Source organism: Dactylosporangium sp. NPDC051485 (assembly GCF_040682015.1).
In the GTDB taxonomy this organism is placed as follows: domain Bacteria; phylum Actinomycetota; class Actinomycetes; order Mycobacteriales; family Micromonosporaceae; genus Dactylosporangium.
Genome location: NZ_JBFAZW010000019.1, coordinates 1 through 115,343 on the forward strand (window position 1 = coordinate 1; position 115,343 = coordinate 115,343).

Sequence of the window (115,343 nt, forward strand, 5' to 3'; positions counted from 1 at the left end):
ACGGTTTACACCCCTGCGGGCGACGATCAACCCGGATCTCGAACACGGCAACCCCTGATCAAGTCAGGTGTTGCAACGACCCCTTGAAACCGGGGGCGGGGCATAAGTCAGATAAATCGTGGCGCGGAGCGCCCGACTTATCGATAGGGCCACAAGCGGCGGTTCGCCGTCCGGGCTCCAGGCGACGGGTTGACGGGCGCCGCAGGCCAAGTCGTCGGCCGCCCGCGCGAGCAGAAACAGGCGACGTTCCGGCCGCCGGGGCGAGGCCGAGCGACGAACCACCGCCGCAGGCCAAGTCGTTGGCCGCCCGTGCGAGCAGGGAACAGGCGACGCTCGGGCCGCCGGGGCGGGGCCGGGCCCGCAGGCCGGGCGACGGACCACCAACGGTCGGACGGGCGGGCGGAGAGCGCGCAAGCGGGTGGCGAGCAGGCGGCGGGCGACCGCTCAGGCTGCCGATTGCACCGCCGCCGAGGCCAGCGCGACCTGCACATCGGCCGCCGTGAGCGCGCCGAGCGGGGTGTCGCCGTCCTGCACCACCACCGCGCCCCGCCCCGCCGCCAGCATCGCGCCGAAGGCCTCCCGCAGGGTGGCGCCGGCGGCGACGACGGGCGCGCCCTCGCCGGCCTGCGCGACCGGCCGCAGCCCGTCGGTGGGGATCGGGGTGACCGACAGCCGCATGATCCCCCGGTCCTCGCCCACGAACCGCTCGACGAACTCGTTGCCAGGCCGGGCGAGGAGTTCGGCGGGTGTGGCGTACTGCTGCAGCTGCGCGTGATCGGAGAGCACCGCGATGCGGTCGCCGAGCTTGATCGCCTCCTGCAGGTCGTGCGTGACCAGGATCGTGGTCTTGCGCACCGACTCGCGCAGCCGCAGGAACTCGTCCTGCAGCCGGCCCCGGTTGATCGGGTCGACGGCCGAGAACGGCTCGTCCATGAGCAGCACCTTCGGGTCGGCGGCGAGGGCGCGGGCGAAGCCGACCCGCTGCCGCTGCCCGCCGGAGAGCTCGTGCGGGTAGCGCGCGGCGTAGCGGGATGGCTCGAGCCCGACCAGGTCGAGCAGTTCGTCGGTGCGCTCGGCGATGCGCGCGCGGTCCCAGCCGAGCATCCGCGGGACGGTGCCGACGTTGGCCCGCACGGTCTGGTGCGGGAAGAGCCCGACGTTCTGGATCACGTAGCCGATGGTCCGGCGCAGCTGGACCGGGTCGGCGGTGGTCACGTCGGCCCCGTCGATGAGGATCCGCCCGTCGGAGGGCTCGATCAGCCGGTTCACCATCCGCAACACGGTCGACTTGCCGCAGCCCGAGGGGCCGATGAGCACCGTCACCTCGCCGCTGCCGATCTCGAGGCTCAGCTCGCCGACCGCCACCGTGCCGTCCGGATACACCTTCCGCAACCGATCGAGCGCGATCGGCGCGGCGTCGGTCTTCGCGGTAACGTCCACGCATGTCCTTCCTGGCTCACGGGGAGGTGGGCAACCCCTGGTTCTCCTGGTCGTACGTCCGGGACAACTCCGACACGCTGCGGGATGCCCTCCTCGACCACGTGGTGATCACGGTGTGGTCGGTCGCCATCGCGGTGGTCATCGCGATACCGCTGGCGGTGCTGGCGTACTGGGTACGCCCGCTCGCCACGCCGATTCTGACATCAGCCGGCGTGCTTTACACGATCCCGTCGCTGGCCCTGCTGGCCTTCCTGGCCCCGTTCATGGGCACCGGGCGCTCTCCGGTGATCGTCGCCCTGACGTCGTACGCATTGATCGTGCTCATTCGTAATGCCCTCACCGGCCTGCTGCAAGTGCCCGAGGACGTGCGCGAGGCGGCCACCGCCATGGGGTACACCCGGCTGGCTCGTCTCTGGCGGGTCGAGCTGCCCTTGGCGTTGCCGGGCATCCTCACCGGGCTTCGGCTGGCCACCGTCTCCACCGTGGCGTTGGTCACGGTCGGCGCGATCGTCGGGTCGCAGGGCGGCCTGGGCGGGCTGATCCTGGCGGGCTTCCGCAACAACTACTACAAGGCCGAGATCTCCACCGCGGCTGTGCTCTGCGTCGGGCTGGCGCTGATCCTCGACGTGCTGCTGATCCTGGTCAGCCGGGTGCTCACGCCCTGGGCGAGGAGGCGCGCGGCATGAGCGGTTCGAAGCGAAGCGGAGAGCGCGGGGTCAGCTCAGGCCGGAGCCGGTGTGAAGCGGAGGATTCGGCATGAGCGGTTCGGAGCGAAGCGGAGAGGCCGCTCACAATAAGCGCGGGGTCAGCTCAGGCCGGAGCCGGAGCGAAGCGGAGGATTCGGCATGAGCGTGATCGGCGATGCCATCGTCTGGTTCAACGACCCGCTGAACTGGACCAATCCGGGCGGGATCATCGAGCGGCTCGAGGAACACGTCGAAATTTCGGTCGTCGCGGTGCTGCTGGGCTGCGTCGTGGCCTGGCCGCTGGGCATCGCGCTGGGCCGCCGCGGCGCTGCCTCCGGCGTGATCGTCCTGCTGTCCAATTTGACCCAGGCGATCCCGGTCGTCGCGCTGCTCACCATCCTGACTCTCACCCCGATCGGCCTGGGCAAGCCGGCCGTGATCATCGCGCTGGCCGTGTTCTCGCTGCCGGCGCTGCTGGCCAACGCCTACACCGGGATGCGCGAGATCGACTCGGAGGTCCGCGAGGCGGCCCGCGGCATGGGCATGACCTCGGCCCAGCGCCTCCTGCGGGTCGAGCTGCCGCTTGCCGTGCCGTTCCTGGCCACCGGCCTGCGGATCGCGACCACGACGGTGGTGGCCACGGCGACCCTCGCCACCGCGGTCAACGGCGGCGGCCTGGGCATGATCATTTCGGCCGGCTTCGGGCTCGGGCCGGGCCACGGCGGGCAGATCCTGGCCGGCGCGATTCTCGTGGCGGGCCTCGCCCTGCTGGCCGACGCAGTGATGGCCGTCATAGAGCGGAAAGTCACACCAAAGGTGCTACGGCGGGCCGCGGGCCGCTCCTGAGCGCTGCGGCGAGGACTCCATAACCGGTTGTTACGAAAACGTGCCTGGGTGCGGTTGCCGAATTTCCATCGCCGGAGTTGCCTATCTGGAGCGGGCGGGCTTGATAGCCGATAGCGCCGTCCGTCGGACACGCGGCCGGTCACAGTGATCGCGCCGGGACACGGAAGGCGGGCCATTTTGCGTACAGCCATGCGCGCCACCCTTGGAGTCGTTCTCAGCTTTGCCGCGCTGGGCCTCGCCGCCTGCGGCAAGGAGGGCTCCTCGGGCACTCAGGCGCCGGCCAGCGTCAACGGGGCGGGGTGTGCCCCGGTGGCGGGGGACAAGCTCGTGGTCCTGGACGACGACAAGAAGCTCCAACTGGCCGACAACGTCATCCCGGCGGTCAACACGAAGGTCGCCGACCCGGCCCTCGTCGCGGCGCTGGACAAGGTCTCCGACGCGCTCACCGTCGAGAAGCTGATCGCGCTCAACAAGGCGGTCGACGTCGACCGCAAGACCTCCAAGGTGGCGGCCGAGGACTTCGCGAAGGCGGAGAACCTCACCACCGGCATCGAGAAGGGCAAGGGCGGGGCGGTCAAGATCGGCGCCGCCGACTTCTCGGAGAGCGCCACCCTCGGCGCCCTCTACGAGATCGTCCTCAAGGCCGCGGGCTACGACGCGACCGTGCAGACGATCGGCAAGCGCGAGGTGTACTACGGGCAGCTGACCAAGGGCGACATCCAGGTCGTCCCGGAGTACGCCGCGACCCTGACCGAGTTCATCAACCAGACGGTCAACGGCAAGGACGCCAAGACGCTCGCCTCGGGTGACGTCGACAAGACGGTGACCGCGCTCAAGGACCTCGGCGGCAAGCAGGGCCTGTCCTTCGGCAAGGCGTCCAAGGCGACCGACGGCAACGCGTTCGCGGTGACGTCGGAGTTCGCCTCGAAGTACAGCGTGAAGACCCTCAGCGACTTCGCCGCGAAGTGCTCGGGCCAGGCGACCGTCCTGGGCGGCCCGGCGGAGTGCCCGCAGCGGCCGTTCTGCGAGGTGGGCCTCCAGAAGACATACGGCATCCAGTTCGGCAAGGTGCTGAGCCTGGACGCCGGCGGCCCGCAGAGCAAGGACGCCCTGAAGAAGGGCAACGCCTCGCTCGTGCTGGTCTTCTCCTCGGATGGTTCGCTCGGCTAGCAGCGCGGACAGCCGAACGCGCGCCCTCTCGTCCGCCCGGGACGAGAGGGCGTTTCGTTTGTGTTGAGGACGGGGTAAGTTCTCTGCTCATGCCGGCCGCGCAAGCCCCCGACGCACCCGGGGTGAAGCGGAGCACGAAGCTGCTCCCGCTGCTGTTCTGGGGCGGGGTCGGCCTCTCCCCGCTCGCCGCCCTGCTGCTGCTCGTCGGCAGCGGTTTCCTGCTGCAACTGGCCGCCGTCCTGGCCCTGCTCGTCGTGGTCCTCATCGGCCTGTCGATCGCGCTGCGCCAGAGCGGCGACACGGTCCGTGGTGAGGTCGAGGAGCTGGTGTACGAGGAGATCGACCACGTCCGCGCGGACATCCGCGGCGACATCACGCACGCCGCCAGGACCACCCACGGTCAGCTCATGGAGCGCATCGGCGGCCTGCACGAGACCGTCGACGCGCTGCGGCACCAGGTCGACACGATGCGGGCGCAGCTGGAGCGGGCCGCCTCCCAGCCGCTGCCGGCGCCGCACCCCACCGGCTCGGCCGCCGTGCCCCAGGGCGTGCTGCGGCACACGGAGACGGTGCAGGTCACCACCAAGACGATGGTTGTCGACCCGACCGAGGCGCGCTCCGGCACCGTGTACGGCGCCGGCCCCGGCCCGCGCCCCGAGATCCCGCAGCAGCGCCGCCCGGACCGCGCCGAGCGGATCCCGGCCCGCCCCGACGAGCGCGAGCGCCCGCCCCGCGCCCCGGAGCGCGGCCACGACCGGCCCGATCGCCCTGAGCGCCCCGAGCGCTCCGACCGCTCCGACCGCCCTGAGCGGGCCGAGCGGCCCGAGCGGGTCGGCCGCTCGGAGCGATCCGAGCGCGGCGAATGGATCGAGCGCCGCGACGACCGGGTGCGCGACGACCACCGCGAGCAGCAGTCCTGGAGCGAGCAGCTGCTGCACGAGCGCATGGAACGGGCGCACAGCGGCGACTGGCCGCAGACCCAGCCCCGCGGCGGCGCCGACGTGGAGCGCCGCGGCGGCCGGCGCCGCGCCCACGACCCCGACGACGACGGCGAGGTCACGGGCATGCGCACCACCGACCGCTGGGCCTCCGTGCACAGCGACGAGCGGGGCGGGCGGGAGCTGCGCATGGGCGAGCGGCGCTCCGCCGTCCACGCCGATGAGACCGGCACCCACGTGCGCATCGAGGACCGCTGGGCGACGGTGCGGCACGAGGAGTACTACCCGGAGGAGAGCCAGGCCGGGGGCCACCGGGCGGCGATCGAGGAGCGCGACGACGAACGCCGCGGCGGGCGCCACGGCTCCCGGCACGACGAGCGCGACGACCGCGACGACGACCGGTTCGAGGCCCCCCGCTACGGCTCGGGCACCGAGAGCCGGCTCACCGAGAGCCCGCGGCGCTCCGAGGCGCGCCGGGAGCGGGACCGCGACCGGGGGACCCACGACCCGGAGCCGACCACCGGCGGGCACCGGCGGGCCGATGCGCACTGGTCCCAGACCAGCTACGAGGAGGCCCGGCGGGACGAGACCGGCGCGACCCGCTGGTCCGAGGTGCGCCGGGACCGGCCCGCGCTCGGCGGCGGCCCGCAGGCGCTGCCCGCCTCGCCGGCCGAGTCCGCGTCGCGCTGGGGTGAGTATTCCGGCGAGAGCGCCCGGCGCGACGAGGAGCGCGTCTCGCGGCGGTCCCGGTCGGCCGAGGACGACGAGGAGTACGGCTGGAACGGCGGCCGCGACGGGGACCGCGGTGGCCGCCCGGCCCACCCGATCGTCGACTTCGAGGGCAACGACGACCGCTGGCGTTGAGGATCCTCCGTCAGTGCCAGTGGTCGCCCTGCGCCACCTTGCCAAGATCAAGTCCGATGCGGCATGATTTATACCCTGGCACCGTATAAATCCGACATGTCGTGGCGCGCCAGCGCCCGACATGTCGCGCATCGAGCGTAATGCCCTACTTGTCGATGTCGCCGACGACGAAGAACATCGAGCCCAGGATCGCGATCAGGTCCGGGACCAGGGTGCCCGGCAGCAGCGTGGAGAGGGCCTGCACGTTGGCGTAGGAGGCGGTGCGCAGCTTGAGCCGCCAGGGGGTCTTCTCGCCGCGGGACACCAGGTAGTACCCGTTCACGCCGAGCGGGTTCTCGGTCCAGGCGTAGGTGTGGCCCTCCGGCGCCTTGACCACCTTCGGCAGCCGCACGTTCACCGGCCCGGTCAGCTGATCCACCCGGTCCAGGCACTGCTGGGCGAGGTCGAGGGAGACGTACACCTGATCCAGCAGCACCTCGAAGCGCGCATGGCAGTCGCCCGTCGTGCGGGTCACCACCGGCACCGACAGCTCGCCGTAGGCCAGGTAGGGCTCGTCCCGGCGCAGGTCGAGGTCCAGCCCGGAGGCCCGGGCGACCGGCCCGGACGCGCCGTAGGCGGCGGCCTCGGCCGCGCTGAGCACCCCGACGCCGACCGTGCGGGCCAGGAAGATCTCGTTGCGCCGGATGAGCGAGTCCAGGTCGGGCATCCGCCGGCGCACCTGGTCGATCGCGGCCCGCGCCCGCCCGGTCCAGCCGGCCGGCACCTCCTCCTTGAGCCCGCCGACCCGGTTGTACATGTAGTGCATCCGCCCGCCCGAGGCCTCCTCGAGCACGGCCTGGATCGTCTCGCGCTCGCGGAAGGCGTAGAAGACCGGCGTGATGGCGCCGATCTCCAGCGGGTACGAGCCGAGGAACATCAGGTGGTTGAGCACCCGGTTGAGCTCGGCGAGGGCGGTGCGCAGCCACACGGCCCGCTCCGGCACCTCGATGCCCATCAGCCGCTCGACGGCCAGCACCACGCCGAGCTCGTTGCAGAATGCCGAGAGCCAGTCGTGCCGGTTGGCCAGCATGATGATCTGCCGGTAGTCGCGCACCTCGAAGAGCTTCTCGGCGCCGCGGTGCATGTAGCCGATGATCGGCTCGGCGGAGATCACCCGCTCGCCGTCCAGCACGAGCCGGAGGCGCAGCACGCCGTGGGTCGACGGGTGCTGGGGCCCGATGTTGAGCACCATGTCGGCGGTGTCGAGACCCGCCCCGGTGCCGACGGTGAGCTCGGACGTCATACCCGCCAGCCTAGAGCCCCCGGCTACAGGTCCTGAAGGATGCGCAGCGCGCGCGACACGTTGTGCATGGTGCTGGTGTCAGCGACCGCGACCCGCTCGACGAACCACCGCTTCAGCGGCGAGGAGAGCCGGTCGGGCATCACCACGAGCTCGTCGAGCTCCACCGCGAGCGGCGAGTCGCGCAGCTCCTCGGCGTCGGTCACCTCGGCCACGATGACCACGGGGACGTCCGTGCTGTTGAACACGTCTGAGCTGACGATCAGACCCAGGCGCTCCCGCGCCCCCTTGATGAGCCACACTTCACCGCGACGCACGCCGTCCACGGTATAGCTCGGCGTCCACGAGCGCGATCTCCTCTTCATCGGCGAGTGCCGTGGCGTCGAGGTCGACCTTGGCCCGCCGGACCGCCTCGGCGTGGGCGCTGAAGATCTCGCGCAGGGCCCGCTCCTGGGTCGCCCGGTCGATCCACGCGCTGAGCGACACCCCGTCGCGCTCGGCCCAGTGCCGGGCGTCGGCGATGGTCTGGTCGGAGAACGAGAGCGTCACTTTTGTTGTCATGGCCGATATGGTACCGCGAGTATGACCATCGGTCATACCCAATGCAGTATCCAGTGGTGCCCGCCCAGGCCCGACGGGTCGGTGAGCTCGGCCGCCGCCGAGGCGCGGGCCAGTGCGCGCACGTAGCCGGCCGGGTCGCTCGAGGCCAGGGCCAGGGGTGGGCGGGCGCCGTCGACACCGAGCAGGCGCAGGGCCTCGCGCTGGGTCATGGTGGGCGAGCCGAGGGAGTCCAGGGCCACGGAGACGGTGAGGTCGCAGGAGCCGTCGGCGACCGGCGGCACCTCGCGGCCGTCCCGGAAGCCGGTCAGCGTGCCGAAGAGGGGCCGGTCGGCGGCGACGTGGCCGTAGTCGACGGCCAGCGCCAGGCCGCGCGCCACGCAGCCGGCGGCCGCGGCCCAGGCCTCGTCGCGAGGGGCGCCGATCTCCGCCCGGGCGCCCGGCGGGGCGCCCTCGAGCGGCCACCAGCGGGCCAGCCAGGCGGCGTCGGAGGGGTCGAGTCCGCCCGGGGCGAGGGCCAGGGTGCCGTCGGGGGAGCTTTGGAGGTACCGCGGCCGCACATGCGCATCGAGCTCCACGATCTCCACCGGGATGTTGTCCAGCCACTCGGTCGCCACGAGCAGCCCGACGACGCCGGTGGGCGGGCTGGAGGTCCACCCGATCGTGGACGGCAGCTCACCCGGTCGGGGCGCCTTCTCCACGGCGGTGGCGCGCACCCGGGCCCGCACCTGCTCCGGCAGCGCGGCCAGCACCCCGGTCAGCAGCTCGCCGCGGCCGGCCCCGACGTCGACCAGGTCGAGGGGGTCCGGGTGGCCCAGCGCCTCGTCGAGGCGGCCGAGCAGGGTCGCGACCGCCCCGGCGAACAGCGGCGAGGCGGTCGCGCTGGTGCGGAAGTGCGCGGCGGGACGGGAACGGACGAAGAAGCCGTCCGGGCCGTACAGCGCCGCCTCCATCGCCTGCCGCCAGCGCGTCACAGGAACACTCTGCCCTCGCCCCGGTACGTCGGCACCACGTCCACGATGTTCTCCCCTTGCACGAGGTGTACCTCGTTGACGTGCTCACACAGCTCGCCGGCCTTGGAGTGGCGGAAGTACACCCGCTCGCCCACCCGCAGGGGCGCGGCGCCCGGGCCGACCAGCGGGGTCTGCACCTCGCCGGCGCCCTCGGTGCCGATCAGGCGCAGGCCCTCCGGCAGCCACGGCAGGGGCTGGCGGGTCGGGGAGGTCTCGCCGGAGGCGATCCAGCCGCCGCCGAGCACGGTCGCGGTGGCGGGGTTGGGGCGGCGCACGACGGACAGGGCGAACAGCGCCGCGGGGCGGGGGCGCCAGTTGCGGTACCCGTCGAAGAGCCACGGCCCGAACAGCCCGCTGCCGGCAGCCACCTCGGTCACGGCCGGGTCGGCGGCCGTCGCGGCCACGCTGCCGGTGCCGCCGCCGTTGACGAACTCGAGCTCGGCGTGGCGGCGCACCTCGGCCACCACCGCGGCCCGGCGGGCGACCAGCTCCGGCATGGAGCGGGCCTGGATGGCCCGGATGAGCGCGCCGCGCACCGGCCGCCCGGGCGGGGCGTCGCCCAGGCCGGCGATCTGGGCCTCGTACGACATGACCCCGACCAGCCGGAACCCGGGCCGGGCGGCGATCGCCGCGGCCAGCGCGCCGGCCTGCGCGGGGCTGTGCACGGGCGAGCGCCGCACGCCGATGTGCACGGCGGACACCGGCTTCCAGGAGGCGTCCAGGTCGATGCAGACGCGCACGGGCGCGGCCCGCTGGGCGGCCGGGATCAGCGCGTCGACCAGGTCGAGCTGCTCGGCGCCGTCGACCATGACGGTCACGGTGCCGGCCAGCTTCTCGTCGGTGGCCAGGCGGCGAAGGGCCGCGCGGTCGGCGGTGGGGTAGGCGACGAGGATGTCGTCGGCCACGCCCTGTTCGGCCAGCCAGATGGCCTCCGGAAGGGTGAACGCCATGATGCCGCGCCAGCCCGGCCGGTCCAGGGTCCGCTCGATGAGCGCGCGGACGCGCACCGACTTGCTGGGCACCCGCAGCGGTTTGCCCGCCGCACGGGCGGTCAGGGCCGCGGCGTTGGCGTCGAAGGCGTCGAGATCCACGATCACGAAGGGCGGGTCGAGATCGGCGGTGGCCCGGTCGTAACGGGCCCGCAAGGCGGAGCGGGAGCTGGACACGCCTCACCGTACCGAGACGACGAGGAATATGAAAGAACCTCGCGTAACGCCACGCGCTTCCGGAATTGTCGGGGGTGACCTGTAGCGTGAGACCGGAAGAAGAGGAGGTGGCCGCCATCGCCAGCAGCGATCTCTCCGGGTTCGGGGAACTCCAGGCCGTCCTGCGCATCCGGGCTTTTCGCCGGCTCTGGGCGGTGCTCGGCCTGTCGTCCCTCGGGGACTGGCTCGGCCTGCTCGCCGCCTCCACGTTCGCCGCCTCGCAGGTGAAGGACTCGACGGCCCAGGGCCTGGCGTTCGGCTCGGTCATCGCGGTGCGGCTGCTGCCCGCGCTCATCCTCGGGCCGGTGGCCGGCGTGTTCGCCGACCGGTTCGACCGGCGCTACACGATGGTCGTCTGCGACCTGCTGCGCTTCGTCTTCTTCGCCTCCATCCCGGCCGCCGCGCTGGTCACCCGCGACCCCGCTCTGGTCATCGGCTGGACCGCGATCGCCACGTTCGTGATCGAGACCGTCGCGATGATCTGGACGCCGGCCAAGGAGGCGTCGGTGCCCAACCTGCTGCCCCGGGCCCGGCTGGAGACCGCCAACCAGCTGACCCTGGCCACGACCTACGGCATCACCCCGGTCGCCGCCGCGCTGGTGCTCATCGGGCTGCAGTGGCTGGTGCTGGCCGTCTTCGGCAAGGACGAGCCGCACTGGGCCCAGCCGTCCAACGTGGCGCTGTGGTTCAACGCGTTCACCTTCCTGGCCACCGCGGCCACCGTCTTCTTCGGCATCCGGGAGATCAGCGGCCGGCGCACCGCCGCGGTCCAGCGCAAGCCCGGCATGATCCGCGAGTTCACCCAGGGCTGGGCCTTCGTCAGCAGGACCCCGCTGGTGCGCGGCCTGGTGCTGGGCATCTTCGGCGCCTTCGCCGGCGGCGGCGTGGTGGTCGGCACCGCGAAGTTCTACGCGGTCTCCCTCAGCGCCGGTGACGCCGCGTTCGCGCTGCTCTTCGCCGTGCTCTTCCTCGGTCTCGGGGTCGGCATCGCGACCGGCCCCAAGCTGGTCGGCGCGCTGTCGCGGCGCCGCTGGTTCGGCCTGTCGATCATCCTGGCCGCCGGCTCCGTGCTGATCCTCGCCTTCGCCACCCACCTGGCCATCGCGGTGGGCGGCGCGCTGCTGGTCGGCGCCGGGGCCGGCATGGCCTTCCTGTCCGGCACCACGCTGCTCGGCGGTGAGGTGGCCGACGACATGCGCGGCCGCGCCTTCGCCTTCGTCCAGATGGGCACGCGCGTGGTGCTCATGCTGACCATCTCGCTGTCCAGCGTCATCGTCGGCGCCGGCGGCACCCGCAAGATCGACCTGGGCTTCTACCACTTCGACGTCTCCAGCACCCGGCCGCTGCTGGCCATCGCCGGCATCTTCGGCGTGTTCGCGGGGCTGTTCGCACTGCGCCAGATGGACGACAAGCCGGGCGTGCCGATCCTGCCCGACCTGCTCGGCTCGATCCGCGGCCGTCCGCTCAGCCCCGACGACCCCAAGGCCGTGCAGGGCCTGTTCATCGTCTTCGAGGGCGGCGAGGGGGTCGGCAAGTCGACGCAGGTCGACCAGCTGGCCGAGGCGCTGCGCCGGATCGGGCGGGACGTCGTCGTGACCCACGAGCCCGGCGCCACCCCGGTCGGCCGGGGCATCCGCCGCCTCGTGCTGGACCACCCGGCCGACGGCGGCGAGGTGCTGACGCCGCGGGCCGAGGCGCTGCTGTATGCCGCCGACCGGGCCCACCACGTGGCCTCGGTCGTGCGCCCGGCCCTGGAGCGCGGCTCGGTGGTCATCAGCGACCGTTACGTCGACTCGTCCCTGGCCTACCAGGGCGCCGGCCGGACGCTGCCCGTCGAGGAAGTGTCCTGGCTGTCCAAGTGGGCCACCGGCGGCCTCAAGCCCGACCTGGTCGTCCTGCTCGACCTCGACCCGGCGGTGGGCCTGGCCCGCGCCGGCCGCCGCGGCGAGGCCGACCGGCTGGAGAGCGAGTCCCTGGCCTTCCACGAGCGCGTGCGCTACGCCTTCCTCGACCTGGCCTCGGCCGACCCGAGCCGCTACCTGGTGCTCGACGCGACCAAGTCGATCGACGCCCTGGCCGAGGGCGTGCTGCAGCGGCTCCGCCACCTGATCCCGGAGTACGAGTCCTCCATCGACACCGTCCTGCACGACGCCGCCCAGGTCGCCACCACGCTGACCGGCGACGAGGCCGGCGACGGGACCGCGTCCGACTTATCCGGCAAGGGCTCGCGAGTATGAGCCCGCCCCCGCCTCCCGGCCCCGTCGCCGCCCCGGCAGCTGCTGTCGGGAAGGGGCGCGCGGGCATGTCCCGTCGTCCCGCGTCTGCCGCACGTGGGGGCTCGGCGTGGAGCCTGCGCCGATCGGGTGTGCGGACATGACCCCTCGTCCCGCGCCTGCCGCCCTGGTTTCGGCGTGCTGGTCTTCCGGCCTTGTCGCGGTCCGGGCGTTGTGGTCGGGAAGGGGTGCGCGGGCATGACGCCGCCGATCTTCGACGAGCTGATCGGGCAGCCCGACGCCGTGGCGACGCTGTCGCGGGCGGTCGAGGCGGCCGACGCGGTCGTGCGCGGCGGGGTTGCGGACGCCGCCGGGCAGCAGGCGATGACCCATGCGTGGCTGTTCACCGGGCCGCCGGGCTCCGGCCGCTCGGTGGCCGCCCGGACGTTCGCCGCCGCGCTGCAGTGCCCGCACGGCGGCTGCGGCAACTGCCAGGCCTGCCACACGGCGCTCGGGGGCACGCACGCCGACGTGCGGTTCGTGGTGCCGGAGGGCCTGTCCATCGCGGTGGGCGAGATGCGCGCGCTGGTGCTGCGCGCGGCCAGCTCGCCGACCCAGGGCCGCTGGCAGGTGCTGCTGGTCGAGGACGCCGACCGGTTGACCGAGGCGGCCGGCAACGCGCTGCTCAAGGCGGTCGAGGAGCCACCGCCGCGGACGGTCTTCCTGCTGTGCACGCCGAGCACCCACCCCGACGACATCTCGGTCACCATCCGCTCGCGCTGCCGGGTCGTGCCGCTGCGCCAGCCCCCGGCCGACGCGATCGCCACCGTCCTGCACCGCCGCGACGGCATCGACGAGCCGACCGCCACCTGGGCGGCCGCCGCCGCGCAGGGCCACGTCGGCCGCGCCCGGCGGCTGGCCCGCGACCCGCAGGCCCGCAGCCGCCGGGACGCCGTGCTCGCCGTGCCGCGCCGCCTGACCGGCATCGGCGCCGCCTTCGACGCCGCGAGCGCGCTCATCGAGGCGGCCGAGGCCGAGGCCGCCGCGACCGTCGTCGAGGTCGACGCCAAGGAGCGCGCCGCCCTGGAGACCGCCCTGGGCGCCGGCGGCACCGGCAAGGGCGCCGCGGGCGCGGTCCGCGGCTCGGCGGGCCAGCTGAAGGACCTGGAGCGCCGCCAGAAGTCCCGCGCCACCCGAGCCCAGCGCGACGCCCTCGACCGCGCCCTGGTCGACCTGGCCGGCTTCTACCGCGACGTCCTGGCCCACTCCTTCGCCGCCGACGTGGCCCCCGTCCACGGCGACATCGACGAACTGGCCGACGCCGCCGCCGAGAAGTGGACGCCGGAGAGCACCCTGCGCCGCCTGGAGGCCGTCCTGGAGTGCCGCGTCGCCATCGAGGCCAACGTGAAGCCCCGGATCGCCGTGGAGGCCATGATGCTCTCGCTGTGGCGCGGCTGATCTCACCTCGTCCTGGAGTGCCGCGCCGCCATCGAGGCCCGCATCGCCCTCTCTCTGTGGCCGCGGCCGATCTCACCGCCGCCGGCCCCGCCGCCTGACGCCCGTCCCGTTGCCCTGATGCCCGGCAAAAGTTATCCACAGGCTTGGATTCGGTCTTCCGTGGTGACCGGGCGGTGTCGTACGGTCACGCGGGGGAGGTGGCATGGGGCGCGACATCGATGAGACGTGGATCGAGGAAGCGGTAGAGCGATACCGCCGAATCGAGGCCTTGCATGCCGAGTTCGAGAAGACGGCCAGGACGGTGGAGGTGACCGTGCGCTCCGCCGACGATCTGGTGGAGGTCCGCGTCACCGCCGACGGCACGATCCGCGATGTCCGCATCGACGGGCCGCTGCACAACCGCACGAGCGAGTCGGTCGCGAAGGCGGTCAAGGACGCCGTGACCGCGGCGGCGGACGCCGCGGCCTGGGCCCGCGAGAAGCTCCACAAGGAGTACTTCGCCGACTATCGCAAGCTGTCATGACGGTCCGGCCCACGCCCGCCGCGGGATCGGCGGCCCACCACACCGGCGCGCGCCGGCACCGCGCCCGGACGACGTCGCCGCGGAGGCAAGCCCGGGCAGCCGCGAGCGACCGGGTCCAGCGACGCCGGGTGGTGGCGTAATGCGGCTGGACGACCTGGCCCACCGGTTGCAGGAGGCCGGCGACGAGCTGGCCGCCGCGAGCTCCACGCTCAGCATCATCGACCCGGGCGCCCGCGCGCTCGGTGGCGATGCCGGCACCAGCCTCGGCCGGACCGCCCGCGACCTGCACCGGCTGCTGGCGACGGCGCTGGCCGACCGCGGCGCCGAGGCCTCCGCGCACGGCGCCCGGCTGACCGGCACCGCCCATGCGCTGCGTCAGGTGGCGGCCGGATACCGCTCCGTCGAGGACGACGCCAGGAGCGCCCCATGACCGTGACATCCGCTCGGCCGGTTGCCCACGGGAGCGCGTTGCCGGCGATCCATGACGCGCGGCCCGCGGCCCGCCTCATGGCCGTGCGGCGCGCCGAGCCGGCTGCGCGCCGAGCCGATGCGGCGCGGCGGGTGGCCGCGCTCGAGTCGCGGGGGACGGCATGACCGACGTGCTCGATCGGCTGGCCGGGGTCGGGGACGACCTGTTCCGGCGGGTCGGCGCGGTGCTGGCCGACGGCGGCCTGCCGCCAGAGGGTGACGCCGCGCAGCTCGTGCGGCGGGTCGGGGGCCTGCCCGCCGAGGTGCTCGGCTTCGCACTTCAGCTCGACGTGAACGGGCTGCGCCGGGCGGCGGGGGAGCTGCGCGGGGTGGCGGAGCGGTTCGGGGAGGTGCCGGGGCGGCTCGAGGCCGACGTCGGGCGCAGCGCCTGGGAGGGCAGCGGCGCGGAGGCCTTCGGCGTGGTGTGGAACGCGCTGGCCGAGCACGTCGGGGATGGGAGCGAGCCGGGCACGATCGCCGGGCGAATGGCCGCGACCGCCGGATACGTCGAGGCGCTGGCCGGGTGGGCGGCCGGGTTCCGGCACGAGCTGGCCGAGGCGATCGCGCGGGTCGCCACCTCCGTCGAGGCCGTCACCCTGGTTACCGGGGCGGGGGCGGGCGCGCCGCGGGCCGAGGTGACCGCGGCGGCCGGGCGGATCGTCGCGCGGGTGCTGCAGCCGGCCGCCGACGCCCTCGACGCGGCCGACGAGCTGCGGGCGCGGTGGGGCGGGGCGCTGGCGGAGCTGGGCTACCAACCGCCGCGGGTGCCGAGCGGGCCCGCCGTCATCGCCGGGGTCACGCGGGTCAACCTCTGAACGTGGCGGGCTACCGCAGGCGGATCGGGGTGTCCATCAGGTGCAGCTCCATCGGGTGGGCGGGGGCGAACCAGGAGGCGTCCGGGGCGGCGTCCGGGTGGGGGCGCCAGCGGCGGGCAGTCTGCCGTACGCCGATCGGGTAGATCGTCAGCCCCCCGTCCGCGGTGAAGTGCAGCCGCAGGAAGCCCTTGTAGCCCGTGATGCCCTGCCCCGCGAAGAGCTCGTTCACGTTCACGTCGAACTGGCCCGCGATGACCAGGTAGAGGGCGAAGAGCTCGCCGGCGGCCAGGGCGGACAGCGGGAAGTACAACACCATCGCCAACAGCAGCGGCAGCGGCCACGGCTGGTCGGTGAAGGGCAGGCTGAGCCACGCCCAGGCGCCCAGGGCGGCCAGGCCCACGAAGGCGGCGCCGTGCAGCCCGCCCAGCAGCCAGTGGCGGGGCCTTCGCTGGCCGGCGGAGTGGGGCATGGCCAGCAGGCAGGTGCCCAGGATGTCCAGCACGGCCATCAGCACGGCCGGGACGGTGACCAGGCGCTGCTCCACGCCGGAGACGACCCGGTCGGCGGCGTTGACGAAGGCGAGCATCGTCAGGGTCTGCAGCAGGCCCAGCAGGCCGAGGAACATCGGGTTGCGCCACGGCAGGCGCCAGAAGACGCCGAAGGACAGGGCGCGGGACTGGGGCCTGGTGGGGAAGGTGCGCTCCAGGTTGAAGATCCGCGGCGCGGAGGCGCTGCGCACGCGGGTGCGGACCGGGGGGACCGAGATCTGCTCGGGGAGCTCGTGGGTCGGGTAGAGGTACGCGCCGCCTCCGCCGCAGGTGATGAGCTCGCGCTCGGGGCGGGAGTAGCGGGCGTAGTGATGTAGGTCACCCGAAATCATCAGGCGGACGTCGGCGCCGGTGGGGGCGATGATCGTGCGGATGAAGTAGTCGATGCTGTCGTAGGCCTTGGGGTCGTCCGTGGACTCCACCCAGCCGGGGGAGGGCGGGCAGATGATGACCCGGTCGCCCGGGCCCATGCGGGCGGCGGCCGACGTGAAGTACCGCAGCTGCGGATCGTCGATGTAGGCCCCCGGCTGCACGTCCAGGCCGATCAGCCACCACCGGTGCGGCAGCTCCACGGCGAAGTAGGAGCGGTCCTGCCGGGTCTGCCAGCCCCCGACGCCGCCCTCGTCGCCACGGACGAAGAGGCGCAGGAAGGCGGTCAGGCCGTCGTACCAGTCGTGGTTGCCCGCCACCGCGTAGAGCCGCGGCCGCGGGCCCTCGGCCGGGCGCTCCGGCAAGGCCGCGCGGAACGGGCCCTTGAAGCGGTCCTCGTACTGCTGCCCGCTCGCCGTCGGATAGACCTGATCCCCGCCGAGCACGAGCACCTCGCCCCGCGGCAGGTCGTGACCGTCCACCCGGAGCGCGGGCTGGCCCAGCAGGTATGCCATCGAGTAGGTGGCGTTGAACCCGTCACCGGTGTCGGCCGCGTAGTCGACCCAGAGCTCCCCGCCGTCGGGCCAGTCCTCGTCGCCGACCACGCCGGCGTAGCCCGGGCCCTCGCGCAGGATGCGGGCCGGGAGGGCGTCCTGGAGCTCGCGCTTGTCGAGGTACGCCCCGAACAGGCCGGCCAGCAGCACCCGCACCGCCGTCCCGCTCAGCAGCACCGGGCTCAGCCAGGGCACGGCGCGGCGCGGGGTGAAGCCCATCTGGTCGGGGTCGAGCGCGGTGGGACGGCCCCCGACCGGCGCGTCGCCGCCCTCGTCCTGCTGCGGCAGCGGCATCAGCGGCTCGCCCGGCTCGGCGGTGAGCTCGCCGGGGGCGGGCGGCATATCGTCGGGCATCACGGGGCGGACGTTACCCGTGCGGCGCGAGTCGGGGAATCCCCTCGCGCATGCCCCCGGGTCGTGCCGTACACTGAATCACCGTTGCCGCCTTAGCTCAGTCGGCAGAGCGATTCACTCGTAATGAATAGGTCAACGGTTCGATTCCGTTAGGCGGCTCTGGCAACGCGACGCCCTCCACCGCAGGTGGGGGGCGTTTTGCCTGCCCGCCTACGCCGACCTCTGGAACGGAATGATCTTGGCCTCGCCCGGCCTGGTTGCAGGGATGGTTGCATAATCAACATTATCTATATTGACGTTCTTGTGTTTTCGCTGCTTGTCGGCCTTCCCCTTCTTCTTCTTCTTCGGCTTGGGTGCCGGAACCTCGTCCGGGCCGTACAGGAGTTCACTGAGGCGGCGGGACGCTTCGACGCGCAGTTCGTCGATCACGTGCTGGTAGCGCTGGACCATCCGGCGGTCCGACCAGCCCATGATCGCCATGACGGTCTGCTCGTCCACGCCTTGCAGGAGCAGCATCGTCGCGGCGGTGTGCCGCCCATCGTGGATTCGGGCGTCCCGGACGTCAGCGAGCTTGAGGATCGTCTTCCACTCCCGGCGGTCCGTGCCGGCGTCGATCGGGCTTCCGTCGAGCTGGCACCAGACGAGGTCGTGATCTTGCCAGTGCTCACCCGCCGCCCGGCGTTCCGCGTCCTGCTCGGCCTTGTGAGCCCGGAGCTTCGTGACCATCTGTGGGGCCAGCGCGGCGCGGCGACGTCCGGCCTCGGTCTTGGTGTCGACGAGTCGGATGCCGCCGCCGGTGCGCTTGGGACACCGGTCCGCGTGGCCCGTGCAGTCGGGTGGGCACACCTTGACACAGTTGCGCAGGTCGCGGTGCTGCCGGCACGATTCCGCCGGCCGCCGTTTCGGGCACCGGTCGGCCCGGTGCTTCGTGCACTCCTGTGGCAGCTTGCCGCAACCATGCCCCCAGCGCGTCGGGCACGGCGTCGTCCTGCAGCGCGGTCGCGCGCATTCGCGCGGGTCTTTGCACCCGTGCTGCCACTTGCGGCGCTCCGTTTGCTTGCGGGTGTGCAGCCACCCGCCGTCGAGGTCGAGACCGATCGGTTTCTCGCGGGTGCTGGTCGGCGCCTGGTACCACTGTGTGCCGAGCGCCTCGCCTTGGCGTAGCCCGAGCGGCATGGCGATGCTGAACCGCGTGCCGTTGCGGCGCGTCTCGCACACCGTCAGGATGCGCTTCACCTCGTCGACAAGAAGCGGAGTGACCTCTTCCTCGACGAGTTTGGGCTTCCACGCCATGAACTCGATCGGGCTGCGCGCGATCAACCGCCGCTGGACCGCAATGTTCAGCCCGGCACGAAGGATGCGGAAGATCGTGTGCACGCTGGACGGGGCCAGACCGAGCGGCCGGCGGCCCTCTCGCTTGGCTGCCTCTGCCTCGTCTTCGTCGCGGGCCATGCCCTTGAAGAAGTCCTCGATCACCTTGGGGTTCTCGGCCAACAGGTCGAGCCGCCACCTGCCGAGCTCCGGGATGATCCAGTTCTTGACCGCCCATGAGTAGGTGCCGGTCTGGGTGTTGTAGCGCCATTCGGCGTCTGGGTCGTCGACCCACGTGCCGAAGAAGTCGGCGAGCAGCGGGACGCGACCGGGCTTTGCGACGGCCGCCGCGGCGATCTCGGCTTGGAGCTTGCGGACCTTCGCTAGGACTGCGGCGTGGGTCTGGCCTGTGCGGTGGCGGCGGTCGACTGTGCCGTCCGGCCCGGTGCCGACCGGCACATACGCATGAAATCTGCCGTCCTTACCTTCGTAGATCTCGACCATCGATTCGGGTTCGGGCAGGGCCTTACGAGGACGTGGCATAGAGGGGTACCCCATGGTTGTTGGGCGCGCCACAGCACGCGAGGGGCGAAGAGGGGTTGCCGACAGAGGGGTCAGCAGCGCTGCCGGGCACGGTTCGTCCGGCAAGGGTGTGTTCGGCTCGGGTCGTTCGGCGCCAGCATGGCGACGGCGTCCCTACCGGGGATGCGGCGCATGACGCAGGATGCCTACCGGTTAGGCGGCTGGCGCTCGTGGGATCGATCTAGGCTTGCGTTGTTCTCGGAAGGACGCGCACGCGCTAATTGGGCTCGTGCGGTGCTCGCGAATGCATGGCCATCCGCCACGCTTCTAGGGCGCCGGCCAACGCGTGGCGCAGAGCAGCGAGTCCCGTCGCCGAGATTTTCGTGTTGGCCAACGTGCGTCGGATGTCGGCGACCAGGTCGTCGTCTGGTTCCACGTTGTAGTCGGCGGCCTCGCCGAAGCCCAGGGCCAGCGCCGCGTGGCTCGGGTTGATCCCGAGAAACCGGCAGACCGCGGTGACTTGCGCGGGCTCGGGCCTGCCGACATCACCAGCCTCCCAGCGCAGGTACGTCGCACGGCTGATGCCCGTTTGCGCGATGACCTGTTCCTGCGAGGCCCCACGGGCAGCGCGCGCAGCCCGCAGCAGATCGGCGAAGGCGCGGCTTCGCGGGGCGTCGGCGACTGGTGGCACCCGGTCACAATATCGGTCAACCAATGGGGCCCTACGTCGCACGTACGATACGTATCGCTATAGACACTCCATCTCCTCCCCGGTCGGGGCTGCTCAACTGAGCGCTCCGTATGTCTCATAAGTGAGACCATAGCACGGCTTCACGAAGGAAGAAAAGCTAATGACTGGTCTTCCTTGTATCGCTAGTGAGACCTACGGTCGGGTGTCATGAGTGATACGGGGGGTAGTGGACGCCGGTCGTCCCACGATCAGGTGATTCTCAACAACGCGCTGTTCTGCGCCCGAGCCGATGAGCTGGGTGCCCGCAACGACCACGAACGCTGCACGGTTGCCGGGGTGTCCCGCGCCAGCCTCTACCGCTGGCGGGCTGGCACGGTCATGCCATCACTACGGGTGCTGCGCAGAGTCGCCGCCCGTCTCGGCGTGCGTCCGGACGACCTCCTCTGTGAGGTGCCGCGATGAGCCATGCCGTACCCGACCTGCTGCTAACCGTTGACGAGGTCGCCACCGCACTGCGACTGAGCAAGAGCTACGTCAAGAAGCTGATCGCCGCCGGCGCAATCCCGAGCGTCAAGGTCGGACGCAGTCGACGGGTCCGGTTCGGTGATCTCAAGTCCTACGTCGATGCGCTGCCAGCAGAGACAGACCCGACGCCATCGACCGCCGACCGCGCAGCGCCCGCAGCCGAGCAGCGGCGGCACCGGTGACAGATGCAGCAACGTACCCGCCCCGGCCGGAGACCACCGTCAACCGTGACACCCTCAGCCGCGCCGCTTTGGCCTGGTACGACGCCGGCTGCGCCGTCATCCCGATCCGGCTCGACGGGTCGAAAGCGCCCATGATCGCCTGGAAGACGTACCAGCAGCACCGAGCGACGCGTGACCAGACCACCCGTTGGTTCACCGCCGGGCGGGTCGCCATCGCCGTCGTTTGCGGTGCCGTCTCTGGCCAGTTGGAGATGCTGGAGTTGGAAGGCCGCGCCGTGGCCGAGCGCACTGCGGCCCGCTTCGTCGCCGAGCTGCACACTGCCGGCCTCGGGGACCTGTGGCATCGGCTGAATTTCGACGGGTACGCGGAGCGCACACCGTCCGGCGGGCTGCACCTGCTCTACCGAGTCGACGGCGGTGACGTCGAGGGCAACACTCGTCTCGCCGCACGGCCAGCGACACCTGAGGAGCTCGAACGCGATCCAGCCGACAAGATCAAGGTGTGGATCGAGACACGCGGCGAGGGTGGGTATGTCATCGTCGCGCCGTCGCCTGCAGCGGCTCATCCTGCCGGCCGGCCGTGGGTCGCCTCTGCCGGCTCCCGTCCGGATCGGATACCGACGATCACCGCGGGGCAGCGCGCCGCCCTGATCGGCGTCGCACGCCGGCTGGATCGAACTCCCGCCTCGCCCGCGACGCCTATCCGCCGCCGCAGTCGACCGAGCGCCACTCGCGACGAGCCGCCCGGCGAGGCGTTCGACCGCCAAGTGGACTGGACGGAATTGCTGACGCCAGCCGGATGGACCCTCGTACGGCGGTCCGGACGGTCACGGCTGTGGCGCCGCCCCGGAAAGACGTCCGGCGTGTCGGCGTCCACCGGGTATGCGGCCGACCGGGACCGGCTTTACGTGTTCTCGACGAGTACACCGTTCGCGGCTCACCGACCGGTCTCGAAGTTCCACTTCTACGCCACGATGTTCCACGGTGGCGACCACGTCAGGGCTGCACGCGCGTTGCGGGACGCCGGGTTCGGCGACCAGCGCCGACCGGCGGCCTCGTGACGGCGCAGAACCGCGCCGACGCCTCGGCTACCCGGCCTTCCGCCGGCGCGTCGACGCCGCACGTGGGCTCTTTCGGCGCCACCGAAGACGGTCTCGCTCGGGCCCTCGTTGCCACGCACGGCGACGAGCTGCGGTTCTGCCCGGAACGCGGCCGATGGCTGGTGTGGACCGGTTGTCGGTGGCGATGGGACGACGCCGAGTACCACCGCGAGCTGATCCGGGCCCTGATCCGCAGCCTGCCGCAGCGCGGAGCCTGGCGGACGTTCCGCACGAAGTCGTTGACCGCGGGGAGCGTGTCGGGTGTGGCGCGGCTGGCACGCACCGACCCGGCTGTGACCGTGCGGCTCGCCGACCTCGACGCCCGGCCCTACGAGCTGAACACCCCGGGCGGGATTGTCGACCTGCGCACCGGCGAACTCATCCCGTCCGACCCGGCACGGCTGCACACCCGCTGCACCACCGTCACCCCGGACTTCGAGGGCACATCGCAGCCCTGGCAGCAATTCCTCGCCGAGACATTCGGCGAGGACACCGACCTCGCCGGCTACGTCCAGCGCCTACTCGGTGTATCCGCCGTCGGTGCGGTTCTCGAACAGCTGCTGCCATTCGCCCACGGCAGCGGCGCGAACGGAAAGTCGACCCTGCTCGAAGCGGCGATGCACGCCCTCGGTCGCGGCCCGGATGGCTACGCCATCGCCGGCTCCTCCGAGATGCTGATGGTCCGTAAACACCAGGACCACCCCGCCGAACTGGCGCAGCTGTCCGGTGCGCGGCTCGTCGTCTGCTCCGAACTCGACGACGGTCAACGGTTCGCCGAGGCACGGGTGAAGCTGCTCACCGGTCGCGACTCAGTTCCGGCCCGGTTCATGAGGAGGGACTGGTTCACGTTCCAGCCGACGCACACCCTGTGGCTGATGGGCAACCACACGCCCGACGCCCGCGCCGGTGGGCCGGCCTTCTGGCGCAGAGTCCGTCTGCTTCCATTCTCCCGCGCGGTGCCGCCGGAGCGGCAGGACCGCCAACTCGGCGAACGGCTGGCCGAAGACGCCCCCGTCGTCCTGGCATGGATCATCGCCGGCGCTGTCGCCTACCACGGCGGGGGCCTGGCCGAACCGGTGTCCGTCCGCACGGCAACCGCCGCGTACGAACGCGATCAGGACACCGTCGGCCGCTTCGTCGAAGAGTCCTGCCACGTCGCTCCCGACCAACCGCTGGTCAAGGTGGCGACCGCGGCCCTGCGCGACGCCTACGAACACTGGTGCGCCGAAGCCGGTGAGACACCGGTCTCGGCCAAGCGACTTACACAGCAACTCCGTGACCGCCACCGGGTTCGAGACGCCAAGGGGGCCAAGGGCCGGCGCTACTACCACGGCATCGCCTTGGCGGCCGACCCGACCGAACAGACTCCGGAGCTGCCCGCCGAGGACCCTCCCCAGTTATGGCAGTAGAACAGCAGGGTGCGACCTGAGACAGACGGCCACGACGCAGCCTCCCGACACCCGCTTCGGACAGGCCGCTCGTGCCGTCACACGGCGCGTCTCGCTGGCGCCGATGTCGGTGTCCAACGCCAGATGCCGCCCGCTTCGGTCAGGCCGCTCGTGCCGTCACGCGGCGGGTCCCGCCGGCGCCGATGTCGGTGTCCAACGTCCGATGCCGTCCGCCGCCCGTGCCGGGGCCGGACCGTCAGGCCCTATGGCCTATAGTGCGTGCATGTCGATCGATCGGTTCGCCTCGACTCCGCTTCACCGTCAGCTCGCCGAGATCCTGCGGACGCAGATCGCTTGCGGCGCCGTCGCTGCCGGTGGTGATCTGCCCGCCGAGGCCGACATCGCCTGGACCTACGGCGTCGGCGTCGATACCGTGCGGCGCTCCCTGGCCGAGCTCGCGCACCAGGGGCTCATAACCATTGAGCGTGGTCGACGCGCCCGGGTGCGGACCGCACCGCCGCGCGAAGTCATCCCGCTGCACGTCGGCGACGTAGCGATCTCCCGCATGCCTACACCGGCAGAATCCTCGTCACTCTCCTTGGCGACGGGCGTACCGGTGACCGAGATTCGTCGTGCCGGCATGCCGTCACCCGAACTGCATCCGGCTGACGCGATCCAACTCCTCGGCGAGGTGCTGGCCTCAGACGTCACCGACCTTGCCGACATTGACCACCGTGGGAGTGGACCGTGATGCGCGACCGTCGCGGCCGGATTGCGCTGAACCTCGACCTCCGGTCGAGAACAAACAATGCCCTCGCCGGGCGGGCAGGCTCCGGAATGGCGGGGACCGCGGTGAACTGCCAGCTCCGTGGGTGGGCGCTGGACTCCTGGACCATTCCGCCCGCCTGACCCAAGGGATGCCAGACCGTTGCCCGGGGGTCAAACGATGAAGCTGTTTGACCCCCGAACAACGGCCCGACATTGCAAGCATCAGGCAGACGGAATGGTCCATCCGCCCAGCTTGATGTTCAAACGTCGGTGCGCCACCTGCGTACGCGCCACTGGCGAAAATGCCGCCGAGAACAGAGATTCCCATTTGCCATCACGACGTTAGTAGGTTATGATTAGTATGTAAGCGAGAACGGGACGGGACGGCAAACCCGGAACGTTCGCCAGGAATCCCAACGAAAGGACACACCGTGACGACCACGGTCCCGTCGAGCACCGTCACCCGCGACCTGCACGTCTTCCACTACCAGACGCACAGCACCGTGGAGACGATCCTCGTCCGCGCCGACAACGAGTGCGCCGACCGCGTGCCCCGCCTCCACACCCCCGCTGGATACGACCTGTTCCGCGAGGTGAACACCTTCCCCACGGCCGACGCCGCCGAACGGTTCGTCGCCGCTCTCCAGCGCGACGACATCACGGACCCGGACGACCCGGCGGCGGCAATCGAGATCAGGCTGGCCCGGCGGTACGGGGAGATTCAGGTGATCCGTCACGTCACCACGCAGGCCAGTCTCCGCGCCGTCAAGATCGACGCGAACAACGACGCTGAGGGCAACCCCCGACGCGGCTGGATGATCTACACCGTCGCCGGTAGGTACCTCGGCTTTGTCAACGAGGGTTACAACGGACCGCAGGCCCTCAGGGATATCGGTGACGTCCAGGAGCTGTGCACGGTCCCGACGTCGCCGCGCTTCTACCGCACCTGCCGCGCCGAGCCGTACCCGATCAACGCCTGACCTGCAAGAACGGGGAGCGTCAACCCCCAAGAAGGTTGACGCTCCCCGGTTAGTAGGTTATGATTATAATGCAAGCAAGCGGGACGGCAAACCCGCAGCACGCCAGGAACCCATCACGACGGAAGGATCTTCCATGCGTCACGCAGCCCCTCACGCCGAACCGGTCTGGGCGCGCAGCTTCCGGATCTCCGGGGAGCCTCAGCCGAACGACGCCGGTCCGGTGGCCCTCGCCCGCCAGATCGCCGCACGGCTGCACACCGTCTTCGGGTTCGCACCCGAGGCGCTGGTTTTCCGCCAGTCCGAACTGAACCCCGTGCTGCGGGTGCCGGACTACGTCGAGTTCGAGTTCGTGTTGAGCGGCAACCGGATCGTGCTCGCGAGCGAGCCCAACCCGATTGAGCCGATGATCCGCGACTACGGCCTGATCGTGAACGGCCGTCCCGTCGCGTACACCACGACCCTCATGCGGCCCGCCGCCGACCTGATCGCCGAGGCCGCCCACCGGGCCATCATGCCCAGCGCGGCGCGGCACCGACCCTACGTCCAACCCAACGCCTGACCCTCAGCCCCTCGCCGACGGTCGCGGCCAGCCTCCGGCCGTCGGCGAGGCTCCACCGGAAGGAGCAGCACCGATGGACGAAGCCCCGAGCACCCACGTGGTTCTCCGCTGGCAGTTCTGCCGTGGTGGGTACGACATCACCACCGATTTCTACGCCGAGCACGACGCCGACGAGGTCCGTGCGTGGGACTACGACTTCTGTTTCGTCGCCGTGGTCCGCGACGCCGACAACCCACAGCGCTGGCGCATCGACAGCACCGACGGACGGCTCCCCGAGGACGCCGACACGCACCGATTCGGCACCCCGGCCGAGGCGGTCCACTACCTCGCCACGAGCCACGGCCTCACCTACGAGTTCACCACCGCCGAGCCCTGAACCGCCCGAGCGATGCGGACGAGCGGGCATCGAGCCCGCCCGCCCGCGCTACCGCCCGCCACGCACCGCCCGTCGAACCCACCAGCCGAAGGGATCGCAACCGATGACACTCACCGCCGCCGGCCACGTCGACGCCGTTGACCCCTACTTCCTGCGCATGGACACCAACGCCGTGCCGACCGTGCCCACCGGCCCCTCTGAGTGCGGATTCGTCGCCTACGCGCGCACTCTCGCCGAAGGACTGTGCGTCACGATGCACGGCAGCACCTGGCAGGCCGCCAGCCGCACCCGCGCCATGCCGCACCCACGGATCGACAACCGCAGCGACGTCACAGTGCTGATCGACGGTCGGCACCTGGTCACCGTGCAGCAGCACACGCCCGCCGGCACCGACCGAGACATGTGGACCATCCGCCTCAACTGCCGTCCGATCGTGCACCGACTGTTCCGTGGCGAGATTCCGCACCAGGTCCCGATGATCACCCGCAGCGTGTGGCGACACCTCAACCGGGTGCACCTCGACACCTGCGACACCATCGGCTGCCACGCACCCGCCACGGTCGCCACCTGGGGCGCCCACTCGATGTGCCAGCGCTGCGCCGCCCGTTACGCACAGACCGGGCGGTGACCGCCCGCCCCGCAACCATCGGGCGGTCCGTCCCCGGACACGCCGCCATCCATACCACCGAGTCCACGACGACTGTCGAAAGTGGACAGATAGGAGCGACACCGTCATGAGCTGGATCGACACCCTCACCGAGGACAAGCAGCAGCAGTTGTTCGCCCTCCTGGACAGCAGGGGCGCCGAACACCTGAAGTACGCCGACAACGACCGCAAGTTCGCCGCCTGGCTGTACATGGCCGACTACGGATGCCGCCGCCGTGCCGGCGTGTCGATTTTCGACCTCGCCGACTTCTGCTGGCGCGACCAGTACGACGACGAGGCGGACCCGCGCGAGGCCCTGCGCGCGGCACTGGCCGCCGAAGGCTTCTAGCCGTCGCGCTCGACATTGGGCACTAAGTAGGTTATGATTAGTATGCGGGTCGGAGGGGCGGCAACCCTCCGGCCCGCCAGGAATCCATCAACGGAAGGCCACTCATGGAAGCGCTCGAAACGATCGAACCGGTCCGCGTACTGCACGGACACACCAGCCCCGAAACCGCCTATCTCGTCGAGGACTACCCGTACGGTTTCCGACTCCGCTGCAGGATCCGGTACTGGGTCGAGACCGCGCCGAAAGGCGCGAAGCGGGGCCAGCAGCGGTGCATGTCCCAGACCACCAACCCGAAGCGGACGCCCGAGGTCTGGAACAAGGCCAAGGGCAGCATCTACGGCCTGATGACGGTGCTCTACCTCGACAGCGCCGACCACGTCCAGCACACCGGCGTGAGCGAGCTCGGCGTGACCCCCGAGGGAGACGCACTGTTCCGGCTGCGCGGCATCTACCGGCAGCTCACCGCCGAGCAGCGCGCGCTCTACAACCGGCTGGTCGACATGTCGCAGCGCTCCCCGAGGCAGTGGGAGGAGTTCGAGGCGAAGGTGACCGCGCTCGCCGAGCACATCGCCGACACCGGCACCGACCCCACGATCGACAACGGCGTGTGGATCGACCCGGCCGGCCGCACCCGCTACCTCGGCACCTACAACGTGCCGATCTACCTCGCCGAAGCCCGCGAGCGAATCGCCAACGCCTAGCACCGCCCCCGGTCCCCGCCCCGGCACTTCCCCGGTCGGGGCGGGGACCGACCGGCGCGGTCCGCATTGCCAGAAACCCCGAGAGACAACGGCGGTGCTACTCCCCGCCGGTACGCACGAGAACGATCCACAAAGGACGGACGACATGGACAGCTTCTGGAAAGCAATCGAGGCGCAGTGTGACGAGATGCGGAAGGCCACGACCGCTGACGAGGTGATCGCCATTCTCAATCGGTACGGCCCAGCCAGCTCGGGTGACGCGTTCTTCGCCGGCGGGGGCGGGGACCTCTCGGTCAGCGAGTGCCTCCGTGAGGCAGGTTGGGAAACCACCTGGAGCGAAGCGAGCTACTACTGGGTCATGCGCGCGCCGGGAGACGGCTCGCTGCTGACCTACATCGAAGGTGACCTTTACAAAGGCGACGTCGCCCGCAAGTCCTGAACGGCGACAGGGCTGGGAGTGGGCGCCCCGAGGGTTCAACCCGCTCCCAGCCCGCCAATTCCCCAGCCGGGGCGGCACCGGCCGGCGCGGTCCGCGGCTGGACGGAGCCGGCTGCGCATCGAGCGCGCCGACTCCGGCGAGGGGCGCTGCGCGCCGCCCCCTCGCCTCCCCCGGCGCACGCCGCACCGCCCGTACCCACCCCAACGCGAAGGAGCCCATCATGTCCACCACGTCCACGCCCATCCGCCTCGCCACGCTCACCGCCGCCCAGCGGGCCGCCCTGCGCCCCGACGACCGGATCGTCATCGCCGACGGCACCATCCACCGACTCGGTACCGTCATCACCGAGCAGAAACGCGGCAGCGGCATCTACATCAAGCTTGTCGCCCGCTCGCTCACCGCCGACTGCTGGCTCAACCTGCACACCGGCTACCCCGCCCACGACCCCCGCGCCGACGCCGACCTCGACCGGGTCGCGCACTACTACGACCTCCGCGAACTCGCCGCCGACCTACCCGCCGCCCGCGTTCTGGCCGAACACCTGCGCCGCACCGAGCCCGAGCGCTACGCCGCCACCCTGACCCGTCTCACCGCACAGGACACCGAACAGACCGCGCCCACCACGAAGAGCGACGCCCAGCGCCCGACGGAACCCGATTCCGGCTTGCCCCGGTACAGCTAGTAGGTTATGATTATAACAAGCGGGACGGCAAACCCGCAGGCACTCAGGAACCCCTCCAGCGGAAGGCACCACACGTGAGCAACCTCCAGCGGATCGACCCTCACACCCTGCGCAATCTGCGCCCGGAGGACTACCGCTTCGTCGGCGCGTTCGACAACGCGCCGGAACGCGACTGCGACGATTACCTCGACCAGGCCGACCGCCACAGCCTCGCCGCCGACATCGCCGCCCAGCTCGGCGACGCACCCGCGATCGCGGAACACTGGCGGGCACGCCTCGCGGCCAGGGCGATGCACGACGGGCACTGGAACCGCACCGACGGTGGAGGCCGCTGCGACCACTGCGGCGCGCGACTGCGCTACGTCGCGGTGCTGGAACACCGCCCCACCGCCCAGCTCGTGCCAGTCGGGGAGACCTGCCTGGACAACCGGTTCGGCGAGGACACCGCCGACTACCTTGACCGGCTCCGCGGGGAGTCGGTGGCGCGTCGCGAACGGCTCGCCTTGCAGGCCCAGCGCGCCGCGTGGACCGAGTCCGACCCGCGCCACGCCGCCGCAGTCGCCTACCTCCGCGAACGCGCCACGGACACCACGCTGCCCGTCTCGTCCTTTGTGGACAGCATCGCCGAGCGATGGTCACGGCGCGCAACCGTGCAGCTTTCACCGAAGCAGGTCGACGCGTTGCTCAGGATGCGCGACCAGGAAGCCGCCCACCGCAGCAAGGCCGACGCCCCCGAAGGACGGGTGCAGATCACCGGCGAGGTGCAGCGCGCCAAGGAGCGGCCCGGATTCCGCGGACGCACCGAGGTCAAGCTCACCGTCCGCGACGACCGCGGATTCACCGTCTGGGTGACGCGCACCGCGGCCATCGGTCAGGCCCTCGGCTGGGACCACGAGACGTACGCCGGCGCCCGGATCACGTTCACCGCCACCCTCGCCCGCTCCGACCGTGACAGCACGTTCGCGTTCGCCAGCCGCGCGACACAGGTCACCGTCCAGCACCGCGCACCGGCGCCTGTGCTCGCCGCCTGACCGCCCCCGACACCCGCCCCGGCACTTCCCCGGCCGGGGCGGGCACCACCTGCCCGTCACCGCCGTGGCAGATCCGGTCCCGGGCGCATCGAGCGCCGGAACCGGAGCGAGGGGCGCTCCGCGCCGCCCCCTCGCCTCCCCAGGCACGCCGCCGAGCGCGCCGTCACGTACCGCAACCACCCGACCAGGAGCCCACCATGACCAAAGCCACCTGGATCGTCAACGGCATCGGTCCCGTCGACTACCAGCTCTCCCACGACTTCACCACCGGCACCAGCCGCTACCAGCTCGCCGGCTACCGATTCCGAGGCGTCCTGATCGTCACTCCGTGGTTCGGACTCCACCCCTATGCCTGGAATGCCTCCAGCCCACTACGTCTGGACACGGACCACCTCGCCGTCATCCTCGGCGACGGACCCGCCGAGCGGCCCAACCTGCCCGTCGCCAGCGAGGTCTACCGCCACCGCCCCGACCGGCCCGTACTCAACGGCGTGCAGCTCACCGGCGCCACCATCGTCTCCATCAACGACGCCATGTCCTGCGGCACCGGCCCAGTCCCGCGCCATTTGCTGAAACTCGAACTCGGGCGCGAGCGCGAGCCACACGGAATCCACCGGGTGCCGCGAGCCACCGCCGACCGCATGGCCGCCATCATCGCCGCCACCGCGCGTTCCTGGCGCAACCTGCACGTCGACGTCGGCGACCGGCTCCGCGCCGCCGCCGCGCGCCACCTCACCGCTCAATGGCTCGAACTGGTCAGCGATGAACTCGCCGACCTGAGCACCGCACGCCGGGCACTCGCCGCACGCGAAGACCGCCTCGACCGGTCGTACAAGACCTTCGCGCCGCTGCTGCGTGAACTCCTGCAGAAACCCAGCGCAGCCTCCAACGCCACCTAACAATCCCATCCACGCAGGTGGGCGGCCGGACGGCAAACCGGACGCCCACCCCGCTCAGGAACCCCACACCGGAAGGAACCCGAACGTGCCCACGGTCCCCGCGGCCGCACGCCGCCATGCCGTCACACCCACCCGCCGCCGACGCCGCACACCGGTCACCGCACCACAGCACCTCACCACCATCGACTTGACCCGCTTCGACCTCATCCTGGTCGACTCCTCCGCCGGCAAGGATTCCCAAGCCACCCTCGACGTCGTCGCCAACGCAGCAGCCGCCGCCGGCGTCCTGGACCGCGTCACCGTCCTGCACTGCGACCTCGGCCACGTCGAGTGGCCCGGCGTCATCGAGCTCGCCACCGCCCAAGCCGCCCACTACGGCGTCCCCATCGCCGTCCGACGCCACCACGCCGGCCTGCTCAACCTCATCCACCAACGCGGTCGCTGGCCCTCACCCCAAGCCCGCTACTGCACCTCGGCGACCAAGCGCCAGCCCGCACGCCGGTACATGACCGAACGCGTCGCCGCCCTCAACCTCGGCCGCCCGGCATGGATTCTCAACTGCCTCGGCATGCGCGCCGAAGAATCCACCGCCCGCGCCAAGAAGCGCGCGTTCGCGTTCGACCCGTCCGCCTCCAACATCACCCGCCGCAAGGTCTGGACCTGGCTGCCCGTGCACGCCTGGACCGAACACCAGGTCTGGACCCGCATCCACGCCAGCCGCGCCCCGTACCACCCCGCATACGACCTCGGCATGCGCCGCCTGTCCTGCACCCTGTGCCCCCTCGCCGCCCGCGCCGACCTCGTCCGCGCCTGCCAACTCCGGCCCGACGCCGCCCACGAATACCTCGACCTCGAAGACGCGATCGGCCACGACTTCCGCCCCGGCCTCGCACTGCGCGACGTCTACGCCGAAGCCGTCGCCACCGCCGGCCCGCACGACCCCATCACCACCGGCATCGCCCTCGACTTCCGCCCCAGGCTGCCGCTGCGCAGCCTGAACGCGGAAGCCGTCACCACGAGCACCGCCCTCGACCTCGCAGGGTCGTGGTCACGGTGACCAACCAGCTCCCGTCCGGCCCGGCCGTGGACGGCTGGTGCCAGCGATGGCGCGACCGAACCCCAGCCTGGCGGCACCGTGACATCGGCGGGTTCGACCCCGGCCGGTACACCGTCGTCGAACTTGACAAGCAGCGAGCCGCCCGCCTGGTCCGCGCACACCACTACGCGCACTCGTTCCCGGCCGCGCGGTTCAGCTACGGCCTCATCGACCGCACCCCGCACCTCGACGACTACCCCGACCCCGACCCGAGCGCACTGCTGCCCACGGGACGACTCGTCGGCGTGGCCGCCTTCGCCGTCCCCATGCACCCCCGCGTCCTGCTCGCCCCGTTCCCGCACCTCACCGTCTACACCGAGTCGATCGAACTCGCCAGATTGATCTTGCTCGATCCTGTCCCGGGCAACGGCGAGACCTGGTTCCTCGGCCGGGTGTTCCGCCGGGTCGCCGCACGCGGCATCCGCGGCGTGGTGGCGTTCAGCGACCCCGTACCGCGCTACCGCGGCGGCAACCAGATCATGCCCGGCCACGTCGGCTGGATCTACCAGGGACACAACGCCGCCTACCTCGGCCGTGCCACCCGCCGGCCGCTGATCATGCTCCCGGACGGGACCAGCATCCTCGCACGCAACCTCGCCAAGGTCACCGGCCAGGAACGGGGCTGGCGCGGCGTCGTCACGCGCCTGCAGCAACTCGGCGCCCCACCCGTGCGCCCCGGTGAGCAGCCGGGCTCCTGGCTACGCCGCGCACTCGACGCCGTCGACGCCTACACCGTGCGTCACCCCGGCAACCACCGCTACGCCTGGCGCCTGCGCCGCAGCCGCCGCGCCAGCTACGGGCTGCCCGCCGCGGAGTACCCGAAAGCCGTCGACCCGCGCCAGCTGATCGGGAGCGAGCGATGACCAGCACCCACGGTGCCGGCCACCACGACGACACCGGGGATACCCCGGCACCGACCGAGGCGCCGCCAGCGCGTGGCGACCCCGACCGGACGCAGGCGATGCCGCGCCCCCGAACACAGAACCGGTACCGAGAGCTCCTGGCCGCCGGCCGGCTCGTCGACCTCGCCGGCCGGGCCCTCACCGAACGGCACTGCCCCTGGTGCAACGCCACCACCATCGGTGCGACCTGCCCGCTGTCGCTGCCCTGCCCGACCTGCCACGCCGCCGCCGGCCGGCACTGCCGCCGGCCCAGCGGCCACCAGGTCTACGGCGGCGGCGTGCACGCCTCCCGCGAAGCCGCAGCCGCCACCGCCGACCGCATCCGCCAGCGCGACGGCGACCCCGATCTGCCCGCGCCCTGGCCGCCCGACCTCGTGCCGGCCGCCCAACTCGCCCTGTTCTGACCCGAGCGAAAGACCACCATCATGCCGAAGCCCCGACCTGACCAGACCAGCACCACCAACAGCGCCCAGCGCGCCGCGTCCGCCGAATCCGTCCAGCGCGCGTGGCGCATCGCCGAGGCCGTCGCCGCCGCCTGGACCCGGCACCACGGCACCGGCACGGACCTGCACATCCCGGTCTCCGTCGTCGCCGCCCTCAGCCTCTGCACCCGGCACGACCCCGACGGCCCTGACCCCGCCCGCCTCATCACCCAGCTCGATCCCGCCGGTACGGCAGCCCTGCTGCGCGGCATCTGGCGCGACTTCGTCACTACCCGGCCCGACCTCGCCGTCCGCGTCACGCCGCTCATTGGATGGCTGCTCGACAACCCCACCGACTGGCAGCTCGACGGTGCCCACACCGTCGCCACCGTGGCCGTTCGCACCAGGATCATGCACCTCACCGACGACGCCGATCAACGGCGCAACACCGACCCGCTCGGCGCCGTCCTGCAAACCCTCCGCAGCCGCAGTAGCGCGGCAGCCCGCGGCGCGTTCTACACCCCGCAACCGGTCGCCGAGATCCTCGCGCACTGCCTCATCGGCGAAATGCTGATGGCGGAACTCGCCGGCGTGCCGCACCGCCGGCCCGGGGAGTCGATCCTCGACCCCGCCGCCGGGACCGGAGCGATGCTCTGCGGCGCCGCCCGCGTCCTGCGCGCACACGGCCACGACCCCACCGCCTACCGCTGGTACGCCAACGACATCGACCCGCTGGCCGCCGCCTGCCTCGCCGTCAACGCGCACCGATGGGACCTCGGCACCCACGTCGTCATCGGCTGCGCAGACGGCCTCGACGACGCCTGGATCGACCGCGCCGTCCGCGACCGCAACGACGGCATCAGCAGCCTGCGCGCGGCCCGGATGATCGCAGCCCTCGACCACCTCACCCGCCCAGCCGCAGACGCGGCCTGACCACCACCACTAGGCCGTCGTGCCCCCCACCGGGCGGGCACGACGGCCGCCGAAGGGACCGCCATGCCCACCACACCGCGCCGACACCGGCCCCCTAGAGCGCCCATGGACGGTCCCGGTAGCATCAGAGGTCCTTTCGTCCTCACGGAACTGCGTTCGGTGCAGGTTGAAGGGTTCCTGAAGGATGGCCAGGTCTTTGCCGGGCCGGGGCCGCAAGGTCCCGGTCGCCGCTCTGCGGCGCCTGGCCATCCCCCAAACCCGCCCCGACGCCGGGCGCGTCCCGCACCCGGAGGCCCGCCGATGGAGCGCCGCGAGATCGACGGCCGGCCGGCCACCGACCGCGCCGGCGCCTGCGAACTCGGCGGCGTCTCGATGGCCACCATCAACCTGCGCGCCGCACCTAGCAAACGCGCCGAGTCCGGCTTCCCCGCCCCGCTCGACCGCCAAGACGGCCGCGACTGGTACGCCATCGACGACCTGACGGCGCACTTCGCCGCCGAGAAGGAACGCAAAGCAGCCAGCACCGAGCCCAAGCCGGTGCCTGACTGGCTGCTCGACGGCGACCCCGACGACCTACTGCCGTCCAAGGACTTCCGCCGCGCCATCGGCGTCAGCCAAGGCGCATGGAAGTACTACGTCCAGATCTCCCAGGACGACTGGGCCAAGCAGCAGGACGGCTACCTGCCGCTCCCCGACGACGACGAGGACTACCGCGGCCGAGGCAAGATCTACTACTGGAAGCGGCACCGGATCATCCAGTGGCTGCGCGACCGGCCCGGTCTCGGCGCCGGCGCGGGCCGCACCGGCGGAGCGCAACCCACCATCGACGATGCCGTCGCCGCCGTCCGCGCCGCGAGCGGCAGCATCAGCGGCGCCCAGCTCGCCGACACGCTCGACATCGACCGACCACGCGCCTACTACCTGCTGCGTAAGGCCCGCGAGCGCCTCGCCGCCGAAGCGCAGTAGCGCGACAAAAGACAAGATCAAAAAGCTTTTGGACGACGGTCCGCCGTGCTCCAGACCGTTGCTCCCGCCGACACCGGGCGCCGGGGCCCAGCATCCGCTGGCCCTGGCGCCCTGCCACCTCCGCCGCCAGTGAAACCCGCGCCCGCAACGCCGTCACGTCCCGCACGGCCGCGCGCCGACTAGATGCAGGCGCGTCGGCCGTACGGCACCACCTGGCCCGCCACGCACGCCAGCTCCCGGGAACCCCTGGTTCCCGACCTCCTGGCCAGCATCCTGCTGGACCCGGGCGCTCCGGGGAGGGGAGAACCCCCAGTCCGCTGGTCTCCCCGGCCGCGCACCCAACGGGTGCCAGACCGGGGTGGTGAAGGCAAGGGAAAAAGCGCCCCTTGCCTTCACCACCCCGCCCCGGCAGGCAGAGCCCGCGCACCCGGGGAGACCAGCTCCGCCCCACCATCACGCGCGAAACGCGCACCGGCAAGACCAAGATCCAGTTGGACATCGGGACGTTAGTAGGTTATGATTAGTATGCAGGTCGAGGGGAACGGCAAATCCCCGGAACCCGCCAGGAACCCCAACCAAAGGAGCCCGAATGCTCGGCACCACGGTCACCGCCATCGGTGACCTCACCCAGGAACCACGGATGAGCTACGACCGCGACAAGGTCGCCGTCGTCGTCCTCTCCGTCCAGGTTCCGGCCGACCCCGACCGCGCCAACCACGAACCGGTTCGCCACTGGGTCAAGGCCACCGGCCCGCTCGCCCAGCACGCCGCCGACGCGCTCAAGCCCGGCGACCGCATCGTCGTCATCGGCCGACTGAGCAACGAGCGCTTCCGGCGCAACGACGGCGACCCCACCCAGACCGTCCTCTGGCTGGTCGCCACCGAGATCGCCAGAAGCCTCACCCCGCCGCCCGCCGCCCCCGTGCGGACCGCGCGGCAGCGGCTCACCCTCGTCCGACCGGCCCAGAGCGCACCGCAGCGGCAGCAGGCCAAACCCGTTCTCGCGCCCGCCGCCTGACACACCGCACCACGGCGCCACGGCGCCATCCCGAGGTCGTACGCGCCGCAGCAACCCGGCGCGTACGACCCCCCAATCAAGGACACCGAAAGGGAACACCCGTGAGCACGATCGAACAGCACAGCAACGACCCGGCCGAGGTCGACATCACCGAGGCAGAGACCGCCGAGGCCGACACCACGGCGACCGACGACAGCACCGACGACACCCAGCCCGGCGACGACACCCCCACTGCCCCGACCGGGGAGCCCATCCCCGGTGTCCGCTTGGAGAACGTCGACACCGCCCGACTGGTCAAGCACCACGCGAACGTGCGGACCAACGTGGTGCTCCGCCCGAGCTTCGTCAAGAGCATCAAAGAGCGCGGGGTCCGCGTCGCCCTGAAGGTCAAGGAACACCCCGACGGTCGCCTCGAAATCGTCATGGGCGAGCGCCGTCTCTTCGGCGCCATCGAGGCCGGACGCCCGCAGGTGCCCTGCATCATCGTCGAAGCCGGACCCCTCGCCGACGACTTCCTCGACATGTACACCGAGAACGTCGAGCGCGACGGTCTGACCGCCATCGAGGAAGCCCAGGCCCTCTTCAGGGCAGCCGAAGCGGGCGCCTCACGCACGAAGATCTCCAAGAGCCTCGGCCTCAAGCCCGACGTGGTCCGCAAGAGTATCGCCGCTGGCGGGCTGTCCGACCACGCCCGCCAGGTCGTCGCGGAGACCCCCCAGTACGAATGGGGCCTCGACGAACTCGCCGTCCTCGCGGAGTTCGACGGCGACCCCGACGCCGTCGCCCGCATCGCCGCCCACGCGCGGCGCCGCAACTTCGAGTACGGCGTGAACCTCGAACGCGCGGCCCGCGAGCGCCGCGCCGCACGCGAGGCCGTCATCACCAAACTCGCCGAAGCCGGGGTGCCGATCAGCGACCTGCCGCTGCCCGGCATGGTGGCCCTCGACGTGCTCGCGGGCCGCGACGGCGAGCCGATGCAGCCCGACGAGCACGCGACCTGCCCCGGCCACCGAGCCATCCGGCTCGGCGACACCAGCGAGCACCCGGTCCGGTTCGTGTGCAACGACCCGACCGCCAACGGTCACCGCCCCTACCGCCCCAGCGCCGACGCACCCAGCTCCGCCCCGCAGCCCACCGAGAACAACGCCGAGGACCGCGCCAAGAAGGCCCTCATCCGTACCGGCAACGCGGCCTGGCGCGCCGCCACGAAGACCCGGCAGGACCACCTTCGCCAGTACCTGACCCGCAAGACCCTCCCGCGCGACGCGGTCGAGTTCGTCACCCGGCAACTGGTCATGCGCACCCAGCCGGTCGCCAAGTGGATGAACAACCCCAGGGCCAAGATCCTCGCCGACCTGCTCAGCATGCCGATCGGCACCGAACTGAACCACATCACCGAACGGCTCGCCACCGCCAACGACAAGCGGCTCATGGTCATCCAACTCGGCGTCATCGCCGCCGCCCACGAGAAGGCCATGGACGAGCACACCTGGCGCTTCGACGAGACGTGGGGAGAGGTGACCCGCAAGGCCGCCGGTCAGTGGCTGGAGTTCCTGAGCACCATCGGCTACAACCCCGCACCGATCGAACGGGCCGTCATCGACCAGAAGCTCTACACCGGCGACGACGACACCGCTACCACGGCCGCCGACGAAGAGCCGCCCACCGACGCGGAAGCGGAGGCGAGCGCCACGCTCGAACCGGCCGACGACGACGCCGCCAACCTCGCCACCGTGCACACCATGCCGGTCGATGCGGCCAACCCGGTCGACCACATCGACCCGGAGCACGCACCGGACGCCGACATCGAGTACGCCGCCTGAACCCCGGCCGGGCGGCGCCACCAGCAGGCGCCGCCCGGCCGGGCGCCCACCCCCGCACCAGCCACCGAGAAGGAAGACGATGTACGACGAGGACGGCATGCCGAGCGAAGGCTTGATCATGCACTGGAACGAGCGCAACGACCACGCCGACGACCACGCTGCTGACGAGGACGCCTACCCCTACACTCCGCGAACCATTCACGCCATCGCACTGCGGGACGCCGAAGGCGACGGCAATGGAGTCCGGCTCTACCTCACCGTCCCCGAGGGCGCGACTGTCTCAGCGACCGTCGTCACCACCCACAGCTTTCCCAGCCGCTATCCGGGCCGCGTCGGGTTCCACCTCACCAGCCACGACCCGGCCGCCCTCTACGCCGCCGCCAGCTACCTCGACCCGCAAGCAGAACGCGTATCCCTGCACTGGCTAGGCAAACTACCTGTTGTCCGGCTCAGCGTGCCGTCACACACCCGGCTCACCCTCGCCCCCGAATCCGTGGGATGGCGCTTCACCGACCACGACAGAGCACTCGGAGGATGGTGCTCCTGGTCGTACAACGACGTGTACGACCTCGGCCGCCGCTTCGCTGCCGACGACTGGCGCTGCCCGGAACGGTGCCCGACCTCGGGCGTCACCCTGCACCCCCGAGCGGTCGACCCCGTCGACGCCGACGAATGCACTGACGGCGATCCCGAGGAAGACCCGGCCGCCGCAGGCTGGCACGATGAGCCCAACGACCTCGACGTTCAGGAGACGACCCCGATGCCCGACACCGCCCCACGCCGAGACCGCGCGGGCCGGACCGTCGCCCGGACCGGCATGATCCTCGCCGGTGTCGGAGTCGTGGCCGCCGTTCTCGCGCTCAGCGCGCTCCTGTTCGCCCTCATCATCGAACGCTGACTCAGGGTCAGCCCGTCACCGGCCCGCGCGGGACGTCGGCACCGACGTCCCTCGCGGCAGCCCCGCCAGGGCGACGCCCACGCCCCGACCGGCCGGGCGCCTGGCGCACCGCCGCCACGCCCGCCCGCACCGCGTCCACCTCGGCACGCCGCCGGGCGATCCGGACCTCAGCCACCGGCACCCCCGTCACCTCCGCCGCAGCATCGTCACCGACCAGGTCGGCCAGCACCACCAACGCCACATCCCGATCCGTGCCCGCCGCCGCGACCGTAGCGTCCAGCCGCGCCACGGCCGCCGCCCGCCGCTCCTGCGAGGCCAGCACCCGGCCCGCCGCCGCCTCGAAGGCGTCCACCGCCCGAAGCTGTGCCGCCTGGCGGTCCCGTAGCCGCTGCACCGCCGCATTCGTTCCTACGCCTGCCATACATTCACCGTAGCCACCACGCAGCCATTCCCGCCACCATCAGAATTCGTTCAACTTCACACGTATTCGTCTTTTTGGAAACGTTCAGCTTCACACCACCGCCACCTACCAGCGCCTATTCAGACTATGGCGTGGTTGCTCTCTCAGAAACAGCACACCACATTGCATTACCAATGTCGTCAGGTGAATCTGATCTTGTACTGTTGCGGCATGTTGACCGTCACCAAAATCGCTCCCGGTGCCGGCATCAAGTACCTCACCGGCCAAGTCGCAGCCGGCGGACACGACTTCCGTCCCGCGCCGAGCAGCGGCGCAGCAGCCTACTTCGCGGATGCCACCGCGCACGGTGAGGCGCCGGGATGGTGGGCTGCGCAGTCAACCGCGTTGTTCGGCGTCAGTGGTGAAGTCACCGAACAGCAGTTGTTGAACCTCATCGGGAAAGGCGCCCACCCCGACACTGGCGTGCCACTCGGAAAGCTGTGGCGGATCTATCAGCCGATGACCGATGAACGCCGTGCCGACGCCTATCAGAGGGCGCTTGCGAAGCTGCCAGCCGATGCGACCGTTGAGCAGAAGGCGAAGCTCTGGAACGACATCCACACGCAGCCGGAACGGCGCGCGGTCGCCGGATACGACGTCACCGTTTCCATGAAGAAGAGCGGCTCCCTGCTGTGGGCGTTCGGCGACGACAACGTCAAAGCCGCGGTCATGGCGGCTCAGCACGCCGGCGTCCGTGCCGTCCTGGAGCACCTGCGCGTCCATGGCGCGTACACCCGTGTCGGCACCAACGGGCTCGTCCAGCTCGACACCGACGGGCTCGCCGCCGCCGTCTACGACCACCGGCTCTCCCGCGCCAAGGACCCGCAGCTGCACTCCCACATCGTGATCAGCAGCAAGGTCCGCATTGTCGACAGCGAAGGCCGGGAGAAGTGGCTCGCCCTCGACGGACGCGCCCTGTACCAGGCCACCATCGGCGCCCGGATCGCCTACGAACGCGCCGTGGAAGTCGAACTCAACCGTCGCCTCGGCGTCCGGTTCGCCGCCCGCGACGACTCCCCAATCCGGGAGGTCGTCGGCATCAGCATCGCGTCGATCCGGCAATACTCGAAGCGGCGCGCAGCCATCGTCGCCGACCTGCGCGCCGGCCAGCCGACCGCTGGCGCCGTACCAACCAGCCGGTGGCGACGCATCGCCCAGGTCGCCACGTTGCGCACCCGGCCAGCCAAAGACGCCGCTGAATCCACCCGCGAGATGCACCAGCGGCTGCTCCGCGAGGACGCTGCCGCCGGGTTGACCACCGCCGCCGACGTGCGCCGGATCGTCACCGGACGCGTCCAGGACCACGTGCACCAGCTCGCCGCTCGCGCCCTCACCGACGCCCGCCGCCACGCCACCGACCCGGCCCGGCTCGACGAGACCGACCTGCACACCGCCCTCGACCGGCTCGGCATCGACAGCGACGACACCCGCAACGCCGCCGTCAACGCCGCCGTCCGGCTCGACGACCACCTCGCGGTCGAACGCGCCGTCGCCAACCTCGCCGGCGAACGCGCCGTGTTCAAAATCGACCACCTCGAACTGCACATCGGCCGCGTCCTCGGCGCCAACCCGAACGCGACCACCCGCGAGGACTGGGCTCGCGTACAGCGCCTCACCGCCCGCGCCGTCAGCGAACGCGCAGGCGGCCTGCGCGTGTTGACCCCACCGGCGCTCGTACAGTGGGGACCGGACCTGATCCGGGCCAGCGACCGTGAAGGCGTCTACACACGCCACCGCGACCTGCACCTGTCCACCCGCAGCGTCCTGGCCGCCGAACACACCGTCATCGCCGCCGCCACCGAACGCGGCGCCACCACCGCCACCGCCGAACTGCTCGACACCATCGCCACCGAACTCGACCTGTCCGACGACAAGCACACCGCCCTGCACCACATCCTCGGCGACGACCGGCGCGTCACCGGCGTCATCGGCCCCGCCGGATCCGGCAAGACCCGACTGCAACGCGCCGTCGCCGTCGCCGCCCACCGCGCCGGCATCCCGGTCCTCGGCCTCGCCGTCAGCCAGAACGCCGCCGACATCCTCGCCGACGCCACCACCCACCCCGACACCCCGCCGATGCGAACCGAGAACGTGGCGATGTGGCTCCACGGACAGCACACCCCGCCCGCCGGCACCACCACCGCGACCCACTGGTCATTCGCGCCAGGGCAGTGGGTCATCGTCGACGAAGCCTCCCAAGCGTCCTCGACCCAACTCGCCGAACTCGTCCGGCTCCTCGCCGCGGTCGGCGGGAAACTCATCCTCGTCGGCGACCCCGAACAGATCTCCGCCGTCGGCCCCGGCGGGCTCCTGCGCCACCTCGCCGGCCTCGGCGCCACCGCCGAACTCGTCGAGGCCCGCCGGTTCGCCGACCCGTGGGAAGGCCCCGCCAGCCTGCGCCTGCGCGACGGCGACACCACCGTATTGACCGAATACGACCGCCGCCACCGCATCACCGCCGGACACCGCGACGACCTCGTCACCGCCATGCTCACCGGCTGGACCGACGACATCCTCGCCGGCCGCGACAGCATCATGCTCGTCGAAACCCAAGCCGAAGCCGCCGACCTCGCCGCCCAGGCCCGCGCCCAGCTCATCCGCGCCGGCGTCGTGCAAGCCGGCCGCAGCGTCGGCCTCGCCGACGACAACCGGGCCAGCATCGGCGACCTCATCGTCACCCGCCAGAACGACCGCCGCCTCACCACCGACGACGGATTCGTCGCCAACCGCGACACCTGGCGCATCCTCGACATCGGCCCCGGCGGCGACCTGGACGTGCTCAACACCCGCACCGACACCACCGTCATCCTGCCCGCCGAGTACGCCGCCCAGCACGTCCAACTCGCCTACGCCAGCACCGTCGACGCCGCCCAGGGCCGTACCGTCGACGTCGCCCGCGGCCTCGTCGACGAGGCCACCACCCGCGCCCGCCTGTACGTGATGGCCACCCGCGGCGCCCTCAGCAACCTGCTGTACGTCATCACCAGCCACCGCGTCGAAGAGGCCCACCATCACCAGCAGCCCGGCGCCGGGATCGCGCTCATCGCCGACATCCTGCGCGCCGACACCACCGACCGCTCCGCCACCGAAACCGAACAACGCCTCGCCGCCGACAACGACGCCCTGCACCGCTGGGGACCGATCTTCGACGACCTCCTCGGCCGTGCCGGCGTCCACGCACACGCCCGCACCGTCGCCGCCGCCACCATCCGCCACCACCGCGCCGACACCGGAGCGGCGGACACCGCCATCGCGAGCAGCCGCATCGCCGCTCAACTCCTCAAGGACCCCGCGCTGCCCGCCCTCACCTACCAGCTCGGCCGGCTCGCCACCGCCGGTTACGACACCGGCCAAGTCCTCGACGCCGCCGTCTCCTGGCGCGAGCTCGACACCGCCCACGACGTCGCCGCCGTACTCACCTGGCGCATCGAACAGCTCTACGCCGGCGCCCTCGCCGACGGCGCCGTCGCCGTCCGTGCCGAGCACACCAGCACCTACACCGACCGCGTCCCGGCGGAGGCCATCGGGGCGCTCGCCGACACCATCGCCGAGGTCGCCGCCATCTGCGACCGGCGCATCACCGGCCTGGTCGAACTCGCCGCCGACCACCAACCCGACTGGAGCCGCGTGCTCGGACCCGTCCCCGACGATCCGGACGGACGTGCGGCCTGGACTGCCGCCGCCGCCGTCGTCATCGCCTACCGCGACCGCTTCCCAGTACCCCGCGGCGAGGCCATCGGCCCCGAACCGTCCCGCCGCGACCCGGCACGGTGGGCCGCCTGGCACCGGGCCCAGATCGCCGTCGGTGTCGCCACCGTCGCGGGCCAGGTCCGGGCCGCCAGCGACCCGCAGCTGCGCCAGTACATCGCCGCGCAACGCGTCGCCGACACCGCCGCACCCGCCTACGTCGGCGACGACCTCCGCGCCGCCCACCTCCAGCTCGCCGCCGCCCAACACATCATCAGCGACGCGCGGACCGCCCTTGCCGCCGCCGAATCCACCGCCGAACGACTCCGTACCGCCGCCGCGCCGCGCACCACCTGGTGGCGCCGACCCACCGCGGTCAACACCCGCAACGCCGAACTCGCCGCCGCCCAACGGCGCGCTGACATCCGCGTCCAGCGCCTCACCGACCAGATGCGACTTCCCGAAATTACCGTCGACCGGCTCACCACCACCGTCCGCGACCTCGAAACCCGCCACGCGGACTGGACCGCCAACTACCAGCGCACCCTGCCCACCCGATACCTCGGACTGGCCGCAGCCCAGGAACAGGCCCGCCGCGCCCAGCAGGCCAACCGCAACGCCGAAAAGCTGCTCAACGCCGTCAAAGCCACCACCGCCAAGGTCCGCGCCGTCGACGACACCCGGCCCAAACCGCACACCACACCGGTCCCGCCACGTGCGGCAGACCTCGCCGAAGCCGGCCGCGACCGCACCGCCATCACCCTCGACAGCCGCGACCGCGACGCCGACCAGGACCTCGACCTGTAGGGCCGTGGGGGCCGTACTGTCACTGAAACTCTGAGGCCGTTCCTCCCGTTCGCGTGATCACCGGTTCGTGCCGCCGGGCGTCCAGTCCTCAGCGAACGTCTCCATCTGGCGGATGACCAGCTCGATCGCCTTCGCTTCCGCATCGGGTGGGTAGTTGTGCTTGGCCAGGAGCCGTTTGATGATCGTACGTAGCTTGGCCCGAACGTCGTCACGCGCTACCCAGTCCACGCTGACACTCCGGCGGATCGTGGCAACGAGATCGCGTGCGATGTCGGCGAGGACCCCTTCGCCCATCTCGGCAACGGCCGATTCGTTCGAGGCGACCGCGTCGTAGAAGGCCAGTTCAGCCTCGGACAAGGCCGGGTTGAACTGTTCACCCCGGCCAGCGTCGGCGGCCACGTCCTTGGCCATGGCCACCAGTTCCCCGATGATCTGGGCCGACGTGAGGTGCTGGTTGACGTAGCGGCGCATCAGATCGATCAGCCGGTCGGAGTAACTCTGCTGCCGGACCACGTTGTGCCGGGTGGCGCGGCGCATCGTCTGCTCGACCAGTCGGCGCAGCGCCTCGATGGCCAGGTTCGGAGTCTTGGACTCGCGCAGCCGCCTGAGGTACGCCTCATCCAAGTGCGTGAGGTCGGGCCGTTCGATGCCGACTGCGGCGAAGATGTCGGTGACGCCGCCGGCCTCGATGATGCCGGCGGTGAACTGCTTGAGGTACAACTCGATCTCGGCCGGGATGGGCAGCCCTCGGGCGCGGCGATCCTCCGCGTCGAACTTGGCCATCCAGACACGGACAGCGACGAAAAACGCGATGTCGTCACGAAGCCCGTTAAGGTCGCCGCTCGTCGAGCACAGGGCATAGAACCGTTCCAGACGAGCTGACTCCAACCGGAACCGCTCGGCGAGCGTCCTCTCGCCTGGCTCGGGCCGATTCTCAGGCAGCGCCGGGTCACGCAGGTAGTTGACCGCACCCAGGGTGGCCTCACGGAACGCTTTGGCCGACCCGGACGCCAGAACACTGCGCCAGTCGTAGCCCCGAAGCATCTGGCAGATGACATCGTGCAGGTCACGGACGTGGGCCAGCGCCTCTTCGGTGTCGCGGTCCACCGGCCGGGTGTTCTGATCGTCGGCGGTGTACTCGGCGAGCGCCTGGTGCAGATTGTCGATGACCGGCGCGTACCCAACCAGCAGCCCGTCCTGCTTGCCGCGGAAGGTGCGGTTCACCCGGGCCAGGGCCTGCATCAACGCGGCCCCGCGCATCGGCTTGTCCAGGTAGAGGGTGTGCAGCGGCGGCGAGTCGAAGCCGGTCAGCCACATGGACTGAACGATCACCAGCTCCAACTCGTCGTCGGAGTTCTTGGCCCGCCGTTGGATCGCCTTATTCCGCGATGGCCGGCGCACGTGCTTGCGGATGTGCTCGTTGGTCTCGCTCGGCTCACCGGTGTAAACGACCTTGATCTTGCCCTTGTCGTCGGCGTCGCTGTGCCACTCGGGGCGCAGGGCGACGATCTCGTCGTACAGCCTGGAGCAGATCTCCCGGGTCGCGCACACGATCATGCCCTTCCCGGGACCGTCGATGAACTTGCGCATCTGGGTCGAGCGGGCCTCCCAGTGTGCGACAACGTCGGCCGCCACCTTTTTGAGCCGGTCCGGGGCACCGTAGAGCCCGTTCATGACAGCGACGGCCCGCTTGATCCGCTCTCGCTCGGCCTCGTCCAGGCCGGCGGTCAGCTCGTCGGCCCGTTCGTCGATCACCTCCGGGGCTACATCCGCTGGCAGGTCGACGGGCACCAGCCGGGATTCGTGGTAGACGCGCACCGTGGCGCCGTCTTCGACTGCCCGAGTCAGGTCGTAGATGCTGATGTAGTTGCCGAAGACCTCTCGCGTGTTGCGGTCGGCTTCGGACAGCGGCGTGCCGGTGAAAGCGATCAGCGTGGCGTGGGGCACGGCGTCGCGCAGGTGCCGGGCGTAGCCATTGAGGTCGTCGTAGTGGCTTCGGTGCGCCTCGTCGACGATCACGACGATATTGCGGCGGTCGGACAGCTGCGGATGCGGCCGGCCAGCGTCCTTCTCCTCCTTGGTGCGCCCGAACTTCTGCAGCGTGGAAAAGATGATCCCACCGGTACGCCGGTTGGCCAGCTCGGTACGCAACTGCTCCCTGGTGCCCGCCTGCACCGGACGCTCGTCGAGCAGATCACTCGCGGCGAACGTGTCATAGAGCTGATCATCGAGATCAGTGCGGTCGGTGAGCACGACAATCGTGGGGTTCCCCAATGCGGGATGGATCATGATCTGGTGGGTGAACAGCTCCATCTCCATCGACTTGCCCGAGCCCTGCGTATGCCACACGACTCCGGCCTTGCCATCGCCGCGGGTCGCTTCGACCGTCTTCTCGACCGCCACGAAGACCGCGAAGTACTGGTGTGCGCGGGCAATCCGCTTGACCAGTCCGCCGGGCGTCTGCGCGTAGGCGACGTAGCCGCGGAGCAACTCGATGAATCGCCGCTGCTCAAACAGTCCGAACAGGACGAGGTTCAGTGCAAGATCGTGGTCCTCGGTGGGAGGTTGCGGTACCCGCTCGCCGTCCTCGTCGACGTTCCACGGTGAGTAGTGCTCATACGGGGTGAACGCGGTCCCGTAGCGGGCAGTGATGCCGTCACTGACCACACAGGCGACATTGGCCCGGAAGGCAAGAGGAAGTTCCTCGACGTAGGTGCGGATCTGCGCCTGCGCACCCTCCAAGTCGGCGTACGCGTCGCCGGCCTTCTTCATCTCGATGAGTCCGACCGGCAACCCGTTGAGGAAGAGGACCACATCGAACCGGCGGCGTGCGTCACCGTCGCGGACATCGACCTGGTTGGCGACGAGGAAGTCGTTGTTGGCAACGTCGCGGTGGTCGACCAGCCGGATCGTCGGGTTCTGCTCCGCACCGTGCTCGTCGGTGTAGACGACCGACCGGATGCCCTTGACCATGAAGTCGTGCAGGCGCTTGTTCTCCGCCATGGCGTCACGCGACTGGGCGGAGGTCACGACGGTGACGGCATCCTCGACAGCCGACGCGGGGAGGTAGGGGTTGATGCGGGCGATCGCCTCCCGCAGTCGGGCCACGAGGATCAGCTCATCCCACGCCTGCCGTTCACCCGAGCCCGGTGCGATCGTGTTGCCCGGCTTCGGTTCCCAGGCAAGCTCGGCCAGGGTCTCCATGGCCATGGCTTCCCAATCGGACTCGGACATGTCATGGAACCCAGGTTGAGGGGTATGTCCGGCCATTACAGCGCCTCCTCCACAACCTTCTCCGCCGCTCGCACACGGATCTCTCCGGACATCAGCTTCGGAAGCAGAAGGTCGCGAAGGTCAGTCAGCGTCCTCGACTCTCGCTGTCGTGAGGAGGCCAGATCGTTCAGATTCTGTAGCGCCTCGTTGATCCGATCGCTTCGGTCTGAAGGCGCTCGGATCACCATCTGTTCGATTCGGTCTGTCGCCAGACGACCTGTGCCATGCCCGGCTTCGTCGACGAGATCGAGAACGTCAGAACTGCGATTTCGAATGGCATGAAGCAAGAGGTCCCCCGTGATCCCATCAAGCGGAACGAGCGCCTTGCAGTCTTGGCCGAACGCTACCGTCCGTCGTGCAATTCCAATACGGAACTCTGTCTTCAGGCTCATGCCTCGAACGACGAATATCACCGTGCCCTTCGGTGCAAGTCGGGTGCCGTTTGATGCCCCGAGCTCGGTGACTTTTCGGTCGGACTCATCAAGCCATGGTGACTTTAGGCTAGCGGCTGAGATCCACGGAATGTCACCACTCCAGAACGTGGGCTCGGCCGTACTAGGAGTTCCGCCCGAATACCACCTGGCGGCATGGCGGAGGCTGACATCCTTCCAGTCGGATGTCCGCGATGCGGCGTCATACGTCGCACCTCCAAGTTCTAACGCCGCGTTGGATGTGTTTTCGTTAACAACAATCTTGTCATCGAGCGCGCCGAGTAGATCCGCAATAGCCTCCTGGGTGGCTCGGGCGGGAAGAGTGGGGAGTACAAGTCCTCGTATGTCTGCGACGTTCAAGTGAGCAACTGTCGATCCCCCGGCCTTCGAATGCATCCTTTCCTGGGTCTGAGGTGCGAGAAGTAGATAGTGGAGAAACCGCGGATGTATGCGATTACTATCCGGACGGATGAGCACCGTACGCTGGCCGAGACAGACTCTTTCAGTTGGTCCGACGCGGCCGACCTGCCCGACAGGAGCCTCGCGCGCAAAAATGAGATCACCCTCCCTTGGTACGGCGCGCGCCGTCCATGCCTCATACGTGCTCTTATCCACTCGTTTGCTCTGCGAAAGAATGATGCGACCATCGCGCAGATGCGGGGTACCTACAGAATAGGCATATTCACTGCCAAGCGCCGCAGCAGGCGCGGTCTTGTGCTCACAATCGACGATAGCCTCGCTTACATCCGCGAGGGTGACACTAGACATCGAGGCGCTCCAGCTGCTCGCGGATAACTACATCTAGTCGGGCAGATTCATCGAAGTGGTTGAAGAGCTCCTTTGCTAGACGGTCGATCTTCTCGGCCACTGGCTCGTCATCGTCCGCTGCGTCGACGGCCCCGACATAACGGCCGGGAGTAAGGACGTGGTCATGGATTCGGATCTCGTCGAGAGATGACGAGTAGCAGAAGCCAGGGACATCCTGGTACTTGTCCGTGGCGGATCGGCTGCCGCGCCACGCGTGGTAGGTGCCGGCGATCTTCGCCAAGTCCTGCCCGGTAAGAATTCGCTCGGTGCGGTCCATCATGGTTCCCATGGTGCGGGCGTCGATGAAGAGCACTTCGCCTCGCCGATCGGTGAGCCTCTTCGAACCTTGTGGGCTCTTGTCCTTGGCGAAGAACCAAAGGCAGGCCGGGATCTGTGTGGTGCGGAACAGTTGTGGTGGCAGGGCGATCATGCACGCGACGAGGTCCGCTTCGACCATGGCAGAGCGGATCTCGCCTTCACCGGATTGTTTTGATGACATGGATCCGTTGACGAGTACGACGCCGGCTGTGCCACGTTCAGCCAGCTTGGAAACGATGTGTTGCAGCCAGGCGAAGTTGGCGTTGCTGGCTGGTGGAGTGCCGTACTTCCATCGCGGGTCATCGGTCTTGCGAGCCCAGTCGGACATATTGAATGGCGGGTTGGCGAGGACATAGTCGGCGCGCAGGTCGGGGTGCTTGTCGGCGTAGAAGGTGTCCTCCCATCGGGTGGAGAGGTCGCCGTTGATGCCGTGGATGGCGAGGTTCATCTTGGCCAGACGCCAGGTGCGTTCGTTGGATTCCTGCCCATAGACGGCAATGTCCTCGCGCCGGCCGCGGTGGTTGAGGACGAACTTCTCGGCCTGGACGAACATCCCACCAGAGCCGCAGCAGGGGTCGTAGACGCGCCCCGAGTACGGTTCGAGCACCTCGACCAGTAGCTTGACGACGCTGGCCGGTGTGTAGAACTCGCCGCCTCGTTTGCCTTCGGCACGGGCGAACTTCTCCAGGAAGTACTCGTATACCTCGCCGAGGACGTCACGGGCGGGCTTGTCGCCGTGGCCGGTGAAGCGGGCGTCGCTGATGAGATCGACGAGTTCGCCGAGGCGGCGTTGGTCGACGTTGTCCCGGTTGAAGATCTTTGGAAGTACGCCGGTCAGGGCCTTGTTGGAGCGCATGACCGCTTCCATCGCCGCGTCGATGAGTGCCCCGACGCCTTCCGCCTTGGCGTTGGCCGACAGGTGCGACCAGCGGGCATCGGCGGGTACCCAGAACACCCCGTGTCCGGTGTACTCGTCGACGTCGTCGAGGAACTGGTCGAGCCTGGTCTCGGCGATGCCCTGGTCAAGCACCTCCTGACGGATCTGCTCGCGGCGCTCGTCGAACGAGTCGGACACGTACTTGAGGAAGACCAGACCGAGGACGAAGTCTTTGTATTGGGCTGCGTCCATGGAGCCGCGGAGTTTGTCAGCGGCCTTCCATAGGGTGTCGCGGAGGTCAGCCATGTTCGGCATGCCGGGCAGTGCCGTCTGGCCGTTGGCCTTCTTCCTGGGGGGCATGGGTCTCCTCGTCGTGGGTCTTCTATAGGTGGTTCGGTGTGATGGTCAGCGTGCCGTCGGCGATTCCGGTGACTGTGGTGCGGCGCAGCGTGTCCAGAGTGTCAATCTGTTCCTGGGCGCGGCGCCGTCGTTGATCCAGCTCGATGAGCAGCTCGTCAAGAGCCGCAGCCTCGTCTGGTTCGAGCACGGGGACAGGGATCTCGTCGAGGCGACGGCTGTGAACGGCACCGGGCGCGCGACCGCCGGGCGTGCTGGCGATCAGGGCGGCAAGGGTTCGAGGTGTCAGCGTCTGCCCCTTGTGGTTGAGCCGCAGGACCGCGGCGGGGTACTCGGCGATGCTGAACCCGTCGATGTCGACAAAGGTCATGACGTCCGCCGTGATGGCGACGATCACGTCGCCGGGCTCGGTGAGACGTGCGCGAGGGTACCGCTCGGCGAGCATCATTCGGTCGATTTTCCGATGCCCCGGTCGTGCTTGGCCGGTGAGCTCTGGGACGCCAATGACCCGGTGATGGCCGCCGCCCGTCAGATGCTCAGCAGCGATGCGGGCACCCTTAAGTCGCTTGACCTGCTCCTTTTTTATCAATGTGCCGATCGTGACCATCGAGCGCGCCTCGTCCTCCCTCGCAGCCATGTTGGCGGTGAGTGGCGGCGGCAGCGGCTGCTGGGCATGCTCGGCCAGCCGGGTCTGCAGGTCGAGGAGCAGCGCGACTCGCGAGTGCCGCAGTGTGTTGGCCTCGGGGAGTTCGGGTCGTCGTGGCCCGGTGAATGAACTATGCCCGGAGAGCAGGTCGGCGACGCGTACCGGGGTGGTAAGCGCTCGACGGTGAGCGGCTGGGTGGTAGCCCTCGCGGCGCCAGGTGGTGACGTCCTCGACGAGGTCGTTGACCACGTGCGCGGTGAGCGGCCGGTCGGAGACATCCGCGTGGAGTACGCGGCCTTGTCCGCGCCCGGACTCGTCCCTGCGCAGCACCCAAAGGCTGGTCTGGTAGCCGGGGCGGAACGGCATCAGCCCGCCGGGGAGCATGAGGATCGCCTCCACGGCATCGGTGCGAAGGATCTCGCTGCGGATCCCGGCCTGTGTGGGTGGCGTCTGTTCGGCCAGCAGATCGGCGGGACCAAGAACGACTGCGGCCTGTCCCGGGCCGAGGTCGGTCGCGAGGCGGGCGAGGAACCGCAGATGGCTCTCCCGGCTGCGGTTTTCCTGTGGGCGGTAGGGCAACGCGGTCGCCAGGACCCGCCAGGCCGTGGTCACGGGCGGGCGGCTTCGAGTGCGGACGTCGACGTCGGTCATGGGCAGCTCCCACACGCGCAGGCGACGGCGCAGCAACCTGGACATTTGTTCGCTACCAGTGACGGCGGAGATTCTTGGCTGGCCGTTCTCGCCGATGGCCGCGACGACGGCGGTGAGGAGATCACCAGTGCCGGCCCATGGGTCCATCACAGTCACTGTGCTGTGCATGGCCGCCTGCTCGCTTGCGCCGCTGATGGCGGCCATGAGCCCTGCAAGATCGGGTGAGATCGCGTCGCGGTAGAGCGCGGGAGCGTTGAGCCGATTCCGTGTGGCCAACAGCCGTTCGAACGCCTGCCGGCATCCCCATGCCGCCTCTACCAGTTCGTCGATCGCGTGAACAAGCCAGCCGGCATCATCCGGCAGTGCCCGGATCTCAGACAGCAGTAGCAGGTCAGACGGGTCGACACGGCTGGCACGCTCATCAAGATCACCCGCCCACCCTGCACCGGACTGCAACGGTTCGTCACCATCGAGGCCGCGGAGGCAGACGAGAGCCGTCGCGAAGGCGATCAGATCCCCGGGCTTCATCCCAGCGCCGAGATGCCACAGCGCGTACTGCCGCAGGTCCGGTTCGAGCGTCTCGCGGTTCGCGCGACCGGTCATCACGAGCCAGTCGAGGATCGCCTGGGCATCGAACAGCGGCCGTCCGGCGTCGCCTCCCACGGGTCGAGGGAAGGATCCGTTGTGCCGGCGCCGCCACACCGTGACGACCGGACGCCGTACTCCCGCCAGCTCGGCAATCTCCGGCATAGAGATGAGCAGGCCCCTTTCAGGCGGCATCGCTCACCTCCACCGAATCGATCGTGACTGTGCTAACCCTAGCGTTCAACACCCGAAGGTTCGATCTGCATCGCTGATAACCCAGGGTATCGGTATCCGGCTTTTGGAACATTAGTGATCTTGCTTCGATTGCAGTGCGTGGCCGACTTGTAACGGATCGGCCCAGGGCTGTCCTTCCGAGCCCTCACCTTCCATCTCCGACCGAGAGGAACGCCGATGTCTCGAACGCCCGCTGCCCGAGCGCGCGCCACCGTGTACCGCCTCGCCAAGTCCGGAGGGCTCAACGCCGTCATCCGTGCCAAGTACCTCGACCGGCCTGAGTTCGTCGCACAGCCGGTGACCGTCGCGGACACAACCGGCCTTCTCGCCGTTGGGCAGATCCGTGCTGAGAAGGTCCGATGGGCAGGAGACGTCGCAGGCTACACCGGCCTCGACATCGACCCTTGTAACGACACCGCCGCCGCCGTCCTCCTGCTCCCGGTCGACGATCACGTCTACGCGCTCTGCTACGGCATGGGTCACCACCTACTCGACTACAGCGTGGTCGAACCCGGCTTCGGGCTGCAGTACCTGGCGCGCGTGGCCGACGTGGACGATCTACGATCCGTCACCCGGCACACCATCGACCGCAGGGCGTTGATCGACCGGCGATCGATACCAACCGGCGGCGACGTACGCGCCTTCGGACTCGCCGAACTCGGCACCGTCGTGAGCAAGGTGGTCGGCCGCGGCATCGTCGCCCCTGACGGCAAGGCCGTCACGATCCGCGGCGCCGACGCCTTGAACATGCCGCTCGCCCGTGACCCCGCCGATCTCATCAAGGACTTGACCACCATCGGTACGACGCTCACGCAACCCATCACCCATCCCGATCTTGAGCTGCTCACACGACTCATGCCGTTGCAGCCCCGCCATCCTCAGCGGAAGAAACTCGACGCCCGTCTTGCCGCCGCCCTGCGCGGCGAGGCGGATGAGCGGCTCGGCACAGGGTGGCCGTGGGAGCAGTCCGACGAGTTCAGCGCCGTCGACACGGTGAGACTGCTGCACGTCCCGGGCGCCGAGGACGTGGTATTGCCGTGGCTGTCGATTAACCACCTCAAGGAGATCATCGGAGAGTGGCCGTTCCGCAACCCGCTCGACCTGCTCCGCACGATCAAAGTCATGCTCATGAGCGACGACGACGCCGCGCTGAGCCCACAGATCCCTGCTGTCAAATGGATCGCCTTCGAGACCCGCATCGACGACAAGCTCTACTTCTTCCACGACGGCCGGTGGTTCGCGGTCGCCCAGGACTACGAGAGCCAGGTTCGCAAGGAGGCCGCCCGCATTCTCGGCGCCAGATCAACGCTGACCCTTCCGCCGTGGCCCGAAGGGATGGACGAGAAGAACTACAATGAGTTGGTTGCCCGCCAGGACGCTCGGTACCTCGTTCTCGATCGCAAACTGATCCGCACCGCGGTTCACCCACGGGGCATCGAGCATTGCGACCCGCTCGGACCAAACGATGAGTTCATCCACGTCAAGCGGCTCCGAGGATCCGACGACGCTAGCCATCTCTTCGCGCAGGTCCATGTCGCCATCGAACAGCTTCTGTACGACGCCGAAGGACGACGAGCTCTCGCCCAGAAAGTCGCTACCCGCAGCCAGGGGAAGCGCACCGCACCCGAGTCGCCGGTGAAGGTTGTCCTCGCGATCGGTGGACGCCGCAAGCTGCGTGTCAACGACCTGTTCACCTTCAGCCAGGTCACCTTGGTCCGGCTCATCCAGCATCTGGAGACCCGAAACATCGCGGTTGAAGTGATCGCGATCCCGCCTTCCTGACACTGAGCCTTTCCGAGCAACAGTTCGTGACTCTGTGTAGCGCACATTTTCAGATGGTTCGATCGTCTTTGAGGTGGGGGATGGTCAGAGCCGCGGCGGAGGCTTCGACGGTCGTCTTGAGCAGGCTGTCGTCACGTTCACCGAGCACGCGGAACCGGTTGCGGAATCCCGGGGTGAATTCGACGGCAGCGGAGGTCGCCGTTAGGACGAATTCACCCACCTCGTCAGTGACTGACCGAACGGGTTCTCGGTGACGCCGTACACATCCCACGCTGTGCGGTCGAAGGTACCCCAGCTACACTCTCGACTGCTGGCCGATGTGCTCGGACACACCTCGCCAGCGATCGGTAAAAGTGATTTTCTAAGGACGTGCACCGTGCGCCTGACGAAGCAGGTAATCCAGCAGCTGTTGGATCAGAATGAAGGATTCAAGACATCGACTCACTACAGTGACAGAAACAATACCAATGATAGGCAGTATCAGATTGTGGGTGGAGAGCTACGCATTCGTTCAACGGGCAAGACTTCGTGGGCGGACAGTCGCTACGACGAGGAGTTCGTAGCTGATGAGGATCAAACGAGAAGGTTCCTGAGAAACAACCTGGGCGCTTTGAACACCGACGGCCTGGATATGGACTGAGTCACTCCGCGCAATGGTCCGGTTGCTGGCTGCAACGGGCCGGTGTTGGAAAGTCCGAGACGCGCCAGAGATGGGCGCTGCATAGAAAGGTCCAGAACCCCGATAAGAAGGTGGCCTCACAGTTAGTCATTCCGAGCAAGAGGTTTGACTACTGACGGTTGCATGTGGTGCGGTTGGCAGCTGTCCTCGCGATTGCGCCGACAACCCGACTGCGCAGGCATTCGATCGAGGCCGTGATGAACGCACTGCCTCCGGAGACGGTCGCGGTGATGTGCGAAGACTATCCGCAGGAGCTGACGTGGGCCGTGTTTGATCAGAGGCGCTCCGACTGCCTCCAGATCATCATGGAGATGGTCGACGGCTATCGTGCTGACCCGTACCTGCTCCACCGCGTGGTCGACTGCATCGCCCGTATCGGCGGATACGCCGAGTTGGAGTACGCGCTCCACGTGGCATCAGCGGTTTCGACTCCGAGATTCCACAGATGTGGGCAGCTCACGCCGCCGAACGTCGTTCCGCCTTCGTCCCGCAGGGATTTTGGCTCGCCACACCGACACCCCTCGACTCAGAGTGACGGATACGCGGATCGGTCGGAAACCGCACGACCGCGGACCCGCCGCTCCATCCTTGCCTCGGCAGGTTGCGCGATTCCTGTCACTCAGATCCAGGTGTACGGCGCCGGAGCCGCCTGCTGACCGCCCGACTTCGCCAGCACGTCGAACAGTTTGACCGGCGCTGCCCCACCCTTGAGATCGATCCGGTAGAAGCCGGCAGTGGTGCTGTAGGTGATGGCGGACTGCCGATCGGGGGACAGCAGTACGGCGTTGAGCTTTGCCGTCGGTGCGGCCGATGCGAACGACACGGTGCCGGCAGCTACGTCGACCGTCGCGACTGCAACGGCGCCATACGGGGTTTCGTCCTTCGGGTCTGTGGTGTTGTGGAGGGCGGCGCACAGCCATGTCGTGTCAGTGATCTGGTCCCTGCAGAACGGCCACGGCAGCCATCCGCTGTCGACGTCGATCCTCGCCGGTTTGCCGTTGTACGTCAGGGCCGTCGCGGTCCAGTCCTTCGCGCCGTCCGGTGGGGCGTTGACCTTCAGATCCTGCTTGGCGAACTTTTCCGGACCGAGGTCGGTCGGCGCGGCGGCTGGTCGGGCCGGGTCGATGGCATAGCGGGTGCTCACCGTAGGTTGCTGCTTGTCGTCCTTCGCGGTCGCGACGAGCTTGCCGTCCTCGAAGTGTGGTTCGTCGAAGCAGGTGCCGCTGCTGGAGAACGTGGTCGGCGGCTTCACCGCAGCGTGCGCGATGTAGCCACCGGGTGTCCACTTGAGCAGGACCAGGTCGCATCCGCGGTCGCCGCCGATGTAGTACAGGTAGCTGCGGTCAGGGCTGAACCGCACTCGGCTTGCGGGGGCCGACGAGTCCATCACCAGGCTCGTCGACAGGAACCGGTCCTCCGGCAGGGCACCGTCGTAGAGCAGTGCGCCGTTCGCGGGGTCGTAGACGCGAACGGCAAACGTGTTTGTCCCCTGCTGGTAGAAGCTCACGATGCCGGATGGCGCGACTGCGCCCGCCTTGTCACTGGCAGCGCCACTCGGGTTCACCGCGTTTGAGGAGTCAGCCGATGTGCGATTGCATGCTGCAAGTCCGAGGGACGCGACCACTATTGCGGTCAGGAGCACAGCACGGAGCGGAGCGCGACGCATGGATCCCCCGAATGCAAACGTATCGACGCCGGTATTGGGCTCGTGAGCCTACCGTGAGTGGCGGAGGTGTGCTGCCCCGCCGTCCGACGTCGGCACCCATAGGTATCGGCGGCACCGAATACGTACTGGCCGTCGGTCAGTCGATCGAACTGAAGTTCGCAATCAACAGCCCTCCCGGCCCGGACCTCTTCGAGTACGACATCAAGGTGCGGTTGATCGTTGGCGGAGTGCCAGAGACCCGCACGGTGACCAACGGTCCACGCCACTACGTGTGTTGCGGACGGATTACCTACGTGGGCTACCACGCAGCGACGTACACGTGGACGATATCGCCTCAGCGCACAGTACGAGTCTGCCCATCGCAGACCTACACCGGTGATGCGCCGCCCCGGAAATGTGAACCACCGCAACCGTGCTGACCCTCTCTCCAGGAGTTCCAGGTGCCGATACAACGAGCCCTATTCGTTCTTCTCCACCTGTCGAGGATCTCAAGTGCGCCAATCGCTGACGACTGGGCGTACCGGCCGCTCGGCGTGACCTTGGGGTATGGCCAGCAAGCGTCGGTGCGAAGTCCGACCCTACCCCGGGTACCGACAGGTAGGGTCCGCTTCATGGCCGAGGAGACTCCCGTCCCGATCCAGCTGCTCGCCGTCCTGAACGTCTGGTCAAGAAGAACCGGCGTGAAGGCTTCGCGCCGGTTCGGGGAACACTCGGTGCTGGTGCGGACGGCCGCGTCGGAAGGGGCGACCAGGTTCCCGATGCCGTAGTAGTCCGACGATCACATCGATCGCTTGGCCCAGCAGGTCGTCAGTCACGTTGAGGTGGGTGACCAGCCGTACTTGATCCGCGGAGAGCGCGCAGCACAGCACGCCTTGGGTCGCCGCCGCCGCTACGAACTCCCCGGCCTTCCAGGTGGTGCCGCGCAGTTCCAGCACCAGCATGTTGGTGTGGACCTGGGCAGGGTCGGCTACGCCATAGGGGGTGAGCGCGGCAGCGAGGACGGCGGCGCGTCGATGATCGTCGTGCAGTCTGGGCAAGTGGTGCTCAAGGGCGTAGCGGGCAGCCGCGGCCATGATGCCCGCCTGGCGCATTGCGCCGCCGAGTTGCTTACGGATCTTCCGAGCTCGCTGGACGACGTCGGTGGAGCCGATCACGAGTCCGCCCATAGGCGCACCAAGGCCCTTGGCCAGCGAAACGGAGATGACGTTGAACAGCCGGCCGTACTGGGTCAGCGGCACACCGGTGGCGGTGTGCGCGTTCCAGATCCGGGCGCCGTCGCAGATCAGCGGAATGCCAGCTGCTGTGGCGACTCCATGCAAGGCGATGAGCTCGTCCAGTGGGTAGACCAGGCCACCAACTCGGTTTGCGGTTTGTTCAACGGCAATCGCTGCGGTCGGGTTGGTGTAGAACTCCGACCTGCCCAGCAGCGACGTGACCGTCCGCGCGTCCAGTAGCCCGTTTACGGCTTGACCCGTCCGGGCGGAGATTCCCCCGATCGCGGCCAACGCGCCGTGTGCATGTGTGACGAGTTCGGCGGTCGTGGCGCAGATCAGTTCGTCGCCGCGGTTGAGCAGTGCCATGAGGCCGGCCAGGTTCGCCATGGTGCAGCTCGGCATGAACAGCGCCGCCTGTCGGCCGAACAGCGTGGCAACGTCGCGCTGCAGCGCCTGCGCGGTGGGATCCTCGTCGAACCCGTCATCACCGACGACGGCCGCGGCCATGGCCGCGCGCATCCCGTCGGTGGGTTGGGTAACAGTGTCGCTGCGCAGGTCGACAATGCTGTTCACGACATTCTCGCTCGGGTGCTTCGCGCCGCCGGCGGGCGTCGGCGGCGTCTAGTGAACCTCATGAGTTGAACAGCTGCTCGTCGAGTCCGGCCGGGCGGACCGATTCGGGGCATGACGGCGAGTAGTAGTTCATCGTGACGACCGCTCGGGTCACCGGGCTGTGCAGGGGTTCGACGTAGTGTGCGTGGGCTCGCGCGTCGAAGAAGTACAGCTGGCCCCGGTGCGGGTAGATGATCCCGCAGTCGGCGTCGACGTCGGCGACGGTGCGGGCGTTCCTGTCGCGGGCCACGACCAGGCCGCCTCCGGTGCTCGGGTCGAGGTCAGTGAGGTACAGCAGGCCCTGCATGGGGTTGCTGTCGACGTGGCAGGGGTAGCGGGTGCCGTCGGGTCGCAGGATGTTGAGGCTCAGCGCTCGGTTCAGAGTCGTCGTGATGAACAGCTCTTCCTCGGTCAGCTGCAGGGCGAGCTGGCGGAACCAGCCGGTGTAGAGCTCGATGAGCCACGGTGCGTCGGCGGCGAGGTGCTCGCCGTTGACGGTCTCGAGTGGGATTTCGGCGTCGGCGTCTTCCCGGGCGGTGGCCATCAGGGGCCGGAACGTGTGCCGGGCGGCGCTGTGCTGGGCGAGGTCGAGTAGTTCGGTGTCCCAGCCGGCCGGCAGGGCTGCGGCGATGTCGAAGACGTGCCAGTGGAACGGCATCAGGGTCGGGGGCCGCCAGGTGGCGGCGAACGTCGACGCGAACGCGGAAGGGGCTTCGGTCGTGGATCGCACTGTTGCTCCTCAGGATTGGGTGGGTGCCGGTCGGGGGTCGTCGCGGTTCGAGGGTTGCCGCTCAGCTGTAGCCGGTTTCCGCGGCGTGGTAGACGGTGCTGCTGCGTTGCCACAGCAGCGGGAACAGGGGCCGGGCGGCCAGGCGGCGCAGGTCGGTGATCGGCCGGCCGCGCATGCTCGTCGGCTGGTCAGCCGATGCGGCGTCCGGCTCGGTGGTGGCGTGCGGGTGGCCGCCGAGGAGCTGCCACACCAGCGTGAGGTGCCCCTGCTTCCAGGCCAGGATTCGGGTGTCGAGGCGTTGCAGGTGCAACATCACGTCGGCCAGCAGCGCCCGGCTGGTCTGGCCGGTGTAGCCGGGTTCGGTCGCGTTGACGAGATCGTCGAGGGTGACGCCGTGCGCGGTCAGAGTCTGCTCGAATCGCTCCCAGACCGCCGCCCCGGCCTTGCGGAGGCTGCGCGCGCCGGGTGAGTCGAGCCCCGTGGCGCCCTGCGCGAAGCGCCCCCGCATCTGCAGGAAGACTGCTTGCGGGAGTGCGTCGGTCAACAGGCGCAGGCAGCTGACCGGCAGCTCAGCGAGGGATGTGGCCCGCGCAAGCGTCCGTCCTGCGTCGACGAGGTCGTCCTTGGCCAGTGCCGCATCGAGCAGGCACAGCGCGTCGTGGATGCCGACCCACGCGTATTCGGTCATCACGTGCGCGAGCTGGAACAGCCGGTGGTCGCGGTGGGCCAGGTCGCTGTCTGGGACGAGCGCGGACAGCGCCTCGGTTAGGTGCAGCTCGGTCTCGTAGCCGCTGTCGCCGCCGAAGGTGTAGCGCAGCCGAGGGTCCGGCTGGGATGCGTTGAGGGTGATGGTCATCGTCTGCTCCGTGGTGTGTGTTGCGGGGCTGTTTTCGGTCTGCCGGCTGCGGCGATCAGGGTGGCGAGGATGGTCAGCCCGACGCCGGTGAGCATCGAGGCACTGGGCCCGCCACTGGACGGCACCGGGGTCACGGTGTCCAGGACGACGGCACCGGTCAGCTGCCCGACGGTCATGGCGAGGCCGAGCAGGAGGACACCGGTGTGGCGGACCACCGCCGCAGCGATCGCGATGAACGCGACGCCGAGCGGGCCGCCGAGGTACATCCACGGCGAGGTCGGCAGCCCACCGCTCGGCACATCACCGGCCAGGACAGCGATGCCGAACGCGAACAGCAGGACGACGGCTCCGGCCGCGAAGCTCACGAGCGCGGCAGGCCCTGCACCGCCGGCCGTGACCCGGACCCGGCCGTTGGCGGCCTGCTGCCAGGCCATCCCGGCACCGGCGGCGACGGGAAGCAGCAGCAGCGGTAGCGACTGTGGCCGGGTGAGCTGCCCGGCGACTGTGATCAGGACCGCAGTCACGGCGAGTGCCGCGCCGGCGGCCCGTGCCGGCGTGACCGGCTGCGGCCCGGTTGGTGCGGCGCCGCTGCGATCCAGCAGCAGCCCACCTGCCGCCTGCCCGGCGACGGCAGCAACGGTGAACGCGGCGACCCCGAGAACGGTCACGGTAAGGCTCTGGATCACCACCAGATAGGCGCCGAGCACCCCGCCGAGACAGTGCCACCACTGCAGCGTCCCAGCTCGCACAGCATCCCGGACCCCTGCCAGACCCTGCCGGCCGCGGCGGGTTGCCGCGACGACCACCAGCAGCAACAGCAGGCCGGTGCAGAACGACAGCACCGCGGCGGCGCCCGGGTGGTGCAGCTGGCCGGCCAGCGCGCCGTTGATGCGGGACTGCACGGCCACCGCGATGCCACCGAGTCCCGCGGCCGCGAGGCCGATAGCGCGTCGGGGCGCGATCGGTCGAGTGCGGCGGTGGAATGCGGGCTGCGGGGTAGCGGCCTGCGGGGCGCCCAGCGGGGCTGCGGGGCGGCTGCCGCTGGGCAGGTGAACGGCGCGCTTGCGTCCAGCCGCCGCCCGGCGGTGCCGGGCCCGCTGTTTCTGCTTGGCTGCCGAGCGTGAAGTCATCGGTGCGGCCGATCGAGGCGGTGGGTGGCGAGCCAGGCGGGTGTGCGGTCCGCGCGGCGTTTGTTGACGAACGCGTCCCGCCGCGCAGCGAAGCCTTGGCGGTCGTCGAAGATGTCCAACGCCATGCGGGCGAGTTCGCCGGTCTCCCAGTACGCCAGCGGCCGGGCGGCCGGATCGCCGGCAGGACCGGCGATGCCGTGCGCTGCCGTCCCGCCGCTGCCCGGGCGCCGCTTGGTGTGCTGGTCGGCGAGTTCGAGCAGCCAGGCATGGAACTGGTGTGGATCACGCGGCCCGACGGCGTCGACCAGCCCGAGCGCGGCGGCCTGGTCGGCGTCGACGGGAAGGTGCTCGGTGAGCAGGCGGCGGGCGGCGCCGATGCCGACACGGGCCGGCAGGGTGACGGTGTGCAGCTCGGACCCGGCAAGGCCGATGTCGTAGTGCGCGTTGAGCGTGACGCCGCTGCGGGCGACGACGACGTCCGCGCCGAGGGGCAGCATGACGCCGCCCGCTCCGGCCGGGCCGGTGATCGCGGCGATGATGGTGTGGCTGGTGTCGGCGGTGATGACGCGGCACACCGCATTGATCGCCCGGATGCTCGCCCACGCGGCGGCGGCCGGGTCGTCGGAGGCGTGGATGGCGTTAAGGTCGATGCCGTGGCAGAACGCGTCGAGGCCGCCGCTGATGATGAGCACTCGGGTGTCCTGGGCGAGCGCCCGGCGCAGTGCGGTGGCCAATCGCCGTGACCAGGGCACATTCATTGCGCCGTTGTAGATGTCGAAGGCCACCTCGCCGATGTGGCTGCCGTGCCGCCGGTAGGTGATGCGTGCCGGTCCCGGCTGCCGTGGCACGCCGCGGAGTGCGTCGTGCAGCACGTCCGCTGCGGGCAGTTTGATGCCGGGCGTTCCGCTGGCGTCCACCCACTTGGCGTGCCCGATCCACACGCCGGTACCGCCGCCGGCCGCGATGAGCACCGCGTCGTCGTCGTGGGCGATGATCTGGCCCGGGTGCCCAGCAACCGGTCGCGCCGCCACCGATGCGTCGAACAGCTGCACGGTGTGCCCGGCGAGGTCGGTGCGCACGCCAGGACTGCCGTCGGCGGCGTGGATGCGCCGGACGATGTCGGCTGCGGGTTGTCGCCAATCGATCGTGCGGTCGTGCTGGCGCATCAACGGCCGCAGGGTGGTGCCGGGCACGGCCCGTGGTGCGACGGCCAGGGGTGTCGGCGTGAAGAGCGGGTCGCCGGCCTTGTCGAGGACTTCGCCGATGCACTCCAGGGCGGCGTCGGCGACGACGCCGTTGTAGAGAGTGCTCTTGCGGGTTGGTTCGCTGGGCATGGGGAAGGTGCGCGTGGCCCACACGGGGCCTGCGTCCATCTCGTCGACGGCCTGCAGCGCGGTGACGCCCCAGGTGGGGGCGGCGTCGGTGATCGCCCAGTCCAGGGAACTCGGCCCGCGGTCACCGACCGGCCCGGGATGGATGATGATCGTGGTCCACCGCGACCAGACCGCGGCGGGCACCCGGTCCTTCAGATACGGGCAGAGGATGAGGTCGGGCTGCGCGAGGTTGGCGGCGCCGAACATGGTCGCCTCGTCGACGGCGAGCTCGACGTCGACGTGATGTCCGGCAGCGCGTAGCGCGCACCACGTGCGCTGGCTCAGGCCGTTGAACGCTGACACGAGTAGCAGCACCCGCATGGGTCTCCCTTGTCGAAGTTTCGGCTCCGTGGTCTCGGATTGGACCGGTGGACCGCTGGCGTCGGATCAGGTGAACACGACCCGGACGCCCCGGAGCCAAGCGTCGAGGTCGACGAGGTACGCGATGGCGCGCTCAGCCGCGGGATCGGTGCGGGCGAGCAGCCCAGCCACGGCCCGTGGGTCGAGCAGCGGGTGCAGTGCGCTGGCGGGGTCGGTGCTCTGCTCGGCGAGGCTGAGCCGCCGGTTGGAGCGCCATTGCGGCAGCTGGTCGCCGCTGGGCCAGCCGGTACCGGAGCCCCAGGTGGTCTTGTCCGGCAGCAGGTCCGCGACCGCGTGCCGCAGCACGCCTTTGTGGTGGCCGCCGAGGCAGGCCGTGCTCGCCGGCAGCGCCAACGCGTAGGCGACCATGTGGTGTTCCAGATACGGATGACGGAGGTCGACGCCGGTGACCGCGGCGAGCCGATCGAGCTGGCCGAGCCGGGCCGGCAGCAGGTGGCCCAGTGCCAGTAGCACCTCGCGCTGGCGGCGCTGGTCGGCGGGCGGGAGGTGGCTCAGGTCGGGCAGGCCGGCGTTCGCGGAGGCGAGCCGCTGGGCCCGATGCCGATCGGGGTGCAGCACTGCGGCGACGTCTGCGCGCAGGAGCCGGTCGAGGTCGAAGCCGTCCGCCGGCCCGGACCGGAGGCCGGCGTCGGCGCTTGTGCCGTCGGCGAACGTCTCGTCGGCGCCGGTACCGGTCAGCACGACGGGCGCTGCGTCCGTGCGGGCGGCGAGTTGGCGCAGGTACCGGTGCTGACCGATGGTGTCGGCTCCGGGTGCAGGCCGGTCGAGCGCGGCGCGGGTGACTGGTTCGGTGTCCAGCAGGTGCCCGGTGCCGGCGACGATGTCGACGTGCGCGAGGTCGAGATACGCCGCCACGTCGCGGGCCGGGCGACCCGCACCGCTGTCACCGGTGCGTGGCTCAGGCACGCGCAGGAGCAGCGTCGCGGTGCAGACCTCGGCCCGGTCGGCGCCTGCTGTGAGTGCGGCGAGTGCGGCGGAGTCAACGCCGCCGCCGGTGGCAACGACGACGTTGTGGTGCCCGCGGGCGTGCCCGGCGGTCTGTTCGGCGAGCAACCGGAATACGGTGCGGATCGTCGCCGGGTCGTCCTGGCCGTGACGGCGAGGTTGCAGCTGCCACCACCGCTCCACCGAGAGATGGCGGCCGTCCATCCAGGCACGGTGACCGGGCGCGAGTTCGTCGACGCCGTCCAGGACCGTGCGGCCGGGCACATGCCAAGTAGGGGTCAGGAGCAGATCGGCGAGACCTTCCGGGCCGACCTGCGCCGTGACGCGTGGATGGGCGAGCACGCCGCGCACCGTCGAGGCGAACACCAGACCCCCGCCAGGAAGCAGGGCGTGGTGCAGCGGTTTGACGCCGAACCGGTCCCGGGCCAGGAACAGACGACGTGTGCGCACGTCGTAGGCAGCGACGGCGAACGCGCCGTCGAGCCGGGCGACCGCTTTGCCGCCCCACCGCAGGAAGGCGTGCAGGACGACCTCCTCATCGGCACGGGTGCGGAACACCGCGCCGTACCGGGTGAGGTGCCGGCGTAGTTCGTCGGTGTTGGTGAGCGCGGCGTCGGCGACGACGGTGACCCCGCCGTGGGTCGCTACCGCCGGTGCAGCGGTGGGCTGCACGGCAGCTGTGCGCGCCAGCGCGGCATCGCCGCTCGTCCAGGTGGCGGTGTCGGCGCCTGCCTCCGCGGACATCGCGTCGGCGATCGTCTGCAGGGTGGGCAGGGCCAGCCGTTCATGCATGGTGGGGTCGACCCACCCGGCGATGCGGTGCAACGCGGTACCCCTCTCGTCTTGGGAAACGGCGGAGCGCGGTCAGCGGCGGCCGGACTTGACTCGGCGTTTGCGTCGGCGGCGTCGCCTGCGCCGGGCGGGCCGCGGCGACGCCGGGGACGCTCGCGTCGGCGCTGCCACCACGGCGGCGGACGGCTCCCGGCTGCCGGCTGTCCGGACCAGTCGCGCCGGAGCGGCGCGGGCCGGCAGGCAGGTCCACAGCAGCGCCGCACCGGTGACGACGGCCGGAGCCAGCACGGCCGGGCCGGCTGCGGCGAGCACGGCCACGGTGACGGCTGTCGCTGCCACGGCGACGATGAACGCCCGGCCGCGCAGGAGCATCACACCGGCGGCCACACCGGCGACGGCGACCGCGGCGAGCAGCACCGACACCACCCGCAGCAGCGGGCCGGTGCCGGCACCGACGCTGCAACACACCGCAGTGACAGCAGCGGTCGCCGCGGCCTGTACGGCGAGGCTGCGGCGCGGTTCACCGCCGCTGCGCCGGCCGATCCACGCCGGGAGATGCCCCGATTCGGCCAGCGCGGCGCCGGCGTGGGCCGCGCCGGCGACGTAGACGTTGGCCGCGCCAGCGGTCAGCAGCAATGCGACCACGGCGACGAGCCCGCCCGCGGCCGGGCCGAGGCCAACCGTGACGACGGCGAGCAGCGGCGCGTCGGTGGAGGCGGCGTCCGGGCCGAGCACACCGACGGTCGCAGCGGCCAGCCCGAGGTAGAGCACCGTGAGTACGGCGATGGTCACGGCGGCGACCCGGGGCAGGGTCCGCCGGGGCCGGTCCACGACGGGTGTGAGGGTGCTGCACGCTTCCCAACCAGCGACTGCGACGAACAGCAGCGCCACCGCCTGGCCGACAGACCACGCGTCGCGCGGCATGAACGGCACGAAGTTGTCCAGGTCGACGTGCGGCGCCGCCGTCACGATCACGACCAGCAGCAGACCGGCGAGGGCGGCAACGAGCCCGAGCTGCACCCGCCCGGACAGGTGCACGCCGCCGGCGTTGGCGGCGAACACCAGGACCAGGATCGCGACGGCGACCGCGTACGCGGTGAGCCGCCCGGCACCCATGACGGCGGCGAGGTACTGACCGCCTATCAACGCGCTCGTCGTGGCCACCACCGGCACGGCCACGAAGAACCACCAGCCGACGACGGCACCAGCGCGTTCACCGAACGCGCGTGCCACGATGCCGGCGACCCCGCCAGCCTGCGGATACCGCACGGCCAACGCGGTGAACGTGGCCGCGATCGGGACAGACGCGACCAGCAGCACCGCCCACGCGGCCAGCGACGCCGGGCCGGCTGTTGCCGCTGCGAGGGCGGGCAGCACGAGGACGCCGGGGCCGAGCAGCGCCCCGACGGACATCGCGACGACCGCGCCGAACCCGAGCCGCCCGGCCGCGTTGTGCGATACTGGAGCTGTTGGACGTACCGCCGTTGTAGGAGCGGGCAGAGCGGCGAGAGCAGGCGCGGCGGCTCGGAGTGTGATCATGGCTGCGGTCCTAGGGGTGCGCCGTTGTCTCGCATGAAGACGGCGGGGTCGATGGAGTTGTCCTTGTCGAGACCGCATCGGACCGGGCCGCACACGACACCCTTGTGGATCTCGAAATGCAGGTGCGGGCCTGAAGATCTGCCGGATGTGCCGACGACGCCGATCGGCTGGCCGGCGGTCACGGCTTGGCCGTCGACGACGTCGGGCTTTCGGACCATGTGGCAGTAGCGGGTGGCGATGCCGTTGCCGTGGCTGATATCGACGTACCAGCCGCAGCCCTTCTTCTGTGGGCTGCCGTCGATGTCGCAATTGCCGGTCGACTGGTCGCAGGTGACATGCACGACAGTGCCGGCCGCCGCCGCCACGATCACGTCATACCGGTTGGCCTGGAGGTCCACGCCGGCGTGCTTCTCTGTGCCGCGCTGGCCGTACGGGGAGACGATCTTTCCGGGTACCGGCCTGGTCCAGCCACCGGCAGACACGGGTCCGGCGCCGGTGCAGTTGACCAGTGACGCGCCGGGCAGGTCGGTGATCGACGCGACGCCGGTCACCTGGGCCACGATCTGCTCGGCGTAGGTCTCGTGCTTGGCGTAGGCGCCGGGGGTGGCGGAGCGCTGCACGGCCTGGGCGGCGTCTGTCAGGTCCATCCGTTCCCAGCCGGACACCTTGAGCAGCCGTTCGTAGAACTTCGTCGAGGCGTAGACCGGGTCGAGGATCTGTTCCCGGCTGCCCCACCCCTGGCTCGGGCGTTGCTGGAACAGCCCGAGGCTGTCGCGGTCGCCGTGGTCGAGGTTCGTCAGCGAGCTCTCCTGCATCGCGGTGGCGACGGCGATCACCCAGCCGCGCGGCGGAACCTGGAGTCGCTGCCCAACGCCGACGATGATGGCCGCGTTGTGCAGGTGCGGGTCGACCCGCCACGGCCCGACTGGCTGCAACCCTGCGGTGCGGACCACGACCGGCGCACCGGAACTCAGGGCGGGCGGGGCGCACGCACCGGCTGGCCCGTCCAGGACCATGGCCGCCCCGACACAGCAGCTCAGACACAGCACGAAGACCACGGCCAGGACGATCGCGGCGCGCTTCATCGCGGTGCCGCCGACCGGTTGATTGCCAGGTCGTCGACCAGCCACCGTCGGTCCTGCAGAACGACGCTGACCCGGACCGTGCCTGCGTCCGTCGGTACGTCTAGCAGGACCGCACTCGCCGTGGCCGACACGGTCACCGCGGGTCCGGTCACCCGGGTCGCCGGAACCCTGCTCGGGTCTACTGTGGACAGCTTGTTGGCGTAGGCCGGTACGGCGAGCGGTGCGACGGTGGCGTGCCAGTCGCTGGCCGGTAGGTCGGGCCGGGCCCATGCCGTGACGAACGCCTGCCCGGCGTTGTGGGCCGCTGCGAGGTCGCCGGTCGACGGCGGCTGTGTCGGCCCGACGCCGTCGTGGTCGTGGTCGTGGTCGTCGGGCTGGGCGCTGCCCGCCGAGACAGCCGGTGCCGTGACCGATCCGGTCGGTGCCGGTGGGGTCGGAGACGTGGCGCAGGCGGCGACGGCGACCGCCAGCACGATGAGGCTGACGGCCGCGCGCAGGCGCTGGGCGGTGCCGGTCACGGCGCCTCGTCGGCGGCCGGGGGTGGCGGCCACCCACCCAGCGCTTCGTTGAGCAGCAGCCCCATGCTGCGGACGCGGGTGTGCAGGTCGGCGAGCACCCGCTCCCGCTGGGCGCGCGGGACGTGGTAGGCGGCCCGTGCGGCCTGCAAGGCGCTGTTCATGGTCGCGTCCACCTGGTCCAGGACGGCTGCGTACCGGCCGGTCTCGTCGTCGGGGTCGGGTGAGGTGGCCGGTGCGGGAGGCGTAATGGTGAGCGTCATCAGTCGTCCAGGTCATAGTCGCGGGGGTCGGGGTCGGGGTCGTAGTCGCCGTCGAGACGGCCGTCGGTCTCGTAGTCGAGGCGGTCGAGGCGTTCCCGCTCGAGGACTTCGTCCAGGTCCGCGCGGTCGGGGTCGGTCACGGTGTCGTCTCCTTCTCGTTCGGCACGGCGGTCCGCGATCTCGTCGCGGAGGTCTCGGATGTCCTGGCTGGTCTCCTGGATCGCGTCGATGACGTCGTCCCAGTCGGCGCGGGACGCGATGGGCGCGGGACTGCTCATGTCGGCTCACCACCAGTGCGTTCGGGGACGCGGCGCCCAGCCAGGTCCGCGTCGACGGCCTCCAGTGCGTCGTCACGCCAGTCGGACGGCCATCCGTACTCGTTACTGAGCGGGGTGTGGCCGGTGTGCCGGCATCGGGTGTGGTCGTCCCACTCGCGCAGCCGCACCCGAGCGCGGGCAAACGCCTCATGCCAGCGCAGCGGCTCCTGCGGCTGGCTGTTCGGCGCATATGCCGCGTGCCACGCGGCGGCCAGCGCCGTGAGTTCCTCGACCAGCGCGGGGTGCCGGGCCCAGCAGGCGGGGATGTCCTGCATGACCGGGTAGCGGCGAATCAGCCACTGCATCCAGCGGATCAGCCATACCCATAGCGTCGAGGCGGCCGGCCGGTCCAGATCGGCCCACGACAACGAGCCCGGCACGGCCGCCGGTGGCGGGGCTGCGCCGTTCGCCGCGCGTTCTTGGAGGTCGGCGACGTCGGTGGCGAGGTCGGCGACCGCGGCCCGCAGGTCGTCGAGGCCGGCGCCGAGCAGCTTGACGGCCTCAAGGTCGGGCGGTGCGTCGTCGGGCAGCTGGAAGGCGAACCGGTCGGTCATGGCGCACCGCCCTTGCCGCCGGCGAGCAGCCGCCGGAAGGCGGCCTGCCCGGCTTTGAGCTCGGCGGCGTCGGGCCGTTCCCACCACGCCGGTACCTGCAGTTCGATCGGGGCCAGGTTGCCGATGAGGGCGATCGCCCGGCCGGTCGGCAGGGTGCGCAGCTCGCCGAGGTCGAACAGGTTCTCGCGGCGGACGTTCTCGTTCACCGAGGCACGGCCGTGGCCCCAGCTGTGCCCCGAGACGACCTCGCGGACCTGCCCGGACAGCGATTGCGCGTCCCGCAGCCCAGGCACGTCCGACGAACCGCCGATATACAGGCGGCAGTTGGCGGACGCGTCGATCGCGGCGCCGCCCTTGTCACCCCATCGTTCCCGCAGCTGGTGGACGTTCTGCGTGAAGACGTCGACGACGATTCCCGATCCGCCGCCTTCGGTCATCAGCGATGGCAGGGACGGCAGCGGGGCGATGTTGCTGATCTCGTCGCCGACGAAGTACAACGCCGGCTCGACCCGGCCGCCCGGGGCCAGGAACGCCTGCTGGCGGGCACGGAAGAGCAGGTCTTCGCTGATCGCGGTGAGCAGCGGCGCCACGGTGGTCTGCGCGTCGCGGGTGCCGACCAGATACAGCGTCCCGCCTTCGGCCAGCCACTCGGCGGGCTTGAACTCCTCGCCGCGGGGAGGGGACACCGCGGCGAGGACCCGCGGGTCACTGATCGCATCCAGCGCACCGGACACGACGGTCTGGATGGTGTCGCGCGCCCGGCCGGCGGTCTCCCGGTGCAGAGTGAGCCGGTCGGCCCAGATCGGCACGCCGTGGTGGCGCAGGATCTGCTCCGGCCGCCGATCGCCGGGATTCTGGCTCCAGCGCAGGACGTCGACCATCGTGGCCCGTCCGTCGAGCGCGGCGGCGTGCAACTGCGCTCGGATGATCATGGCGGCCTGCTGGCGGAAGTATTCGCCGTTCTCCACCGACTCGTTCAGGCCGGCTCCGGCGGCGAGCGCGGTCGCGCGCAGCATCGCCACGGTCAGGTCCTCGGCGCCGTGCACCGGTGACCAGCGCAGCCGCGGCACGCCCGGCACGACGCCCTGCGGCTCGAAGATCCAGGTAGGCCCGAGCCGGGACCGGTGGGTGTAGGTGACGTCGGCGATGTCCAGGCGGGTCGAGGTGGAGATCACGGCGCCGCGGGCGTCGATCACGCGGGGGATGGCGTACCGGGTCGTCTTCGACCCGAACCGCGCCACCGCCGCAGCCAGGAGGTTGTATTCGTTGGCGAGGTACCGCGGGGCGCCGGAGATCGGGTCGAACCCGAGGAGCCGGGCGACTTCGAGCGGATCGGCGCGGCGGGCTGTCTTCGCCGCCACCTCGTCCGGGTCGTCGCGGTCGGTGACGGTCAGCCCGGGGCGCAGCACGTCGACGCGGGCGCGGACCGCGTCGCCGGAGAGCAGGGCGTCCACGTCGGGGCGGCGGGCGAAGCCTTTGCGTCGCACCCGCGAGCGCGCCACCCGCAGCACCGGCGCCGCGACTGCGGCGAGGTGCGCAACGAACAGCACGAGCCACAGCGGGTAGAACAGCCACGCCGGTACGGCGTCGGCTGTCGCGTCGGCAGGCCAGGCAGCGGCCGGGTCGGCGAGGTCGTCGGGGAGCCGCACGGCGATGCCGGGCGCGTCGCCCGGTCCGCTGTCCGGCCACGCGGCGTGGGTGAGGACGCCGCCGACCTGCCCGGCCAGCCACAGGGTCCACACGGCGGTCGGCACGACGACGACCAGCGCACCGAGCAGCCCCAACCGGACCCAGATGTCGGCGCGGGTCCATCCGCGCTGCGGCAGATGATGCCCGGGTGAGGACAGCGGCGGCCGGTTCATGCCCGCTCACCCGCCGGGGGCGGTGTCGCGCCGACGACGGCGCCGTCGACCCCTGCGGCGCCCCGTGCGGTGCCAGGTGTGTTATCCGGAGCGTCGCTGGGCCGGGTGCCGGTGGCGGCGGTCTCGATCCGCGCCTCGTACTCCGCGTCGGTGAGGTCGTCGACGCCGGGTACGTGCTCCATCCGGCTGTCGGTGTGCACCATCCGCGTCTCGACCGTCGACAGCTGGTGCTTCACCACGTAGGAGCGGGTGCCGACCTTCCACAACCCGACGCCCTGGCGCAGATAGCGCAGCAGGTCCGTCTCGACGTCCGTGGTGGCGAGGAACTCCCGGGCCTGATCCACCGAACCGGTCGCCTGCCGGTAGGAGATCCGTACCCCGGAGTCCTCGATCAGGCCGCGGGCGATCCGCACCTGCTCGGAGTCCGCGGAACCTGACGCGGCCAGGTCGGAGAATCTGTGGAAAGCCAGAACGTTCGCGATGCCCAACGCGCGGGCGAGCTTGAGTTGTTCTCTCATCCTGCGGATGAGCGGCAAGTGCCTCGCGATCAGGGCAAATTCATCGTAGAAGCAGACCCTCGGCGGGGCGTCGGGACGTGACAGCTCGGCTTCCAGCCACGACTGAGCGCAGGTCATCGCCATCGCGGTCATCTGGTCCGACGCGCGGATCGCCCGCAGGTCCAGCACCGCACCGGCGACGTCGAAGTCGAGCTTCGCGCTGGCGTCGGCCGGGCCGTCGAAGATGCCGCCCAGCGCACCGGACACCAGCCGCTCCAGCGCGAGCCGGACCCGGCGGGAGTCCTCGACGAACATGGCCAGGGGGTAGTTGAGCCGGTCGAGGCGGTGCGACCACCGCTCCGGCTGGCCCATCGCCGCCAGGACCGTCGACAGCGTCGGCGTCGCCTGCCGCTCGTCACCAGCGGCCGGGTCGGCGACCGCGTCGACGGCGTACTCGACGAGGGAGCGTTCGGCCTCGGCGAGCGGCCCGCCGAGCTGGATCTCCAGCAGCCCTTCCAGCAGCAGCAGGCGCCGGGCCCGCTGCGGCTGCCGCCACTGCTCGAACGGCAGGGCAGGGTCGCGGCGAATGCCGGCCAGCGGATTCATCACGACCCCGAGGCCAGGGCCGATCCGCACCGGCCGGATCCCGGCCGCTTCGGCGAGCCCGTCGTACTCGCCCTTCACGTCGGTGACGTAGAACCTGGTCCCGAACGGGATGCCGCGGAACGCCAGGCATTTGAGCAGCGACGACTTCGCGGTGCCGATCTCGCCGGTGACTACGACGTTCGGCGCGGTCAGCAGCTTCGCCCGGTACAGCTCGTGCACCGAGAACGTGAACGCCGCCCTCGAATAGACCTCCAGCCCGACCAGCGGCCCGTCGACCGGCAGACCCGGATCGGTCACGAATGGATACACGGAGCACAACTGCGCGGAGGTGGTGACCAGCGGCGGCAGTCGCAGCGGCCACGCGACCCGGCCGGCCGCGCGGCCGTGAGCGCCGCGCCGGTCGACCTGCGGCGGGCCGGTCAGCCGGGCCGTCTCCCGCTCGACGGCGACTCGCTCGCGCTGCACTGCCTGTTCGGCGCGGTGCAGGTCACGGGCCGCTGCGGCGTCGGTGAGCTGGTCGGCGAAGGCGCCCTCACGGCGCAGCTTCGGCCGGGCCGGACGCAGGGCGGGGCGGCGGGTCATGCCGACCACCAGCCGCGGATCGGGGCGAGCCCACGCGCCAGCGGCAGCGCCGCCGCCACGAACGCCTGGTCCTGCTCACCGAACAATGTCGTTGCTTCGCATCCGGCCCGCGACAGGACCCGTTTGACCGCCCGCACGTCACGGTCGAGCGCTTCGACCGTGTCGGCGGTGACGGTCACCAGCAGCGCGTACCGGTAGCGGGTGTGCCCGTGCGCCTGCTCCCGGTCGATCTGGGCCACCGAGCGGGCCTCGGCGTCCTCGCGGGCCGTGCGCACCAGCCGCAGCCGCCGTTTGGTGACCTCGTCGCCGGCGCGGGCGACCTGCTCGCGGCGGGCCGCCAAGTTGGCCAGGGCCGCAGGGATCGGCTGGGCGAGCAGGGTGACGGTCCGCCGGCCGGTGGCCCGCGTATACAACGGGGTCAGCCACGTCGCCGCGACCAGCTGCCGCGGCATGTCGGCAACCCACAGCGTGCGCGACACCCCGGAGTCGTGCCGGTATGTCGACCAGCCGACCGTCTCCGCCGCTGCCGGCCCGGCCAGGCGCGGTGCCACCCCGCTCGGCGCACCGGTCCCGCCGCGCAAGTCGACTGACTCCTGATCGGCCGGGTCGAACTGGGTGCGGATGACGGCGGCATAGCCGCGCGGGGTCAGCCACCCGCTCGTCGTCACCCCGGCCTCGGTGACGGTCGCCTCGATCCCGGCGAGCCGGTCCAGGACGACCGCAGCGACGGCGGCGTCGGTCCCGCCGGCGTCGGCGATCTCCGCAGACAGCCGCGCCACATCGAACACGACGCTCAGGTACGTCTCGTGCCGCTGCGCGCTCGGCGCTGCCGCCGCGGTCAACTCGGCCAGCGACGCGTAGGCGAGGCTGCCGGTGTCAACGGCCCGGTCCGTCAGATACCGCTGGGCCCGGTTACCGGTATCAGGCACCGCCCGCGTCGTCAGCGCCCAGCGCACCAGACCGGTGTCCCCGTACTCGGTACCCAGGATGTTCAGCACCTGCGCCCAGTCGACGAGCCGCTGGGCCTGCACCGACGTGTCGGCCAGGATGAAGTTGGCGCCGGTGCAGCTCAGCGCGGCGGTCACGGTCCGCTCCCGCCGGTGCAGCAGCAGCCCCACCTCCGTGGTGCCGTCAGCGGCGACGGCCGGCAGCCACCGGTACCCGGCCGCCGGGCCGGGCAAGTCCAGGTGCTCGGCCACGCTGTTGGGCGCGAACACCTGGCCCCGGTAGCGGTCCTGGCGCCCGGCCCGCTGCACGAGCGCCCCGAGGACCACCGGAATCCACTCGGTGATGCGCCGCCCACGTAGCCGCAGCAGCCCGAGCGTGATGAGCAGCACCGCCGCGAGCAGCACTCCGCCGCCCGCCCAGGGACGCCCGGCCGTGATCAGGTTGGCGGCGACCACGGCAGAGATCACCCCGGACGCCACCGTGACGATCTGGGACCAGGTGAACCCCATCACCGCACCGCGCGTGGAGCGCGGGGGGAACTGGAACTGCGTCATCGGTCAACCCCTCGTCGAGTCGTCCATACGGGTCGAGCTGTCACACCGGCACGATCGGAACGTCCGCGGCGCCCGCCGCAGCGCCACCGGCCGGACTTCCACCGCTGCCGCCACCGCCACCGCCACCGCCACCGCCGCTGGAGCTCGGCGGCCCGCTCCCGCCAGCCGGCGGTCCGTCGGCACCGTCGGACGGGCCGGGTGTGGACCCGCTTGGCGGGCCGGCACCTGACGGCGCTGCGCCGCCCCCGTCGTTGCTGGTGCTGCCGCTGGCGTCCGAGCCGGTGCCGTTCGGCGGTCCGGGCTCCGCACCGGGGGCGCCGGACCCTGGACCGGTCTCGGCGCCGCTGCCGTGCTCGCCGCTGCCGTGCTCGCCGCTGCCGTGCTCGCCGCTGGCGCTCTGCCCGCCCGGCTGCGCGCCGTCCGCGCCGGTTGCGGTGCCGCCGTCCGTGGCGCTGCCGCCCGGGTTCTGCATCCCGGTCGGATCGGTTGCCGGTGCCCCGGCCGCGCCGGTCGCGTCGCCGGGGGCAGTGACCTGGCCGGTGCCAAGATCGTGGCGGGCATGCTGAACACCGCCCTGCGTACCGTCGGCCTCGGCCGCGTTCGGCCGGTCCGCGGGGCCGTTCGCCGTGCTCTGCCCGCCGCCCTCGCCGCTGCCGCCGCTGCTGTCGGTGGAGCCGTCCGCCGGGCCGCCAGCGGAGGACGGGTCGCCGACCTTGCCCTGGTCGCCGCCGGTGCTGACCGCGTCGGCCGCCTGCTGCTGCGCTCCTGGCGTGAGCCCGGTCGCTTGACCGGCTTCCTGTCCTGCCTGGCGTGCAGGGGACGTGGCCATGTCCGCGACGTTGGTGTTCATCAACCCGGCCGCCTGATCACCGGGCCCGCCCTGCCCGCCGCCGCCACCTCCGCCGGGGTGGGCGGCTTGCCCGACGGCGCTGCCGATGCCGGAGGCCGCTGCGGCGAGGACGCCACGGGCGTTGATGTCGCTGACGTAACCGTCGAAGATGGAGGTGAGCCGCAGCAACACCCACGGCGCCATCACCATCATCCAGATGATCAACATGGCTTTGAGGGCGGTGAACAGGTCGCTCTGGTACGCGCCTCGGGTGCCGTAGATCCACAGCATCGCCATGAAGAATTTGCTTGAGGCGAGCGCGTTGACTGTCCAGAACCAGCGACGGCCCCAGTGCTGGGTCTCCTCGGATACCTGCCCGGCCATGGCCATCGCGCCGTACAGCGCGGCTCCGGTCGCCAGCAGGCCGCGGAACAGCAGCATGATGCCGACGAGCAGCAGCCCGATCAGGCTGAACAGCGAGATGATCAATGCGACGAGGGTGGTCCCGACGCCGCCGGACAGGGCAGTGACTGCCTGGACCCACTGCGCCGGGTTCCAGGTGGTGACCGAGTTGCGGTCGATCAGCGCGGCCGTCGCCTCGTCCCACGCCTGCGTGATGACGAAGGCGAGCCCACCGGCGAACGTGATGCCCAGCAGTGCGCGGACCAGGCCGCCGAGGGAGGCGAGCGGGGTCGGCCCGCGCACCCGCAGGCCGTTGATGATCACGGAGATGATGAACAGGACCAGGACGAAGACGAGCAGCAGGCCGGCGGCGTTGTTGTAGACGAAGAAGAAGCTCTCGTCCGGCGTGCTCGGCCCGGACTCGTCGAAGATCCACTTGGCGAGTTCGCCGAGACCCCAGGCCATCGACTGGACCGCGACGTCGGTCAGTCCCTGTATGCCGGTACGCACACCGCCCGCGATGGCGTCTTTGATGCCTTTGGTGATGTGGCAGCTGACGTCCGTGGTGCCGCATTCGCTGGCCGGTGGGTCCGATGGGGTGGTCACCGGTGGGTTCGCCGAGGCCGGCGGACGGAGGGTGAAGGACAGAGTGCGGGCCATCACCTTGCACCGGTCGCGTTTCCAGTTCCACCGGTCGGCCTTGTCGGGCTCGGCGGTCGCGCGGTCGCCGAACAGCTGGCAGCGCACCAGTTCCGGTGCCGAGTTCGTCCCGACCGGGACGTCGGATAGTACGGTCGGGGTGCCGTCTTTCAGGCGGTCGTCGAGGGTCAGGGCGACGCCGATGCACGGGGCCTGCTCGTCGGTGGTCAGCGATTGCTCGCAGGCGGTGACCCAATGCGACGGTGCACCCTCTGGTGGTGTCGCGGTGTACCTGGCCCAACGCACGCACCAGCGCTGCTGGTCGTCCGGGACCGTTCCGCCGCACGCTGGGTTGTCGACGGGCGCCGTCGGGCTTGGCGTCGGTGAGGGCGGCGGTGAGCTCGGGTCGGCCAGAGCCGGACCGGTCCCCGTGGCGATGGCGGTTGCGAACGCCAGCACGGTCGCCAGCAGCCCGAGCCGCACCCATCGCCACGTCCGACGCTGGGGCGGTCCGGAAACCGGCCGCACCGGTTTGGCGGTGCTGGTCAGGCGACGCGGGCGGTGCGGCGGCCTGGCCCGCCGCCCCTCGCCGGTGTGCGCCGGATACTTCGGCGGCATGGGCGGGGGTGCGCCGGACGGCGCGTGCCGGTCACCGTTGGTGCAATCGGCGGGAACGGGCTTGCCCGGCTTGAACGTCAATGGGACGGTCATCGCCATCATCGGGACGGTGAACGCCACGACCGCTGCGGGCCGGCATCGAGATCGGTACATCATGGCTGTGTCTCCGGCGCCCACGAGTCCGGGCCGAGGACCCTGGTCAGCAGGCTCATGTCGCGGGCGGCGCCGTCCGGGCTGGCGCCGCGCAGGTTCGGCCCAGGTGCCGGCACCGGTGGCTGAACCTCGGCGAGCCGCCACCCGTCGGAGGTCAACTGCACGGTGAGGTCATGCACCGCCCACCCACCGGTCAACGAGGCCGTCGGTGCGCTCACGCCGTCGCCGGCCGAGCCGAGCAGCGCCAAGCCGTAGGACTGCACCCGGACCCGGGTACCGATCGGCAGCTGTGCCGGGTCGTTGGCCCGGTCTGCCCAGATGCGGGCGACGACGGTCTGCCGGATGCCTCCGGCCGGTTCGTCCCCGGCGACCACAAGCCGGTCCAGCAGGCCCGGTGTCGCGTCGGCAGCCAGCAGTCCGGCGACTTGCTCCCGCCGCTCACCGGCGGGCAGGGCGGCCGTGGCGGCAAGCCGACTCTCCAGCCACGCCGCCGCGTCACCCGCCCCACGGGTCGTCGCCGACCACCGGGACGCGGACAGCGGCGCGTGGACCGACGAGGACGGTGCCGCCGCCGGCACGGGGTGCGGCAGCAGCCACCGGTCGACGGCCAGCCCGCCGCCGAACAGCAGCAGCACCGCCAGCAGCCAGGTCACGCCGCGACCCGGCCGCGGTCCCGGCTCGAACGCAGACTTGTAGTCGCCCATGCGTCTGCGCCTACTGCTTCATGAAGAAGCTGATAATGGCGACCGGCGAGCCGATGATGATCGCCACCAGCGACGCCTTCCACATCATCGACTTGCCTCTATCACTGACGATGTGCGCGCCGAAGATCGGGCCGATACCAAACGCAATCGCCCCGCCGGCCAGTCCGGTGACGGCCGCTGCGACACCGAGGAACAACGCGCCGTTGATCAGGGTGTAAAACAGGTCGCTCTTCGGCACCGCCGTCGGGTCCGGCTTGATTTTGTTCCAGTCGAAGGTTCCGTCCCCGCCGCCGCCGCTCGGTGTCGGCGTCGGCGCGAGGAGATAGGTACCGCCGTACGTGGCCAGCTTCGCGGCCAGCCACGCCCCCACGTGCTGCAACATCAGTTCGCCCTCCCATCCGGTCGTGGTGCGGTGTCGTGCGGGTGATCCGCGCCGTCGGCGAGGACCGCGGCGAGGTCGGGGTCGGCCGGGCAGCGCGCCAGCACCGCGGCGGCCAGTTCGACGAGGGCCAGCCGGGTCGGCTTGCGCAGCCGGGCTGGATCGGTCGGCTCCGGTCGGGCCAGGTGCGCGTCGAACGGCACCGTGACCACAGCGCCGGCCTGCCCGGCGAGTTGCCGGACGGCTGCGCGGACCTCGCGCGGCGGCGACGGCGCCGCCGCGGACACCGCCACGACGGCCCGATCGGCGACAGCGGCGAGACCGCCGGCGCACAACTGGGCCAGCAGCCGCATCGTGTGCTGCACGCCGTCGGTGCTCGCCCTGGCGACTAGCAGCGGACACGCGGCGTCGGCGAGCAGTTCCCACACGCCGCGCACGTCGGCGACCGGAACGTCGAGCACCGCGAGCGGGTACCGCGTGCGCAGCGCGCCGACGACCCGCATCGCCTCCAGAAACACCGGCGGTCGCCGGGTTCCGGTGCGGTGGACCTCGGCGATGAGCGTGTGCAGGCCGGTCGTGCCGAGGTGCATCCAGGCGTCCACCGTGGACGTCGACAACGGCGCCTCGGCGTGGACTGCGGTGTAGGCGTCCCAGATGCTCGCTTCACTGCGTCTCGGCACCCGGTGGATCAGCCCGCCCCAGGCCCGGCCGGTCGCCTCCACCGCCAACGGCGGGTTCGGGCACGCCAGCGCCAGAACCGCACCGAGCGCAGCGGTCAGCGTCGAGCGGCCCACCCCGCCGTCGGCGGAACTGACGACCACCAGCGGGCACCCCGGTCGCAATGACGCCGCCCGCAGCCACGCCTCCGGCAGTGCGCTCGCGCCGTGCAGGTGCCGCGGGATGACACGCGGCGGCAGGACGTGCTGGTGCGACGTCGGCTCCCCGCCAGACGACGCCAGGGGCGGCGGCAGCGTTGCTGCCGACGGTGTGGCGGCGACCGGACGAGGTGACCGGGTTGGCTGCACGCGACAGGTCTCCTTACGGCGTGGGCTTGACGACGGGCCTGCCGTTGGGGCAGCCCGCGGGTGGCCGGTGCGGGTCGCGGGGGAAGCCGCGGCCCGCACCGGCCGTGAGCGCCCGGCACCTGGTCTGCCGTAGCCACGGACCCGACGGGGGGCGGCTCCGCTCGGCACGGCACGGACTCGGCCCGTTGCCCGCCGCGAGCGGGCTACACCGGCGCGTTCACCACACCGACACTGCCGCTCGATCCGCCCGCCGAACAGCTAATGAGCCCTAACTCCGTCCACATAGGACAGGCGTCGGTACTTCAAATTGCCGCGGTCAGCGGGCGGCCAGAGCGGCGCGCGAGCGAGACTTCGGCGTCCGACATCGCGAGCCTGGACCAGGTCGAGGCGGCGTCACCGGTGTGTCACTGCGCAGCAGAGCTCTGCGGCGGCTTGGCATCGAACCCGACCGCCGCCTTGCGCACTACACTGCTTCGATGGAAGACGCCGACGCTGAGCCGGTAATGATCTACCCCGTGGACGACGAGGTTCAGCGATTGATCCCTATCAACTTCGGCGCGTTCTTCGCCGCCAATCGGGGGCGGACGTCCAACATCGAGGATGGCGGAGACGTCGCTCACGTAGCGGATCGGGAGGCTGGCCAGCGTTTTGGCGAATGACGTGGATCCGCTCGACGCCACCCGCGAACACCTCGAACTCCTATACGACCGGAGCATCCAAGGGATGGGCCGACCTGGCTTAAGCTGGCTGGTCCGTCCCGTGCGGGACTGTACTTCGCGGCGAATCGGGATGATGATCAATGCGGGTCTTTCTGGTAACAGCGAGCGACGCTGACCGGCCTGTCGTACAGCGGCTTCTGGGCAGCGTCGACATCGGGGTGGTGACGGTAGATCAGCTACCCGCCGGACCGTCGCGGGCCCACGGACTCGCTCAGCTCCTCGAATCGTGCAGCGTCGCCATCGCCGTGCCGTTCGGTCCGGACATGGGGACTGTGACCAGAGTTGTTGGCGCCGCCGGTCGGCTTGGCAAGCCGGTCATCGTGCTCATCCCGGCAGGTGCGGATCCGGACCGGCTGCCGTTCAGTCTGCGGGTCGAGCATGTTCTCCGACTGGACGATGATCCCGACGATGTTGCCAAGCGCCTCTTCGACCTGGTCGAAGGGCACGTACTTCTAGCAGCCCTCGGCGGTCCACGACCCGGGCCACGAGCGCTCAGGCTTGAGCTGCAAGCGGAACCAAAGCCCCTGCTGCCGACGGTGCTGACCGCGACTGGTGTCCTCACCGGCGACGCGACTCGGCTGGCCAACCGGACCGAGCCACCGCCGGAGTTCGTCGCTGACTATGACGCCTGGCAGTTCCCTGACGGCGTCATCAACAATTCGGGCGAGCTGCGGTTTACTGTGGACGACCTCGTGCATGCGCTGTTCGTCACCGGTCGCGCGCCGGGGGACCGGATGCGCTACGGCTCCGCGTCGATCTGGGAGTGGCTGCACCGCACCTCGATGGTGCCTGCGTATGTCCGTCGGCACTACAGCGGCCGTTTGGTGCGGTCACGACTGGCAATGGAACTGGACCGCTCCGAACTGGTCGGCTTCTCCTACGCGCTCGGCCAAGCCGTGACGGCAGTGTTCTGTCGCATCGAACTTGCCGTGACGCACCTGATGCACGTCGACCGCTACGCCAACCACTACGGCCTCACCTTCGGGAACACCCGCAAACGCGCCGACCTGTTCGGTCGGGCTCCGGCCGGCTGGGTCGTTGCGGAGGCAAAAGGCCGGTCCAGAGCAATGGAGACGGCCCTGATGAACAAACTGGCTGCCCAGAAGCGTTCCATTGCCACGATCGGCGGGGTGCGACCCTGGCTCGCTCTAGGTTGTGTCGCCTCCTTCCCCACCGATCGAGGTGGTATGCGGGTCGACGCAGTCGACCCGGTGGAGGATAGTCCCGAAACGATCGTGATCACGGGGGGCGTTGATGCTTACATGTTGGCCTACTATGGCCCGTTCATCCTCGCTATCGATGGTGGCGAGCCTGCCGATGGCGGTGACGACAACATCGTCGCCGCCCGGTTCCCGTCGTTCGGTGTCACTGTCCGCATGTGGAGCGACCTCTACGTTCGTGTCCAGCAGGCATTTGGTGGCCTGCTGGACGGGCTGTACGACGACCTCCAGCAGATGCTGGATGAGGCGTCGAGCCGTCCCCTCCGACTCATGTCGGACGGCACTGCGATGCGGACAGACTGGACCGACCTGATCGACGCATCCGACTGGGAGTTCTGACCATCCGGTGGAGCCGGCTTGCGCCGTCACAACCCCCGCTCCGCCGCCGCGGTTTAGTGCCGATTTTCACGTCTGGTGAGGTGGCCGGCTGATCGGCGGATAACGATGGGCAGGTAGGTGTGCATCCGTTGCGTAGAGCTGGATTCGGCGGTGGGCTCATCGGCGAGATGGTCTTCGATAGCGCGATCTCGCTGACGGGTCGGGTGACCCCGGCTGCATCGACAGTACTGACGCTGTTGCCGATCGGCTCGGACGAGCGGTAGATCGTTCGGAAGACGGCTTGGCGTAAGGGTTCCGGGAGCGGCTCGGACGAGTGCGGGTGGTGGTTGTCGCTGCCGGCCGGGCAGCCCGGGCGGGGACGGTGTTATCGGTCGGCGGAATCAGCCGAGCGCGCGTCGTCGATGACGGTGCCCACCCGGCCGGGTGGGGAGTTCTTCACCAAGTCGACCGATGAGCGCGCCTGAACTGGGGTCCGATTCCCTGAATGAAAATCGGCGTTAGCGCACTGGCACGTGCGGAAGGCGGCCCAGCGCGCAGACGGGCGGAAAGGCCGGTACGAGCTGCGGAGCGAGTGCGCGCCGCCCGGCGAAGGCCGGGCGGCGCGGCAACCGATGTTCCTGCCGCTCTAGCCGGTCACCACGACGTTCGTGCTGCCCGGACTCGGCGGCGGCGCGGTCTGCGTGGTGGTCCCGCCGCCCGGCGGTGCCTGCGTCGGGTTGCTGGTCGGCGGCGTGGTCGGTGCGCCTGTCGTGCTGCTCGTCGTGGGCCGGGCCGTCGGCGGCGCCGAGGACGAAGGCTGGCTGCTCGGTGTGCTCGACGGTGGTGCGGTGGTCGACTTGGTCACGCTCGGCGTCGGATTGGGGCCGTCCGTCACCGCGGCGCAGGTGGCGACGGCCACGTTGATCGTGGCTGCCTCGGTGCCGGCGCCGGCTTTCATGGTGACGCGCATCGCCACGATGGTGACCGAGCCGTCGGAGTTGGTGCTCTTCACCCCGTAGGCCACCGACCCGTTGCGGCCGACTGGTCCGGCCGGGGTGCCGCTCACCGATGAGGTGACCTTGCCGTTGTCGCACGAGGCGGTGGCGCTGGACGCGGTCACCAGGCCACCGAACGCGGTGAACCCGCCGACCTGGGCGCTGGCCTTACCGCCGCCGGCGCGCACGGTGGCCGAGGCGATGGATACGGTGCCGTCTGAGGACCGGGCGCCGCCGCTGCCGGTCTTGACCTGCCCGTCGGTGCTGGAGACCGACGGCTTCGCGCCGATCGGGGCGGCGCCCGTGGCGGAGATGCCGTACGCGGCGTCGCGGTAGGTGGGGGCGGCGCCGGCAGCGCTGGCGTAGAGCACCAGCCCGGCCAGGCCGGCGGTCAGACCGACCACGCTCAGGGTGGCGATCCGGAAACGGTGTCGCACGATGTGCCCTTTCGTCGTCGAGGTACCGGGTTCAGGGTTGGATGTGCACGATGGTGCCGAGCGGCACCATCGCCAGGATCTGCAGTGCGTCGGCCGGCACCCGGATGCAGCCGTTGCTGACCGGGCGGCCGAACACGCTGGGGTCGGGCCAGGTGTGGATCGCCGTGGTCGCCGGACCACCGCGGTAGGTGCGCAAGGTGGGGCTGTGCGTGCCGAGGGCGATGATCAGCGGCGAGAACGTCTGTTTGGCGTTCGCCACCACCGCCAGCAGAAACGTGCGACCCACTGGGGTTGGAGTCGCCGCGGCGCCTATCGCGACAGTCCACCGCCCGACCAACTGGTCCTCGCGGATCAGGTCGAGGCGTGCCGTGGCCAGTGACACCCGCACCACGTAGGGCGTGCGAGCGATGACAACGGCTGCCGCGTCCAGCCATCCGGTCGCGCTGTTCGGCCGGCTCGGCAACAGGACCCTGACCCATCCGGGTCGCTGTTCGATCACGGGCAGCCAGGTGTCGGCAGCTGCCTGGCGGGCCGGGAGCTGGGCGATTGCCCGGCCGCCCGGCGCGTCGAACACCGGCAGCGGCGTCCGGTTGTGCGCCACCGCCCCGCCGGTCGCCGCCGCCGGAGCCGGGTCCAGCGGCGCCGCCGCGACGGTGCTTTCCGTCGTGGACTCCGGCAGCGCGGCCAGGTCGGCTGCGGCAACGACCGGCACGACGATCCGCGGCGACGGCGGGACTGTCGTCTGCGCCGAGATCGGGCCAGGCGCCAGCGGTCCGGAGTCCGGTGGCCCGGCAGGGGACGACGCGATCGCCACGGCCAGCCCGGCGATCACGGCCGCAACCGTCCCGGCCAGACCGGCCCGTACCCCGATCCGGGTACCGGCCGGCCTGTCCGGCGTGGAAACGTCGGTCACGACACCAGCTCGGTGAGGTAGCCAGGTCCAGGAACGCCGAGACCGGTCACCCGGTCGTAGCCGGGTCCGGTCTTCAAGGTCTGCACCCCGGCATCGAGGTCCAGCAGATAGTCGCCGGTCGGCGTCGACGCGTTGATTCCCGGCGTCCAGATCCCGGCGTCGATGTGCCGCACGTCGGTGACGATCGGTCGACCGGCTGCCGCCTTCGCATACATGACCGGCGCGGCGTGCCCGACGACGACACCGCCCGCGCGGGACTGCGCAACAGCGGTCAGCGACGCCACGATGGGCGCCGCGAGGGACGTCCCGCCGACCGGGCCGGTGCGGTACTGGCCGCCGGAGGTGTAACCGATATGCAGACCGGTGAACGGGTCTGCCAGCGCGGAGATGTCCGGCACCACACGACGCTCGCCGGGCAGGCCGGACTGCCAGCTCGGCTTGTCGAAGTGGTGACTCGGGCCACCGCCGGCGCCGCCGACGAATGCGGGGTTCAGCCGCTGCCAGCCGCCGCCGGCAAGCCGGTTCCCGGCCGAGGCCCAGCCGGTCTGGAACATGACCTGGTTATTCGGTCCGACCGCCGAGGAGGTGCCGCCGACCGCCGTCGTCCAGGGTGAACTTGCGGGGAACAACACGCTCGGGCCGTTCGCGCCCGACACGCTGCTGTTGTCGCCGGTGTCGCCGGAGGCGGCGTAGACACCGATGCCGAGGATGGCGGCGCGGGCGAGGATGTTGTTCGTCGCGGTCAGGTAGGGCACGTCGGCTGGTTCGCCGATGATGCCCCAGGACGCCGACACGATCGTGGTGTCGATCGCGTTGTCGGCGATGACCGCCGCGACGGTTTCCTCGAGTTGTGTGCAGTCCGGCGCGGCGGCGTAGACGATGCGGGCGTCCGGGGCGATCGTGTGCACCGCCTGGATGTCCAGCGCCTGCTCGACGTGCCACAGGTCCTGGTCGCAGCCGGTGGCGCCACCGGGCAGGTTGTAGGACTTCACTGCGAACCGGTCCGCCGGCAGCGGCGGGACGCCGTTCTCGGCGAAGGCGCGGTTGGCGTCGGCGAGGGCGCTCGGGTTGTGGAAGGCACCGACGACCACGACCGTTTGCCCCTGCCCGCGATCGTTCGGGCCCAAACCGTACAGGGCCCTCAGCTGGGCGCCGTTGTACCCGCACAAGATGTTGGACTGCCGGTTGGCAGGATACTTGCTCGGCAGTCCCGCCTTGGTGTACTCGCCCCAGAACGCCGAGCAATACGGGCCTTCGAGCATCGGCTTCGGCACGGCCGGTCGTGCCACCAGCGGCTTCGCTGCTCTGGTCGTGAGCCCGGAGACCGCTGCCACGTCGGCGCGGACCGCCGCTGGTGGCTTCGGCACTGCGGTTGCAGTCCGCACGCGCACACCGTCGCGGACCTGGGTACGCAGCGTGACCCCGAACGCGGCACGTGCCTGCCGCGCCGTGCCCGTCACCGTCAGCCGCGAGCCGGTGGCGTCGAGGCCGACCACCGAGAAACCCGCGCGGTGCGCCCACCGGCTCACCCGCTCAACCCGATCAGCGGGCGCGCCGAACCGGGTCCGTGCCTGGACCCGCGTCAAATGGTGGCCGTAGTTACCTGTTCCTGGACTGGAGGCCTGCGCGGCATAGGCAGTCATCGACGACTCGTCCGCGCCGGTCAGCGTCAGCGTCACCGTGACCGGCGCACTGGGCGGCACACCGGCGTCGCCGCCAGGCGTGACTGGCGCCGCGTGCGCGGGAACGGGGAATACCACCAATGCCGCCGCCGCTGCGGCTACCGCGGTGGCGAGGGTTCTCACATGCATGGGCATGGTCCTTCCGGCCGACGACGTCGTCGCCGCGGCCTTGACGAGGGATGGGGAGAAGCGGTGAAACTGTCAGAGCCGCGACAGAAGGGCGCCCGTTCGGGTGCGATAGCGACCGCGAAGGGCGGCTGATACGGTGTCGACCAGGTCGCTGGACATACCCGACAACACCGACCGGCGTGATTCGGGCGCATGATCTGGTTCGGCCGCAGCGTGCTTCCGTGGCGGGGCAGACATGATCGTGTCGACCGGGCGCACGGCGCGGCACCACCGGGTACGGAGGTAGGCAACGCACAGGCGGCGACGAACCAGGTACGTCGATCGGCAGCGGATCACCCCACGACCTTCGCGGTGACCAGGCCGACTGCGGAACCTAATGACTCCTAACGCGGGCCGATTGACGAGACCGATCTGCACCGCTACAAGAAATCGGCCGACCTCCATCTACAGAGTGGCCAAGCTGCACCGCGAGCAGCTGTCGAAGGGGAATCGACGTGACGACACACGACCTGCTGTCACAGGCCGCCGCGAAGGCGCTCCCGGCACATGTCAGCGCCCAACTCGTTGACCTGGGCGATGCCTGCAACAGGGCGTACATCGCCGTCGTCGAGGCCGAAGCGATCGGTCTGAGTGCGACCAACACGCTGGAGACTACTGGGCTGGACCCACGAGGGCCGGTCTACACGATCAGGTGGGCCGAGCGGGAGCACGACTCGGCACGAGCACTGCTCGCCGCGCGGACCACCAACTACACCGACCTCGCCATCGTCTACGCCGCCGCGGCATGCAGTGTCTTGGCCGCCGTCGCCTACGGACGTGAGCCCGCCGTTTTCGATCTAGCCGCCACCACGGATCAGCTCCTGGGCGACCTCGATGCGTATGTGCCGCTGGTCCGGCTCGACACGTCAACTGCGATCAACCCAGCTTGGGTGGACGACGTCACCGCCGAGCTGCGCCAGGCGCACGATAAGGTTCGTCGCGCGGCAACGAGCGTGCCCATGGCCGGCCGCCGAACCGGCCATGGGTCAATCAGCCCTGACACCACACCATCCCAGAATCTGGGCAGCGGGGTGCCGGTAGCGTTCCATGCCTACGCCGCAGGTGCTGTCTCGGCCCTTACCACGATCATCGAAGATCGGGCCGGCAGGGGCGGTGGACCCTAGACATCTCCGTCGGGGTACCAATGGTGATCCGGGTCGAGTTCTAGCCCGAGCTCCGACGGCTTCTTCCGCAAGGCCAGCACCAGTAGCCGGCGGTTGTATTGATCCGGTACCGCTCGGTCGTTCTCCCAGCCAGATAGCATGATCATCAAACTGTGGGCATTCGCTGTCGTTTTGCCGTGCTGACTGCCGACGGCCAGAATCTCGCGGACCAGGCGGCTCTGCGACCAGCTGCGGTCGCGACGGCGAGCCATCCGCAGCAGAGCCCCCACCGACGGCCGCCCAGGTTCGTCTGGACCTCCGCCGGCACTGCTCGTCATCGGCCCGCTCCTGCGTTCGGCGCTGCTTGACCTCTAGTGCGGCGCGAGCAGAGCCCTCGATCCAGCGTGGACAGTTGTGCTGTAGCCCGAGCCGCGCTCCCGCCCGGCCGGACCCGTATCAACGGCGGCAGATCAGCCACCATCCCACCTCCCCCGTGGGTCACATCCCCCGCGAAGGTACGCGCACGCGGCAACCGCCCGGCTACGGCTCTCAGCGCACGAGACGCCGCCACGCATCGACAGGCCGAACGATCCGACCGTCGCGCGTCCCCTTCCTTCACTGTCGGTGTAACACGCGGCAGGAAAATCGCAACGTGATCACTCACGCACCCATCGCACACCGGGGCCGAGGTAACCACGGGCCCCAGCCGCTTGTCAAGATCGAAGGCGGTGAACACGTTAGTTCGGTTCCGAACCTCTCGCAGGGCTGCCACCTGCGCATTTATGCCTGTCGTTCGATCATCGATGAGCGCCGTCGACAGTGGCATGGTCGTTTCGCCACCCCCGCAGCGCTTTCGCACGCACGTACAGCGGAGTGATCTTGGGGTTGAAACGCCAGTGCGAAGTGCCAGGTTGGTTAGCGATGCCGCCGATCGTCCGTGAACATTTTTCGACCGTTCGATGCCGATCTTCGCCGTTCAGGTCGGTTACACATAGTCACGAAACTCGCTGCCGATCGGGAGCTGAAGCCAAGTCAGCGTCTGTACGAAGTGTGCGCCACGTCATCTCATGAGACTTGGTGAGGGCTGTGACGTACCCGGGATGCATGCCGCCACCACCTCGGGCTACGGGGTGGCGGGTGGCGGGTCTTCCGACTAACGGAAACCTCTCGCGTGTCCGCGCGCCTGCGCGGGCGCGTCCACTACGCCCAGCGAACCGCTGCACCGAGATGCGACAGCACTTGCCTCGCGCGGCCGGAGCTGCTATGCGCGGCGGAGAAGCCACCAATAGCGGAAGACCCGCCACCCGCCACCCTGGCCGTCCATGCCCGGCGTTAGGGGTCATTAGGTTCCTGTCCTGCTCATGCACCGGCAAACTCGGCCAGGTGCCGTCAGTCCGACAGGGGCTTCGGTTCGCGTCGCCCCGGTGCACGCCAACCGACGCAAGCAACCGGATGGGCCGAAAGGCCCGGGAGGTCAGGCATGCCCGAAGCGGTTCATCAGCAGCCCGATGACAACGCCGGAGAGCCCACGCAACGGCGCCCTAGAACTGACCGTCGATACCGAGGACGTCACCGCCGTACGTTTACCTTGCCTCCGTGGCTGACCCATCTGCGCCGGGGCAAGCAGCCCCGCTCGCAATGAACATCCAAACGAGCCGCCACCACGCGGCGCCACGCCGGCCCGTCCGGTCGTGAAGTTGTTCAACAGGCGGCAGTCGCGATGACCGAAGCAGCCGATGGCGTGCCGCCCCGGTTGTCGGACGGTGGGGCGATCGTCGCGCTGTGCCGGACCGCGACCGTCATCCGGGCCCACCTGGAGCGCGAAGCGCTACGTCCTAGGCGCTTGACGTGGACCGCCTTTGAGGTTCTCCGTCTCGCTGTCAAGTACCCGCGAATCCGGCTTCACGAGCTCGCGAGGCTGACCGGTGCATCCAAGGGCACCATCATCTCGGCAGTCCGCCAGCTTGAAGAACGTCGACTCATCGTCCGGCAAACCCCTCAAGACCTCCGCCAGGTCGAACTCGTCGCCACCGGTGACGGACGGCACAGTGTCAACGAAGTGGTCCTGAAGGTCATCGACATCGAGGCGAGGCTCATGCCCGACCCTCAGTTGCGACGGGCCGTTGCCGCAATCGCCCAGCACCTCTACCACCCACCAGCCCCACCGGACCGCAGTTCGGCGATCTCTGGGCCGGAAACGCAGCCGCCGACGGGGGACAACGCACGCCGTGTATAAGCAGCAAACTGGCTCAGTTCCTGCCTCATACGTCGTGCGGAAACAGCAGGGCGTTGTGCAGCATCCGGACGCGCCCTCGGCGACGGTGCTCCGGCGCGGCGACCAGCTCGCTGAAAGCGAACATCCGAGTCCCGTCCTCAACAAAGAGCACCGGCGGAAGATCCGCCTGCATGGCCGCGTTACGTGGAAGCGCCGAGCGGCGTGGTGTGAACGGTGTCCCACACATATGCACGTTTCGAGCGGCGTAGGGCGATGAGCTGGACCGCGTGGATTTGAACCGTTGCTGGCGGCAGGTCGCGGAGCGACACGAGGGCAGCGACTGGGCCGTCTACCGGCACCTCGGCGCCGCTGTAGGCCACCGTGACGTGTGGTCTGAACCCGTTTTCGGGTTCAGGAACGATTGGCCACACCTGCCCGATGCCGGCTCGGATCGCTGTGCGGAGTGCGGTCACCGGCGCCCAGGGCTGAATCAGCAGCCCGATACCCTCTGCATCTGGATCGACGGGTCCGAGATTGAGGTCAAACGGCTGGAGATGCGCACACTGGCGCGTGACTGCATCAACGATCGCCGCGAGATCCTCGTCTGACACCTCGTCCGTGAAGCCGACACCCTGTGTTGTGAGGTGCAGTCCCTCGACAGGCACAAGGTCGAGGCCGGGTAGGCGGAGCTGCTGCTGAACGGTGGTGACGAGCTCGGTGAGGGCGTCTTGGTCGGCGAAGGTGAGGTGCCAGGTGTAGAACCGTCGGTTTGAGCTCCAGCCCGGTCGCCAGTACCAATGGTTGCGCAAGGCGGGGAGGTCCTGGTAGGCGAGCCAGCGCTGCTGGAGGCTCTCCCGTTCTGGAGATGTCATGGCGTAAATGGTAGGGCTGGCAATGCCCGTGAGTTGCGTTGCTCAAGGAGGCTGGCAACTTGCTGGACCCCAGCGTGTCCTGACCAGTGCCTTGCACTGGTGAGGAACTCGCTAGTCCGGAGGGTCACGGATTCGAAGGCGTGCCCGGTCGTCAATGTCAGCGCCTCGACGGCTACTGCACATGCGTACTCAAGGTCGACGTCCCTGCTGGGGCGCTGGAGTTCCGCAGTCGCAAGGTCCAGCCGACTTAGTGCGCGTGGGCCATGCAACTCGGCGCGGTCAAACGCCGCTAGCGACAGGCGGGCGTGTGTCGCGGCGTCCTCGTAGCGGCCGAGTAGCAGGTATGCCGTAGCAGCGTTCGCAGCTGCTCGTGCTTCGCAGTACGGCTCCAGCGCGAGGCTCGGGCTAACCGTATCGCGGCGATGATCGTCGAGTGCCGCGAGGCCACGTCCAACAGCATCGTCGACGCCCCAACTATTGCCCAGCCGGGCGTGTGCACGGGCCTCGCCGTTGATTGCGAGGCGGACGGCTTGCGGACCATGGGGAGCGCGGACGAATCCGTCCCTGGCGAAGGCCAACGCATCGTGATACTGCCCTGAGTAGTACGCGACAAGGCTCTGACCTGCTCGCACCCATGCTTGAAGGTCGGGTTGACGCACCGCCTCGGCTAGTGTGAACGCCTCGGCACCGTACTGGCTGGCGACTCTGAACCGGCCAGCGTCCAGTGCGAGTACCCCGTGGATGCACGAGAGTCTCGCGGCAGCTGCGTACAGTTGTTCACGCTGACGTGGGAGCTGTCGCTGGTCCAGCAGGTCCTCTACCCGGGCGCGAAGCCCGCGCACATGCGGTGCGAGTTGCATTGGTGGTCGCTGTTCATAGGTATCGATGATCTGGCGGATCTCAGCATCAACGTACGACAACAGTGCATCGTCTACGTGTGTCTCGGCGGCACGGCGTCGTCGATGGTCGATCGCTTCAATGGAGTCGAACAGCAACCCGTCGAGGTCGCCGGGAGGCTCGCTCGATCCCACAGCGCCGAGCGCCGTGAAGCGGTCTTCAATGGCGGGCGACTGTCCAGCGCCGCCTGCGGCTACAGCGGACCCCGATGAGGATGCGCTTTCGAACCACAGCACGTGACCTGGGATGTCCAGGAGTCGAGCCCAAAAACGCAGGCGATCGATGTTGAGTTCCGGCTGGCCTGTCTCCATACGGCTTATCTGCGCTTGTGACATGCCGGCCCAGTGCCCGACGATCCCCTGCGAGATCGGTGCTACGTGGTGCGGGTGCCGACGGTAGGCGGCGACCAGATTGCCCATGTGCTGCCCGCGCGATGCTGCGGCTATCGCGGGGTGGTTCCAAAATACCCGCGGAACCGACGGCGGGCTTCTGCGCAGTTCATCAACCAGCGACTCGCAGGACGCGCAGAACTCGGATGCGTTGTCGGAGGCAAGCGGAGACCGGCACCGCGCACAGCGACGGCGATCCATCGATGGCATCCGAGGGTTCCTCACTCCTCGTCGATATATACGACGCGGCTAGTGTACCGACTGCGACGCCAGGACGGAATGGCCAGCTTGCAACGTTTGCCGTCGACTCTTCTGTACTTTGTTACGGCAACAAAGCGCTTGCTTCCTTCCGAGATATTTAGGAATGCCCCCTCAGAAATACTCAGTTGACTACTGGCCAGGAGCGGTGCGTGGCTGCTGGTCAGGCTGCATTGGCGCCACCTGACTGATCGAGACGGTAATAGCACCGACCCGGCTCAGGCGTTCAACTGCGGCGATCCCGTGTCGTCCCCAGGTTGGCGTTTGCGGTAAGCGATAGTCAAGGGAGGTGCAGATGCAGATCTCCCTATTCGCTGGCTCGCGCTGCTGGTCCCGGCTGGCTGGCCCAATGGGTGTCAGCGGTCTGGTAGTCATCACGTGTATGTGACCCATTTAGCGGCCGTATCGTCACGTTTGAAGCTGTCGAATCGGGGGCGCCACTGCTCCCGTATGTGCGGATTGCTATTCAAGATCGGTAGTACGCTGGTGACCAGCTTCAGTTCTCGCACCTGCCGGAGCACCTCGAAGCCCGTCCACTGCGTTACGTCGAAACCGTACCCATCGGCGACAACGTCTTGCGTGTTGCCTGGATAGTTGAAGCGCAGTTTGCCGACCGCTACTGGGGTGAGATCCCATTCTCGCGGTCCGACGCTGACCGAGTCGAAGTCGCAGATGCGGGGTCCATCGGATGCCAACAGAACGTTGCCGGTAAAGACGTCTCCGTGGATGACGCCTTGCGGTAGGACGTATTCGATGGTGGCGAGGTCCGTCTCGATCTGGTCGCTGCGGAGGTTGAGGAATGCGAGATCGTCCTCGTCGATGCCGTCGGCCTCGGCGATGCGTTGGCGAATCTCATGGAACGGGTTCCATGTCGGGAGTTCGAACGGGGGAGTGGGGAGGTTATGGAATGCCCGCAGCAGGGTGACGAGGTCGCGCCCGGACGGCCGGTCGCCTGTCTCGACGACAGCGTCCCAGATGGTGACGAGTTGCCCGTCAATGTCGAGTGGCTGGGGGATGCCAGGGGCGAGTCGCACTGCTGGCAGTTGCTGTGCGGCAAGCCAATGGGCGACGTTGATGATCTTCGGCACTCGGTCGCGCATCGTGGCCGAGCCGGCGATGCGGATGACGAGAGGTTCGTGCCGTAGCCGGAAGACGGCGTTGTTGGTGAACTTCACCAGCTCCGCGCCTTCGATGTTGATCTGCAGGCGCTCGCCCACGCTAGCAAGGATTGCTGCGAGCGTGGTTCGCGTCAGCCGGTGTCGCGCGGCGTCTCGGTGATCGGTAGTCATACGTTTCGAAGCGTAGCAATCCGATCGGCAAGATCATGGCATCCGGCATGGCTGGCGGCCTCGTGCAGTGGTGCGAGCCGGTCGATGGTGCGAACGGAGCGCACCTGCTCTGCCAGGTCAACCGCCTGGTGGCCGAAGGCGTCACCTGGCAGGCGGTTGCCACGGATGAGGTGTGCCGTTGCGAGTGCGGTGAGCTCGAACGTCTGGCTACGAGTCTCCGTCGCGCCTCGCTCGCGAAGGCCCGCCTCAAGATTGGTGATCGCGGCGTTGAGTGGATCGTCACCTGCGCGGGGAAGCGCGGCGTGGACCATGCCCGTCATGGCGAGCATGTCGGCGAGACCGAAGAACCGAACCCACGCCGGCGCGGCGTCCGGGTCCGCGCGTGCGTACTCGTCCTGTGCCCGGCCGATGGACTTGTTCGCCTGGCGCTGATCTCCTGCCATGGCGTAGGCCCACGCCTCGTTGGCGCACAACAGGGCGACGGTCAGTTCACTACCGGAGTCTTGGGCGGCGAGCTGACCGAGTTGGAAGAAGCGCAAGGCTTCCCTGATGAAGCCACGGTGCAGGCACAGCCGGCCTATGCGGTAGTGGACGTTGGCGACGAGTGACGCATCACGGGCGTACTGGGCCTGTTCGAGCGCGCGGGAGAAGTGGTGGTGCGCTGCGTCGAACAGGCCGACGTCGAACGAGGTCCATCCGGCGAGGTTGTGCAGGTCCGCCAGGGCAGTGTGAAGGCGGTCGCGTAGCTGCTCAGGGCAGTCCGCGGCGAGGAGTCTTTGCGCCCAGCGGGATTGGGCACTGATCGCATCCCGGCAGGCACCTCCGCCGTATTGGGCGTCGAGAGTTCGCATGGCGGCGGTCATGTGTTCAAGGTTGACGAGGTCGGTGACGCCGACCCGTTCCGGCGTCGGCGCCCGGTATGACTCAATTGGCCGCCACCAACTCACGACGTCGGGTACGGCGGCGTCGACAGTGACGGCGGCGGCGTGCGTGAGTAGGGCGCGGACTTTCTCCCGCTCGTCCGGCTCCGTCGAGCAGGTGCCCGCCGCCAGATCGAGTGATGCTTCGGCGACGTCGTCGTACGCCAAGCCCATGTAGCCCCGCGGGATGCCGAGCCCGTCAGCGATTCGGGACAACACGTCGTACGCAGTTACCCGTCGACCACGACGCAGCACCTCGAAGACTTCGTTCTGCGCGACACCGGTCTGGGCAGCGATCGCGCGTTGGCTGATCCCTATCGCACCGAGCCGGCGGTAGACGACCTGAAGATCCCGCCTGGCGAGCGCTGCGCGCATCTCTGGGTGTTCCCACACGGATGGCGGGACGACTCTTCTGTGGCGCTGACCGTCGTTGTCCACAGCCCTCCGACCGTCGTCGTCTAACTTGGCAAAGTAACGGCATAGCACATTAAAGACTATGACGGCTACATGGCCTTGGCTGGATCACGCCCAAAGGGCATCGTCTCGATCTTCCGACGCCGACTATTCGGGGTAGTCACACTCCCTAGTCATCAGGATGACAGGTAGCTGCGACCAGGGCTACAGCTCGCCCTATCCGGCTTGTGTATCGCAAGGTGTCTATGCAGGCAACCGATTTCGTTCAGCATCCGGGCTCTATGCATCATGTGTATGCGGATCATGCAAAAGTCGGCATAGCCAACCGTCCGAAACCGATAAAGGATGTGACACGAATTGATCATTCTCAGTGGTCCGGTCGAGTGACGGTACTCAGCCGCGTTGGTGAAGGGAGCGTGACGTGACAGCGCAGCGACTCGTCAGGCGAGGACTGACGGATGGTTCCGACGTCTCGCGGACCGTCTTGCTACCAGGTTCGGTCGGCGTCAACCAGCGTCTCGCCCCGACGGACTTGAAGACCGCGGATGCGGACCTGCACCACGCGAGGGAACTGGCACGGCACCCATTCAGCTTGGCTTCGACGCTGGTCTGCGATGGCTGTGACCAGCCGCTACAGCCTTCACGTGCGCCGGATGGTCAGCGCGTGTACCTGTTCCTGTGCGGCTGTCGGCGGGACTTTGTTGACGCCGAGTTGGTGGAGCGGCTGGCGCGAGATCGTGTGGAAGCGGCTTCTTCACGGCCGGCCGACTTCGGGGCCGACGGGATCGGTTCAGTGTTCAGAAACATCTTCGCATCGGTGCGAATCGGGCATGGGCCGGAGGATCTGCAGTTCGTCTGGCGGATGTAGGGCTTCTGGTCGCCGTTTCTGCGTTGGCTGGGGCGGCGGCCAGATTTCAGCACGCACAACCTGTGAGTTCGGCATTGGCGCGTCAGGCGGTGACGCGCGGATGAGTCATGCCCGCCGGCGGCCGGTCGGCGGTTCGCGAAGTCGTTTGGGAGGACACGATCGTGAGTACGACACAGCGGCTACCGGTCCCGGCGGGCGGGGCACCAGTGCAGGGCAGCGGGTATCGGCCGGAGTTGCGCCGAACCCTCGGGCTCAGGGACCTGGTGGTGTACGGCCTCGTGTTCATGGTTCCGATTGCACCGTTTGGCATCTTCGGCTCCGTCTACACATCGTCCGGTGGCATGGTTGCCCTCGCGTATGCGGTCGGTATGGTGGCGATGCTGTTCACGGCGGCGTCGTACGCGCAGATGGTGAAGGCGTTCCCGCTGGCCGGGTCCGTGTACAACTACGCCGGCCGCGGGATCGGCGCACCGGTCGGGTTCCTGGCCGGGTGGGCGATCCTCCTGGACTACCTCCTCGTGCCGAGCCTGCTGTATCTGATCGCATCGGTGGCGATGCACGCCACAGTCCCGGCGATCCCGGTGTGGGTGTGGCTGATCGGGTTCGTGCTGTTCAACACGATCGTCAACGTGTACGGCATCAAGATGACCGCCCGGATCACGCTGGTCATGCTCGTCGGCGAGGCGATCGTCCTGGTCGTCTTCCTCGCCGCTGCCGCGCTCGCGCTGCTGGACGGCAGGGGTCATGGGTCGGTGTGGTCGCCGGTGTTCAACTCGGCGACGTTCACCTCGGCGGTGGTGTTCGGGGCGGTGTCGGTGGCGGTGCTGTCGTTCCTCGGCTTCGACGGCATCTCCATGCTGGCGGAGGAGAATCGCGGCGGTGCCGGGCAGATCGGCAAGGCGATGCTCGCGGCGCTCGGTCTGGCCGGGTTGCTGTTTATCGCCCAGACGTGGGTGGCGGCGCTGCTGGTTCCCGATCCGGCGGGGCTGCTGGCCAACGGCGACCCGGACGGGGTGGCGTTCTACGACGCCGCCAAGGTCGCGGGCGGCTCCTGGCTGGCCACACTGACTGCGGTCGCCACGGCGATTGCGTGGGGTGTCGCGAACTCGATGGTTGCGCAGGTCGCGACGTCCAGGTTGCTGTTCGCGATGGCGAGGGACCGGCAGTTGCCCAAGTTCCTGCGCAAGGTGTCGATCAAGCACGGCGTCCCGGCGAACGCCATCCTGCTCACCGCCGTGCTGTCGGTGGCGATCGGCCTGTACATGGCGTGGCGGTCGGACGGTATCGCGTTGCTCTCCTCGCTGATCAACTTCGGAGCGCTGTGCGCGTTCCTGGTCCTGCACGTGGCGGTCGTCTGGCACTACGTGGTCCGGAACAAGTCCCGGAACCTGTGGTCGCATCTGCTGTTGCCGGCGGCGGGGTTCGCGGTCCTCATGTACGTCGTGATCAACGCCAACGTCGCCGCGCAGCGTCTCGCGCTGATCTGGCTCGGCGTCGGTGTCCTCGTCCTGGCCGGCCTCTACGCGGCCGGTCGCCGCCCGACTCTGTCCGGGATGACCGCGTCGGCGTCGAAGGACGCGGCATGAACGGCGACCTGAACGGTGGCATGAGCGGCCTGCCGAAGGTCGTCGAGCATGTGCTGACCGAGCCGGACCTCACCTACCAGTTCGGCGGCCGGTACCCGATCGCTGAGGTCCTGCCCGGTCAGGTGCTGCGCACCAGCACCGAGGACTGCTTCAGCGGCGCGGTCCGCACCGTGGATGACCTGCCGTCGAAGGTGTGCCAGCAGTTCAACCCGGTCACCGGCCCGTTCCGGGTCCCCGGCGCCGAACCCGGCGACACCCTCGCCCTGCACTTCATGGAGATCCGCCCGGCCCGGGACTGGGGCATGTCAGCGACGTTCCCGCACTTCGGTGCCCTGACCGGTACGCACACCACGGCGATGCTGCACCCGGCCCTGCCGGAGATCGTCTGGCAGTACGACATCGACACCACCGCCGGGATGATCCGCTACCGAGCCCGCCGCGGCGACTACACGGTGGAACTGCCGCTCGATCCGATGCTCGGCACCGTCGGTGTCGCCCCCGCCGCCGACGAGGTCCGCTCCAGCATCGTGCCCGACGTCCATGGCGGGAACCTCGACACCCCGGAGCTGCGCGCCGGGACCAGCCTATACTTGGGGGTGAACGTGCCGGGGGCGATGTTCTCCCTCGGGGACGGGCACGCCCGGCAGGGTCAGGGCGAGGTGTGCGGGGTCGGGGTGGAGACCGCGATGCACGTCACCGTCGCCGTCGACGTCATCAAGGGCGTGCCCACACCGTGCCCGCGGATCGAGACCGATTACCAGCTCATCTCGATCGGTGCGGCCCGTCCGTTGGAGGACGCGTTCCGGATCAGTCAACACGACCTGGTCACCTGGACTGCCCAGCTGACGGGTTTGGATCCCCTGGACGCCTATCAGCTCGTTTCGCAGGCCGGGCGTGCCGCTCCGGGCAATGTGTGCGATCCGAACTACACGATGCACGCCGCGATCGACACCGCCGTTCTGCATGGCGCGACCGGGTATGGCGGGGTCCATCAACGGCTGCGGGACCTGGCCCGCGGGCTGCTGGCCACCGAGCTGTTCGGGACTTCACCCGGAACGATGTCCGGGACGATGCGGTGAGCGACGATGACCCGCGCAATCGGCGAACCCGTACCGACGATTCGTCAGCCGCTGCGGGTGGAGCTGTATTTCCTCGCGCACAACGACGCTGGCGAGCCGCTCGCGCATCACCGCGCGTTGTCGGTCGCGTTGGCCGGTGCGGTCCTGGCGGACCTGGCCGCGCCGGTGGCGCATGTGCAGGTCGTGTACGGGCAGGTGCTGGTCCGCACGTGGCAGCTGACCGGCGACCCGGTTGCGGATTGGGCGCTGCGGGTGTTGCAGGCGCACCGGACACCGCCGGTCGCGCACGACGCCGAACGTCGACCGTTGATGCTCCGCGACGCGGTGCGGGAACTGGCCGTCGCCGCGCACGAACGCACCAGGGCAGGGTTGATTGCTGGGGACCTGGTCCGTGAAGTGGTGCGCCGGCGGCTGGTCGGCACGAAGGTCCGCACGTACCCGCCGACCGACGACCGGGTCATTCCCCGGGTCCGGGGCCGGCTGCGCAGTGTCCTGACCGGGTTCACGAACCCGGACTGGCAGACCGACGCGCTCGGCGGCATGATCCGTGCCCTGGACCTGGTCTCCGAGCTGTACCTCGACGAAGCCGACCTGGACATCCCGGCCTTGCTCGGCGGCATGGTCGACCGGGTCGGACAGCTGTACCCGGCGGTGCAGGAGATCATCGCCGCCACCGATGAGCTCGTCGCTGAGGCAGCGGTGTCGGTGTACGGCTGAGTCGACGCAGCCCGGCGGGTGGCGAACTCGACACGGGAGCCCAAGTCGGATCGCTGGTCGAGTCGCTGGTCGAGGAGTCCAACGGCGGCAGCCCATGCCACTGGACGGGCGGCGGTGCACCTCCACCGCCGAAGGCAGCCGCCGTCCACGCGGGGTGGCCACAGCCTGGCGCCTCCCACAGGCTGCGGCCACCCCGCACCCGCCCACACCGACATCGGACATCACGCGGAGGACCTGATGGCGGAGCACAACACACGCCAGCACAACCGGGACGGCCGGTGGGCTAGTCCGGAGATTCGCGACGACACGATCCGCCGCTACGTCGACGGTCACGAGTCGCTACGCCAGATCGCCGCCGCGGTCGGGTGCAGCTACGGCACCGTGCACCTGGTCCTCACCACGTCCGGCGGGGCACTGCGGCCCGGTGGCGGCTCCCTCGCCGCGCCCGAATCGGTCACTCGACGTCCGGAAGCTCCAACCGTGACGACTGCTGCCCCAGTACACGACACAACCTCGTCCCATCGTCCTTGGAGCCGATCGTGACCAGCACGATGACCACCGCGCTGACCAGCACACCGCTCGCGGCGGCAGCAGCCTCGACGACCGTCGGTGACATTGTCGCCCGATTCCATGACCTTGCCGTCCACCACGGCGACCGGATCGCGGTCATCGACGCGCACTGCACGGTCACGTTTGCCGACCTGTGGCAGGCGGGGTACGAGTTCGTGGCCAGACAGCAGCCCGGCGACCGGACGGTGGTGCCGGTCCCGGCCCGGCCGATCGCCGCGACGATCATCGCGGCCCTCGGCGTGTGGCTTACTGGGGGTATCCCGATGCCGGTGCCGGCCACGGCCCGCGGGAAGCAGGTCGATGCGGCGGCGTTGCAGGCCGACAGTGTGGGGCACTGGTGCCAGCCGTGGCGGGCGCACCTGCACGCCGACCACGGCGGCGACCGGCACGTCTACATCACCGGCGGCGAACCCCCGACCAGCCCTCGGGTCGCCGATGCGATCGGGCTCACCGCCGGTGGCACCGCACTGCTGTGCGCGCCGCTGTCCGTCGCGGCGGTCTTCGACACCGCCGTCCGGCAGCTGCTGTACGGCGGCACCGTCGTGCTGCGGCCGGAGTTCAGCCCGGACGATTGGCTCGCCACCGTCGTGGAGACCGGCGCCGACTGGGCGCTGCTGGCCGCCGGGCAGGTGATGGGACTGATCCAGCAGCAGGCTGCACTGGCCGGATGGCTGGAAGTCGTCACCCGAACCTTGCGCCGGATTGTCGTGCCCGCGGCGGTCCCAGCCACGAACGCCACCTTGCTCGCCGCCCTGACCGCCCGGACCGGCGCGACCGTCAGCACGTGGTACCACGCGCCGACCTACGACGGCGCGTTCAGCCAGTCCGACGGGTCCCCGGCCACGCTGACCCCGCTGCCCGGCCTGCACCTGCGGACCGCCGATCCGGCCGGCAGGCCGACGCTGCCCGGCGTGGCCGGGCTGATCGAAGCGTCCAGCAGCAGCGGCGCCACCGCACACCGCGCAGACCAGCCGTGCATGCCAGCCGCGCAGTGGCGGACCAGCGGCGACATCGGCACCCTCGATGCGGACGGCAACCTCACCCTGCACCGTCTCGACGCGGCTCGGCGCTACCTCGCGTCCGAACCCACCACCGATAGCACCGACATGGCGAAGGTCAGCGTTGCTGCGCTGCACCAAACCCTCACCGCACATCGCGGCATCGCGTCCCACGCCGTCTACGTCGTGCCCGACGCCCACGGCGAACCCCGCGCACAGATCCGGGCATGGTCCCGAACAGGGCTGACTCCGGCCGCCGTCGCCCAGCATTGCACCGCCCATGGCACCCCGTGCCGGCCCGAACACATCACTGTCACCAGCGTGGGTGCCCGATGAGCCGGCCCACGACGCGTCTCGGGACTGTCGCCGTCGAGCACGGCAGCGGACCGACATGTTCGCGCCGCCGTCGTCCATGCCCGGCGGGCGACCCGATCCACGGCACGATGCCGCCGTCGGCATCGCCTACCGCATCCGACTTTTGCGCCAGGGTCGCCCGGATCCTGAGCACGTCCGCCGATAGGGCAGCGCTGTTGCCGCTCGAACCGGCCGGTTGCGACGACGCCTGCGCGATCCCTGCCGTCTATGACCGGGCCACCGGCGGCTGGCGGCACCTCACCGACCTGCGGGAGTGCCGGCGTCCGGGCGCCGCACCGACCGGAAGCGAAGTCCGCCAATGAGCCAGCCATGTCGATCTCTCGACGGTGCGGGCAGCGACGTGTTGGCCGCCGCCCCGCTCGGCAACCCGCCGGTCACGACGCTGGGCGCTGCCGGTTGGGACACGGCCGTCGAACTCGCCTCGAAGCTGGCGGAGACCGGCGCGGAACATCAGGCCGCCGAACTGCTCGCCGGCCCGCTCAGCAGCCTTGACCCGGCAATAGCCCGCCCGGATCACCGGGTCATCGCCGCCGCGATCCTCTACGCCCGCTGCGTCGACCCGATGCCCAATCTTGTCCCTGACGATGTCGCGTGGGCGACCTACGCCCATCGGGCGGCCCGCACCCTGCACGGCGCCGATCATCCGGACGCGATGAGGGCCGCCGATGTTCTGGTGTTCGTGCTCCTCACCCGTGACCGCAGCGGCGAGGCGGAAGCGTTGCGCCGGGAGCTGATCCAGCTGCACCTGGACCGCGGTGACGTTGACGCGCACCTGGAGGCGCGGATGGGTCTCGCTAGGCAGTTGCATGACGAGGGCCGCTGCGGCGACGGCATCCGGCAGGCCACTGCTGCCTGGCAGCAGTGGATCGCCAGCCACGACCCGACCGCCGAAGGATCGGCGCCGATGGCGGTGTCCCTGACGCAGCTGCTGCTGGACTGCGGCCGGCTCACCGAGGCGGAGACGGTCATCGAGACCGCGGGCCTGCATCGTCATGCGCAGCACAGCCAGACCGGCCGCGCCTACCGCGACGTCCTGACGATGCGTGCCACGGTACGGCGCTGCTCGGCCTGTACCCGCACCGCCGACCGCACGCTCACCGCCGCCGGCCGGAGTACCTGATGGACAGCGACCAGCCCACCCCGAGCCCGACATGAACGGCAGAAGTCCATGGCCAAGCGCATCACCTACGCACTCGACGACGACCTCGACGGAACCCCAGCAGACGAGACCGTCCCGTTCGAACTGGACGGCACCGCCTACACGATCGACCTGTCCAAAACACACGCCGAGGAACTCCGGGAAGCGCTCGACCCGTTCGTGCAAGGTGCGAGCACCGTCCCACAGCAGGAAACCGCCCGGGTTGTGCCGTCCTGGTCAACGCGTCGGGGCCGGCCAAGCCGCCCGACCAGCCGCCCCACCAGTAGCCCGGATCAAGGTCCGCCGGATGCCGCGCAGCGCAAGGCGGTCAACACCGCCATCCGGGATTGGGCTCGTGGTGCCGGCTATGAGGTGGGCGACCGCGGCCGGATCAACAAGACCGTCGTGGAGGCATACCACCAAGCCAAGGCCGGTCAGGGCTCGTCACCACAGCGTTGACCCCGGACTCGCGACGCCCGCCAGCCACAGAGCCGCCGACCTGCGCTGTCGCCAAAAGCCTCCTCCGTGATCACGTAGCACAAGGTTCACGCGTGTCACCGCCCAGGTCGGCTTACGGCTCATCCACTACCGACTATCAGGGAGCGAATCTCAATGCTCGGCCTGCCAGACCTGCCACGGCGACCCCGCCGACTGCGCCGCGCGGCGGTACCCGCCGCCGTCGCAGCGATCCTTGTCGTGCCCGCGGCGCTCGCCCGCACCACGGCACCGCAGCAGCCAGATACCGCCGCCGTCGCGTCCATTCCTGCATCCCCTGCGGCGACGTCGGGCACGCCGACGCCGGTCTCTCCAGTGCCGGCGAGACCGGTGTTGCTCGCCTTGGCCGACAGGCTCGCCGACGCGCCGGCCGACACGGCTCCCGGTGCGTACTCCTACATCGAGACCCGATCCTGGGCGAATGTGAATGGGCTGACGGGACCGATCGGTAGCAGTATGACGTTCGTCCAGGTGGTCCACTACCAGCAGCTGTGGCGGGACGGTCACGGCAACGGGCGTATGACGGTCATGGACGAGACGTCCGGGTGCGAGATCGAGAGTGGCTCCGGCAGTTGGAGCGGCAACCAGCAGCGGGAGTTCTTCGGCCCCCCAGCGGTCACCGACCCGGTCAAACTCCGGCAGCAGCTGTTGGCGGGGAGTGGGCCCAGCTCACCGGGCAGTGAGGGTGTCTCGCTCACCGGTGGCGTCGCCGGCACAGCGGAGCGAGAGACCCTGCGCCGCCCGGTCCGCGCCGCGATGCTGCAGCTGCTCGCCGACATCCCCGGGCTGCTGGTGCGTCAACCGGTCACCGACCGAGCCGGCAGGCCCGGGATCGACGTCATCCTGCCCTACCTCGCCGAGCAGAGCACCCCGACCGAACACACGTTGACGTTCGACCCGGCCACCGGCGTCCTGCTCGCCAGCTCCTACCGACTGACCGGCCCATCAGCCAGCAGCGGCTCAGCACAGACAGACCAGAACATCGCGATGTTCCGGGCGTCGTTCGACAACGCATACCGGCTGTACCTGACCAGCACCTTCACCCCAACCAGCAGTGCCCCAGCACCAGCATGTGTCCCCGTGACCAGCAGCCCAGCCCGCTAACAGGCCAGCGGTACGGCCGACCCGTCCCCGGCGCTCATCACGAAACCGCGCGCTACCGCCACTTCGACCAGACCGCGCCTATTCACGCCCCACACGCATCCGGGAGACCTGAGCATGACTGTCGCCACCCGCATGAGCCGCCGGGTCACCACTGCGGCGGTCGGTCTCGCCGCAGCACTCGTGCCGTTGGCCGGCCTCGCGACCTCCGAGGTCACGGACGCAGCCCCAACCCCTCGACTCGGCGGCACCGAACGTGGCGCGGTGTCATTCGTGCCAGCCCCACCTGCCGGCACGACACCACAGGGCATGCTCCTCGACATCGCCCAGAACGCCCAGTCAACCGCGAGCGACCGGCAACCCGGCACCGCCAGCTGCCTGCACCTGACGCGCTGGGACCACAGCCCCGGCGACCAGGTCATCGAGACCGACTCAATCCGGCACGTCAACCCGGACGGCTCCGGCCTGCTCCTCCAGCAGACCACCTCGTTCCAGCCGACCCCACCCGCGGTGACGCTCTTCGCGGCCGGTGAACTCCGCAGCCCCCTCGGTGAGCCGATACCGACCGACGCGGTCCGCCTCAGCAACGCCATCACCGCGGTCACCCCACCCGGCAGCGGCTCGACCGCCGTCGTCGCCGTCCTGCTCGACCTGACCAGCATCCGCACCCTCGACCTCGCCGAACGCGTCACCGTCGTCCGGGTCCTGGCGATGCAGCCAAGCGTCACCTACCTCGGGCGGATACCCGGCCGCGACGGCGGCACCGGCCACGCGTTCCGGTTCGACGACAGCAGCAGCGACCCGATCGACGTGTACCTCGACCCGCACACCGGCGACATCCTCGGCTACCGGCTCGGCGGACGCACCGCGCTGCAACCGAGCACGACCACGCTGATCCTGCGCCGAACCCGGTGCGACTGCCCACCACTGCCCCGGATCCGCTTCGTCGGCGCGGTGCTACTTATCAACATCCCACCGTCGGCCAACTGCGCCACCCCGCCCGGCGTACCGACCTTCTACCCGGCCGACACGCAACGAGGAACACGCGCATGACGACACCAGCACCCTCAACACCCTCCGCCCAGCCGGCCGCCGCAGACGCCGACGGGACCGCGAACCTGCGGATCGACACCAGCGTTCCGCACCCAGCTCGCCGCTACGACTTTCTGCTCGGCGGCAAGGACAACTTCGCACCCGACCGCGAATCCGCCCGGCAGCTCATCGCCGCGTTCCCGGCCGTGCGGACCGCCGCGTTGGAGAACCGGCGATTCCTCGGCCGGGTCGTGGAGTACCTGACCGCCGAGGCCGGCGTACGGCAGTTCCTCGACATCGGCACCGGTATCCCCACCTCACCGAACGTCCACGAGATCGCCCAGGCCATCGCCCCGGACGCTCGGGTCGTCTACGTCGACAACGACCCCATGGTCATGGTCCATGCCCGCGCCCTACTTACCGGCAACACCCCCGACAGCACCGCCTACATCGAAGCCGACATCCGCAACCCAGACACCATCCTCGACAGCCCCGAACTCCACCAGACCCTCGACTTCACCAAGCCCATCGCACTGCTCCTCATCGCCGTCCTGCACTTCCTCGAAGACAGCGACCAGCCATACAAGGCGGTGTCGCAGCTGCTCGACGCGCTCCCGCCCGGCAGCTACGTCGCACTGTCCCACGTCACCTTCGATGCGCTACCGGACGAGGTTCGTCACTCGCTGACCGCTCTGGCGGACCCGGCCGCCGGGCACGGTCCGTTCCGTGCCCGGACCCGCGGAGAAGTCGCGCAGTTCTTCAACGGTGTAGACCTGCTCGAACCGGGCCTCGTGTCGATCGTGGAATGGCTACCCGAACGCGAACCGCGACCACAGACCAGCTGCGCAGCCGAAGCCATGGCCTACGGAGCCGTAGGACGGCTGCGATGACGACGCACTCATTTCTGTTGGCACTGCGTGCTCACGCCACTACGATCGGCAACGACTCCGGCAAATAGTTACAGACGTCGACAGTCACTCCATCAACTGTAAGGTAGGAACATGTCGCTCCTTGTGACCGAGTGGAGTAAGGCTCAGCCTGGGGCACGTGTCGCAGGATTAGCGACAGCCGATGTGCAGTCGGTATCTGGCGTCAAGGATCTCGTCGCTGCGGTGCTCGAACACGGCCTGGTGGTTCTGCCGAGTCAGCCGCTAGCGATTATGCAGGTGTTGGCCGAGACCGTCGGTACGGCCGAGGTCGTGCTTCCCGTCGAACACCGGTACCCAGGCTCGGAGAGTCTGAGATTGCAATCCAATGTTCCAGGCGTCGGTGTCAACGGCGGAGGCCACTACTGGCACGCAGACGGTTCCTGGCTGCCGCGATCGATGGATCTCACACTGCTGGCCTGCATCGAGGCGCCGTCGGAGGGCGGCACCACGTCCTTCGTCGACGCCGCCGCGGTGTACGACGACTTCGATGACGAGTTCCGAGAGTTCGTCAACGGGCTGACCGGCAGCTTCCCCAACCGTGAAGTCCTGAGGGCCGACCTGCAGGCGATGGGTCTGAACTCGCAGGAGATGCTCGACAGGACCGTGGATGTGACCCATCCGGCCGTCCGAGTCCATCCATACACTGGGCGCCGCGCCTTGATCGTCAACGAGGTGTGGATGCGCGGCATCGTCGGGATGAGCGACGATGCGGCTGACCCTGTGCTCAGCGATCTCGCCCGGCGGGTGGAGCGTTCTTCGTTCCGGTACGTGCATCGTTGGACGGCTGGCGATCTGCTGATCTGGGACAACCACCGGGTTCTGCACAAGGCGGCCCCGCCACCGGCGGGGACGGTCAAGACGACGGTTCGCGCGCGGGTGCCGCAGCTGGCCGACCGGTGGCTTCCGTGACGCCTGACGTGCTCGGAACGGTACAACCAGCAATCGGCCTGCCGGTCCACCTAGCTTTCGACGATATGGCCGAACGGTTCCCGGGCCGCGTGGCGATCCGGTCCCGCGGCGGAGAGATCTCCTACCACGTACTACGCGCGATGACCGACGCCGGTGCCGAGTTGCTGGCCGCGCGCCGCGTCGGTCCTGGAGACCGGGTCGCCGTGATGATGGACCGCACGCCGGCCGCGCTCGCGGCGCTCCTGGCTGTGCTGAAGACCGGCGCCGCTTACGTGCCCATCGACCCGGCGCTTCCCGTACGGCGTCTTGAGAGCATCCTCACGGCCACCACGCCGGCGGCAATGATTGGCACCCGTCGGACGGCTTCGGCTGCCATAGCCAGCATCGACGCCGTCGAGTTCGCGAGCGCCGTCAGCTGCGCGGCAGGCGCCGACGCTCGCCTGCGCGTCGCGGGAGAGGTCGCGTACGTAGTGACCACGTCCGGCACGACGGGCGTCCCTAAGCCGATCGTCACCACCCACGCGAACCTGACCTGGTCCCTGACAGCGCTGGCGCAGCACCTAGGGCTTTGCGACGCCGATGTCTTCCTCGCACGGACGTCGCTGACCTTTGACCCGCATACGGTTGAACTGCTGCTGCCGCTTTCGCTGGGCGCGTCGATCGCGTGGGCCACCCCGGAAGAGTCGCGGAATCCGTCAGCGGTCGCCGCACTCATTGACACATACGGAGTAACGGTTGCCCAGGGCACACCGAGCTTCTGGCAGTTGATGGCCGCTACCCGCTGGGTGCCGTTGAACCCACTGAAGCTGCTGTGCGGCGGTGAGGCGCTGTCGCCGGCCCTGCAGCGAAAGCTCCTGAGTGCTCCTGGGGTGTCTGTATGGAACGTGTACGGCCCGACGGAGACCACCGTTTGGGCTGGGGCGCTTGAGATGACCGCGGACGAACCGCCCCGGATCGGTGGACAGCTGCGCGGGTCGAGCTGGGCCGTGCGTAACGCGGCCGAGGCATCAGTGGCAATCGGGGAGGTTGGCGAGTTGTGGATTGGCAGCCCCGGTGTCTCGCCTGGCTACCTCGGGCGGCCAGAGCTGACCGACCGGGCATTCCGGGCAGTGGATGGCGGGTTGGAAGGACTGCGCAGCTACCGCACCGGCGACATGGTTCGGCGCCGCGATGATGACACGTTCGATTACGTGGGGCGGGTCGATCGGCAGCGCAAGGTGCGCGGTCACCGGGTGGAGCTCTCCGAGATCGAAGTTGCACTCGCTTCCTGCGCCGAGGTTGATGCAGTAGCTGTGGTCGTCGCTCCTGCCGGCACGCTGCGGGCCGTAATCGCGACGAAGGAGCAGAGTCTGCTGGGCCTGTACGCCAGGCTGCGGATCGCTGCGCAGGCCCAGCTACCCGAGAACCTGGTGCCGGCTGAGTACGCGTTCGTCAGCACGCTGCCGCTCGGGCCGACCGAGAAACTAGACGAAGGCGCCCTGCTCAACCTGACACTGTTCTGCCCAGACGATAGGCCGTCGCTCGACATGAGCGATCGGATGGTGCGATCGGTCGCCGACACTCTGGCGGACGTCCTCGGCGGCCGGTCAATCGACCAGGACGTGCTCCTGGCCGACGTCGGTGTCGACTCGCTGAACCTGGTTCAGTTGCAACTGCGGCTCAGTGAGGCGTTCGGCCAAGCCCTCGACCTGGCTACCCTGCGGATGGCCTCGTCAGTGTCCGGGATCGTAGACGCTTACAGGGCCTTGGATCGTAAAGACAAACGGCCCGGCGGACCGGCGAGGCGCGACCGGGTCACGCTTCCGCTCACGCCCGCCCAGCGCCGGGTCCTGATCGGCGCGGCCGGCCAAGTGCGGGAGGACAACATCCTGCAGCTGCTGGTCTCCACCGATGCATCGGTGGAGACGGTCACGTCGGCCGCCCACCGGTTGCTCGCCACCGTTGACGTCTTCTGCCTCAACGCGATCGACTTGGCCTCCGGCATGCCCAGCCAGACGTTCAGCGCCGAGCCCACCATCGGGGTCGAGCAGTGGCCGGCACGGGACACCGCTGCGGTGGTGGAGGCTTTGCGCTGCGCTCGGGACCAGCTCAACGTCGGGCAGGGCCGGTTCTGCCGCTGCGTCGTCGGGACGCTTGACGGGCGCACCTTTCTCTACCTGGCCATGCACCACGTTATCGCCGACGGGGTGTCGCTGGAGGTTGTGAAGGCGCTGCTGGGCAGCTTCCTCGCGACGCCCGCGGCGGCGCTGGCCGCGACTCCGTTCGCGACCTGGGCTCGGATTGCCCGCGAGCGCAACGTTGTCGATGCGACCATCGCCGCGCACTGGCGCGACCTACTGCGGCTGGAGACGCGGACTGGCGCGACATCGGATGAGGTGGTTGCACGTCAACGGGCCCGGCCGCAAGGTGCCGATCCGATCGCGTGGACGATCCACAAAGCGGTCGCCGGCCTGTCAATGCCCAGCGCCTCCCGGGCGGCTCACGACCTGGTCCTCGCCGCGTCGGTACATCAATACGGTGTGCAGCGTGGCGTCCGCGAGGTCGGCTGCAGAGTGGTGGAGAGCGGTCGTGGCCTCTACGACGACCTCGATGACGGCCTTACCGTCGGGATGCTGTCGCACCATCACCCCATCGTTGTGCCGACCGGATCCACTCCGCGCGACACGCTCGTAGCGCTGCAGAACGAACTGGCGCGGGCCGCAGACCGTGGCAGCTCCTACGAGTGGCTTCGCGCCGACCCGACCTGGGGCAGGGGTCTGCCGGCATTGTCGGAAATGCAGTTGTATGTTAACTATCTGCCTGATTTGCCAGCCGCGCGGCTGGTAGACGAGACATGGCGGTTGGCTGATGGCGGCGAGCAGCGTCAGGTTATCCCCGGCATAGCGTTGGTGATCCGTCCCGCTGCGGACGGACTGCACGTGACCTCGCACTACAACGACGTTGCATGGCAAGCCTCAGCCGTCGAGGAGTTCCTCGATGGGTTCGCCGTGTCCGCGGCAGAGCTCGCCGACATGGCGCTCCCGCTAGGCGTACTGGTTACCGAGCCAACTGGGCAGAGACGTAAAGTGGTGGCCCATGGCCACAGCTAATCGAGGCTCGGTCCTCACGTCTCAGAATACTGACTTCCCGCGCTGGTACCAGGAGGTGCTGGATAAGGCGGAACTTGCCGACAACGGACCCGTCCGGGGGACGATGGTAATTCGTCCCTATGGCTACTCGCTCTGGGAGCGAGTTCAGGCGGAGATCGACACACGGATCAAGCTCACTGGTGCCGAAAACGTGTACCTTCCGCTGTTCATCCCCGAGAGCTATCTCAAACGTGAGGCCCAGCACGTCGAGGGATTCAGCCCGGAACTCGCTGTGGTGACACATGCGGGCGGGAAGGCGCTGCCCGAGCCGCTTGTCGTCCGCCCGACCAGCGAGACGGTGTTCGGTGAGTTCATGTCGAAGTGGGTCCAGAGCCACCGAGACCTGCCACTGCTATTGAATCAGTGGGCGAACGTAGTCAGATGGGAGCTGCGGCCGAGGCTGTTCCTGCGCACGACCGAATTCCTTTGGCAGGAGGGCCACACCGCCCACGCCACGGTCGAGGATGCAGCTGCGTACACGCTCCGCATCCACCTCGACGTCTACCGGGACTTCCTACAAAACGTGCTCCGCCTGCCAGTTCTTGTCGGCGTGAAGACCGCCCGTGAGCGATTCGCCGGCGCCATCAACACCATGTCGTGCGAGGTCATGATGGGCGACGGCAAGGCGCTACAGATGGCGACAAGCCACGAACTGGGGCAGAACTTCGCGAAGGCATTCGACATCACCTACACCGACGCGGCCGGGCAGCGGCAGCACTGCTGGACCACCTCATGGGGCAGCAGCACCCGCATCATCGGTGGCCTGATCATGGGGCACGGCGACGACCATGGCCTCGTCATCCCGCCGAGGCTGGCTCCGATCCAAGCGGTGGTCCTGGCAGTCAAGGGCGAGGAGCACGTCCTGGACGCGGCTCGTCGGCTGACGGACGAGCTGACCCGTGCCGGCGTGCGAGCGCGGGTAGATCTGCGGACCGATCAGGGATTCGGCCGGCGAGTGACCGACTGGGAGCTGAAGGGCGTGCCGGTGCGGATCGAGATCGGTCCACGGGATGTCGCAAATGGCGAGGTCAGCGTGATCCGTCGAGACACCCGCGCGAAGGTCACAATCCCGGCCGCGCAGGCAACGACAACCGTGGCGCAGCTGCTCGACACCGTACAGGCGGATCTGTACGAGAGCGCCAACCGGCGACTGACGTCGCGCATGGTCGAAACGGAGTCACTGGAGGAGGCGCGGGAGGCCGCCCGCTCGGGATTCGCCAGGATCCCGTGGAAGATCCTCGGCCTGCAAGGCGAGCGTGCCCTGGCCGAGGACGCCATCAGCGTGCGCTGCCTGCAAACCACAGACGGCGCGGTACCGCAGGACCCGGATGCCGCCGATGTCGTTGCGGTGGTGGGCAGGAGCTACTGACGCAGGGCGAGCTGCACGGCGGGGTCGGCAAATACCGTTCGATCAGCGGGAGGCAATGTTGGCTGCATTCCTGAGCCGTTTCGAGGAAGCGGCCACATCGTGGCCCGATGCGCGAGCGGTCACCGACGCCCAGGAATCGATCAGTTACAGCGAACTGAGCCGCCGCGCGATTGGCTGGTCGGTCCAACTGGCTCAACAGGGTGTGCACCGCAACGACGTCGTGGCCCTGGCCGCCGCGCGGACCAGCACAAGCATCGCGGTCATCTTGGGAGCGTGGCGGCTGGGGGCGGCCTGCATGCCGTACGCGCCGGGCATGCCGGCCCCCCGCCTGCGGCAGATGTTCGATCAGGTTCGACCCGCGGTCGCAGTCGCTGGCTCAGCGCCTCCTGGCTGGCCGAGCGATCGACCTCTGTTGCCGCCGGCGGGTGACACCGCGGCTTCGGCACCCGCCGTGCTGGAGTCCCAAACGGGCGACCTAACCGGCGACGGGCTGGCGTACATCCTGTTCACGTCCGGGTCGACCGGCGTGCCGAAGGCCGTGGCTATGCCGCACTCGGCCATCGACGGACTGATCGACTGGCAGATGTGCCAGGACGAAGGCCCCCGGACGACGACACAGTTCGCGCCGCTGTTCTTCGATGTCGCCTTCCAGGAGCTGATGTCCACGCTCGGCGCGGGCGGCGAACTCGTAATGGTGCCGGAAGAGGCGCGCCGCGAGCCGACCCAGCTGATTGCCTTGGTCGATGCCGCAGGCGTAGACCGCATGTTTCTTCCAACCGCGGCCCTGGCGCCCTTCTGCCAAGCGGCGGCCGGACTCCAGCTGCCCGGCCTACGGGACGTGATCGTCGCCGGCGAACAACTCAAGATCACAGACCTGGTCCGTGGATTCTTCGATACCAACCCGCATGTCCGGCTGCACAACCATTACGGGCCGTGCGAGACGCACGTGGTTACGACTCACACTATGTCCGGGCCAGCGTCCGCCTGGCCGGCGCTGCCGCCGATCGGGCGGCCCCTCCCGCACGTCCGGATCACGGTCACCGGCCAGGAAGGTGAGCCGGTCGCGCCGGGAGAACTCGGGGAACTCCTCGTTCACGGCGCCTGCGTTGCTTCGGGGTACTACCGAGACCCGGAGGGTACCCAGGAGCGGTTCTGCGTCGACGCATCCGGGACGACGACATATCGGACCGGCGACCTGGTCCGGGAGGAGGCCGATGGGCTCCGGTTCTACGGACGCCGCGACCAGCAGGTCAAAGTCCGCGGATACCGGGTCGAGGTGGAAGAGGTCGAGGTGGTCCTCGACGGGCATCCGGAGCTGGCCAGGTCCGCCGTTCGACCCATCGAGGTTTCCGGGACGACCGTCCTAGCCGCCTACGTCGAAACCGTCTCGACGGCGGTACCTCCATCCAACCCAGTCAGACGATTCGAGCCGGAATGGGCCTCATACGTAGCGGCCAGGCTCCCCGACTACATGGTGCCGTCGGTATGGGTCGAGATCGACCGGATACCGCTGACCCAGACGGGCAAAGTCGATCGGCTAGCCCTGCCCGCCGCTCCCACCTCTCGACCGGACTTGAACGCTTCGTTCGCCATCCCCCGTTCCGCCACCGAGCGGCGCGTCGCCAAGGTCTGGCAGGAGGTGCTGGGCGTCGACGCTGTCGGTCTCGATGACCCATTCTTCGATCTCGGCGGATCCTCCCTGCTCGCAGCCCAGGTCGTTGCGGGACTGCAGGAGGAGTTCGGGCTCTCCCTGGCGACGCGGAAGGCGTACCAGCACCCCACGGTGCGGACCCTCGCCGGATTCATCGACGGCGAGACCACCACGGCCCCACCAACCACATCTGGCCAGGCTCGGACGGTGCCGCCGGACGAGGCCGTGGCCGTGGTCGGAATCGGGTGCCGGTTTCCCGGTGCGTCGACCCCCGCCGAGTTCTGGGCCAATCTCGTGGCGGGCGTCGAGTCCATCTGGCGGCCGGACGTGGAGACCATCGACCGGAGGAACGCCGCCGATCCGTGGAACGGTGCGGTAGTCCGGGCCGCTGGCCTGCTCAACGACATCGACCAATTTGATGCCAGGTTCTTCGGCCTCCGACCGCGTGAGGCGGCGCTGATCGACCCGCAGCACCGGCTCTTCCTGGAATGCTGCGTCGAGGCGCTCGACGACGCCGGCATCGCGGGCCCCAGCGATGGACGGGTCGGCGTTTTCGCGGGCTGCGGGCCGAGCAGTTATCTGCTCAACAACGTGCTGCCTTCCCTGCCCGCACGCCCTCGCCGTAACTTGATCGACTCGGTCGATGAACTCGAACTCTTGATGGCGACGACCCAGGACTTCATTGCCAGCCGAGCCGCGTACCTGCTCAACTGCACAGGTCCGACGGTCAACGTGAACGCTGCATGTGCCACGTCGCTGGTGGCGCTCCACCATGCCCGGGTGGCACTGCTGCGGGGAGAGTGCGATCTAGCGCTCGCTGGCGCGGCGGCGATCTCTGTCCCGCAGGTCGAGGGCTACATCTACGAGCCGGCGATGATGTATTCACCTGACGGGCGCTGCCGCCCGTACGACAAGGCCGCGCAGGGCACCGTCTTCTCAAGCGGCGTCGGCGTCGTGGCACTCAAGCGCCTGTCCGACGCCCGCGCCGACGGCGACCTGGTCTATGCGGTGTTGGCCGGAAGTGCCATCGGCAATGACGGCGCGGCCAAGGTTGGCATGACCGCGCCGAGCGTTGCCGGGCAGGCGTCCGTCATCGCGGCGGCCTGGGCCGACAGCGGCCTGGATCCCGGGTCTGTGGGGTTCGTTGAAGGACACGGCACCGCGACGCCAGTTGGGGACGACGTGGAGTTGACCGCCCTGGCACAGGTGTTCGGCGCTCTCCCGGCCGGCTCGGCGGTGCTCGGATCGGTGAAGTCCAACATCGGGCACCTCGGCTGGGCCGCCGGCATGGCCGGCCTGATCAAGACCGTGCTGGCCGTATCGCACGGGCAGATCCCGCCGACGGTGCACTTCCAGCACCCCACCGACCAGCTGACCGAATCGGCGTATCCATTCCGGGTCAGCGGTGACCTGGTCACGTGGTCCGATGCGGAACGAGTCGCCGGCGTCAGCGCCTTCGGCCTCGGCGGCGTGAACGCACACGTCGTTGTCACCGGGCCGGTGCCCGTCCGCAACCAGGCGGACCTCGCTCGCAGGGATGGCCACAACGTCGCGACCGTCGTGCCGGTCAGCGCACGGTCCAGGGACTCCCTGCGCGCCACCGTGGCCGGCTACAAGACCGTGTTTAACGCCGCTGACCTGGACGTCCCAGCCGTGGCGAGCACCGCGGCCACCGGCCGGCGACACTTCGAGTGGCGGACCGCATTCGTCGGTGACTCGGCGGCCGAGTTCGAGCGGTCACGGGCCGCGGCGGTGATACCGACGGCGCCGGCATCACCTGGCAACATCGTCGGTGTCTTCACCGGCCAGGGCGGCGAATACCCAGGGATGGGCCGACGCCTCGCCGAGGTCAGCCCCGTCTACCGGTCGGCGCTGCACGACCTGGCGCCGCTGTTCCGGGAACTGACCGGCCGCAAGTTGGACGACGCCATAGGCCGGCTCGGCGAACCCCGCGACCCAGCGGTCTCGGGTTCGATCGCACTGATCCAGCCTCTGGTGTTCGTCACGCAGATGGCGATGGTCGAGCTGTGGCGCTCACTCGGGGTCGAGTTCGACGTTGTCATGGGACACAGCCTCGGCGAGTTCGCCGCAGCCTGCACTGCTGGCGTGTTCCCCGTCGAAGATGGACTACGGTTCGTGGCGGAGCGAGGTCGCCTGCTTCAGTCCCTGCCCGACGACGCGGGCATGGCGGTCCTGTACCGCAACGAGGACGACACCCGGGAACTCGTCGCGGACAGCCGACTGCCACTGGAGATCTCCGCGCTGAACGCCCCTCTGGTCACCGGAGTATCTGGAAAGCGGACCGTCCTGGAGGAATTCGTCGCCTGGGCATGCGCCAAGGGGCTTGACGCAAGAATCCTGACGGTGAACCGGGCCGGCCACTCGTCGTTGATGGACCCCATCCTGTACGAATTGCACGCGGCGGCACGGTCGGTCCGCTTCGGCACCGCCGACCGGCCCATGATCTCGAACGTTACCGGCGAACTCGCCGGATCCGAGGTGGGCAGTGCGGACTACTGGCGTGAGCACTTGCGCCAGCCTGTGCGGTTTGCTGCGGGCCTGCTCCGCACAGCATCAATCGGGGCGGGCAGTTACGTCGAGATCGGCGGGCACACCGTCCTGAGCCCGCTAATCGCGGCGTGCCGACCCGACTTCGAGGGTCCTGTGGTACCGACCCTGCGCCGCGGCCAGCGGGATGACCGAGTGCTCGCCGAATCGGTCGCCTCGCTCTACACCGCTGGTGCATCTGTGAATTGGTCGGCGCTGCCGGGCGCGACCGCTAGGCGGACCAGACTGCCGGCGTACCCGTTCACTCGCAGCCGGACATGGGTCGACAGCCCGGTTGCCGCCGTACCGACTTCCGCGACCCGCGACGGTGCCCTCTCCCCGCGCGACACGTCGAGCGAGCACTGGCAGTACGAGATTTCCTGGCGCCCGACGGACCTGCCGCAGCCCGACGGGCCGAAGCGTTGGCTGCTGGTGCACGACGACCCTTTGATCGCGGACGCGCTGATCGATCGGCTGGTCGGTGCGGGTCACCGGGTGATGCAGACACGGAAGCTCGACAAAGCGCAGATGTCGGACGTCGACGAGGTGGTCGTGTGTGCCACCGGATCGACCGGCGCCACGGACCCGATCTCCGCCGTCTGTGCACCGCTCTCGGCCCTCCTGACCGCCGCAGCCTCAGACACCGGCAAGCGCGTGACAGTGCTGACCCGCCTCGCCCAACCTGCGCCTGATGGCCAGGTGACGCAGTGGCCGCTCGCGGCGTTGATCGGCACGGTCCGAGTAGCACGCAACGAGCTCGGCACGGATGACTTCCGTAGCATCGACATCGAGTCGGCGACGGACCTGGCCAGGTTGGCCGCAGCATTGAGCGCCCCCGGCGGTGGCGAGTTCGCCGACAGAGGCGGGTCCTGGTATCAGCCGGTGCTGACCCTAGCCGAGGACGCAGACGGGTCGCCCGCGCCGCTTTCGCCGGAGAAGACCTTCCTCGTCGTCGGCGGACTGCGAGGGCTGGGGCTGTGGTCCGCAGAGCAGCTCATCCGGGCTGGCGCCCGCCAACTCGTGCTGGTCGGCCGCACCGCCCCAACCGGTGAGGAGCGCGCTCGGCTGGCAGCGCTCCGCTCAGCGGGCGCAACGGTCGACGTCCACCAGGTCGATATCACCGATAAGGCTGCGGTGGCGGCGCTGGTGTCCGGCCTTCCCCACATTGGCCTTGGAGGCGTCCTGTACTGCGCTGGCGTGCTCCACGACGGCGTGCTCACCGAGTCCACATGGGAGCGCTTCGAACCGTCGCTGCGGGCCAAGGCAGTCGGCGCCGCACTGCTCGCCGACGAGATTGAGGCGGCGGACCTGCACCCGGAGTTCTTCGTGCTGTACTCGTCGGCCGCCTCGATCCTGGGACACCCGGGCCAGGCCGCCCACGCGGCGGCAAACGCGATGCTGGACGCCTTCGCCCACTTCCAGCGGCAGCTCGGCCGCCCGATGACCGCGGTGAACTGGGGACCATGGCGCGACGACGGATTCCTGCGCGATAAGCCAGCCCTGCTCGCCCTGCTCGATCAGAGCGGCATGCGGATGATCACGGCCGGGAACGGTGCTCGCCTTCTGCGGCGCGTGCTGCGCAGCGCAGCGCCACAAGTGGCGTTCCTTGCGAACGACTGGCCTGTTTACTTGCGGCATTACGGTCTGAGCAGCGACCCGTTCTACCGGTCCGTGGCCCCTTCATCCACTGAGCAGACCGTGGAGGGCGACGACCTCTGCCGGGAGATCGCCATCGCGCCAGAGAGCCGGCGGCGGGAGATTGTGCGGCGTGCGATTAACGAGGCGGTGGAGGCGGTACTGGGTGAGACTGGCGACGGGCCGTTCCACGATCTCGGTATGGATTCGCTGTCGGCGATCCGGCTGCGCAATGCGCTCGCCTCGCGGCTGACGTGCACGCTGCCGCTGTCCGTTGCGTTTGACCATCCGTCGGCCGACCTGCTCACCGAGCACCTGACCGCCTCAGTGCTCGACGATGCCTGGCGCGCCAAGCACAGCGGCGCGAGCGGCAACCGCGTGCTGTCATCGCAGGCGTCAGAGCCTGCCGTATATCAGGTTCGTGGCGAAGACGTCGTCAGGCCATGGTCCATGCAGCAGAGGCGCTGGCTGGAGCTCATCGAAGGCTCCGGGTACGGGCACCGAGTTGTCCCCATCGTGTTCCACGCGCCGTTCG

At 69.6% G+C, this 115,343-nt stretch carries 96 protein-coding genes and 1 tRNA gene (1 of these 97 running past the window's edge); 54 read left to right on the forward strand and 43 right to left on the reverse strand.

The annotated features are described in order from the left end of the window. Positions 1-444: 444 nt before the first annotated feature. Positions 445-1,440, reverse strand: a complete 996-nt coding sequence (locus tag AB0M46_RS13390) for an ABC transporter ATP-binding protein (protein ID WP_363335585.1) — start codon at positions 1,438-1,440, stop codon at positions 445-447. Between the two features lie 2 nt (positions 1,441-1,442). On the opposite strand from AB0M46_RS13390, the gene AB0M46_RS13395 reads away from it, so the two are divergent. The 4 genes from AB0M46_RS13395 (at position 1,443) to AB0M46_RS13410 (ending at position 5,944) form a co-directional block, all read left to right on the forward strand. Next, a complete protein-coding gene (locus AB0M46_RS13395; RefSeq protein WP_363335587.1) occupies positions 1,443-2,126 on the forward strand; it encodes an ABC transporter permease in 684 nt (227 codons plus the stop codon). A gap of 159 nt (positions 2,127-2,285) precedes the next feature. After that, the gene (locus AB0M46_RS13400) at positions 2,286-2,972 is read left to right on the forward strand and encodes an ABC transporter permease (protein WP_363335589.1); all 687 of its coding nucleotides are present in this window, start codon (positions 2,286-2,288) and stop codon (positions 2,970-2,972) included. Between the two features lie 189 nt (positions 2,973-3,161). Beyond that, on the forward strand, positions 3,162-4,142 hold the full coding sequence (locus tag AB0M46_RS13405; protein ID WP_363335591.1) for a glycine betaine ABC transporter substrate-binding protein: 981 nt from the start codon (positions 3,162-3,164) through the stop codon (positions 4,140-4,142). An 89-nt stretch (positions 4,143-4,231) separates the two neighbouring features. After that, positions 4,232-5,944, forward strand: a complete 1,713-nt coding sequence (locus tag AB0M46_RS13410) for a hypothetical protein (protein WP_363335592.1) — start codon at positions 4,232-4,234, stop codon at positions 5,942-5,944. A 145-nt stretch (positions 5,945-6,089) separates the two neighbouring features. Here the strand turns inward: AB0M46_RS13410 and AB0M46_RS13415 are convergent, their stop codons facing one another. From AB0M46_RS13415 to AB0M46_RS13435, 5 genes are read right to left on the reverse strand one after another with little or no spacing between them, the layout of a single operon-like run. After that, positions 6,090-7,226 carry an NADH-quinone oxidoreductase subunit D gene (locus AB0M46_RS13415; protein WP_363335594.1) on the reverse strand — a complete coding sequence of 379 codons (1,137 nt, stop codon included), beginning with the start codon at positions 7,224-7,226 and terminating at the stop codon, positions 6,090-6,092. A 23-nt stretch (positions 7,227-7,249) separates the two neighbouring features. Then, on the reverse strand, positions 7,250-7,540 hold the full coding sequence (locus AB0M46_RS13420; protein WP_363335596.1) for a type II toxin-antitoxin system PemK/MazF family toxin: 291 nt from the start codon (positions 7,538-7,540) through the stop codon (positions 7,250-7,252). Further along, positions 7,527-7,784: a DUF6364 family protein gene (locus tag AB0M46_RS13425; RefSeq protein WP_344618174.1), complete on the reverse strand. Its 258-nt coding sequence runs from the start codon at positions 7,782-7,784 to the stop codon at positions 7,527-7,529. Before AB0M46_RS13425 ends, AB0M46_RS13420 begins: the two co-directional genes overlap by 14 nt. Before the next feature lie 32 nt (positions 7,785-7,816). Then, positions 7,817-8,734 carry an SAM-dependent methyltransferase gene (locus AB0M46_RS13430; protein WP_363335756.1) on the reverse strand — a complete coding sequence of 306 codons (918 nt, stop codon included), beginning with the start codon at positions 8,732-8,734 and terminating at the stop codon, positions 7,817-7,819. A 17-nt stretch (positions 8,735-8,751) separates the two neighbouring features. Next, complete coding sequence (locus tag AB0M46_RS13435; protein WP_363335598.1) at positions 8,752-9,960, reverse strand: amino acid deaminase/aldolase; 1,209 nt, start codon at positions 9,958-9,960, stop codon at positions 8,752-8,754. A 194-nt stretch (positions 9,961-10,154) separates the two neighbouring features. Here AB0M46_RS13435 and tmk point away from each other — a divergent pair, with 194 nt between their 5' ends. The 5 genes from tmk to AB0M46_RS13460 all read left to right on the forward strand — a co-directional run bounded on the left by tmk (position 10,155) and on the right by AB0M46_RS13460 (position 15,476). After that, positions 10,155-12,236: a dTMP kinase gene (gene tmk / locus AB0M46_RS13440; protein ID WP_363335758.1), complete on the forward strand. Its 2,082-nt coding sequence runs from the start codon at positions 10,155-10,157 to the stop codon at positions 12,234-12,236. Positions 12,237-12,470: 234 nt separating this feature from the next. Continuing rightward, positions 12,471-13,670 carry a DNA polymerase III subunit delta' gene (locus AB0M46_RS13445; protein WP_363335600.1) on the forward strand — a complete coding sequence of 400 codons (1,200 nt, stop codon included), beginning with the start codon at positions 12,471-12,473 and terminating at the stop codon, positions 13,668-13,670. Between the two features lie 202 nt (positions 13,671-13,872). Then, positions 13,873-14,193 carry a YbaB/EbfC family nucleoid-associated protein gene (locus tag AB0M46_RS13450; RefSeq protein ID WP_363335602.1) on the forward strand — a complete coding sequence of 107 codons (321 nt, stop codon included), beginning with the start codon at positions 13,873-13,875 and terminating at the stop codon, positions 14,191-14,193. A 139-nt stretch (positions 14,194-14,332) separates the two neighbouring features. Beyond that, complete coding sequence (locus AB0M46_RS13455) at positions 14,333-14,623, forward strand: hypothetical protein (protein ID WP_363335604.1); 291 nt, start codon at positions 14,333-14,335, stop codon at positions 14,621-14,623. Between the two features lie 160 nt (positions 14,624-14,783). Next, a complete protein-coding gene (locus tag AB0M46_RS13460; protein ID WP_363335606.1) occupies positions 14,784-15,476 on the forward strand; it encodes a hypothetical protein in 693 nt (230 codons plus the stop codon). A gap of 10 nt (positions 15,477-15,486) precedes the next feature. On the opposite strand, the gene AB0M46_RS13465 is transcribed toward AB0M46_RS13460, so the two are convergent. Beyond that, positions 15,487-17,301 carry a metallophosphoesterase gene (locus tag AB0M46_RS13465; RefSeq protein ID WP_363335760.1) on the reverse strand — a complete coding sequence of 605 codons (1,815 nt, stop codon included), beginning with the start codon at positions 17,299-17,301 and terminating at the stop codon, positions 15,487-15,489. A gap of 86 nt (positions 17,302-17,387) precedes the next feature. On the opposite strand from AB0M46_RS13465, the gene AB0M46_RS13470 reads away from it, so the two are divergent. Continuing rightward, positions 17,388-17,460, forward strand: a tRNA-Thr gene (locus AB0M46_RS13470). 51 nt (positions 17,461-17,511) lie between these two features. On the opposite strand, the gene AB0M46_RS13475 is transcribed toward AB0M46_RS13470, so the two are convergent. Both AB0M46_RS13475 and AB0M46_RS13480 read right to left on the reverse strand, forming a co-directional pair. After that, a complete protein-coding gene (locus tag AB0M46_RS13475; protein WP_363335608.1) occupies positions 17,512-19,116 on the reverse strand; it encodes a tyrosine-type recombinase/integrase in 1,605 nt (534 codons plus the stop codon). 295 nt (positions 19,117-19,411) lie between these two features. After that, the gene (locus tag AB0M46_RS13480) at positions 19,412-19,825 is read right to left on the reverse strand and encodes a helix-turn-helix transcriptional regulator (protein WP_363335610.1); all 414 of its coding nucleotides are present in this window, start codon (positions 19,823-19,825) and stop codon (positions 19,412-19,414) included. A 207-nt stretch (positions 19,826-20,032) separates the two neighbouring features. Between AB0M46_RS13480 and AB0M46_RS13485 the strand changes: the two genes are divergently transcribed. The 23 genes from AB0M46_RS13485 (at position 20,033) to AB0M46_RS13595 (ending at position 38,508) form a co-directional block, all read left to right on the forward strand. Next, positions 20,033-20,287 carry a helix-turn-helix transcriptional regulator gene (locus AB0M46_RS13485; RefSeq protein ID WP_363335611.1) on the forward strand — a complete coding sequence of 85 codons (255 nt, stop codon included), beginning with the start codon at positions 20,033-20,035 and terminating at the stop codon, positions 20,285-20,287. Further along, positions 20,284-20,532: a helix-turn-helix domain-containing protein gene (locus tag AB0M46_RS13490; protein ID WP_363335613.1), complete on the forward strand. Its 249-nt coding sequence runs from the start codon at positions 20,284-20,286 to the stop codon at positions 20,530-20,532. Before AB0M46_RS13485 ends, AB0M46_RS13490 begins: the two co-directional genes overlap by 4 nt. Then, positions 20,529-21,593 (forward strand): bifunctional DNA primase/polymerase, encoded by a 1,065-nt coding sequence (locus AB0M46_RS13495; RefSeq protein ID WP_363335615.1) that lies wholly within the window; start codon positions 20,529-20,531, stop codon positions 21,591-21,593. Before AB0M46_RS13490 ends, AB0M46_RS13495 begins: the two co-directional genes overlap by 4 nt. Beyond that, positions 21,590-23,041 carry a phage/plasmid primase, P4 family gene (locus tag AB0M46_RS13500; RefSeq protein ID WP_363335616.1) on the forward strand — a complete coding sequence of 484 codons (1,452 nt, stop codon included), beginning with the start codon at positions 21,590-21,592 and terminating at the stop codon, positions 23,039-23,041. The genes AB0M46_RS13495 and AB0M46_RS13500 overlap by 4 nt, the downstream gene beginning before the upstream one ends. Positions 23,042-23,303: 262 nt before the next feature. Then, a complete protein-coding gene (locus AB0M46_RS13505; protein ID WP_363335618.1) occupies positions 23,304-23,771 on the forward strand; it encodes a GntR family transcriptional regulator in 468 nt (155 codons plus the stop codon). 448 nt (positions 23,772-24,219) lie between these two features. Then, complete coding sequence (locus tag AB0M46_RS13510; protein ID WP_363335620.1) at positions 24,220-24,768, forward strand: hypothetical protein; 549 nt, start codon at positions 24,220-24,222, stop codon at positions 24,766-24,768. A 133-nt stretch (positions 24,769-24,901) separates the two neighbouring features. Then, positions 24,902-25,327: a hypothetical protein gene (locus AB0M46_RS13515; RefSeq protein ID WP_363335621.1), complete on the forward strand. Its 426-nt coding sequence runs from the start codon at positions 24,902-24,904 to the stop codon at positions 25,325-25,327. Positions 25,328-25,400: 73 nt separating this feature from the next. Next, complete coding sequence (locus AB0M46_RS13520; protein WP_363335623.1) at positions 25,401-25,703, forward strand: hypothetical protein; 303 nt, start codon at positions 25,401-25,403, stop codon at positions 25,701-25,703. Between the two features lie 103 nt (positions 25,704-25,806). Next, positions 25,807-26,331 carry a hypothetical protein gene (locus tag AB0M46_RS13525; protein WP_363335625.1) on the forward strand — a complete coding sequence of 175 codons (525 nt, stop codon included), beginning with the start codon at positions 25,807-25,809 and terminating at the stop codon, positions 26,329-26,331. A 106-nt stretch (positions 26,332-26,437) separates the two neighbouring features. After that, positions 26,438-26,698, forward strand: a complete 261-nt coding sequence (locus AB0M46_RS13530; protein ID WP_363335626.1) for a hypothetical protein — start codon at positions 26,438-26,440, stop codon at positions 26,696-26,698. Between the two features lie 104 nt (positions 26,699-26,802). Then, a complete protein-coding gene (locus AB0M46_RS13535) occupies positions 26,803-27,399 on the forward strand; it encodes a hypothetical protein (RefSeq protein WP_363335628.1) in 597 nt (198 codons plus the stop codon). A 145-nt stretch (positions 27,400-27,544) separates the two neighbouring features. Continuing rightward, positions 27,545-27,838, forward strand: a complete 294-nt coding sequence (locus AB0M46_RS13540) for a hypothetical protein (RefSeq protein ID WP_363335629.1) — start codon at positions 27,545-27,547, stop codon at positions 27,836-27,838. A 220-nt stretch (positions 27,839-28,058) separates the two neighbouring features. Continuing rightward, positions 28,059-28,520 (forward strand): hypothetical protein, encoded by a 462-nt coding sequence (locus AB0M46_RS13545; protein WP_363335631.1) that lies wholly within the window; start codon positions 28,059-28,061, stop codon positions 28,518-28,520. 74 nt (positions 28,521-28,594) lie between these two features. Further along, positions 28,595-29,551, forward strand: a complete 957-nt coding sequence (locus tag AB0M46_RS13550; protein WP_363335632.1) for a hypothetical protein — start codon at positions 28,595-28,597, stop codon at positions 29,549-29,551. 197 nt (positions 29,552-29,748) lie between these two features. Then, on the forward strand, positions 29,749-30,450 hold the full coding sequence (locus AB0M46_RS13555; protein WP_363335634.1) for a hypothetical protein: 702 nt from the start codon (positions 29,749-29,751) through the stop codon (positions 30,448-30,450). 85 nt (positions 30,451-30,535) lie between these two features. Continuing rightward, positions 30,536-31,507: a phosphoadenosine phosphosulfate reductase family protein gene (locus AB0M46_RS13560; RefSeq protein ID WP_363335636.1), complete on the forward strand. Its 972-nt coding sequence runs from the start codon at positions 30,536-30,538 to the stop codon at positions 31,505-31,507. Continuing rightward, on the forward strand, positions 31,504-32,409 hold the full coding sequence (locus AB0M46_RS13565; protein ID WP_363335638.1) for a hypothetical protein: 906 nt from the start codon (positions 31,504-31,506) through the stop codon (positions 32,407-32,409). Before AB0M46_RS13560 ends, AB0M46_RS13565 begins: the two co-directional genes overlap by 4 nt. Continuing rightward, positions 32,406-32,852 carry a hypothetical protein gene (locus tag AB0M46_RS13570; protein ID WP_363335639.1) on the forward strand — a complete coding sequence of 149 codons (447 nt, stop codon included), beginning with the start codon at positions 32,406-32,408 and terminating at the stop codon, positions 32,850-32,852. The genes AB0M46_RS13565 and AB0M46_RS13570 overlap by 4 nt, the downstream gene beginning before the upstream one ends. 21 nt (positions 32,853-32,873) lie before the next feature. Further along, positions 32,874-33,803 (forward strand): N-6 DNA methylase, encoded by a 930-nt coding sequence (locus AB0M46_RS13575; protein ID WP_363335641.1) that lies wholly within the window; start codon positions 32,874-32,876, stop codon positions 33,801-33,803. Between the two features lie 300 nt (positions 33,804-34,103). Continuing rightward, positions 34,104-34,769, forward strand: a complete 666-nt coding sequence (locus AB0M46_RS13580) for a hypothetical protein (RefSeq protein ID WP_363335643.1) — start codon at positions 34,104-34,106, stop codon at positions 34,767-34,769. A gap of 589 nt (positions 34,770-35,358) precedes the next feature. Further along, the gene (locus tag AB0M46_RS13585; RefSeq protein ID WP_363335644.1) at positions 35,359-35,787 is read left to right on the forward strand and encodes a single-stranded DNA-binding protein; all 429 of its coding nucleotides are present in this window, start codon (positions 35,359-35,361) and stop codon (positions 35,785-35,787) included. A gap of 101 nt (positions 35,788-35,888) precedes the next feature. Then, positions 35,889-37,610 (forward strand): ParB N-terminal domain-containing protein, encoded by a 1,722-nt coding sequence (locus tag AB0M46_RS13590; protein WP_363335646.1) that lies wholly within the window; start codon positions 35,889-35,891, stop codon positions 37,608-37,610. 79 nt (positions 37,611-37,689) lie between these two features. Beyond that, on the forward strand, positions 37,690-38,508 hold the full coding sequence (locus AB0M46_RS13595; protein ID WP_363335648.1) for a hypothetical protein: 819 nt from the start codon (positions 37,690-37,692) through the stop codon (positions 38,506-38,508). 7 nt (positions 38,509-38,515) lie between these two features. On the opposite strand, the gene AB0M46_RS13600 is transcribed toward AB0M46_RS13595, so the two are convergent. Then, positions 38,516-38,929, reverse strand: coding sequence for a hypothetical protein (locus AB0M46_RS13600; protein ID WP_363335649.1), 414 nt, complete (start codon positions 38,927-38,929; stop codon positions 38,516-38,518). A 210-nt stretch (positions 38,930-39,139) separates the two neighbouring features. On the opposite strand from AB0M46_RS13600, the gene mobF reads away from it, so the two are divergent. Then, a complete protein-coding gene (mobF, locus tag AB0M46_RS13605) occupies positions 39,140-43,462 on the forward strand; it encodes a MobF family relaxase (RefSeq protein WP_363335651.1) in 4,323 nt (1,440 codons plus the stop codon). Between the two features lie 57 nt (positions 43,463-43,519). On the opposite strand, the gene AB0M46_RS13610 is transcribed toward mobF, so the two are convergent. The 4 genes from AB0M46_RS13610 to AB0M46_RS13625 are packed head-to-tail and all read right to left on the reverse strand — an operon-like array spanning position 43,520 to position 51,485. Further along, positions 43,520-46,696, reverse strand: a complete 3,177-nt coding sequence (locus AB0M46_RS13610) for a type I restriction endonuclease subunit R (protein ID WP_363335652.1) — start codon at positions 46,694-46,696, stop codon at positions 43,520-43,522. A 35-nt stretch (positions 46,697-46,731) separates the two neighbouring features. After that, on the reverse strand, positions 46,732-47,934 hold the full coding sequence (locus AB0M46_RS13615; protein WP_363335654.1) for a restriction endonuclease subunit S: 1,203 nt from the start codon (positions 47,932-47,934) through the stop codon (positions 46,732-46,734). Further along, positions 47,927-49,528, reverse strand: coding sequence for a class I SAM-dependent DNA methyltransferase (locus AB0M46_RS13620; protein WP_363335656.1), 1,602 nt, complete (start codon positions 49,526-49,528; stop codon positions 47,927-47,929). Before AB0M46_RS13620 ends, AB0M46_RS13615 begins: the two co-directional genes overlap by 8 nt. Positions 49,529-49,550: 22 nt before the next feature. After that, positions 49,551-51,485, reverse strand: a complete 1,935-nt coding sequence (locus AB0M46_RS13625) for a hypothetical protein (RefSeq protein WP_363335658.1) — start codon at positions 51,483-51,485, stop codon at positions 49,551-49,553. 333 nt (positions 51,486-51,818) lie between these two features. Here AB0M46_RS13625 and AB0M46_RS13630 point away from each other — a divergent pair, with 333 nt between their 5' ends. Continuing rightward, positions 51,819-53,423, forward strand: a complete 1,605-nt coding sequence (locus AB0M46_RS13630) for a DUF6119 family protein (RefSeq protein ID WP_363335660.1) — start codon at positions 51,819-51,821, stop codon at positions 53,421-53,423. A gap of 49 nt (positions 53,424-53,472) precedes the next feature. Here the strand turns inward: AB0M46_RS13630 and AB0M46_RS13635 are convergent, their stop codons facing one another. Beyond that, positions 53,473-53,643: a hypothetical protein gene (locus AB0M46_RS13635; protein ID WP_363335661.1), complete on the reverse strand. Its 171-nt coding sequence runs from the start codon at positions 53,641-53,643 to the stop codon at positions 53,473-53,475. A 156-nt stretch (positions 53,644-53,799) separates the two neighbouring features. Here AB0M46_RS13635 and AB0M46_RS13640 point away from each other — a divergent pair, with 156 nt between their 5' ends. Continuing rightward, complete coding sequence (locus tag AB0M46_RS13640) at positions 53,800-54,063, forward strand: hypothetical protein (RefSeq protein WP_363335663.1); 264 nt, start codon at positions 53,800-53,802, stop codon at positions 54,061-54,063. 658 nt (positions 54,064-54,721) lie between these two features. On the opposite strand, the gene AB0M46_RS13645 is transcribed toward AB0M46_RS13640, so the two are convergent. The 20 genes from AB0M46_RS13645 to AB0M46_RS13740 form a co-directional block, all read right to left on the reverse strand. After that, positions 54,722-55,609, reverse strand: a complete 888-nt coding sequence (locus AB0M46_RS13645; RefSeq protein WP_363335664.1) for a hypothetical protein — start codon at positions 55,607-55,609, stop codon at positions 54,722-54,724. 824 nt (positions 55,610-56,433) lie between these two features. Then, positions 56,434-57,546, reverse strand: coding sequence for a GntG family PLP-dependent aldolase (locus AB0M46_RS13650; protein ID WP_363335762.1), 1,113 nt, complete (start codon positions 57,544-57,546; stop codon positions 56,434-56,436). A 67-nt stretch (positions 57,547-57,613) separates the two neighbouring features. Next, positions 57,614-58,324 carry a 2OG-Fe(II) oxygenase gene (locus AB0M46_RS13655; RefSeq protein WP_363335666.1) on the reverse strand — a complete coding sequence of 237 codons (711 nt, stop codon included), beginning with the start codon at positions 58,322-58,324 and terminating at the stop codon, positions 57,614-57,616. A gap of 61 nt (positions 58,325-58,385) precedes the next feature. Then, a complete protein-coding gene (locus AB0M46_RS13660) occupies positions 58,386-59,180 on the reverse strand; it encodes a hypothetical protein (protein WP_363335668.1) in 795 nt (264 codons plus the stop codon). Then, positions 59,177-60,142: a DMT family transporter gene (locus AB0M46_RS13665; RefSeq protein ID WP_363335764.1), complete on the reverse strand. Its 966-nt coding sequence runs from the start codon at positions 60,140-60,142 to the stop codon at positions 59,177-59,179. Before AB0M46_RS13665 ends, AB0M46_RS13660 begins: the two co-directional genes overlap by 4 nt. 164 nt (positions 60,143-60,306) lie before the next feature. After that, complete coding sequence (locus AB0M46_RS13670; protein WP_363335670.1) at positions 60,307-62,004, reverse strand: enoyl-CoA hydratase-related protein; 1,698 nt, start codon at positions 62,002-62,004, stop codon at positions 60,307-60,309. Between the two features lie 66 nt (positions 62,005-62,070). Beyond that, the gene (locus tag AB0M46_RS13675; RefSeq protein WP_363335672.1) at positions 62,071-63,834 is read right to left on the reverse strand and encodes an asparagine synthase-related protein; all 1,764 of its coding nucleotides are present in this window, start codon (positions 63,832-63,834) and stop codon (positions 62,071-62,073) included. Positions 63,835-63,873: 39 nt separating this feature from the next. After that, entirely contained in the window at positions 63,874-65,340 is a 1,467-nt protein-coding gene (locus AB0M46_RS13680) for an APC family permease (protein ID WP_363335674.1), read from the reverse strand. Then, entirely contained in the window at positions 65,337-66,425 is a 1,089-nt protein-coding gene (locus AB0M46_RS13685) for a M23 family metallopeptidase (protein WP_363335675.1), read from the reverse strand. The genes AB0M46_RS13680 and AB0M46_RS13685 overlap by 4 nt, the downstream gene beginning before the upstream one ends. Next, entirely contained in the window at positions 66,422-66,943 is a 522-nt protein-coding gene (locus AB0M46_RS13690) for a hypothetical protein (RefSeq protein WP_363335676.1), read from the reverse strand. Before AB0M46_RS13690 ends, AB0M46_RS13685 begins: the two co-directional genes overlap by 4 nt. Beyond that, complete coding sequence (locus AB0M46_RS13695; protein ID WP_363335677.1) at positions 66,940-67,203, reverse strand: hypothetical protein; 264 nt, start codon at positions 67,201-67,203, stop codon at positions 66,940-66,942. The genes AB0M46_RS13690 and AB0M46_RS13695 overlap by 4 nt, the downstream gene beginning before the upstream one ends. Then, positions 67,203-67,481: a hypothetical protein gene (locus AB0M46_RS13700; protein ID WP_363335678.1), complete on the reverse strand. Its 279-nt coding sequence runs from the start codon at positions 67,479-67,481 to the stop codon at positions 67,203-67,205. Before AB0M46_RS13700 ends, AB0M46_RS13695 begins: the two co-directional genes overlap by 1 nt. Then, positions 67,478-68,074: a hypothetical protein gene (locus AB0M46_RS13705; RefSeq protein WP_363335679.1), complete on the reverse strand. Its 597-nt coding sequence runs from the start codon at positions 68,072-68,074 to the stop codon at positions 67,478-67,480. Before AB0M46_RS13705 ends, AB0M46_RS13700 begins: the two co-directional genes overlap by 4 nt. Beyond that, positions 68,071-69,936, reverse strand: coding sequence for a TraM recognition domain-containing protein (locus tag AB0M46_RS13710; RefSeq protein WP_363335680.1), 1,866 nt, complete (start codon positions 69,934-69,936; stop codon positions 68,071-68,073). Before AB0M46_RS13710 ends, AB0M46_RS13705 begins: the two co-directional genes overlap by 4 nt. Further along, positions 69,933-71,621 carry a hypothetical protein gene (locus AB0M46_RS13715; protein WP_363335681.1) on the reverse strand — a complete coding sequence of 563 codons (1,689 nt, stop codon included), beginning with the start codon at positions 71,619-71,621 and terminating at the stop codon, positions 69,933-69,935. The genes AB0M46_RS13710 and AB0M46_RS13715 overlap by 4 nt, the downstream gene beginning before the upstream one ends. Continuing rightward, positions 71,618-73,123, reverse strand: a complete 1,506-nt coding sequence (locus AB0M46_RS13720) for an SCO6880 family protein (RefSeq protein WP_363335682.1) — start codon at positions 73,121-73,123, stop codon at positions 71,618-71,620. Before AB0M46_RS13720 ends, AB0M46_RS13715 begins: the two co-directional genes overlap by 4 nt. A gap of 40 nt (positions 73,124-73,163) precedes the next feature. Then, positions 73,164-75,299: a hypothetical protein gene (locus tag AB0M46_RS13725; RefSeq protein WP_363335684.1), complete on the reverse strand. Its 2,136-nt coding sequence runs from the start codon at positions 75,297-75,299 to the stop codon at positions 73,164-73,166. A 464-nt stretch (positions 75,300-75,763) separates the two neighbouring features. After that, positions 75,764-76,468 (reverse strand): hypothetical protein, encoded by a 705-nt coding sequence (locus AB0M46_RS13730; RefSeq protein ID WP_363335686.1) that lies wholly within the window; start codon positions 76,466-76,468, stop codon positions 75,764-75,766. 10 nt (positions 76,469-76,478) lie between these two features. Beyond that, on the reverse strand, positions 76,479-76,850 hold the full coding sequence (locus tag AB0M46_RS13735) for a hypothetical protein (protein ID WP_363335688.1): 372 nt from the start codon (positions 76,848-76,850) through the stop codon (positions 76,479-76,481). Continuing rightward, complete coding sequence (locus AB0M46_RS13740) at positions 76,850-77,872, reverse strand: hypothetical protein (RefSeq protein WP_363335690.1); 1,023 nt, start codon at positions 77,870-77,872, stop codon at positions 76,850-76,852. The genes AB0M46_RS13735 and AB0M46_RS13740 overlap by 1 nt, the downstream gene beginning before the upstream one ends. Before the next feature lie 476 nt (positions 77,873-78,348). Here AB0M46_RS13740 and AB0M46_RS13745 point away from each other — a divergent pair, with 476 nt between their 5' ends. Together AB0M46_RS13745 and AB0M46_RS13750 are read left to right on the forward strand one after the other, a co-directional pair. Then, complete coding sequence (locus tag AB0M46_RS13745; RefSeq protein WP_363335692.1) at positions 78,349-78,531, forward strand: hypothetical protein; 183 nt, start codon at positions 78,349-78,351, stop codon at positions 78,529-78,531. Between the two features lie 140 nt (positions 78,532-78,671). Beyond that, positions 78,672-80,150, forward strand: coding sequence for a hypothetical protein (locus AB0M46_RS13750; RefSeq protein ID WP_363335694.1), 1,479 nt, complete (start codon positions 78,672-78,674; stop codon positions 80,148-80,150). Between the two features lie 625 nt (positions 80,151-80,775). Here AB0M46_RS13750 and AB0M46_RS13755 read toward each other — a convergent pair. Genes AB0M46_RS13755 through AB0M46_RS13765 form a run of 3 tightly spaced genes read right to left on the reverse strand, consistent with a single transcriptional unit; the run spans position 80,776 to position 84,285 of the window. After that, the gene (locus AB0M46_RS13755) at positions 80,776-81,561 is read right to left on the reverse strand and encodes a hypothetical protein (RefSeq protein ID WP_363335695.1); all 786 of its coding nucleotides are present in this window, start codon (positions 81,559-81,561) and stop codon (positions 80,776-80,778) included. 31 nt (positions 81,562-81,592) lie between these two features. After that, complete coding sequence (locus tag AB0M46_RS13760) at positions 81,593-82,474, reverse strand: L,D-transpeptidase (RefSeq protein WP_363335697.1); 882 nt, start codon at positions 82,472-82,474, stop codon at positions 81,593-81,595. Continuing rightward, positions 82,471-84,285 (reverse strand): S53 family peptidase, encoded by a 1,815-nt coding sequence (locus AB0M46_RS13765; protein WP_363335699.1) that lies wholly within the window; start codon positions 84,283-84,285, stop codon positions 82,471-82,473. The genes AB0M46_RS13760 and AB0M46_RS13765 overlap by 4 nt, the downstream gene beginning before the upstream one ends. A 494-nt stretch (positions 84,286-84,779) precedes the next feature. Between AB0M46_RS13765 and AB0M46_RS13770 the strand changes: the two genes are divergently transcribed. Further along, a complete protein-coding gene (locus tag AB0M46_RS13770; RefSeq protein ID WP_363335701.1) occupies positions 84,780-85,448 on the forward strand; it encodes a hypothetical protein in 669 nt (222 codons plus the stop codon). Here the strand turns inward: AB0M46_RS13770 and AB0M46_RS13775 are convergent. After that, positions 85,445-85,765 carry a hypothetical protein gene (locus AB0M46_RS13775; RefSeq protein WP_363335703.1) on the reverse strand — a complete coding sequence of 107 codons (321 nt, stop codon included), beginning with the start codon at positions 85,763-85,765 and terminating at the stop codon, positions 85,445-85,447. The two genes, AB0M46_RS13770 and AB0M46_RS13775, sit on opposite strands and share 4 nt — an antisense overlap. 1,382 nt (positions 85,766-87,147) lie before the next feature. Between AB0M46_RS13775 and AB0M46_RS13780 the strand changes: the two genes are divergently transcribed. Then, positions 87,148-87,663, forward strand: coding sequence for a MarR family transcriptional regulator (locus AB0M46_RS13780; protein WP_363335705.1), 516 nt, complete (start codon positions 87,148-87,150; stop codon positions 87,661-87,663). Positions 87,664-87,842: 179 nt separating this feature from the next. Here AB0M46_RS13780 and AB0M46_RS13785 read toward each other — a convergent pair whose 3' ends face one another. The 4 genes from AB0M46_RS13785 to AB0M46_RS13800 all read right to left on the reverse strand — a co-directional run bounded on the left by AB0M46_RS13785 (position 87,843) and on the right by AB0M46_RS13800 (position 92,642). Next, positions 87,843-88,514, reverse strand: coding sequence for a 2'-5' RNA ligase family protein (locus tag AB0M46_RS13785; protein WP_363335707.1), 672 nt, complete (start codon positions 88,512-88,514; stop codon positions 87,843-87,845). Next, positions 88,511-89,830, reverse strand: coding sequence for a helix-turn-helix transcriptional regulator (locus AB0M46_RS13790; protein WP_363335709.1), 1,320 nt, complete (start codon positions 89,828-89,830; stop codon positions 88,511-88,513). Before AB0M46_RS13790 ends, AB0M46_RS13785 begins: the two co-directional genes overlap by 4 nt. A gap of 602 nt (positions 89,831-90,432) precedes the next feature. After that, on the reverse strand, positions 90,433-91,275 hold the full coding sequence (locus tag AB0M46_RS13795) for an aminoglycoside phosphotransferase family protein (RefSeq protein ID WP_363335711.1): 843 nt from the start codon (positions 91,273-91,275) through the stop codon (positions 90,433-90,435). 68 nt (positions 91,276-91,343) lie between these two features. Continuing rightward, positions 91,344-92,642, reverse strand: a complete 1,299-nt coding sequence (locus AB0M46_RS13800; protein ID WP_363335713.1) for a transcriptional regulator — start codon at positions 92,640-92,642, stop codon at positions 91,344-91,346. A 460-nt stretch (positions 92,643-93,102) separates the two neighbouring features. On the opposite strand from AB0M46_RS13800, the gene AB0M46_RS13805 reads away from it, so the two are divergent. From AB0M46_RS13805 to AB0M46_RS13870, 14 genes are all read left to right on the forward strand, one after another. Further along, positions 93,103-93,549 (forward strand): hypothetical protein, encoded by a 447-nt coding sequence (locus AB0M46_RS13805; protein WP_363335715.1) that lies wholly within the window; start codon positions 93,103-93,105, stop codon positions 93,547-93,549. A gap of 206 nt (positions 93,550-93,755) precedes the next feature. Beyond that, positions 93,756-95,135 (forward strand): APC family permease, encoded by a 1,380-nt coding sequence (locus AB0M46_RS13810; RefSeq protein WP_363335766.1) that lies wholly within the window; start codon positions 93,756-93,758, stop codon positions 95,133-95,135. A gap of 20 nt (positions 95,136-95,155) precedes the next feature. After that, on the forward strand, positions 95,156-96,214 hold the full coding sequence (locus AB0M46_RS13815; RefSeq protein WP_363335768.1) for an acetamidase/formamidase family protein: 1,059 nt from the start codon (positions 95,156-95,158) through the stop codon (positions 96,212-96,214). 6 nt (positions 96,215-96,220) lie between these two features. Continuing rightward, the gene (locus tag AB0M46_RS13820; RefSeq protein WP_363335716.1) at positions 96,221-96,931 is read left to right on the forward strand and encodes a GPP34 family phosphoprotein; all 711 of its coding nucleotides are present in this window, start codon (positions 96,221-96,223) and stop codon (positions 96,929-96,931) included. Positions 96,932-97,470: 539 nt separating this feature from the next. Beyond that, positions 97,471-98,835, forward strand: a complete 1,365-nt coding sequence (locus AB0M46_RS13825; protein WP_363335718.1) for a hypothetical protein — start codon at positions 97,471-97,473, stop codon at positions 98,833-98,835. A 379-nt stretch (positions 98,836-99,214) separates the two neighbouring features. Then, entirely contained in the window at positions 99,215-99,994 is a 780-nt protein-coding gene (locus AB0M46_RS13830) for a hypothetical protein (RefSeq protein ID WP_363335719.1), read from the forward strand. Between the two features lie 48 nt (positions 99,995-100,042). After that, the gene (locus tag AB0M46_RS13835) at positions 100,043-100,471 is read left to right on the forward strand and encodes an Lsr2 family protein (RefSeq protein ID WP_363335721.1); all 429 of its coding nucleotides are present in this window, start codon (positions 100,043-100,045) and stop codon (positions 100,469-100,471) included. A gap of 153 nt (positions 100,472-100,624) precedes the next feature. Continuing rightward, entirely contained in the window at positions 100,625-101,611 is a 987-nt protein-coding gene (locus tag AB0M46_RS13840) for a CU044_5270 family protein (protein WP_363335723.1), read from the forward strand. 270 nt (positions 101,612-101,881) lie between these two features. Next, complete coding sequence (locus AB0M46_RS13845; protein ID WP_363335725.1) at positions 101,882-102,661, forward strand: hypothetical protein; 780 nt, start codon at positions 101,882-101,884, stop codon at positions 102,659-102,661. Then, on the forward strand, positions 102,658-103,530 hold the full coding sequence (locus AB0M46_RS13850) for an SAM-dependent methyltransferase (protein WP_363335727.1): 873 nt from the start codon (positions 102,658-102,660) through the stop codon (positions 103,528-103,530). The genes AB0M46_RS13845 and AB0M46_RS13850 overlap by 4 nt, the downstream gene beginning before the upstream one ends. 111 nt (positions 103,531-103,641) lie before the next feature. Continuing rightward, the gene (locus tag AB0M46_RS13855; protein ID WP_363335729.1) at positions 103,642-104,478 is read left to right on the forward strand and encodes a TauD/TfdA family dioxygenase; all 837 of its coding nucleotides are present in this window, start codon (positions 103,642-103,644) and stop codon (positions 104,476-104,478) included. Further along, the gene (locus AB0M46_RS13860) at positions 104,475-107,567 is read left to right on the forward strand and encodes an amino acid adenylation domain-containing protein (protein ID WP_363335730.1); all 3,093 of its coding nucleotides are present in this window, start codon (positions 104,475-104,477) and stop codon (positions 107,565-107,567) included. Before AB0M46_RS13855 ends, AB0M46_RS13860 begins: the two co-directional genes overlap by 4 nt. After that, positions 107,554-108,975 (forward strand): proline--tRNA ligase, encoded by a 1,422-nt coding sequence (gene proS, locus AB0M46_RS13865; protein ID WP_363335732.1) that lies wholly within the window; start codon positions 107,554-107,556, stop codon positions 108,973-108,975. The genes AB0M46_RS13860 and proS overlap by 14 nt, the downstream gene beginning before the upstream one ends. Positions 108,976-109,030: 55 nt before the next feature. Then, on the forward strand, positions 109,031-115,343 hold the 5' portion of the coding sequence (locus AB0M46_RS13870) for an SDR family NAD(P)-dependent oxidoreductase (RefSeq protein ID WP_363335734.1). The gene runs 1,244 nt beyond the window's last position; only the first 6,313 of its 7,557 coding nucleotides appear in the window; its start codon is at positions 109,031-109,033; its stop codon lies off the right edge, out of view.

Coding starts and splice junctions, on each gene's coding strand:
- AB0M46_RS13395 (WP_363335587.1), top strand. CDS start 1,443: ATGTCCTTCCTGGCTCACGGGGAGGTGGGCAACCCCTGGTTCTCCTGG.
- AB0M46_RS13400 (WP_363335589.1), top strand. CDS start 2,286: ATGAGCGTGATCGGCGATGCCATCGTCTGGTTCAACGACCCGCTGAAC.
- AB0M46_RS13405 (WP_363335591.1), top strand. CDS start 3,162: ATGCGCGCCACCCTTGGAGTCGTTCTCAGCTTTGCCGCGCTGGGCCTC.
- AB0M46_RS13410 (WP_363335592.1), top strand. CDS start 4,232: ATGCCGGCCGCGCAAGCCCCCGACGCACCCGGGGTGAAGCGGAGCACG.
- AB0M46_RS13415 (WP_363335594.1), bottom strand. CDS start 7,226: ATGACGTCCGAGCTCACCGTCGGCACCGGGGCGGGTCTCGACACCGCC.
- AB0M46_RS13425 (WP_344618174.1), bottom strand. CDS start 7,784: ATGACAACAAAAGTGACGCTCTCGTTCTCCGACCAGACCATCGCCGAC.
- AB0M46_RS13430 (WP_363335756.1), bottom strand. CDS start 8,734: ATGGAGGCGGCGCTGTACGGCCCGGACGGCTTCTTCGTCCGTTCCCGT.
- AB0M46_RS13445 (WP_363335600.1), top strand. CDS start 12,471: ATGACGCCGCCGATCTTCGACGAGCTGATCGGGCAGCCCGACGCCGTG.
- AB0M46_RS13450 (WP_363335602.1), top strand. CDS start 13,873: ATGGGGCGCGACATCGATGAGACGTGGATCGAGGAAGCGGTAGAGCGA.
- AB0M46_RS13455 (WP_363335604.1), top strand. CDS start 14,333: ATGCGGCTGGACGACCTGGCCCACCGGTTGCAGGAGGCCGGCGACGAG.
- AB0M46_RS13460 (WP_363335606.1), top strand. CDS start 14,784: ATGACCGACGTGCTCGATCGGCTGGCCGGGGTCGGGGACGACCTGTTC.
- AB0M46_RS13465 (WP_363335760.1), bottom strand. CDS start 17,301: ATGCCCGACGATATGCCGCCCGCCCCCGGCGAGCTCACCGCCGAGCCG.
- AB0M46_RS13475 (WP_363335608.1), bottom strand. CDS start 19,116: ATGGTCGAGATCTACGAAGGTAAGGACGGCAGATTTCATGCGTATGTG.
- AB0M46_RS13485 (WP_363335611.1), top strand. CDS start 20,033: ATGAGTGATACGGGGGGTAGTGGACGCCGGTCGTCCCACGATCAGGTG.
- AB0M46_RS13490 (WP_363335613.1), top strand. CDS start 20,284: ATGAGCCATGCCGTACCCGACCTGCTGCTAACCGTTGACGAGGTCGCC.
- AB0M46_RS13505 (WP_363335618.1), top strand. CDS start 23,304: ATGTCGATCGATCGGTTCGCCTCGACTCCGCTTCACCGTCAGCTCGCC.
- AB0M46_RS13515 (WP_363335621.1), top strand. CDS start 24,902: ATGCGTCACGCAGCCCCTCACGCCGAACCGGTCTGGGCGCGCAGCTTC.
- AB0M46_RS13520 (WP_363335623.1), top strand. CDS start 25,401: ATGGACGAAGCCCCGAGCACCCACGTGGTTCTCCGCTGGCAGTTCTGC.
- AB0M46_RS13525 (WP_363335625.1), top strand. CDS start 25,807: ATGACACTCACCGCCGCCGGCCACGTCGACGCCGTTGACCCCTACTTC.
- AB0M46_RS13530 (WP_363335626.1), top strand. CDS start 26,438: ATGAGCTGGATCGACACCCTCACCGAGGACAAGCAGCAGCAGTTGTTC.
- AB0M46_RS13535 (WP_363335628.1), top strand. CDS start 26,803: ATGGAAGCGCTCGAAACGATCGAACCGGTCCGCGTACTGCACGGACAC.
- AB0M46_RS13540 (WP_363335629.1), top strand. CDS start 27,545: ATGGACAGCTTCTGGAAAGCAATCGAGGCGCAGTGTGACGAGATGCGG.
- AB0M46_RS13545 (WP_363335631.1), top strand. CDS start 28,059: ATGTCCACCACGTCCACGCCCATCCGCCTCGCCACGCTCACCGCCGCC.
- AB0M46_RS13555 (WP_363335634.1), top strand. CDS start 29,749: ATGACCAAAGCCACCTGGATCGTCAACGGCATCGGTCCCGTCGACTAC.
- AB0M46_RS13570 (WP_363335639.1), top strand. CDS start 32,406: ATGACCAGCACCCACGGTGCCGGCCACCACGACGACACCGGGGATACC.
- AB0M46_RS13575 (WP_363335641.1), top strand. CDS start 32,874: ATGCCGAAGCCCCGACCTGACCAGACCAGCACCACCAACAGCGCCCAG.
- AB0M46_RS13580 (WP_363335643.1), top strand. CDS start 34,104: ATGGAGCGCCGCGAGATCGACGGCCGGCCGGCCACCGACCGCGCCGGC.
- AB0M46_RS13585 (WP_363335644.1), top strand. CDS start 35,359: ATGCTCGGCACCACGGTCACCGCCATCGGTGACCTCACCCAGGAACCA.
- AB0M46_RS13595 (WP_363335648.1), top strand. CDS start 37,690: ATGTACGACGAGGACGGCATGCCGAGCGAAGGCTTGATCATGCACTGG.
- AB0M46_RS13600 (WP_363335649.1), bottom strand. CDS start 38,929: ATGGCAGGCGTAGGAACGAATGCGGCGGTGCAGCGGCTACGGGACCGC.
- mobF (WP_363335651.1), top strand. CDS start 39,140: ATGTTGACCGTCACCAAAATCGCTCCCGGTGCCGGCATCAAGTACCTC.
- AB0M46_RS13610 (WP_363335652.1), bottom strand. CDS start 46,696: ATGTCCGAGTCCGATTGGGAAGCCATGGCCATGGAGACCCTGGCCGAG.
- AB0M46_RS13615 (WP_363335654.1), bottom strand. CDS start 47,934: ATGTCTAGTGTCACCCTCGCGGATGTAAGCGAGGCTATCGTCGATTGT.
- AB0M46_RS13620 (WP_363335656.1), bottom strand. CDS start 49,528: ATGCCCCCCAGGAAGAAGGCCAACGGCCAGACGGCACTGCCCGGCATG.
- AB0M46_RS13630 (WP_363335660.1), top strand. CDS start 51,819: ATGTCTCGAACGCCCGCTGCCCGAGCGCGCGCCACCGTGTACCGCCTC.
- AB0M46_RS13660 (WP_363335668.1), bottom strand. CDS start 59,180: ATGACCATCACCCTCAACGCATCCCAGCCGGACCCTCGGCTGCGCTAC.
- AB0M46_RS13670 (WP_363335670.1), bottom strand. CDS start 62,004: ATGCGGGTGCTGCTACTCGTGTCAGCGTTCAACGGCCTGAGCCAGCGC.
- AB0M46_RS13680 (WP_363335674.1), bottom strand. CDS start 65,340: ATGATCACACTCCGAGCCGCCGCGCCTGCTCTCGCCGCTCTGCCCGCT.
- AB0M46_RS13685 (WP_363335675.1), bottom strand. CDS start 66,425: ATGAAGCGCGCCGCGATCGTCCTGGCCGTGGTCTTCGTGCTGTGTCTG.
- AB0M46_RS13695 (WP_363335677.1), bottom strand. CDS start 67,203: ATGACGCTCACCATTACGCCTCCCGCACCGGCCACCTCACCCGACCCC.
- AB0M46_RS13700 (WP_363335678.1), bottom strand. CDS start 67,481: ATGAGCAGTCCCGCGCCCATCGCGTCCCGCGCCGACTGGGACGACGTC.
- AB0M46_RS13705 (WP_363335679.1), bottom strand. CDS start 68,074: ATGACCGACCGGTTCGCCTTCCAGCTGCCCGACGACGCACCGCCCGAC.
- AB0M46_RS13710 (WP_363335680.1), bottom strand. CDS start 69,936: ATGAACCGGCCGCCGCTGTCCTCACCCGGGCATCATCTGCCGCAGCGC.
- AB0M46_RS13715 (WP_363335681.1), bottom strand. CDS start 71,621: ATGACCCGCCGCCCCGCCCTGCGTCCGGCCCGGCCGAAGCTGCGCCGT.
- AB0M46_RS13720 (WP_363335682.1), bottom strand. CDS start 73,123: ATGACGCAGTTCCAGTTCCCCCCGCGCTCCACGCGCGGTGCGGTGATG.
- AB0M46_RS13730 (WP_363335686.1), bottom strand. CDS start 76,468: ATGGGCGACTACAAGTCTGCGTTCGAGCCGGGACCGCGGCCGGGTCGC.
- AB0M46_RS13735 (WP_363335688.1), bottom strand. CDS start 76,850: ATGTTGCAGCACGTGGGGGCGTGGCTGGCCGCGAAGCTGGCCACGTAC.
- AB0M46_RS13745 (WP_363335692.1), top strand. CDS start 78,349: ATGGAAGACGCCGACGCTGAGCCGGTAATGATCTACCCCGTGGACGAC.
- AB0M46_RS13750 (WP_363335694.1), top strand. CDS start 78,672: ATGCGGGTCTTTCTGGTAACAGCGAGCGACGCTGACCGGCCTGTCGTA.
- AB0M46_RS13765 (WP_363335699.1), bottom strand. CDS start 84,285: ATGCATGTGAGAACCCTCGCCACCGCGGTAGCCGCAGCGGCGGCGGCA.
- AB0M46_RS13775 (WP_363335703.1), bottom strand. CDS start 85,765: ATGACGAGCAGTGCCGGCGGAGGTCCAGACGAACCTGGGCGGCCGTCG.
- AB0M46_RS13780 (WP_363335705.1), top strand. CDS start 87,148: ATGACCGAAGCAGCCGATGGCGTGCCGCCCCGGTTGTCGGACGGTGGG.
- AB0M46_RS13785 (WP_363335707.1), bottom strand. CDS start 88,514: ATGACATCTCCAGAACGGGAGAGCCTCCAGCAGCGCTGGCTCGCCTAC.
- AB0M46_RS13790 (WP_363335709.1), bottom strand. CDS start 89,830: ATGGGCAATCTGGTCGCCGCCTACCGTCGGCACCCGCACCACGTAGCA.
- AB0M46_RS13800 (WP_363335713.1), bottom strand. CDS start 92,642: ATGCGCGCAGCGCTCGCCAGGCGGGATCTTCAGGTCGTCTACCGCCGG.
- AB0M46_RS13815 (WP_363335768.1), top strand. CDS start 95,156: ATGAGCGGCCTGCCGAAGGTCGTCGAGCATGTGCTGACCGAGCCGGAC.
- AB0M46_RS13820 (WP_363335716.1), top strand. CDS start 96,221: ATGACCCGCGCAATCGGCGAACCCGTACCGACGATTCGTCAGCCGCTG.
- AB0M46_RS13835 (WP_363335721.1), top strand. CDS start 100,043: ATGGCCAAGCGCATCACCTACGCACTCGACGACGACCTCGACGGAACC.
- AB0M46_RS13840 (WP_363335723.1), top strand. CDS start 100,625: ATGCTCGGCCTGCCAGACCTGCCACGGCGACCCCGCCGACTGCGCCGC.
- AB0M46_RS13850 (WP_363335727.1), top strand. CDS start 102,658: ATGACGACACCAGCACCCTCAACACCCTCCGCCCAGCCGGCCGCCGCA.
- AB0M46_RS13855 (WP_363335729.1), top strand. CDS start 103,642: ATGTCGCTCCTTGTGACCGAGTGGAGTAAGGCTCAGCCTGGGGCACGT.
- proS (WP_363335732.1), top strand. CDS start 107,554: ATGGCCACAGCTAATCGAGGCTCGGTCCTCACGTCTCAGAATACTGAC.